Origin of the sequence: Pseudomonas sp. OV226 (assembly GCF_003148705.1) — a bacterium.
GTDB lineage: Bacteria > Pseudomonadota > Gammaproteobacteria > Pseudomonadales > Pseudomonadaceae > Aquipseudomonas.
In genome coordinates this window covers 115,344-230,429 of sequence record NZ_QGGS01000004.1, presented here as the reverse complement: position 1 = coordinate 230,429, position 115,086 = coordinate 115,344, and the positions used below count along the sequence as shown (strand labels likewise).

Sequence of the window (115,086 nt, the reverse complement as noted above, 5' to 3'; positions counted from 1 at the left end):
CCAGGAAGAAAGCCGCCTGCCGACCACCGACCTGACTCAGATTCACCAGATCGTCATCCGCGAAGCGCGCATCTGCCTGCAACAAGCCAAGGACATGATCGTCGACTACATCGACGCCGACTGGGATCGCCAGCAACTGCAGGCGCTGCCGGCGTTGCTGACGCAAGTGCGCGGCGCGTTGTCGATGATCCCGTTGAGCCGGGCGGCGAGCCTGGTCGAAACCTGCAATCACTTCATTCGCGACCATTTGCTGCTGGAGCCGGACCAGCCCGATTGGCAGGAACTGGACAGCCTGGCCGATGTGGTGACCAGCATCGAGTATTACCTGGAACGCCTCGGCGACGATCCCGAAGCACCGGGGGAACAACTGCTCGATGTCGCTGAAAAAAGCCTGGCGTCGCTCGGGGTTTTCCCCAGCGAACTGCAAGTACCGATGCTCGACGATGTGCTCAGCCCGAGTGAAGCCCAGGTCATGCAGCAGATGCAGGTGCTCGATGACCCCGAGATCGTGCAGACGCTGGCCGATGTGCTGGCCAGCCCGGTGTCCTCCGTCAATCCGCCCGCGCTGACCACCCCAGGCAGCCTGTTGCCGCCGCCCGCCGGTGAGGAACCGGTCGACGAAGAGTTGCGCGAAGTCTTCCTCGAAGAGACCGATGAGGTCCTGGATATCCTCCAGGAATACTTGCCGCGCTGGACGTCCAACCCCGACGACAAGTGTGCCTTGAGCGAATTGCGCCGAGCGTTCCACACCTTGAAAGGCAGCGGCCGGATGGTCCGCGCGTTGGTGCTGGGCGAGCTGGCATGGGCGGTGGAAAACCTGCTCAACCGTGTGCTGGAGGACAACGTCGCGCCGGGGGCCGCCGTGCAACAACTGCTTGCCGATACCCTGAATTTACTGCCGGAACTGGTGACCGAGTACGCCGGCAATGTCCAGCGTCAGCGCAACGATGTCGACCAGTTGGCCGCGCGCGCCCATGCCCTCGCCAAAGGCGATGCACCTGCCTGCGATGAAGATACCCAGGACGTGGCGGCCCTTGATCCGCTGTTGCTGGAGATCTTCCGCAAAGAAGCCGAAACCCACCTGGCCAGCCTCAATCGCTTCCTTGATCAGGCTGCCGAGCATGTGCCGCTTCAGGCCAGCGACGAATTGCAGCGAGCGTTGCACACGCTCAAGGGCAGCGCCTCGATGGCCGGCGTCTTGCCGATCGCCGAGCTGGCAACGCCACTGGATCAACTGGCCCGTGAGTACAAGGCGCATCTGATAGCGCTGGACCTGGACGAAGTCGAACTGTTGCTGGAAGCCGAAGGCTTGTTCCGGCTCGGCTTGCGCCAGCTCACGACCGATCCGTTGGCGCAGATTCGCGGTGCCGGCTCATTGATCGAACGCACCCAGTCATTACTCGCCGAGCGTCTGCAAACGCTGTTGAGCACGCCCGATACCGCGCTGCGAACCAAGCGCGACCCGCAGTTGATCAACAACTTCCTGGCCCAGGGCATGGACATCCTGCTGGACGCCGAAAGCTTGTTGCAGCGCTGGCAACAGCATCCCGGCGAACGTCAGGAATTGACCGCGTTGCTGGATGAACTGACCACGCTCGGCGAGGGCGCGCACCTCGCCGATCTGCACCCGGTGGACGCACTCTGCGAAGCCTTGCTCGACCTGTATGGCGCGGTGGAAGAGAGCAGCCTGGCGGTCAGCGAGCGGTTTTTCCATGAAGCGCAAAGTGCTCACGAAGCGCTGATCAACATGCTCGACGAACTGGCCGCCGGCCAGGAAGTCAGCCCGCAGCCGGAACGCATCCGGGCGTTGCGCGAGTTGCTCGATGAAAGCCTCGACCCATCGTCCATGGGCCTGATTCGCAGTGACGGCAGCCGCACCCTGAGCATTCGCGAACTGGGCAGCGCCACCGCCGAACTTGAGCAAACGGCGACCCCGGTGGAGTTCGACGACGAAATCGTTTCCATCTTCCTCGAAGAAGCAATGGACATCCTCGAAAGTGCTGGTCAGGCCCTGCAACGCTGGTTGCGTGACCCGGACAACGCCGCCCCGTTGTCGTCCTTGCAGCGCGATTTGCACACGCTCAAGGGCGGTGCGCGGATGGCCGAAGTCGAGCCGGTCGGCGATTTGGCCCATGAACTGGAAAGCCTTTACGAAGGCTTGGTGGACCGCCGTTACAACCACAGTGAAACCCTGGCGCAGTTGCTGCAAAAGAGCCATGACCGCCTCGCCCTGCTACTTGAACAGTTGCAGAATCAGCAATCGCTGGGGACCCCGAGCGAGTTGATCGAGGCGATTCGCGCCTTTCGTCAAGGCAATGCCAGCGCCGCCGAAGTGGCCGAGCCCACACCGGCCAACGATTCGCCGGGCCATGATCCCGAGTTGCTGGAGATCTTCCTCGAAGAAGGTTTCGACATCATCGAAAACTCCGGCGCCGCGCTTGTGCGTTGGCAAGCCGAGCCGTCGAGCCGACAAGAAATAGAAACCCTGCTACGAGACTTGCACACGCTCAAGGGCGGCGCGCGCATGGTGGAAATCGCCCCCATCGGCGACCTTGCCCATGAGCTGGAGTTTCTCTACGAAAGCCTGTCGGCGGGCGCGTTGCAACCGAGCGCGGCGTTGTTCACGTTGTTGCAAAGCAGCCACGATCGGCTGGCGCAGATGCTGGATGCCACCCGCGCCGGTCAGCCGTTGCCGCCGGCTGACCGACTGATCGATGCCATCAAGAATTTCAGCCACCCGGCCGTGCTCCAACCGGCCAAGCTCCCTTCGACCGTGGCGGCGCCTGCCGTGGCCAAGCCCGAGACGCCTGTAGCACAAGCCGACGCCGGTGCCGACATGGTCAAGGTCTCGGCGGAACTGCTCGACGATCTGGTCAACCTGGCGGGCGAAACGTCGATCTTCCGTGGCCGTATCGAACAGCAGGTCAACGATGCGCGCGTCACCTTGAGCGAGATGGAGACCACCATCGAGCGGATGCGCGACCAATTGCGCCGGCTCGATACCGAAACCCAGGGGCGGATTCTCAGCCGTCAGCAAGTCGACGCCGAACGCCTGGGCTACGAAGAATTCGACCCGCTGGAAATGGACCGACACTCGCAATTGCAGCAACTGTCGCGTGCGCTGTTCGAATCGGCCTCTGACTTGCTGGACCTCAAGGAAACCCTCGACCGGCGCAATCAGGACGCGGAAAACCTGCTGCAGCAACAGGGCCGCATCAATACCGAGTTGCAAGAAGGCCTGATGCGCACGCGCATGGTGCCGTTCGAGCGGATGCTGCCGCGTTTGAAGCGCATCGTTCGACAGGTCTCCAGTGAGCTGGGCAAGGACGTGGAATTCATCATCGGCAATGCTGAAGGCGAGATGGACCGCAACGTGCTCGAACGCATGGCCGCGCCGCTGGAGCACATGCTGCGCAACGCCGTGGACCATGGCCTGGAATCGGCCGAGGTGCGCGTCGCGGCCGGCAAACCGGCGCAGGGGCGGATCACTCTCGACTTGTCTCGCGAGGGTGGCGACATGATTTTCGACATCCGCGACGACGGTGCCGGCGTGCCGCTGGATGCGGTGCGGCGCAAGGCGATCAAGCGCGGTTTGCTAGCCGAAGATGCGGATATCAGTGACCGCGACGTGTTGCAGTTCATCCTTCAGCCGGGGTTTTCCACGGCCGAGAAGATCACCCAGATTTCAGGGCGCGGCGTCGGCATGGACGTGGTCCACGAAGAAGTTCGACAGCTCGGTGGCACGATGGTCATCGACTCTGTGCCGGGGCGGGGCGTGCATTTCCGGATTCGCCTGCCGTTCACCGTGTCGGTCAACCGCGCGCTGATGGTGCAGTGCCTTGAGGATCAATACGCGATCCCGCTGAACACCATCGACGGCATCGTTCGTGTGTTGCCCAACGAACTGGAAGGGCATTACCGGCTCGATCCGCCGAGGTACAAATACGCCGGGCAACACTATGAGCTGTGCTACCTGGGCGAGCTGCTGAAAACCAGCACCCGCCCGAAATTACTGGGCCAAAGCCTGCCGTTGCCGGTGTTGCTGGTGCAATGCAACGACCGGCACATTGCCGTGCAGGTCGACGCCATGGCCGGCACGCGCGAGATCGTGGTGAAAAGCCTCGGCCCGCAGTTTGCGGCGGTGCAGGGTTTGTCCGGCGCGACGATCCTGGGCGATGGCCGGGTGGTGCTGATCGTTGATTTGCTGGCGCCGATCCGGGCGATGCAGGCGCATGTGCCGCCCCCGACGCTTATTCAGGACGCAGAGGCCGAGCCACAAAAACCGCTGCTGGTGCTGGTGGTCGATGACTCGGTGACCGTGCGCAAGGTCACCAGCCGATTGCTCGAACGCCACGGCATGAACGTGCTGACCGCCAAGGATGGGGTCGACGCCATGCTGCTGCTCGAAGAGCACATGCCGGACGTGATGCTGCTGGACATCGAGATGCCGCGCATGGACGGTTTCGAAGTCGCGACCCAGGTGCGCGCCGATGAGCGTTTGCAGCACCTGCCGATCATCATGATCACCTCACGCACCGGGCAGAAACACCGCGACCGCGCGATGGCCATCGGCGTCAACGATTACCTTGGCAAGCCGTACCAGGAATCGGTGCTGCTCGAAAGCATCGCCCTGTGGAGCAAATCCCATGCTTGATGACCATTTTTACCAGCGCACCAACAACCTCACCGGCCTGTTGCTGCCCTTGGCCGACCGCAATCTGATCGTGCCCAATGTCGCGGTGGCGGAGCTGATCGACTATCAACCGGGGGCGTTCGATCTGGATACACCGCCGTGGTACCTGGGGCTGGTGAAGTGGCGGGACCGGCAAATTCCGCTGCTCAGTTTTGAATCGGCGTGTGGCGATAAAGTCGTCATCGGCGAGCGGGTGCGCATCGTGATTCTCAACGCGCTGGGCGGGCGGCCAGCGTTGAAGTTCATTGCGTTGCTGGTGCAGGGGATTCCTCGCTCGTACAAGCTCGACAGTCAGTTGAGCTATGTCGATGTGCCGTTGTGTTCGCTGGAGCAAGCGGCGGTGCAGGTGGGCGAGCAAGTGGCCAAGGTGCCGGACTTGCTGGCGCTGGAGGAGTTGTTGGTTACGGCTGGTTTAGCCAACTGATCTGGATATTGTGGTGATTTCGCCGGCCTCATCGCGGGCAAGCCCGCTCCCACAGGTATTGTGGATGACTCAGGATTTGAGCAAGTCACGGACACTGTGGGAGCGGGCTTGCCCGCGATATAGGCCGTCAATTTACCGAATACCTCACTGCTAAACCTTGGCCTGAGCCCTCATCTGCATTTGCAACGCCTCGTAATGATCCAGCGCCCGCTCCACCAACAACTGAACCCCATCCGCCATTCGGCTGATCGCCAAGGCAACCGAGCGGCGAGAGCCTTCTACATCGTCCGCCAGATCAGCCGCAATCGCGCTGATCGACAGCATGTCTTCGGAGGCGTTGGCCAGCAGGGCTTCGGCGTCGATGTCGGGGCATACCGTGAAGAGCCGGGATTTGTTACGGCGTCTCGATGGTTTGTCGCGAGCAGGGGGGAAGTAATGGGCGAAGGCGCGGTCGGCGGCTTCCTTGAGCTTTTCGGCTTCGAGGGGGTCGTCGGAATCGGTATCGGTTTCTGGGGGATTGGGAGTGGCTTTAAACATAGTGAATCTCCAGTAATGATTTTCAGCTGCTCCCTCGGTTCCAGCCGAAGGGGTGGCAGCTGTACGCGGGCTGGAACCCGAGGTGGAGAAAACCCGGTAGACCCGAAGGTCTCCCGCGCACAGCCGCCATAACGGAGTACACACATTAAAGGTGCGCAAGCATACGTCATGAGGGGGCGCTATTGCGCCTTCTACACCTCGGGATTCCAGACCCGGCCGCTGAATTGGCAGCGACCCACAAACGATAAAGCTCAGCGCAAAACCCCACCAGTCAGCGGCTTCCGGCATTGCTGTAGGCGGCGACGCCAGACTGTGTAGCCTCGCACCCTTCCAGCGAACAAACTTTTAAACACAAAAATCCCAATCGGCTGGCAAAAGTTGAAGATTCCCAAAAAGCGACCTATCGGTCCTTTTTTGGGACTGATCGGTTTGATCGTTCCAACGCTCTGCGTGGGAATGCAGCCCAGGACGCTCCGCGTCCCATTCAGAGCTGGAACGCGGAGCGTCCCTTGAGGCATTCCCACGCGGAGCGTGGGAACGATCGTTTAGGCGATCATTACCCTGACCGTAACGATCCGTCTCTGTGCTTGATTGATGCCCCCCACCCAACACTCCTAAGGTGACCCCACGACAGCGAACCCGTGGAGTGGTCATGACAACAACAATATCCCCCGACTCGCGATGGACGCGCCGGCGCAGCGAAAAGCAGCGGCGTCTGGCGTTGGTCAAGGATCTGGCCGACGGTGTGGTGTTGCCCACCGACAACATCGTCGCCGCGCTGGAGGCGTTGATCCTGCCCGGCGACCGTGTGGTGCTGGAGGGCAATAACCAGAAGCAGGCGGATTTCCTCTCCCGTTCCCTGGTCAAGGCCGATCCCGCCAAGCTGCACGATCTGCACATGATCATGCCCAGCGTCGGCCGTGCCGAGCACCTGGACCTGTTCGAACGCGGCATTGCCCGCAAACTCGACTTTTCCTTCGCGGGCACCCAAAGCCTGCGCATCAGCCAGCTGCTGGAAGACGGCCTGCTGGAAATCGGCGCGATCCACACCTACATCGAGCTCTATGCGCGGCTGGTGGTCGACCTGATTCCCAACGTCGTGCTCTCGGCCGGTTTCATGGCCGACCGTGCCGGCAACATCTACACCGGGGCGAGCACCGAAGACACTCCCGCACTCATTGAACCGGCTGCCTTCAGCGATGGCATCGTCATCGTTCAGGTCAACCAGTTGGTCGACGATGTCAGCGACCTGCCGCGCGTCGACATCCCCGCCTCGTGGGTCGATTTCGTGGTGGTGGCCGACAAGCCGTTCTACATCGAGCCGCTGTTCACCCGCGACCCACGGCACATCAAGCCTGTGCACATCTTGATGGCGATGATGGCGATCCGCGGCATCTACGAAAAACACAACGTTCAGTCGCTGAATCACGGTATCGGTTTCAACACCGCCGCCATCGAACTGATCCTGCCGACCTACGGTGAATCCCTCGGCCTCAAAGGCAAAATCTGCCGCAACTGGACGCTCAATCCGCACCCGACCTTGATCCCGGCGATTGAAAGCGGCTGGGTCGAAAGCGTGCATTGTTTCGGCACCGAACTGGGGATGGAAAACTACATCGCCGCACGACCGGACGTGTTCTTCACCGGGCGCGATGGCTCGCTGCGTTCCAACCGGATGTTCAGCCAACTGGCCGGGCAATACGCGGTGGACCTGTTCATCGGCGCGACGCTGCAAGTTGACGGTGATGGTCATTCTTCCACCGTAACCCGTGGACGCCTCGCCGGTTTCGGCGGTGCGCCGAACATGGGCCACGACCCACGCGGTCGCCGTCATGGCACGCCAGCCTGGCTCGACATGCGCCACACCGACGGGCCAGAGCCGCTGCTCGAACGCGGTAAAAAACTCGTGGTGCAAATGGTCGAGACGTTCCAGGAGGGCGGCAAACCAACCTTCGTCGAAACCCTCGACGCAGTGGAGGTGGCGAAGAAAAGCGGCATGCCGCTGGCGCCGATCATGATCTACGGCGACGACGTCACCCACCTGCTGACCGAAGAAGGCATCGCCTACCTGTACAAGGCGCGTTCGCTGGAAGAACGCCAGGCGATGATCGCCGCCGTCGCCGGAGTGACCGTCATCGGCCTGCGCCACAACCCCAAAGACACCGCGCGCATGCGCCGCGAAGGCCTGATTGCCTTGCCCGAAGACCTCGGCATCCGCCGCACCGACGCCACACGCGAATTGCTCGCGGCGAAAAGTGTGGCTGACCTGGTGGAGTGGTCCGGTGGCCTCTACAACCCGCCCGCCAAGTTCAGGAGCTGGTAATGCACGCACTTAACCTGCAACCGAAAACCCTGACCCTGGCCGAGCAATTGGCAGACTTGGCGGTGGACGTACTGATCGACGAAGCAGACCTGTCGCCAAAACCGGCGCTGGTCGATCGTCGCGGCAACGGTGCGCATACCGACTTGCACCTGGGGCTGATGCACGCATCGGCGTTGTCGTTGTGGCCGGCCTTTAGAGAAATGGCGGAAGCCGCCATCGAATTCGGCGAAATCGGCTTGCCGCTGCGTGAAGCAGTGGGGCGGATTGGACGCGAAGGTGAGCAAGCGATGCTCGCCACCACGGGTGGGGTGAATACCCATCGCGGAGCGATCTGGGCCTTGGGGCTGTTGGTCACGGGCGCTGCGCTGGACCCTCAATCCACTGGCGCAAGCAGCGTGTCGTTACGCGCAGCACGCCTCGCGTTACTCGACGACCGTCATGCTCCGCGCCCGCTCAGCCACGGCGCTCAAGTCGCCCAGCGTTACGGCGCACGCGGTGCTCGTGAAGAAGCGCAGCTGGGCTTTCCGGCGGTGATCCAGCGTGCACTGCCGCAACTCAAGCGCAGTCGCGCCGCTGGCCATGGCGAGCAGAACGCTCGCCTCGATGCCTTGCTGGCAATCATGACAACGCTGGCTGACACCTGCGTGCTCTACCGCGCCGGCGAACAAGGCCTGAACACCATGCAACTGGGCGCCCAGGCCGTGCTCGATGCGGGTGGCAGCGCCAGCCTCGCCGGTCGCCGCCGTTTGCATGAGCTGGATGAACAATTAATCGCGTTGAACGCCTCGCCCGGTGGTGCTGCCGACTTGCTCGCAGCCTGCCTGTTTGTCGACCGTATCGAGTCGTGCGACGGCCTCACCCAGGGAGCTTTCTGATGGAAACCTTATCCTTTGAATTCCCCGCCGGCCAACCGCCACGGGGCCGCACGCTAGTGGGCTGTGTCGGCTCGGGCGATCTGGAAGTGCTGATCGAACCGGGTCAGGCCGGCAAGCTGACGATCACCGTGCAAACCTCGGTCAATGGCAGCGAACAACGCTGGGAACATCTGTTTACGCGGATGTTCGAGGGCCAGACGCCGCCGGCGATGGACATCGATATCCACGATTTCGGCGCGACCCCCGGCGTGGTGCGCTTGCGTCTGGAGCAAGGCTTTGAGGAGATCGGCCATGACTGACAGCGCAGAACTCTTGCAGCCATACCTACAAAGACGCAGCTTCGTCGAACTCGGCGCCCGGCAACGAGCAAAAGCCTTGCTTGACCCTGGCACCTATCGCGAACTGCTCGACCCGTTCCAGCGCGTCATGTCGCCGTGGCTGTCGCGCCAGGGCGTGGTGCCGCAAGCGGACGACGGCGTGGTCATCGCCAAGGGCAGCATCGGTGGATTGCCGGTGGTGATCGCGGCCATTGAAGGTGCCTTTCAGGGTGGCAGCCTTGGCGAAGTCGGCGGAGCGAAGATGGCGGGCGCGCTGGAGCTGGCCGCCGATGACAACCGCAACGGCATTCCAACCCGCGCCGTGTTGCTGCTGGAAACCGGTGGGGTGCGTTTGCAGGAAGCCAACCTCGGGCTGGCGGCGATTGCCGATATTCATGCGGCCATTGTCGATCTGCGCCAATACCAACCGGTGATTGGTGTGGTGGCCGGCAGCGTCGGCTGCTTTGGCGGGATGTCGATTGCCGCCGGGTTGTGCAGCTATTTGCTGGTGACCCAGGAAGCGCGCCTTGGCCTGAATGGTCCGCAAGTGATCGAACAGGAAGCGGGCCTTGAGGAGTACGACTCCCGTGACCGGCCATTCATCTGGAGCCTGACCGGTGGCGAGCAACGGTTCGCCAGTGGTTTGGTGGATCGTTATGTCGCCGATGATGTGGCGCAGATTCAGCAGCAGGTGAGTGAATTGCTGCAGCAAGGTTTGCCTGCGCAACAACGCAGCCGTCAGGCCGATCTGTTCCTGCAGCGGTTGGCCCGCCTCGATGCCGGGCCGCAAATCGAAGCGGCGACGGTTCGCGATCTGTACCAAGGAGAACGCTCATGAGTTCGTATTCCCTGAGAGGGTTGCACTGGTTCAACGCCTTGAGTGCAGGCGCCAAACCGGTTGAGGGTTTGCCGGCTTCGTTGAAAGTGGCCGATGGTGTGTTGGGTAGTCAGCCGGCGCGGTTTATTGCGGTGGTGGCTGATCCGGACAACCGTTTTGTCCGCGCTCGCAACGGTGAAGTGGGTTTGCTCGAAGGCTGGGGCTTGGCCAAAGCCGTGGATGAAGTGATCGCCGCTGACCGTGACAAACCACACAAGCGTGCCTTGATCGCCATCGTCGATGTACCGAGTCAGGCGTACGGTCGGCGCGAAGAAGCGCTCGGGATTCATCAGGCCTTGGCCGGGGCGGCGGACAGTTATGCCCGCGCTCGATTGGCCGGCCATGCGGTGATCGGTTTGCTGGTGGGCAAGGCGATGTCCGGGGCGTTTCTGGCCCACGGTTATCAGGCCAACCGCCTGATTGCGTTGCGTGATCCGGGGGTGATGGTGCATGCCATGGGCAAGGCCTCGGCGGCCCGAGTGACGTTGCGCAGTGTCGAAGAACTGGAGACGTTGGCGGCCAGCGTGCCGCCCATGGCGTATGACATCGACAGTTACGCCAGCCTTGGATTGCTCTGGGAAACCTTGTCGGTGGAGCAGATCGAACAACCCACGGCGGCGGACCTTACACGGGTGACGGAATGCCTGAGCCTGGCCATCGAGGATGTCGCCGCCAAGGGACGCGACTTGAGCAGCCGCTTGGGCGCGACCCATCGCGCCGCCTCCAGCCAGGTTCGCCAACTGCTGAGAGCACAGTGGTGAATACGCTCCTGGCCCACGACTTGCTCTGGGGGATGACGCCAGAGCAGTTGCCTGCGGATGCGCCTGCGTGGGTGGTCGAGTCGATTTGCGCGGGTCAGCCGGTAGTGGTTCGGCGCGCGATGACGGCGCCGGATCACATCGCGGTCGGGGTGCGTGGGCGTTTGCGCGAGCAGCGTTATGCAACGTCGATGGCAATCACGGCGATTTCGCGTCGGGTCAGGCCGGAAGACCTCAGTCATGTCGAGTCGACTCGCGATCTGCCGGCGCTGCGAGCACTGGCGCAACTGCGGCCGATGCTCGACGCCTGCGGTTGGATATGGGGTATCAGCGGCAGCGCCGGTTTCGAATTGGCCAGCGGTTTTTCCGCGCTGCATGAGCGCAGCGATCTCGATTTGATTCTGCGCACACCGCAGCCGCTGAGCCGTACTCAAGCGCAGGCGTTAGTGACGGTTCTCGACACCGCTGAGTGTCGGGTGGACATGCAATTGCAGACACCGTTTGGCGCCGTCGCACTCCGCGAATGGGCCCGGTCTTCGTCACAGATCTTGCTGAAAAGCGACCGGGTTGCCTGTTTGGTCGGCAACCCCTGGAACCCTCAGGAGCAAGCAGCGTGAGCAGTTTGCTGGTGTTCCCCGGTCAGGGCGCGCAACAGCCGGGCATGCTGCAGCGCTTGCCTCGGGACGTGTTGAACGAGGCGAGTGATGTGCTGGGCGAGGACGTTCTGCTGCTCGATGGCGCCGAGGCATTGAGGTCGACGAGGGCGGTTCAGCTTTGCCTGTTGATCGCAGGCGTCGCGGCGGCACGACAATTGTCGATGAAGCCCGATTACGTGGCCGGGTTATCCATTGGCGCTTACCCGGCAGCGGTGGTCGCGGGTGCCTTGAGTTTCAGCGATGCGCTGCATCTGGTCAGCTTGCGCGGTGAACTGATGCAACAGGCTTATCCACAGGGCTATGGCATGACCGCGATCATCGGTCTGGATTTATCCACCGTGGAAAAACTGCTGGCGCAGGTTCACAGCATCGACACACCGGTTTACCTGGCCAACATCAACGCCGATAACCAGGTGGTGATAGCCGGCAGCGACGAGGCAATGAAAGCAGTGGCGGCGTTGGCGAAAGGTCACGGTGCCGGTCTGGCCAAACGGTTGGCAGTGAGCGTGCCTTCGCACTGCCCGCTGCTGGATGGTCCGGCAAAAATTCTGGCGCAAGCATTCGCCAAGGTGTCATTGAAAACGCCGACCTTGGGCTACCTCAGTGGCAGTCGTGCCCGCCCCATCATCAATGCCGACGCCTTGCGCGATGACCTCGCGTTCAACATGTGCCGTGTCGTTGATTGGCGCGGCACGGTACAAAGCGCCTATGAGCGCGGCGTACGACTTCAGATCGAACTGCCGCCCGGTGCGGTGCTGACCGGGCTGGCGCGCCGGGTGTTCGAGCAAGGCACCGTGATTGCCTTCGACGGTGCGCGGCTCGATACCTTGCAGGCGCTGTTGCGTGAGGAGGGAAGCCGCCAACCCTAGACCTCCGACTCAGGCCTTCGAACAACAAAAACAACATTCGACGATGCATTTTGAGGACTACAACAATGATTATTTACGGTGTGGCGCTGTTGGCGATTTGTACGCTGGCAGGGGTGATCATGGGTGACGCGCTTGGCGTGTTACTGGGCGTCAAATCCAACGTCGGCGGGGTCGGGATCGCGATGATCCTGCTGATCTGCGCGCGGTTGTGGATGCAGAAGCGCGGTGGCATGACCAAGGATTGCGAGATGGGCGTCGGCTTCTGGGGCGCCATGTACATTCCGGTGGTGGTCGCGATGGCCGCGCAACAGAACGTGGTGACAGCCCTGCATGGCGGACCGGTGGCGGTGCTCGCGGCGATTGGTTCAGTGGTGATCTGCGGCTGCACCATTGCGCTGATCAGCCGGACCCACAAAGGCGAACCCTTGCCCGATGAACCGGCGGAAGTTACCCCGGTCGGCACACCAGTAGGAGGTCGCTGATATGTGGGAACTCATTGATAAAGGCTTGACCGCTAATGGTCTGGTGACCGCGTTTGCCTTTGTAGGCGTGATCATGTGGGTGTCGGTTGTCTTGTCGAAGCGTCTGACATTCGGACGAATTCACGGCTCGGCCATTGCCATCGTCATCGGGCTGGTCCTGGCCTGGGTCGGCGGCACCCTGACCGGCGGGCAAAAAGGCCTGGCGGACCTGACGTTGTTTTCCGGCATTGGTCTGATGGGCGGCGCCATGCTGCGAGACTTTGCGATCGTCGCCACGGCATTCGAAGTGCAAGCAACCGAAGCGAAAAAGGCTGGTTTGATCGGCGTGATTGCGCTGCTTCTGGGCACGATCTTGCCGTTCATTGTCGGCGCGAGCATGGCTTGGGTGTTTGGTTATCGTGATGCGATCAGCATGACCACCATCGGTGCGGGCGCTGTGACGTACATCGTTGGGCCGGTGACCGGGGCGGCAATTGGTGCAAGTTCCGACGTGGTGGCGTTGTCGATTGCCACCGGGTTGATCAAGGCGATTCTGGTGATGGTCGGCACACCCATGGCCGCACGCTGGATGGGGTTGGATAACCCGCGTTCGGCAATGGTGTTCGGCGGGTTGGCCGGGACGGTCAGCGGGGTGACCGCAGGCTTGGCCGCGACGGATCGGCGGTTGGTGCCTTACGGGGCGTTGACGGCGACGTTCCACACCGGGCTTGGGTGCTTGCTTGGGCCTTCGCTGCTGTACTTCATTGTTCGCGCGATTGTCGGTTAGTGATCGTTCCCACGCTCCGCGTGGGAATGCAGCCCGGGACGCTCCGCGTCCCAAAGCGGACGCAGAGCGTCCATTGATTCATTCCCACGCAGAGCGTGGGAACGATCATTGGGTGGCTTGGCGGTTGGCATACATCCGGCACTCCGCCAACAACGCCAGCAAATTCGGGTCGCGCTCCTTGGCCTTCAAAAACACCACCCCGATGTGCTGCTGCAGCCGGTACTTTTCCTGCAAGGGGATCAGCTTCACCCGGTTCTCGTACACCGCTGCAATCCGGCCTGGCAGCAACGCATAACCCACCCCTGAACTGACCATGCTCAGCAGGGTGAAGATGTCGTTGACCTGCATCGCCACTTTCGGCTCGAACCCCGCCTGCTTGAACACCCGATTACCGTCCTGGTGCGTGGCAAAGCCTTGGGTCAGCGTAATGAATGTCTCGTCGCGCACTTCGGCCAGATCAACTTCCGTGCGCTGGGCGAACTTTGAATCCGCCGGCGTGGCGAGAAAGATGTCGTCGGAAAACAGCGGGATCTGCTCGCAGTCCGGGTCGTTGACGCTCTCGTCCAGCGACACCAGGATCGCGTCGACTTCCATGTTCTTGAGCTTGTACAGCAGGTCAAAGTTCGAGCCGAGGATCAGGTCGATGTTGAGTTCGCTGCGGCGGATTTTCAGGCCCATGATCAGCTGCGGCACGGTCTTCACCGTCAGTGAATACAGCGAGCCGAGCTTGAAGCGTTCAGCGGAAAATCCGGCGGCTTCGCGGGTCAGGCGCACGGTTTCGACCACGTCCTGAATCAGTTTCTGCGCTCTTTCTTCGAGCACGTAAGCGCTTTCCAGTGGCGTCAGGTTACGGCCTTCATGTTTGAACAGCGGGCAGCGCAAGGCACTTTCCAGGGAATGGATCGCCCTGTGTACGCTGACGTTACTGGTCTGCAACTCGGCGGCGGCGCGAGCCAGATTGCCGGTGCGCATGAAGGCCAGGAACACCTCGAGCTTTTTCAGGGTCAATTCTTCGTCGATCAGCATGGCCCGGACTCTTATTCGAATGGCTCGATTGTGCACGCATGCGATGTTTTGTAGCAGCTATGTAGGAGCTGTCGAGTGAAACGAGGCTGCGAATTTCTGACCACAACCTCGTTCCACTCGACAGCCCCCACAGTTTGCGCGATGTTGCATCAAATTTTGAGGTGAGCAACGCATGTACCACGGGGAACGATTGAACGCCTGGACGCATTTGGTCGGGGCGGTGGCGGCAACGGTTGGTGTGGTGTGGATGCTGGTGATCGCCAGCATGGACGGCAGCCCATGGAAAATCGTCAGCGTGGCGATTTACGGTTTCACTTTGTTGGTGCTGTACAGCGCCTCGACTGTTTATCACAGCGTGCGCGGGCGCAAGAAAGCGATCATGCAGAAGGTCGATCACTTTTCGATCTATTTGCTGATTGCCGGCAGCTACACACCGTTCTGCCTGGTGACCCTGCGCGGGCCGTGGGGCTGGACGTTGTTCGGGATTGTCTGGGGGCTGGCGCTGATCGGCATCCTGCAAGAGATAAAACCGCGGTCGGAAGCGCGGATTCTGTCGATCGTGATCTACGCGGTGATGGGCTGGATCGTGCTGGTGGCGGTCAAACCATTGCTCGCGGCGTTGGGCAGTGCGGGGTTTGCCTGGCTGGCGGCGGGCGGGGTGTTGTACACCGTGGGGATTATCTTTTTCGCCCTCGATCATCGGCTGCGGCATGCCCATGGGATCTGGCATTTGTTTGTGATTGCCGGGAGCTTGCTGCACTTTGTGGCGATTTTCTTTTATGTCCTTTAGACCGCGTCGTGGCCATTCGCGAGCAGGCTCGCTCCTACATTGAAATGCATTTCAATGTAGGAGCGAGCCTGCTCGCAAAAGGGCCCTAGAAATCACCCCAAAGCTGTTGAGCCACAGCTAACGCAACCACCGGCGCGGTCTCAGTGCGCAACACCCGAGGACCGAGGCGGGCGGCATGGAACCCGGCCGACTTAGCCTGATCGACTTCAGCGTCGGACAACCCGCCTTCCGGGCCGATCAGAAACGCCAGCGTCGCAGGCTTCGCATGACTCACCAACGGCTCAGCCACCGGGTGCAGGACCAGTTTCAACTCGGCGTCTGTCTGCTTCAGCCAATCCGCCAACAACACCGGCGGATGAATCACCGGCACCCGCGACCGTCCACATTGCTCGCACGCACTGATCGCCACTTGGCGCCAGTGCATCAGGCGCTTGTCGGCGCGCTCGTCTTTAAGGCGGACTTCGCAGCGATCGCTGAAGATCGGGGTGATTTCGGTCACGCCCAGTTCTGTCGCTTTCTGGATGGCCCAGTCCATGCGCTCGCCACGGGACAAGCCCTGGCCCAGATGGATCGCCAGCGGCGATTCAACCTGGCCGGCGAAGCTTTCGTCGATCTGCACCACCACGCGCTTCTTGCCGACTTCTACCAGCGTGGCGCGAAACTCATGGCCCGAGCCGTCGAACAGCTGCAACGCATCACCCTCGGCCATGCGCAGCACGCGGCTGATGTAATGGGCCTGGGCTTCGGGCAACTCATGCTCGCCGGTGCTCAGGGGGGCGTCGATAAAGAAGCGGGACAGTCTCATGCGGGTTCTCTTTAATTTGATCGTTCCCACGCTCTGCGTGGGAATGCCTCACCGGACGCTCCGCGTCCGCTTTTGGGACGCAGAACGTCCCCGGCTGCATTCCCACGCGGAGCATGGGAACGAGCGTCGTTCAATCAGCCCGGATCGCGAAAGCCGGGGTGGAAGTCCTTCGGCACCGCCACGCTGACGCTGTTGCGCGTGGCGATGTCGATGCCTTCGCTGGCGACTTCCGCCAGAAAGTCGATTTGCTCCGGTGTAATCACGTACGGCGGCAGGAAATACACCACGCTGCCCAACGGACGAAGTAAAGCACCCCGTTCCAATGCATGCTGGAACACCTTCAAGCCGCGACGTTCCTGCCACGGGTAAGCTTCTTTCGTAGCCTTGTCCTTGACCATTTCGATGGCCAGCACCATGCCGGTCTGGCGCACTTCCGAGACGTTCGGATGGTCGACGAGATGCGCGGTGGAGGAGGCCATGCGCTGCGCCAGGGCCTTGTTGTTCTCGATGACGTTGTCTTCTTCGAAGATGTCCAGCGTTGCCAGGGCTGCCGCGCACGCCAGCGGATTGCCGGTGTAGCTGTGCGAGTGCAGGAAGGCGCGCAGGGTCGGGTAGTCGTCGTAGAAGGCGCTGTAGACGTCTTCGGTCGTCACGCAGGCCGCCAGCGGCAGGTAACCGCCAGTCAGGGCCTTGGACAGGCACAGGAAATCGGGGCGGATGCCCGCCTGTTCGCAGGCGAACATTGTGCCGGTGCGGCCGAAGCCGACGGCGATCTCATCGTGGATCAAGTGCACGCCATAGCGGTCGCAGGCGTCGCGCAGCAGTTTGAGGTACACCGGGTGGTACATGCGCATGCCACCAGCGCCCTGAATCAGCGGCTCGACGATGACTGCCGCGACAGTGTCATGATTCTCTGCCAGGGTCTGTTCCATGGCCGCGAACATGTTGCGCGAATGTTCTTCCCAGCTCATGCCTTCCGGGCGCAGGTAGCAATCGGGGCTCGGCACTTTGATGGTGTCCAGCAGCAGGGCCTTGTAGGTTTCGGTGAACAGCGGCACGTCGCCCACCGACATCGCCGCCATGGTTTCGCCATGGTAGCTGTTGGTCAGGGTGACGAAGCGCTTCTTGTTCGGCTGGCCGCGATTGAGCCAGTAGTGAAAGCTCATTTTCAGCGCGACTTCGATGCAGGACGAACCGTTATCGGCGTAGAAGCACCGGGTCAGGCCTTCCGGCGTCATCTTCACCAGGCGCTCGGACAACTCGATCACCGGTTGATGGCTGAAGCCGGCGAGGATCACATGCTCCAGTTGATCGACCTGGTCCTTGATGCGCTGGTTGATGCGCGGATTGGCATGGCCAAACACGTTGACCCACCAGGAGCTGACAGCGTCGAGGTAGCGCTTGCCTTCGAAGTCTTCCAGCCACACGCCTTCACCGCGCTTGATCGGGATCAGCGGCAGTTGTTCGTGGTCTTTCATTTGGGTGCAGGGATGCCACAACACCGCGAGATCGCGTTCCATCCACTGTTTATTCAGGCCCATTTTCTGTCTCCTGGAGGCTACCCGTGACGTAGGCGGGTAAACAATCGCGCAAGCCTATGCAATGCGTCGCGCCGGGACAACCCATTGTGTCGATTGAGCTACTTTGTATAGGCCGATAGACGTTGCTGGCGGGCGTCCCAAGCCTGACGTATCCTTCGCGGTTCTTGGAGTCGACTGACTCGTAAAACTGCATTTTTCTCATGATTTCCGGAGTTCGCTGAATGTCTGTCGGTTGGCTACGCGCCTGTGCGCTGGTGATGTTGGGGCTGTTCAGCGTGTCTGCGCTGGCCAAGGATAAAACCGCGATCGTGATCGGCGGCGGGCTGTCCGGCCTGACCGCGGCTTACGAACTGCAGAACAAAGGCTGGCAGGTCACGTTGCTGGAAGCCAAATCGAGCCTGGGCGGTCGCTCCGGGATGGCCACCAGCGAGTGGATCGGCAACGACAAGGCCCAGCCGGTGCTGAACAAGTACGTGTCGACCTTCAAGCTGAGCACCACGCCGGCCCCTGAATTCGTGCGCACCCCAAGCTACCTGATCGATGGCGAGTACTTCTCGGCCGCTGATCTGACGACCAAGCAACCGGCCACCGCCGACGCGATCAAGCGCTACGAAAAGACCCTGGACGATCTGGCGCGCTCGATTGACGACCCGCTGAACCCGCTCGCTACCAACACGCTGCAATCGCTGGATTCGATCACCGTGTCCAACTGGCTCGACAAGCAGAACCTGCCGGCCACTGCGCGTCAGTTGATCAACCAGCAGATTCGTAGCCGCTACGACGAACCTTCGCGTCTGTCTCTGCTGTACTTCGCACAGCAAAGCCGTGTCTACCGTGGCATTTCCGATCGTGACCTGCGCGCTTCGCGATTGGTCGGCGGCAGCCCGGTGCTGGCCCAGGCGTTCGTCAAGCAACTGAAAACCATCAAGACCAACTCCCCGGTCTCGGCAATCATTCAGGACAAGGACGGCGTCACCGTCAAAGTCGACAACGTCGGGTATCAGGCTGACTACGTGGTACTGGCCGTGCCGCTGCGCGCGCTGAACAAGATCCAGATGACCCCGGCGCTGGACGCCCAGCACCTGGGTGCGATCAAAGGCACCAACTACGGTTGGCGTGACCAGATCATGCTCAAGTTCAAGACGCCTGTGTGGGAACCCAAGGCGCGCATGTCCGGCGAAGTCTTCAGCAACACCGGGCTGGGCATGCTGTGGATCGAGCCTGCCTTGAAGGGCGGCGCCAACGTAGTGATTAACCTGTCCGGCGACAACGCGCGGGTGATGCAGGCGTTCGGCGACAAACAGATGGTCGATCAGGTGTTGATCCGTCTGCACACGTTCTATCCACAAGCGCGTGGTTCGTTCACCGGTTATGAAATCCGTCGCTACAGCACCGACCCATCGACTGGCGGTGCCTACCTGGCCTTCGGTCCAGGCCAGATCAGCAAGTTCTGGCGTCTGTGGGAACGTCCGATTCAGCGTGTAGCCTTCGCAGGCGAACACACCGACACCTTGTACCCGGGCACTCTGGAAGGCGCATTGCGCACTGGCCAGCGCGCAGCCAGTCAGGTAGAAGACCTGGCGGCGGGCAAGTCGTTTGAACCGGCTAAAGTGGGCCCGGCAGCAACTGCGGCGGCGGCCGGCGCCGTGGCGGCGAAGAAAGGCAACTTCTTCAGCAACCTGTTCGGCGGTTCGGATGACGACAAGAAGCCAGAGCCGGTCAAGGCGCCTGAACTTGTCGCTCCACCAGCACCGACCCCAGCACCGGTCGTTGCACCGGCACCGGTTGAAGCACCGAAGCCTGCAACACCCGTGAAAGCCGAACCCGCCAAAAAGGCGCCGGCCAAAGCTCCGGCGAAGAAACCGGCAGCCAAACCCGAAACCAAAAAGGCTCCGGCGAAGAAAGCAGAGACCGCGAAGAAGCCAGCGGCCAAGCCCGCTACGACTCCGGTAGCGGATGCCAAGACGCAGTAAGCGTCGGGATAAAAAAAACGCGGCAGCAATGTCGCGTTTTTTTATGCCTGTAGAAAACCAAGGCCCTGAGTCGAATAAACACCGGGGGGCAGGTGTTCTTTAGTTGGACTTCATTTTTTCTCACACATTGGTCTTTAATCTTTCCTTAACACGCCTATTTCAAGCTCTTGATCGTATTTCTCGATATTTCAAAGCGAAATTTTCGGCTTTAATTCGATAGATAACTCGATAGTCTTGGGCCAGAACTTACAGGGACTTGGCAATGCAACTACGAAACTCTATCTCTCGCTACGGCTGGGTCAGCATCTTCATGCACTGGGGTGTAGCGCTGGCAGTGTTCGGTTTGTTCGGTCTGGGTCTGTGGATGGTCGATCTCGGCTACTACGACCCTTGGCGCAAGGCAGGACCGGATCTGCACAAGAGCATCGGTCTGATCCTGCTGGGTGTCATGGTGTTGCGTGTGTTGTGGCGCTTCATCAGCCCACCGCCGCCAACGCTGACCAGCTACAGCCGCATGACGCGCCTCGGCGCCATGTTCGGGCATGCTTTTCTGTATCTCTGTCTGTTCGCTGTGATGATTGCCGGTTACCTGATTTCCACCGCAGAGGGTGTCGGGATTCCGGTGTTTGACTGGTTTGAAGTGCCTGCACTGGTTTCCGGACTACCGGACCAGGCAGATAACGCGGGTGCGATTCATCTCTACCTGGCGTGGGCGCTGGTGATTTTTTCCGGTCTCCATGCGTTGGCAGCATTGAAACACCACTTTATCGACCGTGATGTGACCCTCAAACGAATGCTGGGCCGCAAGGCCTGAAGTTCAACTTACCCCCCAAGGAATACAAGACATGTTGAAAAAGACGCTCGCCGCTTTGGCAATCGGTTCCGCCCTGCTGTCCGCTAACGTGATGGCAGCTGACTACACCGTCGACAAAGAAGGCCAGCACGCCTTCGTTGACTTCAAGATCAGTCACCTGGGTTACAGCTTCATCACCGGCACTTTCAAGGACATCGACGGCAAGTTCAGCTTCGATGCTGCCAAGCCGGAAGACAGCAAGATCGAGTTCAACGTCAACACTGCGAGCGTTTTCACCAACAATGCCGAGCGTGACAAGCACATCTCCAGCAAAGACTTCCTGAACGCCAGCAAAGCCACGTTTGTTTCCACCAGCGTAAAATCCACCGGTAAAAACGCCGCTGGCAAAGACACTGCTGACGTGGCTGGTGATCTGACAATCCTCGGTGTGACCAAGCCAATCGTGGTCAAGGCTACTTTCCTGGGTGAAGGCAAGGATCCATGGGGCGGCTACCGTGCAGGCTTTGAGGGTACTTTCAGCCTCAAGCGTTCCGATTTCGGCAAGCAAAAAGACTTGGGCCCATCGTCCGATGCGGTTGAGATGTACGTGACCTTTGAAGGTGTGAAAGCGAAGTAATGCTGAGACCGTAGGAGCCGAGCTTGCTCGCGATAGCGCAATTGGCAACACCTGCAAAACCGAGGTGAACCCATCGCGGGCAAGCCTTGCTCCTACAGGTTTACGTTAGTGCATAAAAAATGCCCCTGATCGCGAGATCAGGGGCATTTTTTTATGGCAGGAAAAACTTAGCGGTTGCGGGTCAGCAATGCTGGTTTTTCGCCACGCGGACGGCCTGGCAGTTGATCAAGTTGCTCAGGAGTCGGGAAACGATCGGTTTTCGACTCCTTGTGAATGATCTTCGGCGCTGGACCGCGCGGGTTCTGCACGGCCGGTTCCGAACGCGGCTGATCGTCACGAGCGGGACGACGGTTGCGACCTTCTTCACGACGGGCCTGACCGTCACGTGGAGCGCCGCTGCGTGGACCGCTGCGCTTGGCTGGCGGCGTGCCGGTGGTGGCGCCGTCGCTGCTGCGCGGACCGCTTTGGCGACCCTGAGGCTTGCCGCCGGTACGCGGAGCAGCTGCGCCAGCGGCCGAACCCTGTGCCGGAGCACCCGGACGGCGGCCACGACCCTGAGCCGGTTTGGCTTGAGGAACGTAATCGACGCGGTTACCAAAGTTATCGATATCGTCGTCCAGGAACTCGTCTGGGGCACGGTCAGCCGAGGCAGCGCGTGGCGCCGGACGCTGTTGTTCGCGCGCCGGGGTGCCTTCGCGTGGCTTGTGTTCACGTGCCGGGCGATCACCGCGGGCCGTGGCGGCAGGTTTTTCCTTGCCGCCCTTGTCCTTGCCCTTGTCTTTACGACCGCCACCACCGCCGGTGCCGTTCGGGCCGTCGCCGCGCGGGCCACGTGGGTTGCGCGGGTTACGCACATCCGGACGCTCACGGACTTCAGGTTTCTCGGCTTCTACAGCGCTGGAGTCGAAGCCCATCAGGTCGCCGTCGGCGATTTTCTGCTTGGTCATGCGCTCGATGCTTTTGAGCAATTTCTCTTCGTCGGGCGCGACCAGCGAAATCGCTTCGCCCGAACGACCGGCACGGCCAGTACGGCCAATGCGGTGAACGTAGTCTTCGTCGACGTTCGGCAGTTCGAAGTTGACCACGTGGGGCAACTGGTCGATGTCCAGGCCACGCGCCGCGATGTCGGTGGCTACCAGAATGCGCACTTCACCGGCCTTGAAGTCGGCCAGGGCTTTGGTGCGAGCGTTCTGGCTCTTGTTACCGTGGATCGCGACAGCGCTGAGGCCGTGTTTGTCCAGGTACTCGGCCAGGCGGTTGGCGCCGTGCTTGGTGCGGGTGAACACCAGCACCTGTTCCCAGGCGCCATTGGTGATCAGGTGGGCCAGCAACGAGCGCTTGTGGCTGGCAGCCAGGCGGAACACACGCTGTTCGATACGCTCGACCGTGGTGTTCGGCGGCGTGACTTCAATGCGTTCCGGGTTGTGCAGCAGCTTGCCGGCGAGGTCGGTGATGTCCTTGGAGAACGTCGCCGAGAACAGCAGGTTCTGCCGTTTGGCCGGCAGGCGGGCCAAAACCTTCTTCACGTCATGGACAAAGCCCATGTCGAGCATGCGGTCGGCTTCGTCCAGCACGAGGATTTCCACGTGGGACAAATCGACGCTGCCTTGGCCGGCGAGGTCGAGCAAGCGGCCAGGGCAGGCCACCAGCACGTCAACACCGCGAGACATGGCCTGAACCTGCGGGTTCATGCCGACGCCGCCGAAGATGCAGGCGCTGACGAACTTCAGGTCACGGGCATAGAGCTTGAAGCTCTCGTGTACTTGAGCCGCGAGTTCGCGAGTCGGGGTCAGGACCAGTACGCGCGGTTGGCGCGGGCCGTGACGCTGGGATTTGTCCGGGTGACCGTTGGGGAACAACCGCTCCAGAATCGGAAGGGCGAAGCCGCCGGTTTTACCAGTACCTGTCTGAGCCGCGACCATCAGGTCGCGACCTTGCAACACGGCGGGAATAGCCCGCTGTTGCACCGGAGTAGGCTCGGTATAGCCCGCTGCCTCGATGGCGCGGACTAAAGCCTCGGAGAGACCGAGGGAAGCAAAGGACATGAGTAATCCTGTTTTAGTTAGGGCTTGGCCCAATGGGAGTCTTGCCTGGCGCGAATAGCGTTTAAGAGGAACGCAATCCCGTCCGGTCCTGCTGGAACTCAAAAGCTCGTCTGGAGTGCTCGCGCGGGCCGAAAGCTGCGCTGTAGCGGGGTCGAGATGCCTTGAACAAGTCCGAGCGTCCGGGCGTGAGCCTGGCGGGAACGCCGGAGTATAACAGAGCAATCACTGCGCGCCGCTTTCCTGCTGCTCAACGGTTTTTATAGGGTTCGCGTTGGCGGTGTCGGTGTTAAGGGCGGCACCGGGTTGCGCCCCGTATCGGGCGCTCAGTTCCGCGTAGGCGGGCTCGCGCTTGAAGCGCTTGAGTTCGGCGCCGAAACGCTGCACCAGCAAATCCATGCCGGCATTGCGACGTACCGCCAGAAACTGACTCTGGTGGCTGATGACGGTCGGATTTTCGGTGATCCTGTCGCGAATGCCCAATTCATCGAGCAAATGCTGGCCGACCCGGCGATCAGTGATCAGCAGGTCGATCCTCCCCCGTACCAGCTTGCCGAAATTAGCTTCATGGGTGGGCGCCGGTTCACGGATGAACAGCGGCGAGTCGCTGAAATCCTTGCTGTAGAGGTAGCCCGGTGAGGTGCCGATGGTCAGGCCTTTCAGATCGCTCAAGGTGCGAAACGGGTGGGGCCGCTCATTGGCGTAGAACATCACGAACTCGACTTCCGAGAGCGGTTCAACGGGATAGAGCAGGGTCGCGTCACGTTCGGCACTGTGGAAAATGTCCAGCGCGCCATCGGCCTGACCGGTTTCAAGCATCGACAGGCAGCGTTTCCACGGCAGGAACTGCCAGTCAACTTCGATCCCCAGGCGTTTGAAGACGATGGCTGTGGTTTCGTAATCCAGCCCCAGGAATTTGCCATTTTCCTCATAGACATAAGGCGCCCACGGTTCGGTGACAATGCGCAGCTTCTCGCCTTGGGCGGCAAAGCTCAGGCAAGTAAAAAGCAGAACTGTCAGAAATCGCGAAATCAGGGGCATGGCGTGAGATTACGACGAGAAACCATAAAGAGCCAGAAACTGGATCCGAAAGCTCTGGCACAAAGTAAATCCCATAAAAAAGGCCCTGGATTTCTCCAGAGCCTTTTCATGATGTTGCACTGTTTCAGCGCGGCAACTTCAGGTTGTTCCACACCGCCAGACTCGCTTCAGCCTGGTTCAGTGTGTAGAAGTGCAGGCCGGGTGCGCCACCTTGCAGCAGGCGTTCGCACATCTCGGTGATGACTTGTTCACCAAAGCCTTGAATGCTTTGGGTGTCGTCGCCGTAGGCTTCCAGCTGTTTGCGGATCCAGCGCGGGATTTCCGCACCGCAGGCGTCAGAGAAGCGCGCCAGTTTGCTGTAGTTGGTGATCGGCATGATCCCCGGCACGATCGGGATGTTCACGCCCATCGCCCGTACACGCTCGACAAAATAGAAGTAGCTGTCGGCGTTGAAGAAGTACTGGGTGATCGCACTGTCGGCACCGGCGTTAGCCTTGCGCACGAAGTTTGCGATGTCGTCTTCGAAATTGCGCGCTTGCGGGTGCATTTCCGGGTAGGCGGCGACTTCGATGTGGAAATAATCGCCGGTTTCTTCACGAATGAACTCGACCAGGTCATTGGCGTGGCGCATTTCACCGCTGGCCATGCCCATGCCCGAAGGCAGGTCACCGCGCAGGGCAACGATACGCTTGATGCCGGCGGCCTTGTATTGGGCCAGCAGGCCGCGCAAGTCGTCCTTGCTGTCGCCTACGCAAGACAGATGCGGTGCGGCAGGAACTTTGACTTCGCTTTCGAGCTGCAACACGGTGTTGAGGGTGCGATCACGAGTCGAACCGCCAGCGCCATAGGTGCAGGAGAAGAAATCGGGGTTGTAGGTGGCCAGCTGACGAGCAGTGGCGATCAGCTTTTCATGCCCAGCATCGGTCTTCGTAGGGAAGAACTCGAAGCTGTAGCGACGATCTTGGGACATGGAGGAAACCTCCAGCTACAAACCGCAAACCACAAGCTGCAAGAGAAGCGGAGGTGCGCTCGTCTCTTGTGCCTGGAACTTGCTGCCTGACACTGTTTTGGCAAATTGGGGCAAAGCGGCGGGCTTCGCGCGGCAAGCTCGGCTTTTGGCCTTTGCTTGCCGCTTGAAGCTCACAACTTGCAGTTGCTCTTAGTAGCGGTAAGCGTGCGGCTTGAACGGACCTTCGACGGTCACGCCGATGTAGTCGGCCTGGGTCTTGGTCAGTTGAGTCACAACACCGCCGAAACCGCGGACCATTTCCAGGGCCACTTCTTCGTCGAGCTTCTTCGGCAGCACTTCAACAGTCAGGCGCTCGGCTTTCTGGGCTGGCGACAGGTCGGCGTATTTCTGGCCGAACAGGAAGATCTGAGCCAGAACCTGGTTGGCGAACGAACCGTCCATGATGCGGCTTGGGTGACCGGTAGCGTTACCCAGGTTAACCAGACGGCCTTCGGCCAGCAGGATCAGGTAGTCATCGTTCTGGGCGTCGAACGCGCCCGGGCCGGTGCGGTGGATTTTGTGAACCTGTGGCTTCACTTCTTCCCACGCCCAGTTCTTGCGCATGAAAGCGGTGTCGATTTCGTTGTCGAAGTGACCGATGTTGCAGACTACGGCGCGCTTCTTCAGGGCTTTGAGCATGTTCGAGTCGCAAACATTGACGTTGCCGGTGGTGGTCACGATCAGGTCGATCTTGCCCAGCAGCGCTTTGTCGATGCTCGCTTCGGTACCGTTGTTGATACCGTCGATGAACGGCGAAACCAGTTCGAAACCGTCCATGCAAGCTTGCATGGCGCAGATCGGGTCGACCTCGGACACTTTAACGATCATGCCTTCCTGACGCAGGGACTGAGCAGAGCCCTTGCCCACGTCACCGTAACCGATGACCAGCGCTTGCTTGCCGGACAACAGGTGGTCGGTACCGCGCTTGATCGCGTCGTTCAGGCTGTGACGGCAGCCGTACTTGTTGTCGTTCTTGCTCTTGGTCACCGAGTCGTTGACGTTGATGGCCGGGATTTTCAGCTCGCCCTTGGCCAGCATGTCCAGCAGGCGGTGAACGCCGGTGGTGGTTTCTTCGGTCACGCCGTGGACGCGGTCGAGGATCGCCGGGTATTTCTTGTGCAGCAGCTCGGTCAGGTCGCCGCCGTCGTCGAGGATCATGTTGGCATCCCAAGGCGTGCCATCTTTGAGGATGGTTTGCTCCAGGCACCACTCGTACTCTTCTTCAGTCTCGCCTTTCCAGGCGAAAACCGCGATGCCCGCAGCAGCGATAGCGGCAGCGGCCTGGTCTTGAGTCGAGAAAATGTTGCAGGACGACCAACGTACTTCGGCACCCAGGGCAACCAGGGTTTCGATCAGCACGGCAGTCTGAATGGTCATGTGGATGCAGCCGAGGATTTTTGCGCCTTTGAGCGGCTGCTCACCAGCGTATTTACGGCGCAGACCCATCAGGGCAGGCATTTCGGATTCGGCGATGATGGTTTCGCGACGGCCCCAGGCAGCCAGGGACATGTCGGCAACTTTGTAATCGTTGAAATCTGCAGGCGTGTTGACAGCGCTCATGAAGAGCCTCCATTCGTAATGTATGCGAATGGGCGCCGTTGTGCGTTTAGTGTCTGACCGATAACGGTCAAGCAACGCCCCATCCGAGCCTGACAGGTCGAGCCTGCTGCAGCGCCCCTCGGACAGGTGGCGGGAAAACGGTATCAATGAATCGTTACCGTTTTGAAACGGTGGCGATTATAGCCGTGTGAGCGATACTTCCAAAGCGTTTCTGTTGGTCAATGTCTGAACGGTAATCGAGACCATAGTCTATGCGTAATAGAGCTCTAGGTCGGGCTCTGCCATGATGCCTCCCATCATTTGGCAAGACGCTCAGGAGTGAATATGAATTTCCACACCCGCAAATGGGTAAAACCTGAAGACCTCAACCCCAACGGCACGCTGTTCGGCGGTAGCCTGTTGCGCTGGATCGACGAAGAAGCGGCGATCTATGCCATCGTTCAACTGGGCAACCAGCGCGTTGTCACCAAGTACATTTCCGAAATCAACTTCGTCAGCGCCTCGCGCCAGGGCGACATCATCGAATTGGGCATCACCGCCACCGAGTTCGGTCGCACCTCGATCACCCTGACTTGTGAAGTGCGCAACAAGATCACCCGAAAAAGCATCCTCACCGTGGAAAAGATGGTGTTCGTCAACTTGGGCGAAGACGGCTTGCCGGCGCCGCATGGCCGCACCGAGATCAAATACGTCAAAGACCAGTTTCAGGATGACGTCGAGTAGGAGCCGAGCTCGCTCGCGATGACGTCTTTCGCATCACCGCCGCCACCGGGCTGAACCCATCGCGGGCAAGCCGTGCTCCTACAGGCGTGGTTTCGTTTTTCCGAACACTGAACAGCTCCGAACCACGCGTGTCGTACCTTCATGACACGCCACTGGTTCAGGAATGCTATGGATACCCCAAAAGACGGCAAGACCCCGAACCTTTCGGCTGAAGAAGAGCACGAAGTCGAAAAGAACCAGCCACCTCGTGCGGCGGTACTGCATGAAATCATCCGTACCCAAGGCGACCAGGAACTGGAGCGCAGCATTGCTGCGCTGTGGTGGTCGGCGCTGGCAGCGGGGTTGACCATGGGCCTGTCGTTGATGGGCATGGGTTTGCTCAACTCGCGCCTGCCGGACGGAGAAGGTTTCAAGGTGATTGCGAGCTTCGGCTATTGCGCCGGCTTTCTTGCCGTGATTCTCGCCCGTCAGCAACTGTTCACCGAAAACACCCTGACCGCCGTGCTACCGGTGATGACCAAACCGACACTGGTTAACGTCGGCCGACTGCTGCGGCTGTGGACGGTGGTGCTGGTGGGTAATCTGTGCGGCACGTTGTTGGTGGCGTATGTGATGCTGCATTTGCCGATTTTCGACAGTAAAACCGACCTGGCCTTCCTTGAAATCGGGCGCAAGGTCATGGAAAACCACACCGGCCAAATGTTCGCCAAGGGCATTGTCTCCGGCTGGATGATCGCCACTATGGTCTGGATGATTCCGTCCATGGAAAGCGCGAAGCTGTGGATCATCATCCTCATCACCTATTTCATGGCGCTGGGAGACTTCACCCACATCGTCGTCGGGTCGGCCGAGGTGTCTTACCTGGTGTTTGCCGGCGAGTTGCCGTGGAAGGATTTCTGGCTGGTGTTCGCCGGGCCGACGCTGGCGGGAAATATCATCGGCGGCAGCTTTATCTTTGCCCTGATCAGCCATGCGCAGATCCGTAGCGAGAGCGGGCCACCGAAGAAGGATGCGGATCAGGCGCCGGATTCACGCAAACGCGAAGAGGAGTAAAGACAGGTGCATCGCGTCAACTTCATCGCGAGCAGGCTCACTCCTACAGGGAAGGGCGCGGTCCATGTAGGAGTGAGCCTGCTCGCGATAGCAATGTCATGGGCGATGCAGCTATTCAGCCTAAGACATTGACCGCAGCCGCACTACGACGCTGCAGGTAAATAAAGAACAACGCTGTCAGCACCGTCAAACCGCTGACCAGCGCGCCGGTCCATGGCAAGTCCGCCAGATCGGCGCCACTGGCGACCACCAGTCCGCCAATCCACGCGCCGGTCGCATTGCCGAGGTTGAATGCGCTTTGGTTCAGCGTCGAGCCGAGGTTGGGCGCTTCGTGCGCCTGATCGATAATCAGCAGTTGCAGGATCGGGCACAGGGCGAAAGCAAAAATCCCCCACAACACCAGCGTGATCGCCGCCGGGATGACCGAGTGACTGGTCTGCGTGAACGCCGCCAGCACCACCAGCACAGCCAGTGCCATGCCCACCAGCGAGGGCAGTAAACGGCTGTCCGCCAATCGACCGCCAAGCATGCTGCCCGCCGTCAAACCTACGCCGAACAGCAGCAACATGATGGTCACGCCATGCGGGCTGACGCCGGTGATGTCTTGCAGGATCGGCGCGATGTAGGTGAACACGCTGAACAGGCTGGCCGACGCCAGCACGCTCATGCCCAGCGCCAACAACACATTGATCTTGCCCAGCACCTTGAACTCGCTGGCGAGATTGGCCTTGTCCATGGCGATGTGTTTCGGCAACCAGAGCCATTGCGCGATGGCGGCAATCACACCAATCACCGAGACCGCCCAGAAAGTCGAGCGCCAACCGGCGTATTGCCCAAGCGCGGTGCCCAATGGCACGCCCAGTACGTTGGCCAGCGTCAGGCCGGTGAACATCATCGCAATGGCCTGTGCCCGCTTGTTTGGTGCGACCAGGCCGGCCGCGACCACCGAACCGATGCCGAAGAACGCACCGTGGCATAGGGCCGTGACCACGCGAGCCGCCATCAACGTGGCGTAGTCCGGCGCGAGCGCGCACAAGACGTTGCCCAGAATGAACATCAGCGTCATCCCCAACAATGTCGCCTTGCGCGGCATGTTGGCGGTGCCGACCGCCAGGATCGGCGCGCCGAACACGACGCCCAGGGCGTAGCCGGTGATCAGCAGGCCCGCGTGCGGGATGCTGACGGCGAGGTCGCGAGCGACATCGGGCAACAGGCCCATGATGACGAATTCAGTGGTGCCGATGCCGAACGCGGCAACAGCGAGGGCAAGCAAGGCGAGTGGCATGCGCAAGGTCTCTGTCGGTAGTCTTGACGCTGTGATCAGGCATACGCAGCCCGACGACCGATCTCGGAGAGAGCGGGCATGGACAGTCATTATTGGAATTAGTCTGTGTGCAACTGAGTGCGGCGTGGTCGCTTGCAGTATAAACAGCAGCTGATATATGACGTATCAATTATCTGGGCGCTTCCCGCAGGGAACAAAAACAAATAAAGGAGTGTGCCGTGCTTGCGACGGCTCTGGTGTTGGTGGCGGCGCTGTTGCACGCGGCGTGGAATACCCTGATCAAATTCAGTGCGGAGCGCTTGTTGGTAGTGGCCTGCATGGACAGCGTGGCACTGTTGTTTGTCGCGGTGATGGTGCCGTTCTTGAACGTGCCGCCCATCGACATCTGGCCGTGGATTCTGGCGTCGGCGGCGTTCGAGTTGCTTTACCGTTACCTGCTGATCCAGGCATATCGGGTCGGTGACCTTGGCCTGGTGTACCCGCTGATGCGTGGCTTGTCGCCGCTGGTGGTGCTGACCTTAACGCTGATTTTTGCCGGGGAAGTGCTGACGAACCAGCAGATCTTTGGAATTCTGCTGATCCCGTTCGGTATGGCGTGCCTGCTGTGGCAGGGTGGTGGCGGCGCGCGATTGCCGTGGTCGATGCTACCCGTGGTGGCACTGATCGGCTTGTGCATCGGTTGCTATACCTACATCGACGGCCAGGCGTTGCGGCGCTGGTCTCATCCTCTGGATTATCTGGTCTGGGTCACGTTGCTCAGTGCCTGGCCATTCCCCTTGCTGGCGTTGGTGCGCAAGCGCCCGGCATTCAAGTTGTTCTGGCGTGAACAATGGCGACTGGGGTTGGCGGTCGGGTTCTGTGTGTTGTTCAGCTACGCTCTGGTGCTGTGGGCTATGCAGCTGGGTTCGATTGCCGAAGCGGCGGCGTTGCGTGAGATCAGCGTAATTCTGGTGGTGCTGTTTGGCATGCGTTACCTGAAAGAACCTTTTGGTCGACCGCGACTCCTTGCCTGTGGGCTGGTGATGATTGGCATATTGGTGATGAAGTTTTAATCGAAACCCGAATGTCTAAAACTGAAAAAGGATTGCTCTATGACGGTTGCACTGTGGTGCATTTTGATCGCGATTTTCCTGCCGTATATCTGCACGGGTGTCGCCAAGATCAGTGGCGGGTACAGGCTGAAAGATAACCATGACCCCCGGGATTTTCTTGATTCGCTGGAGGGGTTGGGCAGACGTGCGCATGCCGCGCAACTGAACAGTTTTGAAGTGACCCCGGCATTTGCGGCTGCGGTGATCGTGGCTCACCTAGCGGGCAATGCCGAGCTGGTGACGATCAACGTGCTGTCGGTGTTGTTCATCACTAGCCGGTTGCTGTACATCATTTGCTATTTGGCCGACTGGGCGACTTTGCGGTCGTTGGTGTGGTTTGTCGGGATGGGGTTGATTGTCAGTTTCTTTGTGGTGTCGGTCTGACAGCAACCTCGGCGATTGCGCTGGCCCCTTCGCGGGCAAGCCCGCTCCCACAGGATCTGTGGTGAAACACAAAATTTGTATTCACTGAAGATCAACTGTGGGAGCGAGCCTGCTCGCGAAAGCAATCTAACTGTCGCGGCAGAATTCAAGGTTTAGCGTCGGTCGCATCGGCCACCTGAGGCACTTGTGGCAACGGCGCACCTTTAGGCCACAACATCCAGATCTGCCCCTGCTGTTTCATGTCGCCGGCCAATTGTCCGGCCGTTTCACCTGTGCCCCAGAACAGGTCCGCACGAACCTCGCCGGCAATTGCGCCGCCGGTATCCTGAGCCGCCACCGGGCGAACCAGCGCAGTGCCGTCCGGTTTCGTGGTGGATAGCCACAACAGGCTGCCCAGCGGAATCACTTTACGGTCCACCGCCGCGCTATACCCCGCCGTCAACGGCACATTCAATGAACCGCGAGGCCCTTCGTTGCTGTCCGGGTTACGAGTGAAAAACACATAGCTGGGGTTGCTGGCGAGCAGTTCGGGAATACGAGTCGGGTTGGCTTTGGCCCAGGTGCTGATCGCGCCCATGGTCACGTCTTCTTTCTTCAGTTCACCTTGCTCCACCAGCCAGCGCCCGATGGGCCGATACGGATGGCCGTTCTGGTCGGCGTAAGCGATGCGCAGCTGGCGCCCGTCATCGAGCTGAATACGCCCCGATCCCTGGATTTGCAGGAATTGCAGGTTCATCGGATCGGTCAGCCAGGCAACGACGGGTGCCTTGGCCCCTTTGGTCCCAATCGTTGCCGCATCGTCGTAAGGCTTGAGCACTCGTCCTTCAAGTCGACCGCGCAGGCGTTTGCCTTTGAGCTCCGGGTAGATGCTGTCCAGCGAGACAATGATCATGTCGTCGGGCACGCCGTACACCGGGATGTTTGCGCTGGTGGTCTGGGTCAGGCTGCCCGGGTAGACCGGTTCGTAGTAGCCCGTGATCAAACCATTGGGGTTGTCATTGGCGGCGCGCAGGCCATAGACATCCAGATTCTGTTTCAGGAAGCCGCGGATGTCGGCGGCGGTTTGCGGCACATTGGTGGACGCCGCGCAGGTTGAACCCCAGACCGGGTCGGCCTTGAGTCGGTTGCACGCGCTACGCCACGAGCCGAACCCGGCGATCAGGTCGCTGTCGGACACTGCTGGCAATGCTTCCCAGGTAGCACCGGAATAGGTAGCCAGTGCGTGGGTTTTCGGCTTGTTGTTATCGCCGCCGGTGCAGCCGGCGAGCACGGCCACCATTGGGAGAGCCCACGCGAGGGGGCGACGCCATGCCTTGAAACGGCTGTTCATGGAGTAATTCCTTTGCCGGTTGCCTGAGTGCTCCATGCGCTCAAACAACCCATATTGATAATAGGGCTATTGGTCTTTTCCGATGACGCGAGGATACTGGCCGCCGTTTCCCGTGACCTGTAGCCACCATGACTCTTAAAAGACTTTCTGTTGTATTGCTGGCCTGTCTGACGTTGTCCGCCTGCGGCGGCGTCGACCCGAATTCTCCGCTGGGTCAACGCAAGGCGATCTTCAAGCAAATGCTCAAGACCGGCGAGGACCTGGGCGGTATGTTGCGTGGGCGCATTCCATTTGATGGCCAAAAATTCGCCGACGGCGCCGTGAAGCTCGATGCGCTGTCCCGCGAGCCGTGGAAGCATTTTCCACAGGTGCGCGAAGAAGATCACACCAGCGCCAAGGACAATGTCTGGCAGCAGCAGGCACGTTTTCAGGAAATGTCCCGCGACCTTGAAGCCGCCACCGGTGAGTTGGTGATTGCCAGCCAGGTCCAGCCCTACAAGGCCAGCAACCTGGGGCCGGCGGTGCAGAAAGTCGAGGATGCCTGTAGTGCCTGTCATAAACAGTTTCGGGATCATTGATTCTCGCTTGTTGATCGTTCCCACGCGGTGCGTGGGAACGATCAGTCCTGAACTGATCCTTACTTGTCCAGCTCATCGAGGGCGTCCTGCAATTCCTTGCGGGCCTCGGCGAGTTTGTCTTTGCGTTTGTTGATTTTGTCGGGGTCGCCGTTCTTCATGGCTTTGTCGAGATCGGCCTGACGCTTGCTGACTTCGCGCTTGGCGTCGAGGACTTTGTTTTCCCGTTCTTTCTTCAGCGAGGCGTCAGTGCAGTGTTCGGTGACCTCGCGCAAGGCAGTCTCCAGGCCGGCCTGCTGGTCGGCATTGCCGTGTGACTTGGCCAGTTCGATCTGATTGATGATGCCCTGTTTCTTGGCCGCGCAGCCGGTCAGTTCCGGTGCTTCTTCAGCAGCTATCAGTGGAGCGGCCATCACGCTGCAAAAGGTCAGCAGGACGAGCGGTGAAAGAAATTTCATAAAAGCTCCATGTGCAAAGACAAGCGGGTCGGTGTGGCGATGGGCGTTGGAGCGCATCGACACCCGGGGGTTCCCGGGCTGCCGGGCGTTACCGGTCTTTAAAAACCGTCAATGCCGGCAATACGTAATGTTTCACTCAAGGCCAGGACCTGCGGATCGCGGAAAAACGCGCTCAATTGGGTCGCACGTCCCGGGCCGATACCGGCTTCAGCCTGCCATTGTTCGGTGTTTCGATTCGCCAGTTCCTGCCATGAGTCGGCAAGCTTTGCCTGGCCGGTCGGCGGCAACCCCAAGGCTTTAAGCCAGCGAGCGAACGGGCGTTGCCGCGCACTGTTGAAACTGTCTATCAGGCGAGCGCTGCTGCGTTCGCCGAAGCCATCAATGTTAGCAAGCTCCCGGGCATCGAGGGTCAACCAATCCAGCAGGCCGTTGAGATGGCCTGTTTCGAAAAGTTTCTCCCAGGTGCCGGCGCCGACGTGGGGTAAGGCCAGGCCCCGCTTGCCACTGAGCCAGGTCAGTCGCGCGAGAAATTGACTTTCGCATCCCGGTGTCGGCTCCCAGCAACTCAAATGATGGAAGGCGGCAGCCTGCGGAACATTCAGTTGAGGGCGTTCGGTGCTGCGCAGCACAACGCTGTCGAGCCTGGGAATGGTCAGCCCGGCGAGGCTGATGGACACCTGGTCGCCGGGGAGGATGTCCAGCTCTGCCCAGCGCCGCAGGGAGCTGACGCTCACGCGTTTGATCTGCCGGTCATCCAGCGTCACCGGTTTGAGGTGCAGTACGGGGGTGATTCGTCCGGTACGACCGATCTTGAATTCGACTTTTCGCACCTCGGCCAGCGCCTGGGCAAAAGGGTATTTCCAGGCGACGGCCCAGTAGGGTGATTTAGCCTGCCAGCGTTCAGCCGAGGGGCGCTGATTTTGCCGCAAGACAACGCCATCGCTGGCAAACGGCAGGGGCGAGCGATACCAGCGATCGCGCCAGTGTTCGGCATCGGCCAAGGTCCGAACCGGCTGGCTGTAGGGTGCCATGCTCGGGAAGCCCAAATCCTCCAGCGCCGCGATACGTTCGGGCACAGTGGCCGGGCCTTGTGGCCAGTCCCAGACAAACAGCCTGATGTTGTCGGCGTGCTTCGGGTCGAGTGCCTTGCGAGCCATCAAGCCGGCCACCATGGAGCGGGCATTGAGGCTGCCGGCCTTCGCTTGTACATGGTCAGTCAGGTGCCAATAAAGTTCGCCTTGCACCTGCACGTCCAGCGGTTGTGCAAGTTGTCGGGGGATGCCGGGAACCTGTCGCGCCGAAGAAGTCCAGTCCTGCCCGTGGATGCCGTCGCCCCGGCTTATCGCCTGATACAACAGGCCATTGCGATAGGTCAGCGTCACGGCGACACCGTCGACCTTGGGTTGTATCCAGATGCCCTCGCGATCACGCAGCCAGTGTTCAACAGCTCGGCCATCGCGCAGTTTGTCCAGACCCGTGTGGGCGATGGGGTGGGCTAACTTTCCACCCGCAGTGCGCAACGGTTCGGGAGCCAGACCCACGTCAAAACACTCACGCCATGCGATCAGTTGTGCGCGGGACTGATCATAGATTTCGTCGGCAACCAGAGAGCGCCCGCCCCGGTGATAGTGGTCGTCCCACAAGTCGATCTGTTTTTGCAGGGCGGCAATTTCGTCGAACGCGCGGGCGGCAGGCCAGTCAGGGCAGTCGGCTGCGTTTGAAGGCAGGCAAATCAGCGTCAGAAAAAAAGCGGAAAACAGGCGCAGAAGCATCGTGAGCGTCCTTGCTCAAATGAAGTTCTGGAAGGCTAGGACGGATTTAAGAATCGAGGCGGCCGGGAGTTTTTCGGCGTGTGTCGACGGGCAATAAAAAGCCCCGCACGGCGAACCGTGCAGGGCTTTTGGTACCGCCGGGGAAGTCTTACAGGCCGGCTGCCTGACGCAGGTCGTCGGCGCGGTCGGTTTTTTCCCAGGTGAACGTGGTGAAGGTGTCTTCGCCCACGGTCTTGGTGGCCGGGGTGCGACCGAAGTGGCCGTACGCCGCGGTTTCCTGGTACATCGGGTGCAGCAGGTCGAGCATGGTGGTGATTGCGTATGGACGCAGGTCGAACACTTCGCGAACCAGTTTGACGATTTTGTCGTCGCTGATCTTGCCGGTGCCGAAGGTGTTCAACGAGATCGACGTAGGCTGGGCAACACCGATCGCGTAGGAAACCTGAATCTCGCAGCGCTCGGCCAGGCCGGCAGCGACGATGTTCTTGGCTACGTAACGACCTGCGTAAGCGGCCGAACGGTCAACCTTCGATGGATCTTTACCGGAGAACGCGCCGCCACCATGGCGAGCCATGCCGCCGTAGCTGTCGACGATGATCTTGCGACCGGTCAGGCCGCAGTCGCCAACCGGGCCACCGATGATGAACTGGCCAGTCGGGTTGATGTGGAACTGGGTGTCCTTGGTCAGCAGTTCGGCAGGCAGTACGTGCTTGACGATCAGCTCCATCACGCCTTCGCGCAGGTCTTTGTACGACACTTCCGGGTTGTGCTGGGTCGACAGAACAACGGCGTCGATACCAACAACCTTGCCGCCTTCGTAACGGCAAGTCACTTGCGACTTGGCGTCCGGGCGCAGCCATGGCAGCAGGCCGGATTTACGGGCTTCGGCCTGGCGCTGAACCAGTTGATGCGAGAACGTGATCGGTGCTGGCATCAGCACGTCGGTTTCGTTGCTGGCGTAGCCGAACATCAGGCCTTGGTCGCCGGCACCCTGATCTTCAGGCTTGGCACGGTCAACACCTTGGTTGATGTCTGGGGACTGCTTGCCGATGATGTTCATCACACCGCAAGTGGCGCCGTCGAAGCCGACATCGGAGCTGTTGTAGCCGATGTCCAGAATGACGTTACGCACGATTTCTTCCAGATCGACCCAAGCCGACGTGGTGACTTCGCCGGCGATGATGGCAACGCCGGTTTTTACCAGAGTCTCGCACGCCACACGGGCGAACTTGTCTTCAGCAATGATGGCGTCCAGCACCGCATCGGAAATCTGGTCGGCGATTTTGTCCGGATGTCCTTCAGACACGGACTCGGAGGTGAAGAGGGAGTATTCGCTCATCTCGATGTTTTCCTGAATTTACCGATGGTGAGTGTCGCCAGTCGGTCGCTGAAAGTGGCGAACCTGGATCTGGAAACCATTACGTAAGCCTACATAGAGGCTTTCCCCGGGAACGAGTCCCGCAGCGGTGGCCCAACGGGCCAAATCGTCCTGTTCAAACCCCAACCAGAGATCACCGCAGGCCTCCCTGGCCCAACTCTGATTGTGGCTACATAACTCTGTCACGAGCAGGCTACCGCCCGGTTGCAGCAAGTCGGCCATGTGCTTGAGCGCTTCGGCCGGCGCGGCGAAATGGTGCAATACCATGTTCAGTACAACGCAATCGGCATGAAGGCTGACACCGTTCAATGCATCGGCCAATTGCAGGCTGACGTTAGCCAGCTTTTCACGCTCGCATACCTGGCGCGTCAGTTCGAGCATCGCCGGGCTGTTGTCCAGCGCCGTGACCTGCGTGAAGCGACGTGCCAGTTCCGGCAGAAATTCGCCGTCACCCGGGCCGACTTCAATGGCCGTGGCATCTTTGCTGAAACTCAACTTGTCGAGCAATGCCACCACGCTTTCGCGGTACTGCGGCAGGCCGGCGATCAAGTCTTGCTGGGCACGGAATTTCTCCGCCACCCGTGAGAAAAAGTCCTGGCTGGCCGCCGCTCGTTGCCCATGCACCTGACCGATCCGCGACTGCACATCGGCAGGCAGGGTCAGGTTGTCTACTTCTTCCAGCAAGGCAGCGTGCAGCTTGCCGCCTAGCAGGTCGGTGTGGGGCAGGGCGCGACGGTAGAAAATCGCGTTGCCTTCACGGCGGGTCGCCACCAGGTCGGCCTGGGCCAATACCTTGAGATGGTGACTCATGCCGGACTGGCCGATGCCGAAGATCTGCGCCAGCTCCAGTACGCCGAACGAATCGTTGGCCAGTGCGCGTAATACATTCAGACGCAGAGGGTCGCCGCCAGCCTTGCAGAGGGCCGCCAGCTCGTCGCAATCGTCATGTTGAATGGAAGGCACGCGTAAATTCATAAGGCCAGCAGTCTAGTGACGGGTAGAAATCACTGCAAGAGCAATATCAAAAAGTTTTGATATTGCTCGATAGATGGCACTTCCAGGCTTGCCATTCACTCTACAAACGAATAGCAGAAAGGTTTCATCAGCCGAAACCTTGGTAATCCATTGGAAAAACGCCTCCAGATGACTATCTGTCATTGCCCCGAGGCGTCCGGGTGAGGGAAAATGCTCGCCTTTTTTCCGATTCATTTTATTCACTCTCGATTCAATATCCGCAGGAGATCAGCGATGCCAAGCCGTCGTGAGCGTGCCAACGCCATTCGTGCCCTCAGCATGGATGCCGTGCAAAAAGCCAACAGCGGCCATCCGGGTGCCCCTATGGGTATGGCGGATATCGCCGAAGTGCTGTGGCGTGACTACCTCAAGCACAACCCGAGCAATCCATCGTTCGCCGACCGTGACCGCTTCGTGCTGTCCAACGGCCATGGCTCGATGTTGATCTACTCGCTGCTGCACCTGACTGGCTACGACCTGTCGATCGACGATCTGAAACAATTCCGCCAACTGCACAGCCGCACCCCGGGTCACCCGGAACTCGGCTACACCCCAGGCGTTGAAACCACCACCGGTCCACTGGGCCAAGGCCTGGCCAACGCCATCGGTTTTGCCCTGGCTGAAAAAGTCATGGCCGCACAATTCAACCGTCCGGGCCACAACATCGTCGATCACCACACCTACGTTTTCCTGGGTGATGGCTGCATGATGGAAGGCATTTCCCACGAAGTCGCTTCCCTGGCCGGTACCTTGGGCCTGGGCAAGCTGATCGCCTTCTATGATGACAATGGCATTTCCATCGACGGCGAAGTCGAAGGCTGGTTCACCGACGACACGCCGAAGCGTTTCGAAGCCTACAACTGGCAGGTGATCCGCAACGTCGACGGTCACGACCCTGAAGAAATCAAGACCGCGATCGAGACTGCACGCAAAAGCACGCAGCCAACCCTGATCTGCTGCAAGACCACCATCGGTTTCGGTTCGCCGAACAAGCAAGGCAAGGAAGACTGCCACGGCGCCCCACTGGGTGACGCGGAAATCGCCCTGACCCGCGCGGCTCTGAAGTGGAACCACGGTCCGTTCGAAATCCCGGCCGACATCTACGCCGAGTGGGACGCCAAGGAAGCCGGTAAAGCGGTCGAAGCCGAGTGGGATCAGCGTTTCGCTGCTTACTCCGCCGCGTTCCCTACCGAAGCCAACGAACTGATCCGTCGTCTGAGCGGTGACCTGCCAGCCGACTTCAGCGAAAAAGCCGCAGCCTACATCGCCGAAGTGGCGGCCAAAGGCGAAACCATCGCCAGCCGTAAAGCCAGCCAGAACGCGCTGAATGCCTACGGCCCGATGTTGCCGGAATTCCTCGGCGGCTCGGCTGACCTGGCCGGTTCCAACCTGACCCTGTGGAAAGGTTGCAAAGGCGTCACCGCCGAAGACGCCAGCGGCAACTACATGTACTACGGCGTTCGCGAGTTCGGCATGACTGCCATCATGAACGGCGTTGCCCTGCACGGCGGCCTGGTGCCTTACGGCGCGACCTTCCTGATGTTCATGGAATACGCTCGCAACGCAGTGCGCATGTCGGCCCTGATGAAGCAGCGTGTGATCCATGTCTACACCCACGACTCCATCGGTCTGGGCGAAGACGGCCCGACTCACCAGCCAATCGAGCAACTGACCAGCCTGCGCAGCACGCCGAACCTGGACACCTGGCGTCCGGCTGACGCCGTTGAAGCGGCGGTGTGCTGGAAGTTCGCGCTGGAGCGTAAAGACGGTCCTTCGGCCTTGATCTTCTCGCGTCAGAACCTGCAGCACCAAACCCGTGACGCCGGCCAGATCGCCGACATCAGCCGTGGTGGTTATGTGCTGAAGGACTGCGCAGGCGAGCCTGAGCTGATCCTGATCGCCACCGGTTCCGAAGTGGGCCTGGCGGTTCAGGCCTTCGACAAACTGACTGAGCAAGGCCGCAAGGTGCGCGTGGTTTCCATGCCTTGCACCAGCGTGTTCGATGCCCAGGACGCCGGCTACAAGCAAGCGGTCCTGCCGTTGCAGGTCAGCGCCCGTATCGCCATCGAAGCCGCCCATGCGGACTTCTGGTTCAAGTACGTGGGCCTGGAAGGTCGCGTGATCGGCATGACCACCTACGGCGAGTCGGCGCCTGCGCCTGCCTTGTTCGAAGAGTTCGGCTTCACCCTGGAAAACATCCTGGGTCAGGCTGAAGAGTTGCTGGAAGACTGATCCAGAAAATGTGTCGTCTGGGCTGACGCCATCGCGGGCAAGCCCGGCTCCTACAGATCACGTTGACTTGTAGGAGCCGGGCTTGCCTGCGATAGCGGTCTAACGGATTCACCACGGTAATCGAGAACCCCATGCCTCAACCGCGTCCTTACAAAGTTGCACTCAACGGCTACGGCCGGATTGGTCGTTGCGTCTTGCGTGCGTTGTTTGAGCGGGGCGAGAAGGCCGGGTTTGAAATTGTCGCGATTAACGATCTGGCCGACATGGCCAGCATCGAATACCTGACGCGCTTTGACTCCACTCACGGGCGATTTCCCGGTGAAGTGCGGGTTGACGGCGACTGTCTGCATATTCAAGGCGACTGCGTGAAGGTCCTGCGCAGTGCCACCCCCGAAGGCATCGATTGGGCGTCGTTGGGCGTCGATCTGGTGCTGGAGTGCTCCGGCGCTTATCACACCCGTGAAGACGGTCAGCGTTTCCTCGACGCCGGTGCGCCACGGGTACTGTTTTCCCAGCCGATGGCCAGCGAGTCGGATGTCGACGCCACCATCGTCTACGGCGTGAACCAGGATTGCCTGACCGGCGACGAGCTGCTGGTGTCCAACGCGTCCTGCACCACCAACTGCGGCGTGCCGCTGTTGCGCCTGCTGGATCAGGCCATTGGCCTGGAATACGTGTCGATCACCACCATTCACTCGGCGATGAACGATCAGCCGGTCATTGATGCCTATCACCACGAAGACCTGCGCCGTACCCGTTCGGCGTTTCAATCGGTGATCCCGGTGTCCACCGGTCTGGCGCGCGGCATCGAACGCCTGTTGCCGGAACTTGCCGGGCGAATTCAGGCCAAAGCCGTACGGGTGCCGACGGTGAACGTGTCTTGCCTCGATATTACGATGCAGACCGTCAGCGATACCGACGCCACCGAGGTCAACCGGATACTGCGCGAAGCCGCCACCAGCGGCCCGCTCAAAGGCCTCCTGGCCTATACCGAGTTGCCTCACGCCAGTTGTGATTTTAACCATGACCCACATTCGGCGATCGTCGATGCCAGTCAGACCCGAGTTTCCGGCCCGCGGCTGGTAAACATCCTGGCCTGGTTCGACAACGAATGGGGGTTTGCAAACCGGATGCTGGACGTTGCAGAACACTATCTGCAAACAGCTATTTCCAAACCTGAATCACCACTCTCTACCTCTCAAAATCAGTAACCCAGGAATTGCGACCCATGACCGTGTTGAAGATGTCCGACCTCGATCTGCAAGGTAAGCGCGTACTGATTCGCGAAGACCTCAACGTCCCAGTCAAGGACGGTGTTGTCACCAGCGATGCGCGAATCCTGGCTTCGCTGCCGACCATCAAGCTGGCCCTGGAAAAAGGCGCGGCCGTGATGGTCTGCTCGCACCTTGGCCGTCCTACCGAAGGCGAATTTTCCGCCGAGAACAGCCTCAAGCCTGTCGCTGACTACCTGAGCAAGGCGCTGGGTCGTGAAGTGCCGCTGGTCGCTGACTATCTGGGCGGCGTCGATGTGAAGGCCGGCGAGATCGTGCTGTTCGAAAACGTGCGCTTTAACAAGGGCGAGAAAAAGAACGCTGACGAGTTGGCCCAGCAATACGCGGCCCTGTGCGACGTGTTCGTGATGGACGCCTTCGGCACCGCTCACCGTGCCGAGGGTTCGACCCACGGCGTGGCCAAGTTCGCCAAAGTCGCCGCCGCAGGCCCGTTGCTGGCTGCCGAGCTGGACGCACTGGGCAAAGCCCTCGGCGCCCCGGCCCAGCCAATGGCTGCCATCGTTGCCGGCTCCAAGGTGTCGACCAAGCTCGACGTGCTGAACAGCCTGAGCCAAATCTGCAACCAGTTGATCGTCGGCGGCGGCATTGCCAACACCTTCCTGGCCGCTGCCGGTCACCCGGTCGGCAAGTCCCTGTACGAACCTGACCTGCTGGACACCGCTCGCGAAATCGCCGCCAAAGTCAGCGTGCCGTTGCCGGTGGATGTTGTGGTTGCCAAGGAATTCGCCGAAAGCGCCACCGCGACTGTCAAACTGATCGCCGACGTGGCCGCCGACGACATGATCCTGGACATCGGTCCACAGACCGCGGCGAATTTCGCCGAGCTGCTGAAATCGTCGAAAACCATCTTGTGGAACGGCCCGGTCGGCGTGTTCGAATTCGACCAGTTCGGCAACGGCACCAAAGTCCTGGCCCAAGCCATCGCCGAAAGCACGGCGTTCTCTATCGCGGGCGGTGGCGACACCCTGGCGGCCATCGATAAATATGGCGTTGCCGAGCAGATCTCCTACATTTCTACCGGCGGTGGCGCATTCCTCGAATTCGTCGAAGGCAAAGTGCTGCCAGCCGTTGAAGTTCTGGAAAGCCGGGCCAAGGCCTGAGGCCATCCCGTTGACCAGGCAAAGGAGTGGTTACATGGTCAGGTTGTTAACGCTGTTGATCGTCGCGGGCTCATTGGCGGCTTGCGGGAGTAACCCGAAAGCCACGCCGGAGCCCGCGCCGTCCGCGCTGCAAAACGGTTGCTACCAGGCCGATTGGCAAGCGGAAACCAACCCGGTGCTCAACAAGCGTTCCGGGCCGGATGGCCTGGATAAATACGAGACACAGACCCCGGCCAAGGAACATGGTTGCCCTTGACGGGTCTGACACTTTACTCAGGGCTGGCGGCGTGCGCCGTCAGTCGAGGAACATGGATGAAAGGTTTTATCGCCGTTACGGCGCTGGCGTTGCTGGCCGGTTGCGCACAGTTGAACCTGTTCCAGTCGTCCGCCCCTGTGGATAACTGGACCACCTGGACGTGCGACAGCCAGGCCAAAGTGCTGTGGCGCTACACCGACGACAGCCGCAAGGAAGTCGACGTGCGCCTGGGCGGGGCCGATCAGGTCTACCGCCTGAAGCTTGAGCCAGGCGCCGAAGGTTCGCTGTACAGCAACGACATGCTGGCGTTTCACGTAAAAGGTGAGGAAGGCCTGGTGTACTGGGTCGCCACCAATGATTTGATCGGCCGTGGCTGCAAGTTGTAGCAGCTGCCGAAGGCTGCGTTCGGCCGCGAAGCGGTCGTCTGATGTGAATTGAATGGCAGCCCGGGCCTAACCCCCGATCTGCAATAACTTGAATAGCCGCCGCCGCTACGGCAGGCTGGCACGATTAACGACCCTCAACCGGGAGAGACACACACAATGGCACTTATCAGCATGCGCCAGATGCTGGACCACGCAGCCGAGTTCGGCTACGGCGTTCCAGCCTTCAACGTCAACAACCTTGAGCAGATGCGCGCCATCATGGAAGCCGCTGACAAGACTGACTCTCCGGTGATCGTCCAGGCTTCGGCCGGTGCTCGCAAATACGCTGGCGCCCCGTTCCTGCGCCACCTGATCCTGGCGGCGATCGAAGAATTCCCGCACATCCCGGTGTGCATGCACCAGGACCACGGCACCAGCCCTGACGTCTGCCAGCGCTCCATCCAACTGGGCTTCAGCTCGGTGATGATGGACGGTTCCCTGGGCGAAGACGGCAAGACCCCGACCGACTACGACTACAACGTCCGTGTTACCCAACAAACCGTGGCCATGGCTCACGCCTGCGGCGTTTCGGTAGAAGGCGAGCTGGGCTGCCTGGGTTCGCTGGAAACCGGCATGGCCGGTGAAGAAGACGGCATCGGCGCCGAAGGCGTTCTGGATCACAGCCAAATGCTGACCGACCCGGAAGAAGCCGCTGACTTCGTCAAACGCACTCAAGTTGATGCCCTGGCCATCGCCATCGGCACCAGCCACGGCGCGTACAAGTTCACCAAGCCGCCTACCGGCGACGTACTGGCCATCGACCGCATCAAAGAAATCCACAAACGCATCCCGAACACCCACCTGGTGATGCACGGTTCGTCTTCGGTTCCGCAAGAGTGGCTGGCGATCATCAACCAGTACGGCGGCGACATCAAAGAAACCTACGGCGTACCGGTTGAAGAAATCGTCGAAGGCATCAAGCACGGCGTGCGCAAGGTCAACATCGACACCGACCTGCGTTTGGCGTCCACCGGCGCAATGCGTCGCCTGATGGCCACCAACCCGAGCGAATTCGACCCGCGTAAGTTCTTCGGCGCGACCGTGACTGCGATGCGTGATGTGTGTATCGACCGTTATAACCAGTTTGGTACTGCTGGTAATGCTTCGAAGATCAAGCCGATCTCGCTGGAAGGCATGTATCAGCGTTACTTGAAGGGTGAGTTGAACGCCAAGGTTAACTAAGGCCTTCAGCGTTTGAGTTGTATAAAAAACCCGCTGCGAGGCGGGTTTTTTGTTTTCTGAGCGTTGGGTTACGGAGCTTTAGGCTTTTCAAAACCACGCTGTTCAATCACCCCAAACACATCAGCAATGTCTTGGACCATGATCCGGGCGATGTTGGTGACGGTGTTGATGTCGTTCTCGGCGTAATCGGTGAGGCAGGTGCAGGCCATCAGGTTCAAGTATTTGAGGGCGGCGTTGAGGCGTTCGCGTAGCGCGGTAGGGTGTGTCTGAGGAAATAGGGGATGGGGTTTGGGGCTGCTTCGCAGCCCAGTGGGAGCAAGCTCCCTCGCCACAGTCGGAGGCGTCCTGTGAGTTTTTCAGACCCTGTAGCAGCTGCCGAGCCCGCGAGGCTGCGTTCGACTGCGCAGCAGTCGTAAAACCTGCGAATGCGTTTCTTCAGATGCACCGCGTCAGGCATCTCACGACTGCTACGCAGCCGAACGCAGCCTCGCGGGCTCGGCAGCGGCTACAGGGATAGGCGGGTGGTCATTTATCGTGATCAATATCCAGCTTGCTGAACGTCACTTTGCCGCCCTCGCTGGTGTACCCGGTGTTGTCCTGCACATACACCCCGGCCTTGAAATACAGCGGCTTCACCCGCCACGTCGCGCTGATGTTGGTGTCCCATTGATACCCCGCCGCGCTGATACCCAATGCGCCGCCAGGGCTCAGGTGGATGAGGTAGGAAAACTCCTGATCCAGCTTCACGCCGGTCGCAATGGTAATCACCCGACCTACGTCATCATCCGGGTGCATGCGCACTTTGGCGACGATGTTGCCGGTCGCGGTTTTGGTTTTGTATTGATACTCGACCTTCACCAAGGGCTTCTGGCTTTCATAGGCGTGGATCTGGCCGATGACGAGTTTCCCTGAGCTGGGGACCTGATTCACCGCCAGGGTCGCGCGCAACATATTGTCGGCATCCGGGTAATACCAATTGCGCAGGGTGCCGTTGCTGTAGGTTTCGCGAAGTTCGGTTCGTGGATAGATGGCGTTTTCAGTCTTTGAGCCGGTCACCGGGGACCAGAAGAACAACGTGCCGGTGTCGGAGTGGAAGTATTGATCCTTGAAGCCGTCCACCAGTTTTGAAGTTTCAACGGTGTAGGGCGGGCTGCCGACGGGAACGCTGAGGTTCCAGGTTGCGAGATCGATCATAGACAAAGCTTCCACAAATTTTTGCTGCACGCACGTGCCAGAAGCTCTAGCACGCGCATCGGGGGGCGGTCTTTATAAGCGTACGAGGCCACTTTGTTAATGCCTGCCCGGCAGAGATTTGGCGTCAACGTCCTGTCGAAAGGCCATCTATCCCGGTTTTCGGGGCTCTCAGGACCGACCGTTAGTCGGCAAATTAACGTGATGGTTAAATGATGGCGCTCTGATGGCTTCTGCTTTTGCGGTTCCCGGTCTAGAGTGCAGGCTAAGTATTTGTCCGGTTTTCACGAGAAACCGGTCTGACGTCCCGACAAGAGAAGCAGCATGGAATGCGCGCAACCCACGCCAACCGACGGCAGCTCAATCCTTTTAATCGTCGATGATTACCCTGAAAACCTGATCAGCATGCGCGCGTTGCTCCAGCGCCAGGACTGGCAGGTCATGACCGCCGCCTCCGGCTTCGAAGCGCTCAGCCTGTTGCTCGAACACGAAGTCGACCTGGTGCTGCTCGATGTGCAGATGCCGGGTATGGACGGTTTTGAAGTGGCGCGCCTGATGCGTGGCAGTCAACGAACCCGCCTCACGCCGATTATCTTCCTGACGGCCAATGAACAATCCCAGGACGCGGTGATCAAGGGCTACGCCAGCGGCGCGGTGGATTATCTGTTCAAACCGTTCGACCCGCAGATTCTCAAACCCAAAGTGCAGGCCTTGCTGGAACACCAGCGCAATCGCCGTGCGTTGCAGCGCTTGAGCCACGACCTGGAAGTCGCTCGCGCCTTTAATGCCTCGGTGCTGGAGAACGCGGCCGAAGGCATTCTGGTGGTGAGTGAGGACGGGGTAATCCGTTTCGCCAACCCGGCCATGTCGCGGCTGCTGAATGCCACGGTGCAGGATCTGCAAGGCAAAGAGTTTCTGGATTTCCTGCAAAAACCGCACATCCCAGTCTGGCTGGATTCCGAGATTTACAGCGGTTACAAGCGTGGCGAAACCTTGCGCCTGCATGACGCGATGCTGCGTACCACGCCCGGTCAACAGGTGCCGGTGGCGCTGTCATGCGCGCCGTTGCCCGCGGAACAACACGCGATGGTGGTGACGGTGCTGGACATGTCGGTAGTGCGTCATCTGCATCAGCAACTGGAGTTCCAGGCCGTTACCGACCCGTTGACCGGCCTGCTCAATCGCCGGGGGTTCTACCAGACCGTGGAAAACCTGTTGCTGCGCGGTGAGCGCGCCGACAGCGCTTGGGTGTTGCTGTACCTGGACCTTGACGGGTTCAAGCGGGTCAATGATTCCCTCGGCCATGATGCCGGCGACCGTGTGCTGCGCTGGGTGTCCGAGCAGTTGAAGGCGTGCTTGCGCCCCTTCGACATTCTGGCACGCATGGGCGGCGATGAATTTACCGCGCTGCTGGACCTGGAGTTTCCCGAACAGGCGGCGAAGATTGCCGAGAAGCTCATCGAGCGGGTATCGATCTGTCAGCAGATTGATGGGCTGGACATCGCGTTGGGCGCCAGCATCGGGATTGCGACGTACCCGGATTGCGGGGCCAACCTCGACGGCTTGTTGCGGGCCTCGGACATTGCCATGTACGAAGCCAAGCGAGCGGGCCGTCAGCAGTACCGCTTTTACGATCACGAAATGAACGGCCGCGCGCGTTCGCGGCTGATGCTCGAAGAAAGTGTGCGCACGGCCATCGAAAACCGTGATTTCAATTTGGTCTATCAACCTCAGGTATCCATCGCCAGCGGGCAACTGCGCGGGTTCGAGGCCTTACTGCGCTGGCACCACCCGAGTGTGGGCGATGTCCCGCCGGGGCTGTTTCTGCCGTTGCTGGAAGAGGCGCGGCTGATCAGTCGGTTGGGCAGCTGGATTTATCATCGCGGGGCCGGGCAGCGAAAGGCCTGGGAAACCCTGTTTGCCGACGACCTGGTGCTCGGGGTCAGTTTGAGCAGCACCCAGTTCGGCATGCCCAACCTGGTCACCGAGTTACGCCAGGTGCTGGAACGCCATGGCCTGCAACCGCGTCATCTGGAAGTCGAGGTGACGGAAGAAGCGCTGATGCAAAACCCTGAAGAAGCCCGCAAGACCCTTCGTTTGCTGCGCAACCTTGGGGTGCGGGTGGCACTGGATGACTTTGGTTCGGGGGCTTGCTCCTTGACCCATCTGCGCGACCTGGAGCTGGACACACTCAAGTTCGACCGGCACTTGATTGCCCGGTTACCCGAGTCCTCGCGGGATGCAGCGCTGGTGCGCAATGTGATCGACCTGTGCAAGCAATATGGAATGCTCGTGATCGCCGAAGGCGTGGAAACGCTTGCTCAATATCAATGGCTGCAAGCGAATGGCTGTGAGTACGTGCAAGGTTTTCTGGTGGCGCGGCCGATGATGTCCGAAGATGTCGGCGACTTTGTGCAGCCGTTCGACTGGAGCGCACTGAACAGTTGAATTCGCTACACTGGCGACCTTTTCGTGATTCGTGTTGCCGCCCCAATGACCGCGTTGAAATACCTCCAGGCCTATCCTGCTGCATTGCAGGATCAAGTGCGCCAGCTGATCGCCGAAGATCGGCTGGGCGACTACCTGAGCAAGCGCTACCCGGAAAAGCACGGTGTGCAGAGTGACAAGGCGCTGTACACCTACGCGCTGGACCTCAAGCAGGAATACCTGCGCAATGCTCCGTCCATCGACAAAGTGCTGTTCGACAACCGTCTGGACCTCACGCATCGTGCCCTGGGCTTGCACACCACCATCTCGCGGGTGCAGGGCGGCAAGCTCAAGGCCAAGAAAGAAATTCGCGTGGCCTCGCTGTTCAAGGACGCGCCTTCAGAGTTTCTGAAAATGATCGTGGTGCATGAACTGGCGCACTTTAAAGAGTCAGATCACAACAAGGCGTTCTACAAGCTGTGTGAACACATGTTGCCGGGGTATCACCAGGTGGAGTTCGACCTGCGTGTGTACCTGACCTGGCGGGACATGCAGTAACCGATCAACTGCCGGGAGTGTTTGAATGGAAGTCAGCAAGACCAAGAGCAGCTTCTACCGCCGGTTATACGTGGCGTACCTGATCGACAGCGGGCTGGCCAGCAGCGTCCCGGCCCTGACCGACGTGACCGGCATGCCCCGGCGCACGGCGCAGGACACGATTGCGGCATTGGCGGATCTGGACATCATTTGCGAGTTCGAGCAGGAAGAGGGCGCGCGCAATCATGCGGGGCGCTATCGGATTCGTGAGTGGGGGGCGATTGATCGGGGATGGATCGAGCGGAATTTGCGGCAGATAAAAGTGGTGCTTGAGTACCCCTGATTTCTGCGGTGCCGCGGGTGACGCCATCGCGGGCAAGCCCGGCTCCCACAGGGATCTACTGAGTGGCATAGAAAGTAGTCACACTTCAGACCCCACAAGGTTCAATTGTGTGGCATAGACAGTGGGCACACTACTGATCCCTGTGGGAGCCGGGCTTGCCCGCGATGAGGCCTTTAAGGTCGACGCATCCCGATGTGTGGAATGTCATCCTCCAGATATTCCTCGCCCGCCACGACAAACCCGTACTTCCCGTAATAGCCCTGCAAATGTGCCTGAGCCGACAGATAAACCGGCGTGCCCGGCCAGTGCTTTTCAGCCTGCTTTAACGCCTGTGCCATCAGTTCGTGCCCGAGCCCGGCGCCACGTGCCGCCGGGGCAACAATCACCCGGCCGATTACCACATCGCCACCCTGCGTCTGTGGGTCAAGCAATCGCAGGTAACCCACCAGCCGATTCTCGTCCCACGCCATTAAATGGCAGGTGTCACCTTCCAGATCCTGGCCATCGATGTCCTGATAAACGCATTTCTGCTCGACGACAAACACCTCCGTACGCAGTTGCAGAATGGCGTACAACTGCTCTTTGCCCAGATCACTGTGGTGTTTGCAGATCCAATCAATAGTCATCTTCACTTTCCTTGAACATCGTCACGCCGATACTAAGCGTCCTGAAGATGGATGTCTTTATGGTCGGTAAATCTGTGACAAAGGCCAAAATGCCATCATTCATTTCGCTCGGCGTGGTCTTCTTTGTGTAATCTGCGATGACGCGCTGTGCAGTGGCTTCAATGAGCTAATGTTGAGTACCGGGTGCCGGTATAGGGATCTTGGAGTCTGGGCTGAAAAACACGTCGGGCAACCCGCCCGCTAAGGATTTTCTAGCATGCCGCGATTGCATCGAGCTTGTGCTTTGATTGTATTGCTGTTGCTGACACAGGGCGCGGCAGCGGAAAAGCTGCGACTGGTCGCCGATGCCTGGCCACCCTTTACCGATGCCACGCTGGTCAACGGCGGGTTGGCGACGGACATTGTCAGCACCGCGCTGGCCCGGGCCGGCTATGCCAGTGATTTCGAACAGGTGCCTTGGGCGCGAGCCCTGATGGGCGTGGGCGAGGGGCGGTATGACGTCTTGGTTAATGCCTGGTACACCAATGAACGCACCAAGCTTGGCCAGTTCTCCGGCGAGTATCTGCTTAATCGCGTGCGCTTTCTGAAGCGCAAAGACGCCCCCATCGAATACAACAACTTGCAGCAACTGCACACTTATCCGATTGCAATCGTGCGCGGGTATGCCTATTCCCCTGAGTTCGATGACGACGCATCGTTGCAGAAAGTCCCGGTGCATAACTTTTCCATGGCGGTGCGCATGGTTGCAGCGGACCGGGTCAAGTTGACGCTTGAAGATGAATTCGTCGCCCGTTATTACCTGGCGCGCGAAACCTCCAAAGTGCGCAATGCCGTGGAGTTTTTGCCCAAACCGTTGAGCGAGAACAGCCTGCACATATTGGTCAGTCTGAAAAACCCGCAACACGAACAGATTGTCGCCAGTTTCGACCGCGAGATTGCCGAGATGAAGGCGGATGGCAGTTATGAGCGTCTGATGAAGCAACATGGGATGTAAGGCTGATCCAGGGTGTCTGGTGTGGCCGATGCCTTCATCGCGGGCAAGTCGCACCGCCGCTCCCACACTGATCCAGGGTGTTGCAAAGATCTCCCGTGGGTGCCGGGCTTGCCCGCGATGAGGCCGGCCCAGACAACACACAACTTAGTCTTCGCTGGTGTCTTTAATCAAATGCGCCGCCAACGTCCGCAACGGTCCCAGCTGCCGACAAATCAACGCCAATTGCGTCTGCACCAGCCGCTGCCCTTCATCGATTTCATCCGGCATCTGCTCAAGGGTGTTGGCCAGCGCCTCTTCCTCATCACTCTGAATGGCAATCGGCTGTTTGCTTGCCAGGCCTTGGGCGATTTCGTCGATGCTCGCGGCCAGGCTCACACCGGCGCCGTCGATCAACTGTTCACGCACCTCCGCTGGCAGTGGGGTTTCGCGATGCGCCCCCAGCCCGGACAAATAGCTGAGCAACGTGTGTGACAGCACCAGAAAACGAAAGCCGACATCCGCTTCCTTACGGAAATGCCCGGGCTCCATGAGCATGTTGGCCAGCGTCGTCGACAACGCCGCGTCAGCGTTGTGCGCATTGCGTCGCGCCAGGCGATACGCCAGGTCGTCACTTTTGCCAGACGCGTATTGCTGCATGATCTGGCGCAGGTAAATGCTGTTGCAGGTGAGGGTGTTGGCCAGCACCTTGTTCAGGCGCCGACCCTGCCAGTCCGGCAGGAACAGGAACACCGCCAGCCCGGCGATCAGGCTGCCGAGCAAGGTATCGAGCAGCCGCGGCAGGAACAGCCCGTAACCGTCGCCGACCTGGTTGAAGCAGAACAGCACCATCAAGGTGATCGCCGCCGTGGCCAAGGTGTAGCGAGTCGTACGGTTGATAAAGAACACCACTCCGGCGGCGATCGCAAAGCACGACTGGATCAACGGATTGGGAAACAGATCGAACAGCGCCCAGGCCAGGGTCAGGCCGATCGCGGTGCCGATGATCCGTTGGCCGAGTTTGCGGCGGGTGGCGCCGTAGTTCGGCTGACACACGAACAGCGTGGTGAGGATGATCCAGTAGCCCTGGGACGGGTGAATCAAGTGCACCATGCCGTAGCCGATGCTCAACGCGAGGGGCAAACGCAGTGCATGGCGGAACAGCAACGACGTTGGCGTCAGTTGTGTGCGCAAGCGCATCCACACATCTTTGAGGTTGCGCGGCGAACGGTCGAGCAGGCTGCTGTCGGTGGCATCGGCCAGCGCATCGGGGTTGCTCGCGTCGCTGAGCAAACGGTCGAGTGTCGCCAGGTTGGCCGCCAGTGCCCGCAGCGAGCGCAACAGGCCTCGCCAGGCCGGGTTGCTCTGGATGCGCAGGTGTTCGATGGAGGCGTTCAGATCGCCCAGGGCTTCGGCGAAACTCGCGTCATAGATGAACGGCTGGCGCATCTGGATCGATTCGGCGAGGGCGCGGCACGCCTTGCCTTGCTGACGTAGCAGGCGCTGGCAGCGGAACAGCACGTCGCTGTGGAAAAAGGCCTCGGCGAGTGCGTTGTAGGGGTAGTGCGAAGAACTGGCGCGCTCGTGGATGTCCTGGGCGAGGAAATACAATTTCAGGTAGCGACTGACTTTCGAGCCCGGCCGCCCATTGCCGACCCGGTGCAGAATGATTTCCTTGGCCGCGTTCAATGCCGCCACCACACGCCCATTCTGCTGGGCCAGTTCCAGGCGCCGCGCTTCCACGTCCATCTGCCGGATCGGCTCGAACAGCGACGACTTGAGCTTCAGGTAAAAACCCAGTTCGCGGAACAACCGCGCCAGGCTCTGCTGCACAGGCTGGTTGGAAAACATCGCCTGCCACAGCACCGACAGCAAACCGTACCAGGCCGCACCGGCTACCAGTAGCACCGGTTCATGCCAGAAATCGGTGACCGCACCACCGCGCTGGTCCACGCCGATCATCGTGTAGACCGAGAGAATCAGCGTCGCCGAGGCAATGGCGCCATAACGTTCGCCGAGGGCGCCGAGCATCGTCAGGCCGAAGCTGGCCAGGGCCAGGGCGATGATGAATATGTAGGGGTAGGGAAACAGCAGTTCGACGGAGAAGGCCGCGACGCTGAAACACACCAGCGTCACGGCCAGCGCGTTGAGGCGGCCCTGCCAACTGTCGTCGGTCTCGGCCAGGGCGCTGGCGATAATCCCCAGGAACAACGGGATTAGCAGGCCCATTTCATCCTGATACCAACAGACCGCCATGCTGCCGGTCAGGGCGATGAACACTCGCACGCTGTAGCTGAATTTATCCAGCGCCCAGAGGCGACGCAGAGACTGACGAAGAGGAGTCGATGACATGAAGTGCGAAGGCCTTCCGAGGCAATGACGCTAAATTGAGCCAGTAATGACGCCGACGCAATGGCGCCGATCACATCTGACAGCAAAATCTGTTCCTTGATACCACACATGGTCAATGTAGGAGCCGAGCTTGCTCGCGATAGCGGTCTAACGTTCAGCATCATTGTTGAACGTTAATCTGTCATCGCGAGCAAGCTCGGCTCCTACAGGTATTGCGCTGAATCAGGTGTATTGCGCGGCGGCGTAGCCGGAGGCCCACGCCCACTGGAAGTTGAAACCGCCCAGATGCCCGGTGACATCCAGCACTTCACCGATGAAGTACAACCCCGGGCTTTTCAGCGACTCCATGGTTTTGGATGACACTTCGTTCGTGTCGACGCCGCCCAGCGTCACCTCGGCCGTACGATAACCTTCGGTACCGGCCGGCACCACTTTCCAGCTCGCCAGTTTCTCGGCGATGTCGGCAATTTCCGCGTGGGTGTACTGCTTCATCGGTTTGGACACGAACCAGTTGTCCGCCAGCAGGTTGGCCATCTTCTTGGTGAAGATTTCCCCCAGCAGGGTTTTCAGTTCGCTGTTCGCGCGTTCAGCCTGCTGCTGTTGCAGCCAGGCGTGTACGTCGTGGTCCGGCATCAGGTTGATCTCAACCGTGTCGCCGGATTCCCAGAACGAAGAAATCTGCAAAATCGCCGGGCCACTGAGGCCGCGGTGAGTGAACAGGATGTTCTCGCGGAAACTTTGATCGTTGCAGCTCACCAGGCAATCCACCGATGTACCGGACAGCTCGGTGCAAAGCTCTTTGAGCTGATCGGTGATGGTGAACGGCACCAGGCCGGCGCGGGTTGGCAGCAAGTCGTGGCCAAACTGTTTGGCGACTTGATAGCCGAAACCGGTCGCGCCCAGCGTCGGGATCGACAGGCCGCCCGTGGCGATCACCAGGGATTCGCAGGTGATTTGGTCTAGCGTCGTGTCCAGCAGATAACCGCTTTCGAGTTTCTCGATGGTCTGGATCGAGGTGTCCAGGTGCAGGCTGACGCCGACCTGATCGCATTCGTTGAGCAGCATCTCCAGGATGTCGCTGGATTTGTTATCGCAGAACAGTTGGCCGAGCTTCTTCTCGTGGTACGGCACGCCGTGTTTGGCGACCATGCCGATGAAGTCCCACTGGGTGTAGCGCGCCAGTGCAGATTTGCAGAAGTGTTCGTTTTGCGAGAGGAAATTGCCTGGTTCGGTGTACATGTTGGTGAAATTGCAGCGGCCACCGCCCGACATCAGGATTTTTTTGCCGGCCTTGTTTGCATGGTCGAGCAACATCACCTTGCGCCCGCGCCCGGCGGCGGTCAGCGCACACATCAACCCTGCGGCGCCAGCGCCAATGATCACGACTTCGGTAGAGCGCAAAACGATGTCCTCTTCATGTAACACCACAAAACAAACTGTGGGAGCCAACTTTGCCCGCGATGAGGCCTGCACATTCAACATCATTGTTGACTGTTAGTCCGTCATCGCGGGCAAGCCCGGCTCCCACAGGGGTTATTCGTTGTTCTTACAAAATCCGTACGCGCAGCGAGCGGCCCTTGATCTTGCCGTCGTTCAGGCGCTGCAAGGCTTGCTTGGCGATTCCGCGTTCAACGGCCACAAAAGCCTGGAAGTCGAAAATCGCGATCTTGCCCACCTGGGCGCCCGGAATGCCGGCATCACCTGTCAGTGCGCCCAGAATGTCACCCGGACGAACCTTGTCTTTACGGCCGGCGCCGATGCACAGGGTGCTCATCTGCGGCAGCAACGGACCGCCGCCCTGGCTGGTGAGGTTGTCCACCAGGTCCCAGGTCAACGGCGTCTGCTGCAAATGTTCGATGGCTTGGGCGCGCTGCGCTTCGGGCGGTGCGACCAGGCTGATCGCGAGGCCTTTCTCACCGGCGCGACCGGTACGGCCGACGCGGTGGATGTGGATTTCCGAATCGCGGGCCAGTTCGACGTTGATCACCATGTCCAGCGAGTCGATGTCCAGGCCGCGAGCGGCGACGTCGGTGGCTACCAGTACCGAAGTACTGCGGTTGGCGAACATCGCCAGCACCTGGTCGCGGTCACGCTGTTCCAGATCGCCATGCAGGCCGACGGCGGAGATGCCTTTGGCGGTCAGGTGATCGACGGTTTCCTGAACTTGTTGCTTGGTGTAGCAGAAGGCTACGCAGGACGCCGGGCGGAAGTGGCCGAGGACCTTAGTCACGACGCTCATGCGATCTTCCGGGGAGATCTCGTAGAAACGCTGCTCGATCTGGGAGTCGTCGTGGAACGCCTCGGCCTTCACTTGCTGCGGGTTGCGCATGAACTTCGAGGCCAACTGTTTGATGCCCACCGGGTAGGTGGCGGAAAACAGCAGGGTCTGGCGACGCTCCGGAGCCTGCATGATGATCTCTTCGATGGAGTCGTAGAAACCCATGTCGAGCATGCGGTCAGCTTCGTCGAGAATCAGCGTGTTGAGGCCGTGCAGTACCAGCGAACCTTTGCGCAGGTGCTGCTGAATGCGCCCCGGCGTGCCGACGATGATGTGTGCGCCATGCTCCAGCGAAGCGATCTGCGGGCCGAGGGACACGCCGCCGCACAGGGTCAGGACCTTGATGTTGTCTTCGGCACGGGCCAGGCGACGGATTTCCTTGGCGACCTGGTCAGCCAGCTCGCGGGTCGGGCACAGGATCAGCGCCTGGCAACCGAAGTAGCGCGGATTGATCGGGTTCAGCAGGCCGATACCGAAGGCGGCGGTCTTGCCGCTGCCGGTCTTGGCCTGGGCGATCAGGTCCATCCCCTTGAGGATCACCGGCAAGCTTTGCGCCTGGATCGGCGTCATCTGGGCATAACCGAGGGAGTCGAGGTTAGCCAGCATGGCGGCGGACAGCGGCAAAGTATTAAAAGCGGTGGCGATGGTGGTCACGGGACTGGCCTGCAAAACAAAATGTCGCGCAGTGTACCAGTCCGGCTGCCTCAACCTGCAAATTCTGGACGAATAGCCTGTAGCAGCTGCCGAGGCACGAGGCTGCGTCGGGCTGCGAAGCGGCCCCCCGAGGGCGGTCCTGCGGACGCGCAACGCAGCCTCGTGCCTCGGCAGCTGCTACAAGTCAGTGCTCTATATCGTGCTCGCGGCTGACCATCCGTCGTCCGTCTGTTGGTGACAGCTGCGAGAAGATGGTGGCGGCGAGCATTGCCATGATGCCGACGGTCACAAACGTCAGTTGGAACGCGCCCAGAACCGTCTCCACGCCATCGTTGCCGATCTCTGCGGTAAAGCCGCCGAGCAACGCACCGGCGCACGCAACCCCCAGGCTCAGGGACAATTGCGCCACCACCGACAACAGGCTGTTGCCGCTGCTGGCGCTGGCGTCGTCGAGGTCGATCAGGGTCACGGTGTTCATCGCGGTAAATTGCAGCGAGTTGATCGCCCCGAGAATCGCCAGCAGACACAGCAGCAGCCAGTACGGCGTCTGTTCGCTGACCAGGCCCATGCTCGCCAACATGATCCCCAGCGCCAGGGTGTTGCCGGTGAGCACGATGCGATAGCCCAAGCGCTCGATCAGCGGTCGCGCCACCCACTTGGCGATCATCGCTGCAGCAGCCAGCGGCAGCATGCTCATCCCGGCCTGAGACGGCGAGTAACCCAGCGCCACTTGCAGCAGCAACGGCACGAGGAAGGGCAGGGCGCCGCTGCCGAGCCGGGCGAACAGATTGCCGAGAATGCCGACGGCGAAGGTCCGGGTCTTGAACAGCGACGGCGCGAACAGCGGATTGTCGATATGCCCGGCCCGCAACCAGTACGCCGCCAGGCAGGCCATGCCGCCGAACAACAGCAGCATCACCCGCAAGTGAGGCAGGTGCAGTTCGCCCAGGCCTTCCATGGCGATGGTGATCAAAATCATCGCCGCGCCAAACAGCACAAAGCCCAGACTGTCGAAACGGGTGCGCTCGGAGCCACGCAGGTCCGGGATGAATTTCCACACGGCGTAGCAACCGACCAGCCCGACCGGCAGGTTGATCAGAAAGATCCAGTGCCATGTCAGGTATTGCACCATCCAGCCGCCCATGGTCGGGCCGATCAACGGGCCGAGCAGGCCGGGAATGGTGATGAACCCCATGATCCGCACCAGTTCCGAACGCGGGTAGGCGCGCAGTACCACCAGTCGCCCGACCGGCAGCATCAGCGCCCCGCCCAGCCCTTGGATCACTCGAGCGCCGTTCAGCATGGTCAGGCTGCTCGACAGCGCGCAGAGCAATGAGCCGAGACTGAACAACAGGATCGCGCTGAAGAAGATCTTCTTGGTGCCGAAGCGGTCAGCGATCCAGCCAGAGGCGGGGATCAGCAAGGCGACGGTAAGCATGTAGGCGATGATCACGCCCTGCATGCGCAACGGGTCTTCCGCCAGGTCCCGAGCCATGGCCGGCAGGGCGGTGTTGAGGATGGTCCCGTCGAGGGACTGCATGAAAAAAGCAATGGCGACGACCCACGGGATCCAGCGGGCGGTGACAGCGTCGAGAGGTGGGCGGTTGGGCATGGGACCTCTTGCGGGTTTTAGGTGAAACAATCTGCAGAACGATGAAGTCCCGTAGCAGCTGGCGAAGCCTGCGGTCGAGGACGAAGTCCTCGCAAATCGGCCACGGTGTTCCGTCTGTATTACCGTGATTGCTGAACCGGCGAGGACTGCGTCCTCGACCGCAGGCTTCGCCAGCTGCTACAGGGTATTTACAGGGTCAGCGTGAGCTTTTTGACCAGTGCCCCCGGCAGCAACGCCGACGCCGTGGCCCGCTGGCTGTAGGTACTCGCCGACAGCAACAACTCGCGTTCCTCGGTCAATGCTTCCAGCTGCGAACCGAGCAAACTGTAGGCGCTGTCATCAAAACGCATGGTGCTTACCGGTGCCTGAATCTCGCCGTTCTCGACCCAGAACGTCGCAAACCGCGTCATCCCGGTCAGGCGCGCCGCCGGTTGATCCGAGTAGTTCAAGTACCAGAGGTTGCTGATGTACAGGCCGGTGCCCAGTTGTTTGAGGATCTCTGCCTCAGGCAGCGTACCCGCCGCCATGTTCAAGGCACTGGGTGACTCGCCACCGCTGGCGCCATTGGCGGTCAGGCCATACTCCGCCGCGCTGCGGGACCCGACCAATTGCGCACCGGCCTTGCCCTCGACAATCAGCCGCAGATCGCTGCGCGGATAGCCTTCGGCGGAAAACGCCGGGCTCAACGAGCCGCTGACCTGCTCATCCAGCGAGACCTGTGAGCTGAGCGCGTGGTCACCGCCGTAGAGCTTCTGCAACGGACTGCTTTTGCTGGCAATCGACTGCGCCGAAAATCCCCCCCAGCCGAGCATGCCCATGATTTCTTCAAGCGCCGCCGGGGCGAGGTAGGCGCGGTACTGCCCCGGTGCCAAGGTGCGCAATGGTCGACCGAGAAACGCCAGCTGCTCACGTGCCTGCTGGAAGCGCTTGGCGAACCCTTCACTGTTCCAGTCGTGCCCGGCGTAACTGGCTTTCACCGCCTGGCCATTGTCGTGGAACAGGCTGAAATCGAAGTTGAAACTGTTGGCTTGATGCCAGCCAAACGCACCCGACGAACTGGCGAAGCCACGGCTGATCGGGCCTGCCGCGTAGAAACCCACCAGGTCCAGCCCTTCGGCGGCCTCAGTGATTTCGGCAACTACCTGCTCGGTATCCGGCAGCGGATGATCCTGCACATTCTTGCTCTGCCAGCCGTTGTGGTTGAGCAGCAGGTACGGATCCTGCGGCAGCAATGGCAAGGTTTCGCGCAGCTGTTGCAGGCCTTCGGCCAAACGCTGCACGTCAACGTCCGGGTCGCCGGCCAGTGTGATTTCAAGGTCGGCGTGGCGGCCATCGTTGATCAGTTTGAAACCGAGACTCGCCTGCTGCACCTGCCCGGCCTGCCGCACCTTGGCGTGGTTGAAACGCACGAAGGCCGAGGATTCGGCGGCATAGCTGAGGGTGAACTGTTCCGGCTCGCGAATCGCCTCGCGCAGCCACTTGACCAATGCCTTGAACGACTCGGCCTGATTGTTTGACGTACTCATCAGGCGTCTCCTCCAAACACATCTACGTTGCTGAACACACAAGCCGGCGAGGCGTGGCCGACGCGGATCACCTGGTTCGGTTCACCTTTACCGCAGTTGGGTGTGCCCAGGACCTTGAAGGTGCTGGCGTCACCGACGGCGCTGAGGCTTTTCCAGAAGTGCGCGGAAATCGCCCGGTAGTTCGGGTTTTTCACCACGCCTTTGAGCTCACCGTTTTCAATCAACTGCGCCCATTCGCAACCGAACTGGAACTTGTTGCGCGCATCGTCGATGGACCACGATCGATTGGTCGACATCATGATGCCGTGTTCGATATTGCCGATCAGTTGCGCCAGCGGTTGATCGCCGGGTTCGATGTTGAGGTTGGCCATGCGGTCGATCGGCGGGCGGTTCCAGCCGCAGGCGCGGCTGTTGGCGACGCCGTCCATGCCCGCGCGGAACTGCGACAGCGCACCGCCCAATGGACGTAGCAGCAAACCTTCCTTGATCAGGAACTGCTTGCTCGCGGCGGTGCCGTCGTCGTCATGGCCGTAGCTGGCGAGCTGCTCGGGGATGTCCGGGTCGAAGGTCACGTTGAGTAGCTTTGAGCCGTATTGCAGATGGCCGAAATCCTCTGTCTTGACGAAGCTGGTGCCGGCGTAATTACGCTCGTCACCGAGGATGCGGTCCAGCTCCAGCGGGTGGCCGATGGATTCGTGGATCTGCAACATCATCTGGTCGGGCATCAGCAACAGATCACGCGGACCTTGCGGAGTGTTCGGCGCCAGCAGCAATTGCAGCGCCTGATCGGCGACGGTCGGGCCGGCGCCGATCAGGCCGCAACGGCTGATGACATCGGCGCCGCCCTGCTGGCCAAAATTCTCGCGGCCCAGGCTGCGGGTCTGGCTGTCGCTGCCGTCATAGGCGGTGACGTCCAGGCCCGGGTAGACAAAACGCTGGGCCTGACGCAGTTCGGCGCCGGCGCTGTTGAGGTAAATCTGTTCGACGTGGGTGATGCCAATGCTCACCTGCCAGTTCACCAATCGCTCGTCCTTGGGCACGGACGCGGATTCGGCACCGAGCAATTGGTAGCAGTCGCTCAGGGACGGGAAGGGCTGGTCGAGGTTGGGCGAAAAGTAGTCGGCGCGATCACTGGAGACGGGTTGGTCGCGCAGGTCGAGCAACGCGTGGGGCTTGAGCCGGCGGGCTTGTTGTTCGGCTCGGTCCAGGGCTGATTGCAGGCCTTGTTGCGACAGGTCGTTGGTGGCGGCGTAGGCTTCGACGCCGTTGACCCGCACGGTCAACATTGCCCCTTCGTCACGGCTCAGGCTTGGAGGTTCGGCGACGTTCTTGCGCACCGACAGGTATTGGCCAGACTCGCGCACATAACGCAGCGAAAAAAACTCAGCGCCCGTGCGCAAGGCAGCAAAGCGCTGCTTGAGCTGGGGGTGGAAATCGAACATTCGGGAACCTCCTTGGAATGGAGTGGCGGTGTTGCGGTGTTGCGAAGGGGGAGGTGAAACGTTTGCGTGGCGCTAGATTAGGCCTGCGCGGGGGGTAGGATCAAGCTTGGATCGGTGTAGGAAAATATTACCGGGAGAGGTGTGGTGTTTTGGCGGGCCTCATCGCGAGCAAGCTCGGCTCCTACGGGATTGGGGGGATCACAAAATGTGATTCAACCTCGAACCGTAGGAGCTGAGCTTGCTCGCGATGGGCGCACCGCGGTGTAACGGTCTTACTGAGCAGTAGCGCTCACATCACGCAAAGGCTTGCCCTTCACCGGTGCTTCACCCGCCACATAGTAGTTGGCGGTACTGCGCGGCAACGGCTTGCGACCACGAATCTTGTCGGCGATTTTCTCGGCGATCATGATCGTCGGCGCGTTCAGGTTGCCGGTGGTGATGATCGGCATGATCGAGGCATCGACCACACGCAGACCTTGCATGCCATGCACACGGCCTTCGCCATCAACCACGGCCATTTCGTCGGTGCCCATCTTGCACGAGCAGGACGGGTGGAACGCGGTTTCGGCGTGCTCGCGGATGAACGTGTCCAGTTGCTCGTCGGATTGCACGTCGATGCCCGGGCTGATTTCGCGGCCACGGAAAGCGTCGAGAGCCGGCTGTTGCATGATTTCACGGGTCAGGCGGATGCCGTCGCGGAATTCTTGCCAGTCTTGCTCGGTGGCCATGTAGTTGAACAGGATGCTCGGGTACTCGCGCGGATCCTTGGACTTGGCCTGGATGCGGCCACGACTCGGCGAACGCATGGAACCCATGTGCGCCTGGAAACCGTGCTCTTGCACACCGTTGCTGCCGTTGTAGTTAATCGCGACCGGCAGGAAGTGGTACTGGATGTTCGGCCATTCGAATTCCGGACGGGTGCGGATGAAACCACCAGCTTCGAACTGGTTGCTGGCGCCGATGCCGGTGCCGTTGAACAGCCATTCGGCACCGATGGCTGGCTGGTTGTACCAGAGCAGCGACGGGTACAGCGAAACCGGTTGGGTGCAGGCGTATTGCAGGTACAGCTCAAGGTGATCCTGCAGGTTTTCGCCGACGCCTGGCAGGTCGTGGACCACCGGGATGTCGAGCTTGTTGAGCAGTTCGGCCGGGCCGACGCCGGAGCGTTGCAGAATCTGCGGCGAAGCGATGGCGCCGGAGCACAGCAGCACTTCTTTGCGGGCACGGACTTCAACGCGCTCTTCGGCGGCACCGATCAGGTAACGCACGCCAACGGCACGCTTGCCTTCGAACAGGATCTTGTCAGTCAGAGCGTGGGTGACGATGGACAGGGTCGAACGCTTCTTGGCGACGTCCAGGTAACCGCGAGCGGTGGAGGCACGACGACCTTTCGGCGTCACCGTACGATCCATCGGGCCGAAGCCTTCTTGCTGGTAACCGTTCAAGTCTTCAGTGCGCGGGTAACCGGCTTGCACGCCCGCTTCAACCATGGCGTGGAACAGCGGGTTGTTGCCGGCTTTCGGCGTGGTCACGCTGACCGGACCTTCGCCGCCGTGGTAATCGTTCGGGCCGATGTCACGGGTTTCAGCCTTGCGGAAATACGGCAGACAGTTCAGGTAATCCCAGTCTTCCAGCCCTGGCAGTTTCGACCAACCGTCGTAGTCCATCGCGTTGCCGCGGATGTAGCACATGCCGTTGATCAGCGAGGAACCACCGAGGCCCTTGCCGCGACCGCATTCCATCCGGCGACCGTCCATGTAGGGTTCTGGATCGGTTTCGTAGGCCCAGTTGTAGCGACGACCTTGCAGCGGGAATGCCAGGGCGGCCGGCATTTGCGTGCGGAAGTCGAAACGGTAGTCCGGGCCGCCGGCTTCCAGCAGCAGGACAGTGACGCCTTCGTCTTCAGTCAGACGGGTCGCCAGGGTGTTACCGGCCGAACCGGCACCGATGATGATGTAATCGAATTCTTGGGACATTGAATGCACCCTCTTTGAAGTTGGTCAGGTCACCTGTAGCAGCTGCCGAGGCACGAGGCTGCGTTGGGTTGCGCAGCGACCCCTTTGAGGGCGGTCCTGCGGACGCGCAACGCAGCGTCGTACCTCGGCAGCTGCTATAGGGTTTTCGGGTGCGCCTTAGAACACCGAGGCGTAATCGCCCAGTTCGACCTGTACCGATTTGATGCGGGTGAAGTTGTTCAGCGAGCTGATGCCGTTCTCACGGCCAACGCCCGACTGCTTGTAACCGCCGACCGGCATCTTGGCGTCGGATTCGCCCCAGGCGTTGATCCAGCAGATACCGGCTTCCAGTTGATGAATCACGCGGTGAGCGCGGTTCAGGTCCTTGGTGACAACGCCAGCGGCCAGGCCGAAGTCGGTGTCGTTGGCGCGACGGATCACTTCTTCTTCGGTTTCGTAAGTCAGGATCGCCATCACCGGGCCGAAGATTTCTTCGCGCACGATGGTCATGTCGTCGGTGCAGTCGGTGAACACGGTCGGGGCCACGAATGCGCCTTTGGCGAATTCGCCGTCGGTCATACGACCGCCGCCGCACAGAACGCGAGCGCCTTCTTCCTTACCTTTGGCGATGTAACCCAGCACGCTTTCCATGTGGGCGAAGCTGACCAGTGGGCCGAAGTTGGTGTTTTCGTCTTCCGGGTTGCCGACGCGGATGCGGGCAACGCGTTCAGCGATCTTGGCTTCGAAAGCGGCTTTCAAGTGGCTCGGTACGAACACGCGAGTGCCGTTGGTGCAGACCTGACCGGAGCTGTAGAAGTTGGCCATCATTGCAGTATCGGCGGCGCGATCGAGGTCGGCGTCGTCGAAAATGATCAGCGGGGACTTGCCGCCCAGTTCCATGGTCACGTCTTTGAGCGACGAGGCAGACGCGCTTGCCATGACCTTCTTGCCGGTGTCGGTGCCGCCGGTGAAGGAGATTTTTTCGATGCGTGGGTGCTCGGTCAGCCAGGTGCCGACTTCACGACCGCTGCCGGTCAGCACGTTGAACACGCCCGCTGGCAGGCCGGCTTCGGTGTAGATCTCGGCCAGTTTCAGGGTGGTCAGCGAGGTGACTTCGCTTGGTTTGAAGATCATCGCGTTACCGGCCGCCAGGGCCGGTGCGGATTTCCACAGGGCGATCTGGATCGGGTAGTTCCACGCGCCGATCCCGGCCACGACGCCCAGCGGCTCGCGACGGGTGTAGACGAATGAAGTGGTGCGCAGCGGGATCTGCTCGCCTTCGATGGCTGGCACCAGGCCTGCGTAGTATTCCAGCACGTCAGCGCCAGTGACGATGTCGACATAGCGGGTTTCGGAGTACGACTTGCCGGTGTCCAGGGTTTCCAGGGCGGCCAGCTCATCGTTGCGCTCGCGCAGGATGTCAACGGCACGACGCAGGATGCGCGAACGCTCCATGGCGGTCATCGCGGCCCAGATTTTCTGGCCCTTTTCGGCACTGACCACAGCGCGCTCGACGTCTGACTGGGTCGCGCGTTGTACTTTTGCGAGGACTTCACCGTTAGCCGGGTTGATGGCTTCGAAAGTGGCGTCGCTGCTGGCGTCACTGTAGCCGCCATCGATGTAGAGTTTTTGCAGTTCGAAACGGGCCATAAAGTCCTCGCAAGTGCATAAGTGGTTGGCGTTGACCACCGGGGCGTGCCGTGAAGCGTTGGCGGCGCTGGCCAGTGGCGGTTCGGGGGTTGAGCGTTTATGTGTGCTCTAACTCACCCGCTTGGCCAGTTGGGTATCCATGTATTCGTAAGCGATCTGAAGCGCCTGCCCGGTGTCGAAAGCGTCTCCCGACAACGCGCCGCGCAACCACAACCCGTCAATCAGGGCTGCGAGGCCGCGGGCTGCAGTGCGCGCATCATCGAGCGGCAATACGCGGCGGAACTCGCAGCACAGGTTGGAATACAGACGGTGATCGTTGATCCGCTGCAACCTGTGCAAAGACGGCTGGTGCATGCTGGTAGCCCAGAAGGCCAACCAGGTTTTCATTGCCGGGCCATTGACCTGGCTGGCGTCGAAGTTGCCTTCGATGATCACCTGCAGATGCGCCCGTGGGCTGTCATCTGCCAGCGCCTGACGGCGCAAGGTGACGCTCTCGCTGAGGGCGGTCATCAGATACCGCATCGTGGCGGCAATCAGGCCATTCTTGTCCTGAAAATAGTGACTGATGATGCCATTCGAGACACCGGCCAAACGGGCGATCAGCGCAATGCTGGCGTCCCCCATGCCGACTTGATCGACGGCCTGCAACGTGGCTTCGATCAATTGCTGGCGGCGGATGGGTTGCATACCGACCTTGGGCATCTTGCACATCTCCTTAGGCCTTCCGGTGGACGTCAAACGGCTACCGGATTGAGGGCCAGTCTATTTTGTTTTGATTGAACGTTCAATCAACAAAGAATAAGATCTGCGACAAATCGTCGCTGCCTGCGTTTTTTCCTACGTGTAGCTGGCGAAAAAACGACATTCGAAAATGCTCGAAACCTACGCGCTCTGGCGCTCTTGGGGTTTCGGGCTTTTTTCGGGGTGTCTTTATATCACCCACTGGTCGGCTGCCAACTAACCGATTGGTCGGGTATCGCGTTGCCTTGTGTTCTTCTCTCGCACTTGCTGGAGCATCTGTGCCATGAGTTCTGCCTCTCTTATAAAGACCCCACCCGATAAGGTGACGGTCAACGGTTGGGTGTTCTACACCTCTACCGCGTTGATCCTGTTGTTGACCGCCATTCTGATCATCGCCCCGCAAGAGGCCGGCAGATTGCTCGGTATTGCTCAGGCCTGGTTGTCCCGCAGCTTCGGCTGGTACTACATGGTGGTGATCGCCGCTTACCTCGTGTTCGTGGTGGGCCTGGCGTTTTCGTCGTACGGCAAGCTCAAACTGGGCAGCAAGGACGACACCCCGGACTTCAGCTACGGTGCCTGGGCGGGGATGCTGTTCTCGTCGGGTATCGGCATCTCGCTGTTGTACTTCGGTGCGTCCGAGCCGCTGGACCACTACTTCAACCCGCCCGAAGGCGTGGCCGCCAGCAACATGGCCGCGCGTCAGGCTGTTCAGCTGACGTTCCTGCACTGGGGCCTGCATGGCTGGGCGATCTACGCACTGGTCGGTCTGGCCGTTGCTTACTTTGCTTACCGTCACAACCAGCCGCTGGCGTTGCGTTCGGCGTTGTATCCGCTGGTGGGCGAGCGTTGGGTCAAAGGCGCGGCCGGTCATGCGGTGGACGGCTTTGGCATGTTCGTGACCCTGCTGGGGCTGGTGACGAACCTGGGGATTGGTTCGTTGCAAGTGTCGTCGGGCCTGGAAAACCTGTTCGGCATGGAGCACAGCAACACCAACCTGCTGATCGTGATCATCGTGATGAGCACTGTGGCGACCATCGCTGCCGTGTCGGGCGTGGAAAACGGCATCCGCCGTCTGTCCAACCTGAACATCGTGCTGTTCAGCGGCCTGCTGATTTTCGTGCTGCTGTTCGGCCCGACATTGCACCTGCTCAACGGTTTTGTGCAGAACGTCGGTGACTACCTGAACGGCGTAGTGCTGAAGACCTTCGACCTTTACGTGTACGAAGGCGACAGTGAGAAGTCCGACCGCTGGCTGGGTCTGTGGACCTTGTTCTACTGGGCGTGGTGGATTTCCTGGGCCCCATTCGTCGGCATGTTCATCGCACGTATTTCCCGTGGTCGCACCGTGCGCGAGCTGGTGGCCGGCGTGCTGCTGATTCCACTGGGTTTCACTCTGGCATGGCTGTCGATCTTCGGTAACTCGGCCCTGGACCTGGTGATGAACCATGGGGCGGTGGAGCTCGGGAAGACGGCGCTCGAACAGCCGTCCATGGCGATCTACCAATTGCTTGAGCATTATCCGGCGTCGAAAGTGGTGATCGGTGTGTCTATCTTTGTCGGTTTCGTGCTGTTCCTGACCCCGGCGGATTCCGGCGCGGTGATGATGGCCAACCTTTCCTGCAAGGGCGGTAATGTCGACGAAGATGCGCCGCACTGGTTGCGAATCTTCTGGTCGGCGGTGATCACGCTGGTGACCATCGGCTTGCTGTTTGCCGGTAACTTCGAAGCCATGCAAACCATGGTGGTGCTGGCCGGTCTGCCATTCTCGGTGGTGCTGGTGTTCTTCATGTTCGGCTTGCACAAGGCCATGCGCCAGGACGTGCAGATCGAACAGGAGCAAGCGGAGCTGGCTGCACGCGGTCGTCGTGGTTTCACCGAGCGTTTGACTCAGTTGGACCTGCAACCTAGCCAGTCGATCGTTCAGCGCTTCATGGACAAGCACGTCAGCCCGGCATTGGAAGATGCGACGGCGCAACTGCGTACGCAAGGTCTGCAAGTGCAAACCATGCTCGGTAAATCCAAGCGTTGCATGGGCGTTCGGGTCGAGATGGAGGAGGGCAATCCGTTTGTCTACGAAGTCAGCCTGGATGGCTATCTGGCTACGCCAACCGAGTCGGCCCAGTCCGATGAGACACGCCAGCGCTACTACCGCGCCGAGGTGTACCTGCACAACGGCAGCCAGGACTATGACTTGATGGGTTTCACTCAGGATCAGATCACCCGCGACGTGCTCGATCAGTTTGAAAGCCATCGGCAACTCCTTGGCCGGGTTTATAGCTGAGTAGCAAGATGATCGTTCCTGCTCGCTGCGCAGGAACACAAAGGGGCTCATAGAGCCCCTTTTTTGTGTCTGATCGTTCCCACGCTCTGCGTGGGAATGCCACCTGTGACGCTCCGCGTCACGCCCGTAATGGAACGCGGAGCGTTCCGGGCTTCATTCCCACGCGGAGCGTGGGAATGATCACGCCGCGATCCTCTCGCGGCGTTTATGTGTCTGCTGACTTATCCCAGGTTCTTGCCGAGCAACGCGTGATACAGCTCGCTGTCACCCAGAATCCCGACCACTTTGTTGTTGTCATGCAGCACCAGCTTGTTGCCGGTCTGGTAGCGAATCTGCAGCGCATCGCGCATGCCGATGTTCGAGTCCACCAGCGTCGGCCGACGCCCCAAGCCTTCTACCGCTTGCCCTGGAATCCAGTTTTGCAGGTCAAGGTTCGCGCCGTTCTGGCGAGCGCCCTTGATGGTGTTGCCTTCAGCCAGGTCCAGCCACGAATCGCCACCCGGATCCAGGCACACCGAACCGTTGATGCGCTTGCAGTTGTCCAGCGTGCGCATCAGGCTGCGACCGCACAACACGTTGAGCGGATTGGTGTGGGCCACGAACGTGCGCACGTAATCGTCCGCCGGGTTCAACACGATCTCTTCGGGCTTGCTGTACTGGATGATCCGGCCGTCTTTCATGATTGCAATACGGCTGCCGAGCTTGAGCGCTTCATCGAGGTCGTGACTCACGAACACGATGGTCTTGTGCAACTTGCGTTGCAGTTCCAGCAGTTCGTCTTGCAGGCCCTGGCGGATAAGCGGGTCGAGTGCCGAGAACGGTTCGTCCATCAACAGAATGTCAGCGTCCATCGCCAAGGCGCGGGCCAGGCCGACACGTTGCTGCATACCGCCGGAGAGCTCGTCGGGTTTCTTGTTGCGCCACTGGGTCAGGCCCACCAGCTCCAGCTTGTCGTCTACCAGTTTGCGGCGTTCTTTCTCCGGGCGACCCTGCATTTCCAGACCGAAACTGATGTTCTCGCGCACTGTCAGCCAAGGCATCAGGGCGAATTTCTGGAACACCATCGCAATGCGCTTGGTGCGCATCATTTTCAGTTCTGCCGGGGTGCAGGAAGCAATGTCGATCTGCTTGCCTTCGTGCTCGACGAACAACTTGCCACGGCTGACGGTGTTGAGGCCGTTGATGCAACGCAGCAGGCTGGATTTGCCGGACCCGGACAGGCCCATCAGCACGCAGATTTCGCCTTTCTCGATGTCCAGGCTGGCTTTTTCAACGCCGACGATCTGCCCGGTTTTTTTCAGGATCTGGTCGCGGGTCATGCCTTGGTCGAGAAGCTTGAGCGCCTCGCGCGGGTCTTTGGAGAAGATTACGTCGACGTCTTCAAAGCGAATAATGCTCATGCGTCACCCCCTACTTTAGCGTCGGGTTGTTTGCAGATACGGTCGAGCATGATCGCCAGCAATACGATCGCCAGGCCCGCTTCAAAGCCCAGGGCGATATCGGCAGTGTTCAGTGCGTTGACCACGGGTTTGCCCAGGCCATCGGCGCCCACCAGTGCCGCAATCACCACCATCGACAGCGACAGCATGATGCACTGGGTGATACCGGCCGCGATGCTTGGCATGGCGTGGGGCAGTTCGATCCGTGAGAGCAATTGACGGCGCGAGCAGCCGAAGGCTTTGCCGGCGTCCATCAGTTCTTGCGGGACATCGCGGATGCCCAGGTAGGTCAGGCGGATCGGCGCGGCAATCGCAAACACCACCGTGGAGATCAGGCCTGGCACCACACCCAGCCCGAAGAGGGTCAGGGTAGGAATGAGGTAAACGAAGGTCGGTACGGTCTGCATCAGATCGAGTACCGGACGCATTAAAGTGTAGAACATTGGTTTGTGCGCGGCGACGATGCCCAGCGGCACGCCGATGACCACGCAGACCAGGGTGGCAAACAACACCTGGGCGAGGGTTTCCATGGTTTCCTGCCAGTACCCCAGGTTGAGGATCAGCAGGAAGGAGGCGATGACGAAAACCGTCAGCCCCCACTTGCGTTGAATGAAGTGGGCCAGTAGCGCGATGAGGCCGATCAATGCCAGCGGGTTGAACCAGGTCAGCGCAAACGTCACGCCGTGGATCATTGTTTCCAGTGTCAGGGCGATTGCGTCGAAGGTGCTGGCGCCGTGTTGCGTCAACCATTCGACGAAGCCTGCGATGTACTGGCCTAAAGGTATTTTCTGATCAATCAGCATGGTAGTGAACGTCCGCATGCAAGGAAATAAACAGCCCGGACGGCGTACGCCGCCCGGCATAAACGGTGCTCCCTAATTCAAGGCGTCAGTTTGGCTTTCACGGCCTCCAGGCCAGGTTTACCGTCAATGGTGGTCACGCCAGCGAGCCAGGTATCGAGCACCTGTGGATTCTTTTTAAGCCAGGCCTTTGCGGCCGCGTCAGGCTTCATCTTGTCGTCCAGGATGTTGCCCATCAGTTCACTTTCCATGTCGACGGTGAACTCCAGGTTTTTCAACAGAGTCCCCACGTTGCCGCATTCCTGGGCATAGCCCTTGCGGGTGTTGGTTGCCACGGTGGCGGCACCGAAGTCGGGGCCGAAGAAGTCGTCACCACCGGTCAGGTATTGAATCTTGAAGCGCTTGTTCATAGGGTGCGGCGCCCAGCCGAGGAAGACCACGGCGGTGTCGCGTTTCTGTGCGCGGTCGACCTGGGACAGCATGCCGGCTTCGCTGGACTCGACGACTTTGAAGCCGGCGGTCTTGAGACCGAAGGCGTCCTTGTCGATCATGCTCTGGATCAGACGGTTACCGTCGTTGCCAGGCTCGATGCCGTAGATCTTGCCGTCGAGCTCTTTCTTGAATTTGGCGATGTCGGCGAAGTCATGCAGACCCTTGTCATACAGGGCTTGAGGTACGGCGAGGGTGTACTTGGCACCCTTGAGGTTGGTGCGCACAGTTTCCACGGTGCCGGCATCGCGGTAGGCCTTGATGTCGTTTTCCATGGTCGGCATCCAGTTACCGAGGAACACGTCCATGTTCTTGCCGTCGGCCAGGGACTTGTAGGTCACGGGCACGGAAATCATGGTGGTCTTGGTCTTGTAGCCGAGAGCGTTGAGCACGACGCTGGTGGTGGCGGTTGTCGCGGTAATGTCGGTCCAGCCGACATCGGAGAAGTTTACGGTGCTGCACTGAGCGGGTTCAGCAGCTTGAGCCAGTAACGGCAGACTCAGCATGGCGGCCAACAACAACGACGGGGAACCTTTCATGGATGGACTCCTTGGTGTTTTTTTTGGCAGTGTTCCGACTGGACCACCGCACTTATAGGTTGCGGTTGGATGGCGTTTTGGAGACAGCTCTACCCCGGCGCCTTGCAATCGAGTCGATACGATCATGTACCACTGAAAATCTGACGCCTACAGGGTGCGTCGTATCCAGTACAGGGATGGTCGCATCCAGTGTCGGTGACGTCGTTTACAGCTTTTTTCAGCCCTCTTTCCCCCTCTGATCCGCAAAAAAACGGCGAAAACGCGACGTAAAAGACACGCGGCGTTAGTGAGCATGAGTGCGTCGGTGTGAGACGTCGAACAACCTGGCAAAAGCTTGATGATGCGGCCATCTCGGCGGATTGCAGCTTGAGCGTAGCAGCTCCGCCACTGGGCGCTTTTGCGTCTGGAGTCGGCACATCCAGGAGTTCGGCAGTCATGGCTATCAGTGTTTTCGACCTGTTCAAAATCGGCATCGGCCCTTCCAGTTCGCACACCGTGGGGCCGATGCGGGCCGCCGCGCTGTTTGTTGAATCGCTGCGTGACAAGCATTTGCTGGAGCAAGTACGGCGTGTCGAAGTCCAGTTGTACGGTTCGCTGTCAGCTACCGGCATTGGTCACGGCAGCGACAACGCGGTGATCATGGGCCTGATGGGCGAGTGGCCGGACGCAATCGACCCGTCGCAAATCGGCATCCGTATCGAAACCCTGCGCGAAACCCACATGTTGCTACTCGATGGTCGCTTGTCGGTGCCCTTCATCTGGGCCCGGGACATGCGCCTGATCGACGAAAACCTGCCGTTCCACCCCAATGCCATGACCCTGATTGTCGAAGGCGATCACGGCGAGTTGCATCGCGACACCTACTATTCCGTCGGCGGTGGTTTTGTCGTGGATGAAGCCCAGGCATCCAGTGGCGTGGTCGATCTTGACCGCACCGTGTTGCCGTACGATTTCTCCAGCGCCGCCGAGCTGTTGGAACTGTGCAAAAAGCACGATCTGCGGGTGGCTGAACTGATGATGGCCAACGAGAAAGTGTGGCGCAGTGAAGAAGAAATTCGCGCCGGCCTGATGACGCTGTGGCGCGCCATGCAAGATTGTGTCGACCAGGGCCTCAAGCACGAAGGCATCCTGCCTGGCGGCCTCAATGTGCGTCGTCGCGCTGCCAAGTTGCACCGCAGCTTGCAGGAGTTGGGTAAACCCAACGTGATCGGCTCGACCTTGAGCGCCATGGAGTGGGTCAACCTGTTCGCCCTGGCGGTCAACGAAGAAAACGCCGCCGGCGGCCGCATGGTCACGGCACCGACCAACGGTGCGGCGGGGATCATTCCGGCGGTATTGCATTACTTCATGAAATTCAGCGAGGCGGTGACCGACGCCAATGTCGTCGACTACTTCCTTGGTGCCGCAGCGGTCGGGATCTTGTGCAAAAAGAACGCTTCGATCTCCGGCGCCGAAGTCGGTTGCCAGGGCGAAGTCGGCTCGGCCTGCGCCATGGCGGCGGCCGGGTTGGCGGAGATTCTCGGCGCTACGCCGGAACAGCTGTGCAACGCTGCCGAGATCGGCCTGGAGCATAACCTCGGCCTGACCTGCGATCCGGTGGGCGGGTTGGTGCAAGTGCCGTGCATCGAGCGCAACGCGATTGCCGCGGTGAAAGCGATCAACGCGGCGCAGATGGCCCTGCGTGGTGATGGTCAGCACTTCATTTCGCTGGACCGGGTGATTCGCACCATGCGTGATACCGGCGCCGATATGCATGACAAATATAAAGAGACTTCGCGCGGTGGGTTGGCGGTGAGCGCGGTTGAGTGCTGAGACCGAGTAGACCCAATCGCGAGCAAGCTTGCTCCTACAGGTTTGATGTCGATCACGAGATATGGGCACGCCGAGCTTCTGTAGGAGCAACGCTTGCTCGCGATAGCTGTAGACCAGTCAAAACTGCGCGCTAAATGAACACCTGCACCCAAACACGCCACGTTTTGGAGCGTCGCTTATAGATAAGCGGCGTTGCCAAACCCAGGGATCCAAACCGGCCCTGACCGCCCGTCACCCGTGCTTGCGGTGACACTCTCTCGCAGCACATCGCAGCCCTGTTCCCACAAGTGCTACCGATTTGCTCACGCCCAACAGGGCCGAGCGTTTGCCGTCGATAATGGCACTTGTATCCGCCCTTCGCTGCGCAGCTTATATAGACATGCCGCGACGTCGTTTTCAGGAGTTATTGAACGCACATTCAAAAATAGGCATGGCAATTGCTCTGTCATTACAAAGCCCGTCTCCCACGCGAGAACGATGGCAATAAAAAGAGCCTCCGCCTGAGGCCATCACCCGCTTTGTGTGAGGAGATACCGCGATGACGACGTTCAACTCCGGGGCCCAACCCCAGAACCGTGCGCCTCAATCCATCGGCTTTTTGCTGCTGGACAATTTCACGCTGATTTCTCTGGCCTCTGCCGTAGAACCCCTGCGCATGGCCAACCAATTGTCCGGTCGCGAGCTGTATCGCTGGACCACAATCACCGTCGACGGCGGCCAGGTCTGGGCCAGTGACGGCTTGCAGATCACCCCCGACTGCTCCATGCACAAAGCGCCCGCCCTGGACACCATCATCGTTTGCGGCGGTATCGGTATCCAACGCACTGTCACCCGAGAGCACGTGTCATGGCTGCAAAGCCAGGCGCGTCAGTCGCGTCGTCTTGGCGCCGTCTGCACCGGCAGTTGGGCCCTGGCGTGCGCCGGCCTGCTGGACGGTTTTGATTGCAGCGTGCACTGGGAATGCCTGGCTTCGATGCAGGAAGCGTTCCCGCGTGTGGCCATGAGCACGCGCCTGTTCACCCTGGACCGTAACCGTTTCACCAGCTCCGGCGGCACCGCGCCACTGGACATGATGCTGCACCTGATCAGCCGCGATCACGGGCGTGAACTGTCCGCCGCGATCTCGGAAATGTTTGTCTATGAACGTATCCGCAACGAGCAGGACCACCAGCGCGTGCCGCTCAAGCACATGCTCGGGACCAATCAACCAAAGTTGCAGGAAATCGTTGCGCTGATGGAAGCCAACCTCGAAGAGCCGATCGACCTCGACGAACTGGCGGTGTATGTCGCCGTTTCGCGTCGTCAGCTGGAGCGGTTGTTCCAGAAATACCTGCACTGCTCGCCATCGCGCTACTACCTGAAGCTGCGCCTGATCCGTGCCCGGCAGTTGCTCAAGCAAACGCCGATGTCGATCATCGAAGTGGCGTCGGTGTGTGGCTTTGTTTCCACGCCGCACTTCTCCAAGTGCTACCGCGAATACTTCGGCATTCCACCACGTGACGAGCGCGTCGGTTCCAACACCACGCAACAGGTGGCGATGATGCCGCTGCCGCAAGCTCTGGTGTTGTCGCCGTTGTCCGGCCCGTTGTCGGCGCTGAGTCAGGCGCGTAACGAGTCGACGTTTGCCAGTGTGAGGCTCTAAACCGAGGCGCGTCCTTCGCGAGCAAGCCCGCTCCCACATTCGACCGCGTTCTTTCAGAAGGAATACGGTCGAATGTGGGAGCGGGCTTGCTCGCGAAGGCGGTTTGTCAGGTTCGATGGTTCTGCTGATACTCCGCCAAGGCTGGCAGCAATTGCCTGTCGATCGCCTGGCGCACGGCCGGCAGGATGGTCGCGCTGCTGGTGTACATCTGCTTGACCATGGTGCGTAGCGTATTTGCCCGCTCATTGTTCAAACCTCGTACCGCACACTCGCAAGCCTGTTCGGCTGTAGAGCCGCTCGGGACTTGAAAACCCAATGACTTCAGCTGGCCCAACAGATCTTCCTGGTCAATCAAATCGGCGTGCATCATGACGCAATCCTTCTTCAGGGAACGGTGTCTTGGCTCGATTCTCGTAGGGGGATGAAGTGGCGGCAAGGGCGATTTGTCGCAATGGCCGCAATACCTATGAACAGGTCGTTTTCGGCTAACTTGCCCGACTCGGGAGTGGGCACACTGGACCCAGCTCGCTTCACGAAGGTTTGGTCACCCTCGCGCAACGGCTCCTCAACAGTACCCTCCTCAGCTCCGATCTTGTCACGGCTTGATCGGGGTTTTTTTTGCCTGTGAATCAGGGATTTGCGCGGTGTTTGTACTGGCACCATCGCGGGCAAGCCTTGCTCCTGCAAGGGCGGGCTTGAACCCATATCCTGTAGGAGCAAGGCTTGCCCGCGATGAACGATGACGCGGTCTAACGTTGCAACACCAGAATGCGCGACAACAATTCATCCCGGTCGACATAGCAACCCTGGAAATGCCGGGCGCCGGTAGCGGGATCAAACGCATTGCGGGCGTGGAGGGTGCGGCGATTGTCGAAGCACCACAGCTCACCGGGATTGAGCCTTTGCATCAGCCGGAATCTCGGCTCACGAGTCATCGCGATAAAGCGCCGGTAGACCTGGTAGAGCTTGGGCATTTGCTCCACCGAAGCATCGAACGGCCCGCGCAAAAAGTTCGCCATGCGGATTTCCGATACGTGCCCGAGCGCATTCAGCGCGATGATCGGCGCCAGGCAGCGATAGTCGCTGTGACGGTCCTTGTTGCGAAATTCCACGGGGATTTCGCACAGGCTCCGGAACGCATCGGGGTCCTCCTGGCGCAAGGCCTCGGCGATGGCAAACCCGTCGACAAAAATGCTCTCGCCGCCCTCGGCGTCATTGACCAGGCAATGCAGAAATTGCAGCCCCGGTTGCAGCTCCCGTGTCGGCAGATCGCTGTGCAATGGCAGGTTGAAAGCGGTGTAGGCGTTGCTGTCGGCATCGGCCTTGGATTGCACATTGAACAACACGCCGAAATTGCTTTCGCGGATGAACGATATGCGCTGGGCTATTGGCTTCAATGAGCCCGGCTCGGTGGGTACGCCACGAACTTGAGTCAAACCGATGTCGCGCACCGCCAGCAGCCATTGCAGCAGGGCGTCGTTGTCGTTCATCAACGCCTGATACTCGAACACCGGTAACTGCAAATCGTGGTGCCAAAGCCTGGCTTTGGGTTTGCCGGCCTGCCGCTCGGCGCGGGACTCGTCGTCATAGGCGTGGGCGCGTAACCAGCCGGGGTCGAAGCGGCTGAAGTGGCCGTCCTGCCAATCGACGCACAGGCAACCTTGGGCATCGATGATCGCCCCGCTGGGCATCAGGTTTTCGGCGACATCAACGATCTCCAGCACTTGCTCACGGGTCACGGTGTAGACGCATTGCGGGCACGGGCAGTTGTCCCGCAACCATTGGTGATGAAAGGGGCTGACGCGTTCATCGGCCCACTTCACCAGTACACGATCCGCCACGGCCTGCACGCCAGCCAGCGCGCTGATCAACGGATAAGTACGGAAGTCGGCAAAAGCAGTGGCGGTGTTCAATGGCGATCTCCTTGTTATTTTTTTGGGGGTAATGCGATCACTCGGCCAATGTATTCGGGGGTGGGCAATTCTTCCTGGTCGGCGACGATGGCTTGCAGCTTGCTCAGCGACAGTTCGCTGAACGGTGCGGATCGCGGCCCGGCAAGGTCGACGTGAAGCAGCATCTGCTCGTTACCGGCCAGTTCCTTGTCATCGCCCACGAGATGAAGGCTGTGATAGAGGTGCAGGCGTTTGCTGTCGTGGCCAATGATTTGCGTATGCACCTCGACATCGGCGTCGAGCTTCACTTCGTGCAGGTAATTGAGGTGCAGTTCCAGGGTGAACAGCGAGTGGCCGCTGGCGTCGCGGCTGTTGCTGTCGAGCCCGAGGCGGTCCATCAGTGCATCGGTGGCGTAGCTGAAAATCAGCAGGTAGAAGGCATCGCGCAGATGGCCGTTGTAATCGACCCAGTCGGGGATGATGCGGGTTTGGTAGGTGGTCAAGGCAGGCATTGTTTTGGTTCCAACATAAGTGGTGACTGGACTGCCGCCTTCGCGGGCAAGCCCGCTCCCACAGTGATTATTGGTGTGAAGCAGATCTGATTCACCCCGAGATTCCTGTGGGAGCGGGCTTGCCCGCGATGAGGCCGGAACTGCTGGCCTCTTCAGCGGGGGTTACTCGCTGAAGGCCATCCCATGCTTCTCTTTGGTGGTCTTCACCGCCTCAAGCACCGCCAGCAGGCAATCATCACGATAGCGCTCCAGCGCCGAAATGCTGTGTTTGCCCAACTGATCGCTAGTGCCATCGACCACGTCATCGATCAATTTGTCGGTCAGTTCCGGCGCAGGCAGGTACGTCCAAGGCAACTGCAACGCCGGGCCGAATTGCGCCATGAAGTGGCGCATCCCGGCATCGCCGCCGGCCAGGGTATACGTCAGGAAAGTGCCCATGAACGACCAGCGCAGACCCGCACCAAAACGAATCGCGTCGTCGATTTCACCAGTGGTCGCCACACCGTCGTTGACCAGGTGCAGCGCCTCGCGCCACAGCGCTTCGAGCAAACGGTCGGCGATGAACCCCGGCACTTCCTTGCGCACATGCAGTGGGCGCATGCCGAGGGATTCATAGACTTTCATCGCCGCTTGCACGGCTTCAGGCGCGGTGTTTTTGCCGCCGACCACTTCCACCAATGGCAGCAGGTAAACCGGGTTGAACGGGTGGCCGACCACGCAGCGTTCCGGGTGTGTTGCACTCTCGTAGAATTCGCTCGGCAACAGGCCCGAAGTGCTGGAGCCGATCAAGGCATTGGGCTTGGCCGCCGCGCTGATTTTGCTGTGCAGTTCCAGTTTCAATTCCAGGCGTTCCGGGGCGCTTTCCTGGATGAAATCCGCATCGCGCACGCACTCTTCAATCGTTGCGACAAAGCGCAGGCGATCCTGAGAAGCGCCGGGCGCCAACCCTTGTTTTTCCAGTGCGCCCCAGGCATTGGCGACGCGTTTGCGCAAGGCCGCTTCGGCGCCCGGTGCCGGGTCCCAGGCCACGACGTCAAGGCCGTGGGCGAGGGCGCGCGATACCCAGCCGCTGCCGATGACACCGCTGCCCAGGGCTGCGAAGGTTTTGATTTCGGTGATGAAGGTCATGGTGACTTCCTAAAGAGTTCAGTGATCCCGTAGGAGCCGAGCTTGCTCGCGATGGCGTCAGTACCTCCGGCACCTCTTTGCGGCTGGAATACCGCCATCGCGAGCAAGCTCGGCTCCTACAGAGAGGAACGGGTGGTTTAGCCGCGCTTGGTCAGGCCCATCTTCTTGCGGCCTTCCGCCGGGGTCAGCACGCGGGCGCCGAGGCGGCTGAGGATTTCGCCAGCGCGTTCGACCAGTTGGCCGTTGGTCGCCAGCACACCCTTGTCCAGCCAGATGTTGTCTTCCAGGCCGACCCGCACGTTGCCACCCAGCAGCACCGCTTGCGCCGCCATCGGCATCTGCATGCGACCGATACCGAAGCCGGCCCACACCGCATTGGCTGGCAGGTTGTCGACCATGGCTTTCATGGTGGTGGTGTCAGCCGGTGCGCCCCACGGGATGCCCAGGCACAGCTGGAACAGCGGGTCGTCGAGCAGGCCTTCCTTGATCAGTTGCTTGGCGAACCACAGGTGACCGGTGTCGAAAATTTCCAGCTCGGCTTTAACGCCCAGCTCTTGAATGCGTTTGGCGCCAGCGCGCAGTTGCGCCGGAGTAGAGACGTAAATGGTGTCGCCGTCGCCGAAATTCAGGGTGCCGCAATCGAGGGTACAAATTTCCGGCAGCAGCTCTTCAACATGCGCCAGGCGGGTCAGCGGGCCGACCAGGTCAGTGTTCGGGCCGAACTCCATCGGGTTCTCGCCAGCGCCGATTTCCAGGTCGCCGCCCATGCCGGCGGTGAGGTTGACGATGATGTCGACATCGGCCTCGCGGATGCGCTCCATCACCTCGCGGTACAGCGCCACGTCGCGGCTGAACTTGCCGGTCTCGGGGTTGCGCACATGGCAGTGAACCACGGTGGCGCCGGCCTTGGCGGCTTCCACGGCGGCTGCGGCGATTTGTTTCGGAGTGACCGGTACGTGTGGGCTTTTGCTGGTCGTGTCGCCAGCACCGGTGAGTGCGCAGGTGATGATGACGTCGTGGTTCATGAGACGGTTCCTTACAGGCAAGATTGCAGACGTGGTGGTCCCGCTCGCAGCCCGGTCGGGCTGCGAATCGGTGGTTTGGATCCAGGGTTTACTTGCTGGTCAGTTGCAGGTTTTCAGCCGCCGGTTTGCCATCGAAGGTAGTTACGCCTTCGAGCCAGCGTTGTTTGTCTTGCGGGTGATCTTTCAGCCATTGCTTGGCCGATTCAAAGGCGTCTTTGTGATCGAGCAGCGGCTGCATCATCCGGCTCTCGTCTTCGGCGGAGTAGGTGAGGTTGCTCAGCAGGCGCCCGATGTTCGGGCATTGTTCGGCGTACTTGGGCGCGGTGACGGTCCAGACCGTGGCCATGCCTTCGTTCGGGCCCAGGGCGTCGTCACTTCCAGTGAGGTAGGTCATCTTCACGTTGACGTTCATCGGGTGCGGCGCCCAGCCGAAGAACACCACGGCCTCGTTGCGGCGCACGGCGCGATCCACCGCCGCGAGCATGCCGGCTTCGCTGGACTCGACCAGCTGGAACTTGCCGAGGCCAAACTGGTTCTTGGCGATCATCGCCTTGATCTGGGTGTTGGCGCCCGAGCCAGGCTCGATGCCGTAGATCTTGCCGCCCAGTTCTTTTTCGAACTTGGCGATGTCGGCGAAGGTTTTCAGGCCCTTGTCGGCGAGGTAGGTCGGTACGGCGAGGGTTGCGCGGGCGTCTTTCAGGCTTGGAGCTTGCAGCACTTTGACCTGGTTGCCATCGACGAACGGGGTGATGGTCTGGGTCATCAGCGGGTTCCAGTAACCGAGGAACAGGTCCAGGCGCTGATCGCGGATCCCGGCGAAGATAATCTGCTGGGACGCGCTGGTTTGTTTGGTGTTGTAGCCGAGGCCATCGAGTAGCACCTGGGTCATGGCGCTGGTGGCAATGACATCAGTCCAGTTCACTACGCCCATGCGCACGTTCTGGCACGAGGCGGGTTCGGCGGCCATGACGCTGGCGCTCAGGAGTGCGGTACCGCTGAGTGCAAGAACACAGCTGCTGATCAGTCGTTTCATCTCAGGTTCCTCGGCAGTTCGTTATTGTGAGTTCCGGTGTCTGATGCGCCGGTGATGCCAAGTTACGCAGCAACACGCCCATGAAAGCGCACTACGGCGACCAGCTCTTGCACTGCAGCGACCTGTCCTCTTGAATGCTGCTTGCAAGTGGCGTATCAACGTCAACACGCTGCCCGCCCTCTCGCTATATGCCAATCGAGTGCGCTCCATGTCCCAGGATTTCTACTTCTTGTTGATGCCGGGTTTCTCGGCGATTGGATTTATCTCGGCCATCGAGCCGCTGCGGGTTGCCAATCGCTTTCGGGGCGAGCTGTACCGCTGGCATGTGCTGAGCGCTGACGGCGGTGCGGTTTTGGCCAGCAACGGCATGTCGGTCAACGCCGATGCGGCGCTGGAGCCGCTGAAGAAAGGTGCGACGCTCTTGGTGGTCGCCGGCTTCGAGCCGCTGAAATTCGCCACCCCGGCGCTGGAGCACTGGCTGCGACGCCTGGACATCGAAGGCGTGACCCTTGGCGCCATCGACACCGGCAGCTTCATTCTCGCCGAGGCCGGCCTGCTCGAAGGCCATCGCCTGACCCTGCACTGGGAAGCCATCGACGCGTTCAAGGAATCTTATCCACAGCTCAGCGTGACTCAGGAACTGTTCGAGATCGACCGCCGGCGCATCACCTCGGCGGGCGGCACCGCCTCCATCGACCTGATGCTCGACCTCATCGCCCAGGCCCACGGCCCGGAACTGGCGATCCAGGTCAGCGAACAATTCGTGCTCGGCCGCATCCGCCCACGTAAAGACCACCAGCGCATGGAAGTCGCCACGCGCTATGGCATCCGAAACAAGAAGCTTGTTCACGTTATCGGCGAGATGGAACAGCACAGCGAACCGCCACTGAGCACACTGGAACTGGCGGACTCGATCAAAGTCACCCGGCGTCAGCTGGAGCGATTGTTTCGCCTGCATTTGAACGACACGCCAAGCAATTTCTACCTGCGCTTGCGGCTGGAGAAAGCCCGGCAGTTATTGCGGCAGACAGACATGAGCGTGTTGGAAGTGAGTATCGCGTGCGGGTTTGAATCGCCGTCGTATTTCACCCGCAGCTATCGGGCGAAGTTTGAACGGTGCCCACGGGAAGACCGGCGTACCGCCAAGGCATGATCGTTCCCACGCTCTGCGTGGGAACGCCGCCATGGACGCTCTGCGTCCGCTTCGAGATGTGACGCAGAGCGTCACGGGATGCATTACCACGCAGAGCGTGGGAACGATCGGTGGAGGGCGTTACTTCTTCATCAATGCCGAGCAGGCCGCTTTAAACGCTTCATGCTGATACTTGTTCAGCGTGGCCGGCAGTTCGAAGTCGAATTTCTTGTTCTGCGCATTAATCGTCTGTGGCGACAACAACGTCACCTCGCAATTCTCCAGCAGCTGGAAAACGCCCTCGATCTTGAACGTAGTCGGCCCGCCCGCGAACTCGCCTTTCTTGCTGCGCTTCTTGATCGCGATCCGGTCAATCGAGTTCTCGCGCACGAACGAGGCGACCTGTGCCGCAAACACTTTGACGTTGGCGGCTTCGTCGTCATCCTCAAGGGCGATTTTCTTGGTGTTGAGGGCGACATGGCTCAGGGTCGAACCGTCGAGGGAGGCCACGGCGATGATCGCTTCGCTGCCTTTGATTTCGATGCCGCAGATGTTCATTTGAATTCCTTGAGTGGCTGATGGCGTGCAGCTTACAGCTCAAGCTGATCGGCGTTGATACCGAAAGCTGCGGCGATTTTTTCGCGGGTAGCCTTGCGGGGGTTGGCGACAGTTTCCTGCTGCGCAAAGGCCGGTTGGGAGATACCCATGCGTTTGGCCACTTCATCCTGAGTAAGGTTCAGATGTTCACGCCATGCGCGAATCGGCGTCGCGCCATCGACGATACGGCTGACCACTTCATGGGGAATCAGATCGGGCTCAATCTTTTGCGCCACATATTGCGCGTAGGGAATGACCACGAAAGCAGGGTTTCCCTCTGCATCATTGATGATTTGAACGTCAGTAGGTGCGTTCATCACGTTTTTTGACCTCTTGAATACTGACCACTTTGATTGCGCCATCCCAGTCGAACATGACTCGATAGTTACCCACTCGAAGTCGATAGGCATAGTCATGACCAACCAGTGCTTTGACATTGCCTGTATCAGGCATGCCGGTTAGCACCGTGACGGCACACGAACCTGGATCTGGTGAGCGGAATGCAATTTCAGAAGCTGCTTAACGGCCTTTCGAGTCCAGTGAATGCTGTTCATGGGAAAATATAAGTCTTTTATAAGATTTGCGAATCTTTACTTATATTTTTCAGGGCGCCAATAAACGAACCATGTCGGCATGTTGCCTGCCTGATGCGTTCGTTTATCAAGCTAAAAGGGTGTTGTAGGTGTGGTGAGCACAGCCTGTAGGAAAGGGCGGTTTGTCAGAACAGTAAGCTGGCGTGAGTGCCAGCTTCCGATAGTCGATCGGCTTTACTCCTGCCCAATCGACTCCAAAAACTCCGACCGCTCGTCACTCATCCGCGCCACGCAATCATTTTGCGCAATGGTGAACGCCTTGCTACCGCTGGTCGCCGGAAACGCCTCAACCGCGCAATCCGCATCTCGGGTCTTCAGCCATTGTTGTTGAGCGGCCTTGAGCTTGGCGTTGATGTCGGACAGTTGTGCCGGGTTCTTGCCGTAGGCCGTTTGCATACGCTCGGTCAGGCCTTGGTAGTTTTCTTTGAGCAGGTCTTCGGCAGTGGTTCGGCTGAAGGCCGAGCATTCGAGGGTCTGGATGTCGTTTTCGACTTTGTCGCAGGGATTGTCGTCGGACTCTTCAGCGGCGTGTACGCCGGTTGCTATCAGTGCCAAAGCCAGGATGATCGATTTCATTGCGCCGCCGCCCCAATCCAGTAGTGCATTCAGTAATGCCGCGAATTCTGGCCCATGCGAAGGCCCTTGAACAGGTGGGCAATCGTGCCGTGCGGCGACCCTTTGTCGCGGATTGACGCTTTCGGCAAACCCTCTGTCGTTTTTGCACCCGGCTACCGAGGCACCGAGGCATATGCTGGCCCCAAAGCGCCGGCACACGATTCGGCGCGTGAATCGCTAATAGGGGACAGCCTGATGAGCCCAGCCGAATTGCACGCCGACAGCATCGTTATCGACGGGCTGATTATTGCCAAGTGGAACCGTGAACTGTTCGAAGACATGCGCAAGGGCGGTCTGACCGCGGCCAACTGCACCGTGTCGGTGTGGGAGGGCTTTCAGGCGACCGTCAACAACATCGCCGCCAGCCAGAAGCTGATTCGCGAGAACAGCGACCTGGTGATCCCGGTCCGCACCACTGCCGACATCCGTAAAGCCAAGGAGCAAGGCAAGACCGGCATCCTGTTCGGCTTCCAGAATGCTCACGCGTTTGAAGACCAGATCGGCTATGTCGAAGTGTTCAAGCAGCTCGGCGTCGGTATTGTGCAGATGTGCTACAACACCCAGAACCTGGTGGGCACCGGCTGCTACGAGCGCGATGGCGGCCTGTCGGGTTTCGGTCGTGAAATCGTCGCCGAGATGAACCGCGTCGGCGTCATGTGCGACCTGTCCCACGTCGGCTCCAAGACGTCGGAAGAAGTCATCCTCGAATCGAAAAAGCCAGTGTGCTACTCGCACTGCCTGCCGTCGGGCCTGAAAATCCACCCGCGCAACAAGTCCGATGAAGAACTGAAGTTCATCGCCGATCACGGCGGTTTCGTTGGCGTGACCATGTTCGCGCCGTTCCTGGCCAAGGGCATCGATTCGACCATCGACGATTACGCCGAAGCCATCGAATACACCATGAACATCGTTGGCGAAGACGCCATCGGCATCGGCACCGATTTCACCCAGGGCCATGGCCAGGAGTTCTTCGAATACCTGACCCATGACAAGGGCTACGCCCGCCGCCTGACCAGCTTCGGCAAGATCATCAACCCGCTGGGCATCCGCACCGTGGGCGAGTTCCCGAACCTGACCGAAACCCTGCTCAAGCGCGGCCACTCCGAGCGCGTGGTGCGCAAGATCATGGGCGAGAACTGGGTGAACGTCCTCAAGGACGTCTGGGGCGAATAACGCCACTTTTTAAACAACGATCTTTGTAGCAGCTGCCGAGGCACGAGGCTGCGTTGCGGTCCGAAGGACCGCCCTCGGGGGCCGCTTCGCAGCCCAACGCAGCCTCGCAGGCTCGACAGCTGCTACGGCTAGCTATCGCCTCAACACATTGAATTCTGGAGCTTTACCCATGGCTAAAATCGCCCCGCAATTGCCAATCGAAGTCGACAGCGAAACCGGTGTCTGGACCTCCGACGCCCTGCCAATGCTGTACGTACCGCGCCATTTCTTCGTCAACAACCACATGGGCATCGAGGAAGTGCTGGGCGCCGAAGCCTACGCCGAAATCCTCTACAAGGCCGGCTACAAGTCCGCCTGGCACTGGTGTGAAAAAGAAGCTGAATGCCACGGCCTGGAAGGCGTCGCGGTGTTCGAACACTACATGAAACGCCTGTCGCAACGCGGCTGGGGCCTGTTCAAGATCCAGGACATCGACCTCGACAAAGGCACCGCCAGCGTCAAGCTCGAACACTCGGCGTTCGTCTACGTCTACGGCAAGGTCGGGCGCAAGGTCGACTACATGTTCACCGGTTGGTTTGCCGGTGCCATGGATCAGATTCTGCAGGCCCGTGGCAGCAAGATTCGCACGGTTGCCGAGCAAGTCTACGGTGGCTCCGAAGAAGGCCACGACGACGGTTTGTTCACCGTCAAGCCGTTGTAAGTCGAGGAACCCGCCATGGCTTTCGAAGCAATGTTTCAGCCGATCCAGATCGGCAAACTGACCATCCGTAACCGCGTGCTCAGCACCGCGCACGCCGAGGTCTATGCCACCGACGGCGGCATGACCACCGACCGGTACGTCAAGTATTACGAAGAGAAAGCCAAGGGCGGGATCGGCCTGGCGATTTGCGGCGGTTCCTCCAGTGTGGCCATCGACAGCCCGCAAGGCTGGTGGAAGTCGGTCAACCTGGCCGACGACCGGATCATCCCGCACTTCCAGAACCTGGCCGATGCCATGCACAAGCATGGCGCCAAGATCATGATCCAGATTACTCACATGGGCCGCCGTTCCCGCTGGGATGGCGAGCATTGGCCAACCCTGCTGTCGCCGTCGGGCATCCGCGAGCCGGTGCACCGTGCGACCTGCAAAACCATCGAACCGGAAGAAATCTGGCGGGTGATCGGCAACTACGCCAGCGCCGCCGCGCGTGCCAAGGCCGGTGGCCTGGACGGCGTCGAGCTGTCCGCCGTGCATCAGCACATGATCGACCAGTTCTGGAGCCCGCGGGTCAACAAACGTACCGACGAATGGGGCGGCAGCTTCGAGAACCGCATGCGTTTCGGTCTGGAAGTGATCAAGGCTGTGCGGGCTGAAGTCGGCCCGGATTTCTGCGTCGGCATCCGTCTGTGCGGTGATGAATTCCACCCGGATGGCTTGTCCCACGAGGACATGAAGCAGATCGCCAAGTACTACGACGACACCGGCATGATCGACTTCATCGGCGTGGTGGGTTCGGGTTGCGACACCCACAACACCCTGGCCAACGTTATCCCGAACATGAGTTATCCACCGGAGCCATTCCTGCACTTGGCGGCCGGTATCAAGGAAGTGGTCAAGGCCCCGGTGCTGCACGCGCAGAACATCAAGGACCCGAACCAGGCGACCCGTATTCTGGAGGGCGGCTACGTGGACATGGTCGGCATGACCCGCGCCCACATCGCCGACCCGCACCTGATCGCCAAGATCAAAATGGGTCAGGTCGACCAGATCAAACAGTGCGTCGGTGCCAACTACTGCATCGACCGTCAGTATCAAGGCCTGGATGTGTTGTGCATCCAGAACGCCGCGACCTCCCGTGAATACATGGGCGTACCGCACATCATCGAGAAATCGACCGGTGTGAAGCGCAAGGTTGTGGTGGTCGGTGCCGGCCCTGCCGGGATGGAAGCCGCGCGTGTGTCGGCCGAACGTGGCCACGACGTGACCCTGTTCGAGAAGAAAGAATTCATCGGCGGGCAGATCACCACCGCTTCGAAAGCCCCGCAACGGGACCAGATCGCCGGTATCACCCGCTGGTTCCAGCTTGAGTTAGCGAGGTTGAAAGTTGACCTGCGCCTGGGCGTGGCGGCCGATGCGGCAACTATTCTCGACCTGCGTCCGGATGTGGTGGTACTCGCCGTCGGCGGCCATCCATTCCTGGAGCAAAACGAGCACTGGGGTGCGGCTGAAGGTCTGGTGGTCAGCAGTTGGGACATCCTCGACGGCAAGGTTGCACCGGGCAAGAACGTGCTGGTCTACGACACCATTTGCGAGTTCACCGGGATGTCGACGGCCGACTTCCTCGCCGACAAGGGCAGCCAGGTCGAGATCGTCACCGACGATATCAAGCCGGGTGTGGCCATTGGCGGTACGTCGTTCCCGACTTACTACCGCAGCATGTACCCGAAAGAAGTGATCATGACCGGCGACATGATGCTGGAGAAGGTCTACCGCGAAGGCGACAAGCTGGTGGCGGTGCTGGAAAACGAATACACCGGCGCCAAAGAGGAGCGGGTGGTGGACCAGGTTGTTGTCGAAAACGGCGTGCGTCCGGACGAAGAAATCTACTACGCCCTGAAGGAAGGCTCGCGTAACAAAGGCCAGATGGACATCGAAGCCCTGTTCGCGATCAAGCCGCAACCTTCGTTGAGCCAGGCGGGCGACGGCTATTTGCTGTTCCGCATCGGCGACTGCGTGGCCCAGCGCAACACCCACGCGGCGATCTATGACGCGCTGCGGTTGTGCAAGGATTTCTAAGAGCTTGTGGATAGCCCTGTAGGAGCAAGGCTTGCCCGCGATAGCGTCGGAGTTTCCGATGCATCTTTGGCGGTAGAAATACCGCCATCGCGAGCAAGCTCTGCTCCTACAGGGAATCGGGCAAGGCATCCAGGTAGTTTGGCCTGCAAGACCCTGCGGTCTTTGGGAGCTCCACCATGTTGAACACCCTTCTTCCAATCCTGTTGTTCGCAGCCCTGGGCCTTGCTGTCCTCGGCGCGTTGCGGCGGGTGGCTATGTGGCGTCGGGGCCGGGCTTCGAAAGTTGACCTGATCGGCGGCCTGTTCGCCATGCCCAAGCGCTACATGGTCGATTTGCACCATGTCGTCGCGCGGGACAAATACATCGCCAACACCCACGTCGCCACGGCCGGTGGTGCAGTGGCGTCCATTGTGCTGGCGATTCTGGTTCATGGTTTTGGCCTGCATAACCGCATCCTTGGTTATGCGCTGTTACTGATGACGGCTGTGATGTTCGTCGGTGCGATCTTCGTCTACCTGCGTCGGCGCAACCCTCCGGCCCGTTTGTCCAAAGGCCCGTGGATGCGCCTGCCGAAAAGCCTGTTGGCGTTCTCGGCATCGTTCTTCCTGTTGACCCTGCCGGTCGCCGGCATCCTTCCGGAAAACTTCGGTGGTTGGCTGGTCGCTGCGATCCTTGGCGTCGGCGTGTTGTGGGGCGTTTCGGAACTGTTCTTCGGCATGACCTGGGGCGGGCCGATGAAGCACGCCTTCGCTGGTGCGCTGCACCTGGCCTGGCACCGTCGCGCCGAGCGTTTTAATGGCGGCCGTTCCACCGGTTTGAAACCGCTGGACCTGAACGACCCGACCGCGCCGCTGGGCGTGGAAAAACCCAAGGATTTCACCTGGAACCAACTGCTCGGCTTCGACGCCTGCGTGCAGTGCGGTAAATGCGAAGCCGCGTGCCCGGCCTACGCCGCCGGCCAGCCGCTGAACCCGAAAAAACTGATTCAGGACATGGTGGTCGGTCTGGCCGGTGGCACCGATGCCAAGTTCGCCGGTAGCCCGTATCCAGGCAAAGCCATCGGTGAACACGCAGGCAATCCGCATCAACCGATCGTCAACGGTCTGGTGGACGCTGAAACCCTGTGGTCATGCACCACGTGCCGCGCCTGCGTCGAGGAGTGCCCGATGATGATCGAGCACGTCGATGCCATCGTCGACATGCGCCGCCATCTGACCCTGGAAAAAGGCGCCACGCCAAACAAGGGCGCCGAAGTCCTGGAAAACCTGATCGCCACCGACAACCCGGGCGGCTTCGCGCCGGGCGGGCGGATGAACTGGGCGGCGGACCTGAACCTCACACTGATGAGCGAGAAGAAATCCGTCGACGTGCTGTTCTGGGTCGGCGACGGTGCCTTCGACATGCGCAACCAGCGCACCTTGCGCGCCTTCGTCAAAGTGCTGAAAGCGGCGAAAGTCGACTTCGCGGTGCTGGGTCTCGAAGAGCGCGACAGTGGTGACGTAGCCCGACGCCTGGGCGACGAAGCGACCTTCCAGCTATTGGCCAAACGCAATATCCAGACCCTGGCCAAATACAGCTTCAACCGCATCGTCACCTGCGACCCGCACAGCTTCCACGTGCTGAAAAACGAGTACGACGCGTTCGACGGCAACTACCTGGTGCAGCACCACAGCACCTACATGGCAGAAATCATCGGTGCGGGCGCGTTGAATCTGGGTCAGCACAAAGGCAACAGCGTGACCTATCACGATCCGTGCTACCTCGGCCGCTACAACGGTGAATACGAGGCACCACGTGAAGTACTGCGCGCCCTCGGGATCGAAGTGAAAGAGATGCAACGTTCCGGTTTCCGCTCGCGCTGCTGCGGCGGTGGTGGCGGTGCACCGATCACTGACATTCCGGGCAAGCAACGTATTCCCGACATGCGCATGGAAGACATCCGCGAAACCGGCGCCGAACTGGTGGCCGTGGGTTGTCCACAGTGCACTGCGATGCTCGAAGGCGTGGTCGAACCCCGGCCGCTGATCAAGGACATCGCCGAACTGGTGGCAGACGCGTTGCTCGAAGACGCGGCCCCGAGCAAGCCGACCAAACCGGCCCAACGTGAACCTGCGGAGGCCCACTGATGAGCGACATTATCCGCCGCGACCCACGCGCCGAATGGATCGCCCGTAACCGTTTGCACCCGCTGCACGCGGCCATGCAACCGGCGCAACACAGCTGGATGGGGCCGAACGGTGTCATCCGTAAGAATCCTCATGGCATCGGTTTTATCGGTCCCAACGGCATCAAACGCATTGACCGCAGCGGCGCTCAACAGGGTGGGGCGAGCAAACGCTCGGCCGCCGTTGAAGTGCAACTGCCGCTGCATCAGGTACCAGCACCTGCGTTCTACATCAGCGTGGTGCCGGACATGGTCGGCGGTCGCTTGAGCAGCCACGACCGCGACTTGCTGGGCCTGGCGCATCAGTTGGCCGGCAAGGACGGCGCGGTACTGGCCGTGGTCTTCGGCGAACACAAAGAGACGGCGTTTGCCACGGCGGGCGTCGATCGCTTGCTGGTGCTGGAAGGTGACGAATTCAGCGGTTATGCACCGGAACAACGGGTTCAGGGCTTGCGGGCTGTGGATAACCAGTTCAGCCCGCGTCATTGGCTGTTGCCGGACAGCCGCAGCGGCGGTGGTGAACTGGGTCGACGTTTTGCCGCCGCACTGGGCGAACGCCCGGCCACGCGGGTCTGGCAGGTCAAGGATCAGGAATGCATCGGCCGCGCCGGTGCTGGTTTGCAAGACCTTGCACGCCCGGTTGCGCGGTTGATTCTGGCGGCGGCCGAATGTGCCGAACCGGTCAGTGAAACCCGTCACGAAGCCTTGGCGGTGGAGTTATCCACAACCGTGGTGCGCAGCCTCTCGCGCATCGAAGATCTGGGCGCGGTGGCGGTGGACCCGGCGGCAATTCCGATGGCCGAAGCCGAGTTCATCTTCTCTGGCGGCAATGGGGTCAAGGACTGGGGACTTTTCCACAGGACGGCCGAGGCGTTGGGCGCTACGGAAGGCGCGTCCCGTGTGGCGGTGGACGATGGCTTCATGGCCCGTGACCGTCAGGTTGGCGCATCCGGCACCTGGGTGACCGCGCGGGTTTACGTGGCCGTGGGGATTTCCGGGGCGATTCAGCACCTGCAAGGCATCGGTGCCTGCGACAAGGTGGTGGCAATCAACCTCGATCCTGGCTGCGACATGATCAAACGGGCCGACCTGTCGGTGATCGGCGAGAGCGCCGAGATTCTTCAAGCCTTGATCGACGCGGTAGAGGCTTACCGCAACGACGCCAAGCGCGATGCGGCTTAAGGGAAGGAAAGGGTTATGAGCACGAAAATCATCAGCCTGGTGTCCATCGGCGCCCACCCGACCTCCGGCCGGCCACGTCGCGCGGAGCAGGATGCGCGGGCGGTGGAGCTGGGCTTGCAACTGGCTGGGGATAACCTGCAAGTGCTGCATGCCGGCGATGTCGCTGAACCTGCACTGCGCGCCTACCTGGGCATGGGGCTGGAACAATTGCATGTGCTTGAGCAGCCTTCAGGTGCCGATGCACTGCCAGCGTTGACCGCCTATTTGCGCGATGCGGGGGCACAAGTCGTGCTGACCGGCAGTCAGGCCGAAACCGGTGAAGGCTCGGGCATGTTGCCGTTTTTGTTGGCGGAAAGCCTCGGCTGGCCATTGGTGGTCGGTTTGGCTCAAGTGGAGTCCATCGATGGCAGTTCTGCGTTGGTGCTTCAGGCTTTGCCCCGTGGCCAGCGCCGTCGATTGAAAGTGCGCCTGCCGTTTCTCGCCACGGTGGATAACGCTGCACCGAAACCTCGGCAGAGTGCCTACGGCCCGGCGCGGCGGGGCGTGTTGCACGCCGATGACGTGGAAGTCGTCGACGATGATTTGCTGGCGGTCGCCACCCTGCAACCGGCCAAGCCACGGCCCAAGCGCTTGAAGGTGATCAAGGCCAAGAGCGGTGCCGATCGCATGAAGGCGGCGACGGCCAAGGCCAGCGGTGGCGGTGGGCAAGTGCTCAAGGGTGTTACGGCGCAAGCGGGGGCTGAAGCCATTCTCAAATTGCTGATTGAAGAAGGTGTGGTCCGCTAGCGGTCCGTTGGGGGAAGTTAATGGCTGTTGAGTTTCGTTTGGCCCGGCGCGGCGATGCGCGGGAGATTGCGCGGTTGTTCCAGATTTCGTCGGAAGGGGCTTCGGATTACATCTGGAGCCAGATAGCAGAGCCCGGCCAGGACCTGCTGGACGTTGGTGCCATCCGCTATGCCCGCGACGATGTGGACTTTTCCTATCAGAATTGCCTGATCGCCGAAGCGAACGGGGAAGTCGTCGGCATGATGCACTGCTATGTGATGCGCCATGATCCGCTGGCGGCTCCGGTGACTGACCCGGTGTTGGCGCCCTACGCCACGATGGAAATCCCTGACACCCTGTACATCTCCAGCCTGGCGCTGCACGAGGGGTGGCGCAACCAGGGCCTGGGCAAGCAGTTCCTCGCTTACGCCTACGACCGGGCCAATCAGTTGGGGCTCAATGGCCTGAGCCTGATCGACTACGCTGCGAACACCGGCGCCCGCCGGTTTTACGAGCGACACGGCTTTCGTATCGTCGACACCTGTCAAATCACGCCCCACCCGATGATTCGGGTCACGGGTGAGGCTTACCTGATGTATCGGCCGTAAGGGCGACCACTCGCCGTACCGCTCGGTGAGCTACAGTTTTGCTGTGCGCTGTCTAAGGGTGCGGCACGGTCTACGGAGCTTTTAGACGTTCAGCGCTTAATCATGAAACCCGTTTTTGAGTGGGTTGACTATGAAGGCGTTGCAGCGTCGTGCGACCTGGTTGCTCTGTGCGGTGATGTGCGTGCCTGCGGGTTTGATGGCGGCGGCCAAGCCCGCGGCTGTCGAGCCACGTCATGCAGCCGATCTGGATTTTTATCAGTGGATGGCGTCGCCGCAAGGGCAAAAAGCGTCCCTGGCACAGATGCGGCAGCAGTGCGCCAAGGTTGTGGATGCCGAGAGCAATCTCAGTTGTTCAGTGTCCGTTTACGCCCGAATGTTCGAGGCCAAAGTCGCCAATCAACTGCCTGATTACTACCTGGCGATCAAGCACCGCCATGCCCGGGCCATCGCGAATGATCCCGAGCTCAACGTTCTTTTTTCCATGTTTGGCCCTCGATCCATCGCGGCCCTGCGCGCGGTCGGCGACTTTTCCGTGACCAGGAGCCGGCGACACGAGGTCGTGACGCTTTATCCACGCCCCAGCGAGGGTTACGTCACGGACGAAGTGCTGCCCTACATCAGCGTCAAAGCGGCCAACGGTGTCTCGTCGCGTTTCATAGTGGACACCGGTGCGCCACAAACCCGGGTCAACAGCGAAACCGCGAAGCGCATGGGCATCACCTTGCTGACCGACTCCCAATACGGCTACAGCACCTTTTATGGCGAACATGACCTGTCAGCCAAGCTGGGTATTTTCGAGTCCTTGACGATCGGCGGGAGCGAATTCAGGAATGTCCTGGTGTTTGTCAGCGACCGGGATAACTTGCTGGGGCTGGATCTGATCGGCAAGTTGGGGCGCTTGAAGCTCAGCAGAAAGAACCTGGAGCTTAACGCTGCACCTCCCGCGCGATGCGATGCGCCGGTGACCTATGGGCGCATGGACATCAATCAACGACTGACCATTGCCGCACACCTGGATCGCCGGGCGACACTGGCGATTGTCGATACCGGCAATGTTGATTACCTGACGTCGGCCTGGCCCGGGGAGTCTCCTGTCAACGTCGCCGAAAACTCGCGCCATCAGACCTTCAGGGGCGAATTGGATTTGTCCGGCCACACCAGGGTCATCCAGTACAAATACTACCCAGGCTTCACCATTCCGCCGTCGTTGTTGAACGGGCAGTACGTGCCTTCGATTTTGCTCGGCTGGCGGGCATTCAATGACTACGAGATGGACCTTGACCCCGAATCCGGTCGCTCGTGTCTGAATAAAATCTGATTTACCCACAATCCCTGTTGGCGATTCTGTGGATAACGTGTTCGTCCCTCGCTACACCCCACACAAATCAAGCCCTGCAAGCCTCCGTACAAAAAACCACCAGGCTAAGTGCCGGTTTTTATGGGCTTTTTACGGTGGATAAAGTTATGCGTGCTCCAATACTTGCCCCCAATCTCTGTTGGCGCTTCTGTGGATAAGATGTTCGCTAACCTCTACAGGCCTTATAAACCGGTGCCTGCATACGATTGTTCAAAAAACGACCAATTCATCGATTCCGACCGGTAAACAGCCCGCAAACCGCGATTTATCAAGGTTTCCAGTGGTTTTCCACAGAACGACAGAAGTTGCCCCCAAAGTCTGTTGGCGCTTCTGTGGATAAGGTGTTTGCCATCCTCTGTAAGCCACGTAAAACGTGATCTACAAGCTTTAGATCAAAAAACAACCAGTTGCCGTTCAAAACCCTGCTTCTGGATAAGTCACGGATTTTCTTCAGTTTCTGTGGAGAAAGTTTTCTGTAAAACCACACTTGTCCCCAATAGCTGTGGGTGGAGGTGTGGATAACTTGTTTGCTGAAGGCTGGAAGGCACGCGGGGCATAGTGCTGAACGGAATAGATCATATTTCGTACAGTTCTGAATCGGGGGGATATCGGGGGAGGATGTGTTGTTGGGGAGGGTGCCATCGCGAGCAGGCTCACTCCTACATTCCCCTGTAGGAGTGAGCCGGCTCCGGGCGGCGTTCCGACGATGCTTTTAGCGCTGTCAGCCTTGTACAGGAACGCCTTTGAGGTACGGCGCAGGCTCGGCCCCCAGGTTGTTCAGCAGGCGTTCGCTGTACCAGTCCACAAAGTTCACCACGCCAAACTCATACGTCTTGGAGTAAGGCCCTGGCTGGTAAGCGGTGGAGTTGATGCCGCGCTGGTTCTCTTCGGCCAGGCGACGGTCCTGGTCGTTGGTGGCGTCCCAGACCTGGCGCATGCGCTCCACGTCATAGTCCACGCCTTCAACGGCATCCTTGTGCACGATCCACTTGGTGGTGACCATGGTTTCCTGAGCGCTGATCGGCCACACCGTGAAGACGATGATGTGGTCGCCCATGCAGTGGTTCCACGAGTGCGGCAGGTGCAAGATGCGCATCGAGCCCAGGTCCGGGTTCTTGATACGGCCCATGAGTTTGGCGCAGCCCTGTTTACCGTCCATGGTCATCGACACGGTGCCCTTGAGCAGTGGCATGCGCACGATGCGGTTACGCAGGCCGAAGCTGGCGTGGGCGTAAGGGATCTTCTCGGCTTCCCAGGCAGCGGCGGAGGCCGCGACGTGGTCCTTGAATGCCTGATCGGCACGTGGGTCGGTGACGTCGTCCCATTCCAACAGGGTTTTCAGCAATTCCGGGTGCGACGCGTTGCAGTGGTAGCACTCACGGTTGTTTTCCAGCACCAGTTTCCAGTTGGCCTTTTCCATCAAGGTGGTGGTAATCGCCACCTTGGTGTTCTCCATGTCGTACGGTTCCATGTAATGGTTCAGCGTCGACAGGAAGTCATCGATGGCTGGCGGGTTCTCCGACAGGCTGATGAAGATGTAGCCACCCGCAGTCTTCACGTTCACCGGCTTGAGGCCGTACTGCTTCATGTCGAAGTCGGCGCCCATCTCGGTGCCGGCGAACAGCAGGCGACCGTCGAGCTCGTAGGTCCACTGGTGGTAGTGGCAAACCAGTTTGGCGACCTTGCCTTTTTCGCTGGTGCACAGGCGTGAACCACGGTGGCGGCAGACGTTGTGAAACGCGTGCACAACGCCTTCGGCGCCGCGAATCACGATGATCGGGTTTTTGCCGATTTGCAGGGTCAGGTAGTTGCCCTTGGTCGGGATCTCGCAGGTCATGCCGGCGATCAACCACTCTTTCTGGAAGATTTCCTGCATGTCGATATCAAACAGCCGCTCGTCAGAGTAAAACGGCTGCGGCAGCGAGAAAGTGCGCTCGCGTTCTTGCAGCATCTGCGCGGTGGCCTTGCGTGCGGGTTCCAGTGGATCGCCCAGGCTCAGGGTAGTGGTGACGTCCATCGTTTAATCCTCAAGGCCATTCTGTGTGGCCGGCGAAAGTGGCTAATCAGGTTTGCTACGCAAGGTGTAATGGTTGTGTCTTGGTATGGGGCGAGTGTGGGGCCGGCGCTGGGCAGAACCTTATCCATGGGCGACATGGCCCAATCTGTTCCCGACGCGCAACCCCCGGTAGATGCAGGCTGGTCGCGATAAGTATGTGAATGTCGCAGATAGGTAAATGGGTGATCGGCGCGTTACGCAGAATCGCCAACATAAGGCCGAGCATCGGCGGTGGAGAACAGCATGTCCAACAGCTTCCTGAATCCGGTAACGACCCAGACCTGGGCCAATGGTCGACACATCGTCCGTTGCGTCAAAGTCATCCAGGAAACCTGGGATGTGCGCACTTTCTGCTTCATGGCCGATCAGCCGATCATGTTCTTCTTTAAACCGGGGCAGTTCGTCACCCTGGAGCTGGAAATCGAAGGCGTGCCGATCATGCGCTCCTACACCATTTCCAGCTCGCCATCGGTGCCTTACAGCTTTTCGGTGACGATCAAGCGTGTGCCGGGCGGCAAGGTCTCGAACTGGCTGCACGATACCCTGCATGAAGGTCAGGAGCTGGCAGTGCACGGGCCGGTCGGGCTGTTCAACGCCATGGACTTCACCGCGCCGAAGGTGCTCTACCTCAGCGGTGGCGTCGGCATCACGCCGGTCATGTCCATGGCGCGCTGGTTCTATGACACCAACGGCAACGTCGACATGGTGTTTATCCACAGCGCCCGCTCGCCCAAGGACATCATTTACCACCGTGAGCTGGAACACATGGCATCGCGGATCGACAACTTCAGCCTGCACCTGATCTGCGAGAAGCACGGCATGGGTGAGCCCTGGGCCGGTTATCGCGGTTACCTCAACCACCGAATGCTTGAGTTAATGGCGCCGGACTTCCTTGAGCGCGAAGTGTTCTGCTGCGGCCCGACGCCGTACATGAGTGCGGTCAAGCGCTTGCTGGAAGCCGCTGGCTTCGATATGTCGCGTTATCACGAAGAGTCCTTCGGCGCGACCCCGCCAGAGGCGCGCGCCGATGCAGTGGAACACGCCGAGCAGGCGGCCGACGCACCGGAACTCGACGTGGCGGATCTGTATCAGGTGGAATTCACCGCGTCCGGCAAAAGCATTCGCGTTGCGCCGGGGGAAACCGTTCACGCGGCGGCTGCCAAGTTGGGGCTGTTGATTCCGAAGGCCTGCGGCATGGGCATTTGCGGGACGTGCAAGGTGATGAAACTGGGTGGCGAGGTCGAAATGGACCACAACGGCGGGATCACCGAAGAAGACGAGGCCGAAGGGTTTATTTTGTCGTGCTGCAGCGTGCCGAAGGGCGACGTGCGTATCGAGTTTTAGAGTCCAGAAGACAAATATGCTGCACCATGTAAATTTCATTGGATGTGTCTGTTAAAACATCGTTTGTGACGCTGGGTTTGCGCATTGGATGACCCTGACTTAAGAGTGAGTCAGGGTCATCGTTGGTGTTGCAGGGACGGTGCGTAAAATTGGCTATCGTTAAGTCCCTTGAAGTTATATTGTCTAGATTTGTTTTACCGCCGCTCCAAGGTACTTGAGCTTAAGCGTGCCATCCTGCGGGTACTCGAATCTATTGCAAAGAAACTCAAAATACTCACCCTTATGATGAATAACGTCGCCGTTACTAAGTGAAAGCATGCACTTATAACTTTCATGCCCTTTCTCCGGTGCTTTCCAGAGACTACCCCGATCTTCATCTGGACCACCCAGCGCAATCGTACTGAGAGAATATACTCCGGCTTTGTCGTTCCAGAGTTTGAATCTGACAGAAGACCTTGGGTTGAGGCTATTTTCAACCGTGTCACCTGTCTTGATGGCTAAGTTTTCTAGGGTTAGAGGGAAGTCTGCTTTAAGAAAATTGGTGCCAATCCGTGATTCAATGTCCATTGTATATCTCCTTTAGCGATATAAAGAATTTGAAACAAATTGCTCAGGGGTTTTGGTGGGCTATTGTCCGCTGAGTAAAAGAGACGTTAATGGTCATCAAATAATTTGTATAGCTGTCAACTTTTACAGCTATACAAATTCGCAAAGATATGATCTTCGCTTGCAGGCTATAAGTATCAAATATGTGCATGTTAAAAAAATTAAGTTCTGCGGCGCACGGTAATCAATCCGTTTACGTGCGTCGCATATTGATGGTCAGGTAAAGATTCAGTCGACGAACAAATCGGTCATCAGCGCAGCGTCACTGTCCGGTTTGTGGCGGTAGTGGTCAAACTCTGTGACCCCGTTCTCTCTCAAAATCACTTCATCAATCAGTAGCCGGCCAGTAATGCTACGACCGCTGCTGTCCAGAATGACGTGGGCGGCATCCGCCATGATCTCTGGCGTGCGCGCATGCTTGAATGATTCCCGTGAGCCGAGCTGAAATTCAATGGCGGCGGTGGCGATCATCGTCTGTGGCCACAGCGAATTGACGCTGATGCCGTAGTTCTTGAACTCCTCGCTCATGCCCAGCGTCAGCATGCTCATGCCGTATTTGGTCACGGTGTAGGGGCTGTATTGGGCGAACCATTTGGTCGCCAAATTCAAGGGCGGTGACAGGTTGAGAATGTGCCCGCCGGTTTTTTTCAGATAGGGCAGGGCGGCTTGGCTGCACAGCAACACGGCGCGGGTGTTGATCTGGTGCATCAGGTCGAAGCGCTTGAGTTCGATGTGCTGGACCCCGGTTAACTTGATGGCGCCCGCATTGTTGATCAGCGCATCGATGCTGCCGAAATGTTCGTTGGCCTGGGCCAGTGCTGCGCGTACCGCGTCTTCCTCGCGCACGTCCACCTGCAAGGCCAGCGCCTTGCCCCCGGCCGCTTCGACTTCCTGCGCCACACTGAAAATCGTACCCGGTAATTTGGAGTGCGGCTCGGCGCTTTTGGCCGCAATTACAATATTGGCCCCGTCACGCGCCGCCCGCAGCGCGATCTCACGACCAATCCCGCGACTGGCACCGGTGATGAACAGGGTTTTGCCTTGTAGGGACATGCATACGCTCCTGATTATTGTTATGTGAGCGGATCAAAACGGCTCGCAGACAATGTAGACCAAGAGTTGCGCCACGATCACGGGCACTTTTGTATCGGGAGGGGGCGACAGCGCTTTTTATGTAGCAGCTGGCGCAGCCTGCGTTCGGCTGCGCAGCAGTCGTGAATTCAGACAGCATGGTGTGTCATGCACACCGCGCTATAGGGTTTTACGACTGCTGCGCAGCCGAACGCAGGCTTCGCCAGCTGCTACAGGAGTGTGTTGCGGCAGACTGACGTGGTGATCAGCGGGACATGACTTCGCGAATGTCGGCGGCCAGTTCACGGACGCGTTCTTCTTCGGTGTCCCACGAGCACATGAAGCGTGCGCCGCCGTTGCCGATGAAGGTGTAGAAGCGCCAGCCCTTGGCGGTCAAGGCAGCAATTGCAGGTTCAGACAGTTGCAGGAACACGCCGTTGGCCTGTACCGGGAACATCAGTTCCACGCCAGGTATGTCGCTCACCAGTTCGGCCAGCAACTGCGCGCAGTGGTTGGCGTGGCGGGCGTATTTGAGCCAGGCGTCGTTTTCCAGGATCCCGACCCACGGTGCCGACAAAAAGCGCATTTTCGACGCCAGTTGCCCGGCCTGTTTGCAGCGGTAGTCGAAGTCTTCAGCCAGTTTTTCGTTGAAGAACAGAATTGCCTCACCGACCGCCATGCCGTTTTTGGTGCCGCCAAAGCACAGCACGTCAACGCCGGCCTTCCAGGTCAGGTCTGCCGGAGAGCAGCCAAGGAACGCGCAGGCGTTGGAGAAACGCGCACCGTCCATGTGCAGGTTCAGGCCCAGTTCCTTGCAGGTGGCGCTGATGGCGCGGATTTCTTCCGGGGTGTAGACGCTGCCGACTTCGGTGGCTTGGGTCAGGGTCACGACGCGCGGTTTCGGGTAGTGGATGTCCTGGCGCTTGAGGGCCACTTCGCGGATCGATTCCGGGGTCAGCTTGCCGTTTTCGGTGCGGGCGATGAGCAGCTTGGAACCGTTGGAGAAGAATTCCGGTGCGCCGCATTCGTCGGTTTCGACGTGGGCGGTTTCCGAGCAGATCACGCTGTGGTAACTCTGGCACAGCGACGACAGGGCCAACGAGTTGGCGGCGGTGCCGTTGAAGGCGAAGAATACTTCGCAGTCGGTTTCGAACAGTTTGCGGAAATCGTCGGACGCGCGAGCGGTCCATTCATCGTCGCCGTAAGCACGCTGGTGGCCGTGGTTGGCCTGTTCCATGGCCGCCCAGGCTTCAGGGCAGATACCGGAATAGTTGTCGCTGGCGAATTGTTGGCTCTTATCGGTCATGGCCCTGCTTTCCGTGGTCGAGGCGCTTATGGTGAAGCGTCTCGTGGTCAATGATGGTGCGCACTTTACCGAAGATCATCCGGGGAGCACACGCGATGCGTCTGACAGAAAAACACTTAGACGACGGGCAATTATGCACATGACTCAACGGGATGGGGCACTGGATCTGCTCAAGTGGCTGGCGCTGCTGAGCATGGTGATCGATCACCTGCGATATGTCGGTTACTCCGTCGATTTGCTGTATGTCCCGGGACGGCTGGCGTTTCCGTGGTTTTGTCTGGCGATGGCCGTGAACCTGTCGCGAACCGACGTGGCGACGACGCAAGGTCAATGGCGATATTTCGGCTGGTTGCTGCTGTTCAGTGCGATCAGCGAAATTCCTTACCGAATGTTCATTCCTGATCCCGACACCTTGAACGTGTTGCCCACGCTGGCCCTGGGCCTGTTGGTGGCGCGTGGCTGGCAGCACCAGACGCTGCAATCGCGACTGTTGGCCGCTGCTGCATTGCTGGTGGCGATGCTGTTCTGGCAACGGTTGATGTTCGGCTTCTTCGGTGTGCTATTGCCGTTGGCGATGCTGCTGGTGATCCGGCGGCCCTGGTATTTTGCGCTGTTGCCGGGACTGGTCTGCCTGGCGGCCAACGAATGGCACACGCTGTATTACGCCGCCCGGCTGGGCAACAGCGCGGCCATCCCCGGCATTGTTGCTTGTCTGATTGCGCCATGGCTGGGGCTGGTCTTGTTGCGACACGCAAAAGGCGTAAAACCACCGCCCATGCGCCGCTGGGCGTATGCGCTGTATCCCGTGCATTTTTTCCTGCTGCTACTTGTCCGTCAGATCGCTGCCTGACCCCTGTGGGAGCGGGCTTGCCCGCGATGGCGAAGTCAGGTCCAGCAATGATGCCGACTGACAGACTGCTATCGCGGGCAAGCCCGCTCCCACAGGGGATTCTTTCAAGTTTGAAGATTGTGTCCGGTCAGGCATTTCGGCTTATGTCGTAAACGCACCTTTGCGTGGCGTCCGTAGGCATTTGACCTGTCTGCGCCGGTCATACCATCGGCATCAAAGGGCACTGCCGTCATGCCAGTGCCTTACCGAGACGAATGGCGCACAGATGCCGCTGGGAGAGACGCGATGTTCAGCAAGCAAGACCAGATCCAGGGTTACGACGATGCACTGCTGGCGGCGATGAATGCCGAGGAGCAACGTCAGGAAGATCACATCGAGCTGATCGCGTCGGAGAACTACACCAGCAAGCGCGTCATGGAAGCGCAAGGCAGCGGCCTGACCAACAAATACGCCGAAGGTTATCCGGGCAAGCGCTACTACGGTGGCTGCGAGCACGTGGACAAGGTTGAAGCCCTGGCCATCGAGCGCGCCAAGCAGTTGTTCGGCGCTGATTACGCCAACGTGCAGCCGCACTCCGGTTCCTCGGCCAACAGCGCCGTGTACCTGGCCTTGATTCAGGCTGGCGACACCATTCTGGGCATGAGCCTGGCCCATGGCGGTCACCTGACCCACGGCGCCAAAGTGTCGTCCTCGGGCAAGCTGTACAACGCCGTGCAGTACGGCATCGACACCAAAACCGGTCTGATTGACTACGACGAAGTCGAGCGTCTGGCCGTCGAGTGCAAGCCGAAGATGATCGTTGCCGGCTTCTCGGCCTACTCCAAGACCCTCGACTTCCCACGCTTCCGTCAGATCGCCGACAAGGTCGGTGCACTGCTGTTCGTCGACATGGCCCACGTCGCTGGTCTGGTCGCCGCCGGTCTGTACCCGAACCCGCTGCCGTACGCCGACGTGGTCACCACCACTACCCACAAGACCCTGCGCGGTCCACGTGGCGGCCTGATCCTGGCCAAGGCCAACGAAGAAATCGAGAAAAAGCTCAACGCCGCAGTATTCCCGGGTGCCCAGGGCGGCCCGCTGATGCACGTCATCGCCGGTAAAGCGGTGTGCTTCAAGGAAGCGCTGGAACCAGGCTTCAAGGTTTACCAGCAACAAGTGATCGACAACGCCCAGGCCATGGCCGGCGTGTTTATCAAACGCGGCTACGATGTAGTGTCCGGCGGCACCGATAACCACCTGTTCCTGGTCAGCCTGATCCGTCAGGGCCTCACCGGCAAAGAGGCGGACGCAGCACTCGGTCGCGCCCACATCACCGTCAACAAGAACGCTGTCCCGAACGATCCACAGTCGCCGTTCGTCACCTCCGGCCTGCGCATTGGCACCCCGGCGGTGACCACGCGCGGCTTCAAGGTGACCCAGTGCGTCACGCTGGCCGGCTGGATCTGCGACATCCTCGACAACCTCGGCGATGCCGATGTCGAGGCCAATGTTGCCCAGCAAGTGTCGGCACTGTGCGCGGACTTCCCGGTTTATCGCTGAGCGCGGTTTTGGAGTAAATGACTATGCAACGCTACTCGGGCTTCGGCCTCTTCAAACACTCCCTCAGCCATCACGAAAACTGGCAGAAAATGTGGCGCACGCCGACCCCTAAAAAGGTCTATGACGTGGTCATCGTCGGCGGCGGCGGGCATGGTCTGGCGACCGCCTACTACCTGGCCAAGGAACACGGCATCACCAACGTGGCCGTGGTCGAAAAGGGCTGGCTGGGTGGCGGTAACACCGCGCGCAACACCACCATCGTTCGCTCCAACTACCTGTGGGACGAGTCGGCGCACCTGTATGAACACGCAATGAAACTGTGGGAAGGCCTGTCCCAGGACCTGAACTACAACGTGATGTTCTCCCAGCGTGGCGTTTACAACCTGTGCCACACCCTGCAAGACATCCGTGATTCCGAGCGTCGCGTCAGCGCCAACCGCCTCAACGGCGTGGACGGCGAACTGCTCGATGCCAAACAAGTGGCCGACGAGATTCCGTACCTCGACTGCTCGAAAAACACCCGCTACCCGGTGATGGGCGCCACCGTCCAGCGTCGCGGTGGCGTGGCCCGTCACGATGCCGTGGCGTGGGGCTTTGCCCGTGCCGCCGACGCCTTGGGCGTGGACCTGATCCAGCAGACCGAAGTGATCGGTTTCCGCAAGGAAAACGGTGTGTGCATCGGCGTTGAAACCAACAAGGGTTTCATCGGCGCCAAGCGCGTCGGTGTGGTCACCGCCGGTAACTCCGGGCACATGGCCAAACTCGCCGGTTTCCGTCTGCCGATCGAATCCCACCCGCTGCAAGCGCTGGTGTCCGAGCCGATCAAGCCGATTATCGACAGCGTGATCATGTCCAACGCCGTGCACGGTTACATCAGCCAGTCCGACAAGGGCGACCTGGTGATCGGCGCCGGTATCGACGGCTACAACGGCTACGGCCAGCGCGGTTCGTACCCGGTGATCGAACACACGATCCAGGCCATCGTCGAGATGTTCCCGGTCTTGTCCCGCGTACGCATGAACCGTCAGTGGGGCGGCATCGTCGACACCACGCCGGATGCCTGCCCGATCATTTCGAAAACCCCGGTACCGAACATGTTCTTCAACTGCGGTTGGGGCACCGGCGGCTTCAAAGCGACACCTGGCTCGGGCAACGTGTTTGCCGCAAGCCTGGCCAAGGGTGAAATGCACCCATTGGCCGCACCTTTCTCCATCGACCGTTTCCACAACGGTGCGTTGATCGATGAACACGGCGCTGCTGCGGTTGCCCACTAACAAAGGCCCCATGAAAACTACTGCGCTCGGCAATACGGCGTTAAAAACAGGCTCGAAATGCTCACTTAGTAAACTAAGCTCCGCTTTCTCGCCTGTTTTTGCCTTGTCTTGCCTTCGCTCGCTACGTTTTCACGGCGCTTGATAGGAGAAATCCCCATGTTGCATATCTTCTGTCCTCACTGCGGCGAGTTGCGCTCCGAAGAGGAATTTCATGCATCCGGCCAGGCGCACATCCCGCGTCCACTGGACCCGACCACCTGCACCGACGAGGAGTGGGGCGACTACATGTTCTTCCGCGATAACCCTCGCGGTCTGCACCACGAACTGTGGGATCACGTTGCCGGTTGCCGTCAGTACTTCAACGTCACCCGCGACACCGTGACCTACGAGATTCTGGAAACCTACAAGATCGGCACGAAGCCGCAGTTCACCGACAAGACTGAAAGTCCGAAAGCGGCCGCGCAGGCTCTGGGAGCGAAGGTATGAGCCAGATCAATCGCCTGTCCAACGGTGGACGGATCGACCGCAACAAAGTCCTGAGCTTCACCTTCAACGGCCAGAGCTACAAAGGCTTTGAAGGCGACTCGCTGGCCGCTGCACTGCTGGCCAACGGAGTCGACATCATCGGTCGCAGCTTCAAGTATTCCCGTCCGCGCGGCATCTTCGCTGCCGGCGCCGAAGAGCCGAACGCCGTGCTGCAAATCGGCGCGACCGAAGCCACACAGATTCCGAACGTGCGCGCCACGCAACAGGCGCTGTACCAGGGCCTGGTCGCCACCAGCACCAACGGTTGGCCGAGCGTGAACAACGACATGATGGGGATTCTCGGCAAGGTCGGCGGCAAGCTGATGCCGCCGGGCTTCTACTACAAAACCTTCATGTACCCGCAATCGTTCTGGATGACCTACGAGAAGTACATTCGCAAGGCCGCCGGTCTTGGCCGTTCGCCGACCGAGAATGATCCGGACACCTACGACTACATGAACCAGCACTGCGACGTGCTGATCGTCGGCGGTGGCCCTGCTGGCCTGGCCGCTGCACTCGCTGCTGCACGCAGCGGTGCCCGTGTGATCCTCGCCGATGAACAGGAAGAGTTCGGCGGCAGCCTGCTCGATTCCCGTGAAAGCCTCGACGGCAAGCCTGCTGCCGAATGGATCGCCAGCGTCATCGCCGAGCTCAAGGACACCCCGGACGTGCTGCTGTTGCCGCGCGCCACGGTCAACGGTTACCACGACCATAACTTCCTGACCATTCACGAGCGCCTGACCGATCACCTCGGCGATCGCGCACCGATTGGCCAGGTCCGCCAGCGCATCCACCGTGTTCGCGCCAAGCGTGTCGTTCTCGCGACCGGCGCTCACGAACGTCCACTGGTTTACGGCAACAACGACGTGCCGGGCAACATGCTCGCCGGCGCTGTGTCGACCTACGTACGTCGCTACGGCGTGGCACCGGGCAAAAAACTGGTGCTGTCGACCAACAACGATCACGCCTACCGCGTTGCTCTGGATTGGCTCGACGCCAGCCTGCAAGTGGTGGCCATCGCCGACGCCCGCAGCAACCCGCGTGGCGCACTGGTGGAAGAAGCCCGCGCCAAAGGCATTCGCATCCTCACCGGCAGCGCCGTGATCGAAGCCCGTGGCAGCAAGCACGTGACCGCTGCTCGCGTGGCGGCGATTGATGTGAAAGCTCACGCCGTGACCAGCCCTGGCGAGTGGCTCGATTGCGACATCGTTGCCAGCTCCGGCGGTTACAGCCCGGTGGTTCACCTGGCTTCGCACCTGGGTGGCAAACCGATCTGGCGTGAAGACATTCTCGGTTTCGTACCGGGCGAAGCACCGCAAAAACGCGTGTGCGTCGGTGGCATCAACGGCGTCTACGGCCTTGGCGATTCCCTGGCCGACGGTTTTGAAGGGGGCGCTCGCGCCGCTGCCGAAGCCGGGTTCCAAATGGTCGAAGGCGTACTGCCCAAAGCCCTGAGCCGTCTGGAAGAGCCAACACTGGCGCTGTTCCAGGTGCCGCACGAAAAAACCACCGCACGGGCGCCGAAGCAATTCGTCGACCTGCAAAACGACGTCACCGCTGCCGCCATCGAACTGGCGACCCGCGAAGGTTTCGAGTCGGTTGAACACGTCAAGCGCTACACCGCACTGGGCTTCGGTACGGACCAGGGCAAGCTCGGCAACGTCAACGGCCTGGCCATCGCCGCCCGTTCGCTGAACGTGACCATCCCGCAGATGGGCACCACCATGTTCCGCCCGAACTACACGCCGGTGACTTTTGGCGCCGTGGCCGGTCGTCACTGTGGGCACATCTTCGAACCGGTCCGTCACACCGCGCTGCATCACTGGCACGTGAAAAACGGCGCTGAATTTGAAGATGTCGGTCAGTGGAAACGCCCTTGGTACTTCCCGAAAAACGGTGAAGACATTCACGCCGCCGTGAAACGCGAATGCAAAGCCGTGCGCGACAGCGTCGGCCTGCTGGACGCCTCGACCCTGGGCAAAATCGACATTCAGGGCCCGGATTGCCGTGAGTTCCTCAACCGCATCTACACCAACGCCTGGACCAAGCTCGATGTGGGCAAGGCGCGTTACGGCCTGATGTGCAAAGAGGACGGCATGGTCTTCGACGACGGCGTAACCGCTTGTCTCGCCGACAACCATTTCGTGATGACCACCACCACCGGCGGCGCTGCACGCGTGCTGCAATGGCTGGAAATCTACCACCAGACCGAATGGCCGGAGCTGAAGGTGTACTTCACTTCCGTGACGGATCACTGGGCAACCATGACCCTGTCCGGGCCGAACAGCCGCAAGCTGCTCAGCGACGTCACCGACATCGACCTGAGCAACGAAGCGTTCCCGTTCATGACCTGGAAAGAAGGTCTGGTCGGCGGTGTTCCTGCGCGGGTGTTCCGGATTTCGTTTACCGGTGAGCTGTCCTACGAAGTCAACGTACAAGCCGACTACGCCATGGGCGTGCTCGAGAAAATCGTCGAGGCCGGCAAGCAATACAACCTGACGCCGTACGGCACCGAGACCATGCACATCCTGCGGGCCGAGAAGGGCTTCATCATCGTCGGTCAGGACACTGACGGCTCGATGACCCCGGACGACTTGAACATGGGCTGGTGTGTCGGTCGCACCAAACCGTTCTCGTGGATTGGCCAGCGTGGCATGAACCGCGAAGACTGCGTGCGTGATCAACGCAAACAACTGGTGGGCCTGAAGCCGATCGATCCAGCCAAATGGCTGCCGGAAGGTGCGCAACTGGTGTTCAACACCAAGCAGGCGATCCCGATGACCATGGTCGGTCACGTCACCTCCAGCTACTTGCACAACTCCCTCGGCTATTCGTTTGCCATGGGCGTGGTGAAGGGCGGCTTGAAGCGCATCGGTGAGCGAGTGTTCGCACCGCTGGCCGATGGCAGCGTGATCGAGGCGGAAATCGTTTCTTCGGTGTTCTTCGATCCGAAAGGCGATCGCCAGAATATTTGATGCTGATCGTTCCCACGCTCTGCGTGGGAATGCATCCCGGGACGCTCCGCGTCCCTTTAACAGCCGAACGCGGAGCGTCCGTAGAGGCATTCCCACGCAGAGCGTGGGAACGATCATTCAGGAAAGGTGCTTTATGACCGCAGCCAATGTTTACCAACAACGCCCGACCACTGGGGCCAAGGCCGAGTCGTCGCTGCATCACGCAGGCCTGCAAAGCCTGGTGGGCAAGGGCCGCAAGAACGCCGGCGTGACCGTGCGTGAGAAAAAACTCCTCGGCCATCTGACTATTCGTGGTGATGGTCATGACGCCGCGTTTGCCGCTGGCGTACACAAGGCGCTGGGCATCGAACTGCCGGGCGCACTGAGCGTCATCATCAAAGGCGAAACCAGCCTGCAATGGATGGGGCCGGATGAGTGGCTGCTGATCGTCCCGACCGGTGAAGAATTCGCCGCCGAGAAAAAATTGCGTGAAGCGCTGGGTGACCTGCACATCGCAATCACCAACGTCAGCGGCGGCCAGCAGATTCTTGAACTGAGCGGCCCGAACGTACGTCAGGTGCTGATGAAATCCACCAGCTACGACGTGCACCCCAACAGCTTCCCGGTGGGCAAGGCTGTCGGCACCGTGTTCGCCAAGTCGCAACTGGTAATCCGTCATACCGCCGAAGACACCTGGGAACTGCTGATCCGTCGCAGTTTCTCGGATTACTGGTGGTTGTGGTTGCAGGATGCGGCGGCCGAATACGGGCTTAGTGTTCAGGCCTGAAGAACGCTGAACTCCCTGTAGCAGCTGCCGAAGGCTGCGTTCGGCGACGAAGTCGTCGTGAAACTTGCGGCGGTATTTTTTCAGACGGATCCGGGATTCAGGGTTTACGACGACTTCGTCGCCGAACGCAGCCTTCGGCAGCTGCTACACGGGCCAGGTTGCCCACAAAAAGGAGTCACCGCACTATGAGCCGCGCCCCAGACACATGGATTCTGACCGCCGACTGCCCAAGCATGCTCGGCACCGTGGACGCGGTGACCCGCTTTCTGTTCGAGCAGGGCTGCTACGTCACCGAACACCATTCCTTTGATGACCGGCTCTCGGGCCGTTTTTTCATTCGTGTGGAGTTTCGCCAGCCCGACGGCTTCGATGAACAGTCGTTTCGCGCAGGTCTTGTCGAGCGCGGTGACGCCTTCGGCATGCTCTTCGAGCTGATACCGCCGCACCATCGACCGAAAGTGGTGATCATGGTCTCCAAGGCCGATCACTGCCTCAACGATTTGCTCTATCGCCAACGCATTGGCCAGTTGTCGATGGACGTGGTCGCCGTGGTCTCCAATCACCCGGACCTCAAGCCGCTGGCCGACTGGCACCAGATTCCGTACCACCACTTCCCGCTGGACCCGAACGACAAGCCGTCACAGGAGCGTCAGGTCTGGCAGGTGATCGAAGAGTCCGGCGCCGAACTGGTGATTCTCGCCCGCTACATGCAGGTGTTGTCCCCGGAGCTGTGCCGCAAGCTCGATGGCAAGGCGATCAACATTCATCACTCCCTGCTGCCCGGATTTAAAGGCGCCAAGCCTTATCACCAGGCCTACAACAAGGGCGTGAAACTGGTCGGCGCGACGGCGCATTACATCAACAACGACCTGGACGAAGGGCCGATCATTGCCCAGGGCGTGGAGGCTGTTGATCACAGTCATTACCCGGAAGATCTGATCGCCAAGGGGCGGGATATCGAAGGGCTGACCCTGGCCCGGGCCGTGGGTTATCACATTGAGCGGCGGGTGTTTTTGAACGCCAATCGCACCGTCGTTCTTTAGATCGCCATCGCGGGCAAGCCCGCTCCCACAGGGTTTGGGTCGTTCACAAACCTTGGGCCCACCCAGATCCACTGTGGGAGCGGGCTTGCCCGCGATGAGGCCAAAACAGACAACGTAAGACAAACAGCAATAACCCGAGCAATCAACGCGCCGCCGACCCATGGCGACGCGACCGCTACATAAAAACAACAGCGAGGTGAAAGCATGTCTGGCAATCGTGGTGTGGTGTATCTCGGCAATGGCAAAGTCGAAATACAGAAAATCGACTATCCAAAAATGCAGGACCCGCGCGGCAGGAAGATTAACCACGCTGTCATCCTGCGTGTGGTGTCCACCAACATCTGTGGTTCCGACCAGCACATGGTGCGTGGCCGTACTACCGCTCAAACCGGCCTGGTACTGGGCCACGAGATCACCGGTGAAGTGATCGAGAAGGGCAGCGACGTCGAAAACCTGCAAATCGGCGACCTGGTCTCGGTGCCGTTCAACGTGGCTTGCGGGCGCTGCCGTTCCTGCAAGGAAATGCACACCGGTGTCTGCCTCAGCGTTAACCCGGCGCGTCCGGGCGGTGCTTACGGTTATGTCGACATGGGCGACTGGACCGGCGGCCAGGCTGAATACGCGATGGTGCCGTATGCCGACTTCAACCTGCTGAAACTCCCGGATCGCGATCGCGCGATGGAAAAAATCCGCGACCTGACTTGCCTCTCAGACATCCTGCCGACCGGTTACCACGGCGCCGTGACGGCCGGTGTCGGCCCAGGCAGCACCGTGTACATCGCCGGTGCCGGCCCGGTCGGCCTGGCCGCGGCGGCTTCTGCTCGCCTGCTGGGTGCTGCGGTGGTAATCATCGGTGACGTCAACACCGTTCGCCTGGCGCATGCCAAGGCTCAAGGTTTTGAAATCGCCGACCTGTCCCTGGACACCCCGCTGCACGAACAAATCGCTGCATTGCTGGGCGAACCGGAAGTGGATTGCGCCGTCGACGCCGTCGGCTTCGAAGCCCGCGGTCATGGCCATGACGGCGTGAAACACGAGGCTCCGGCCACCGTGCTCAACTCGTTGATGGGCGTCGTGCGTGTTGCTGGCAAGATCGGTATTCCGGGCCTGTACGTGACGGAAGATCCGGGCGCTGTCGATGCCGCCGCAAAAATGGGCAGCCTGAGCATCCGCTTCGGTCTGGGCTGGGCCAAATCCCACAGCTTCCACACTGGCCAGACGCCGGTGATGAAGTACAACCGCCAACTGATGCAGGCGATCATGTGGGACCGTATCCACATTGCCGATATCGTCGGTGTTGAAGTCATCAGCCTGGACGACGCGCCACGTGGTTATGGCGAGTTCGATGCGGGCGTGCCGAAGAAATTTGTGATCGATCCGCACAAACTGTTCAGCGCGGCGTAAGCCCCCACGCAAAACAAAACGGCGACCTTCGGGTCGCCGTTTTTTATGGCTGAGATGATCGTTCCCACGCTCTGCGTGGTAACGCCTCCTGTGACGCTCTGCGTCCCGGGCTGCATTCCCACGCGGAGCGTGGGAACGATCATTAAAGGGCCGCCAACGCTCCTTGATATAGAACGGGTCCCGTTGGTTGCCCCGTCGGCGAACCACCCTTCGGCTCAAGACTGACCGCCAACGCAATCGGTTTGCCAATCAGCGCCTTCTGCACGTCGCTCAGTTCAACCTTGCCTTTACCGCCCGCCGGAATTACCCCAAGGGAAATCGGCTTGCCATCCGCTGGAATCGCCCACAACTCCAGACTTCGCCCCGGATCAACCGCTGCCAGCGTCAGCGGCTCAACGTTCAAATAATCCTCATGCGCTTCAACCTTCAGCGCAGGCTGCGCGTCGGCAGTCAGCAGCGTGGCGCTGTAACGCGCACTGTCGCGGTTATAAATCACACCCAACGTCACGGCGATCACCAGCGAGCAAACCGCCGCCGTCACTCGTAACCAGCTCCAGAACTGACGTTTTTCCGGCATGTGCAGCACTTGCGGCTCAATCCGCGCCGTAATTCCCTGCCACACCCGATCTGGCACCGGCTGCTCGGGCAGCGCTTCGGTCAAACTGGCCAGGCTTTCCTGCCACTGCGCTAATTCCGCACGAAGCGCCGCGTCTTCCAGCAACAGCTGTTCGAAACGCCGACGAGCGGCAGAGGGCATCAAGCCAATGGCGTAATCGGCGGCGAGGGCGCGGCGCAGGGTCGGGGTTTGATAGTTCATGATTCAAGGCACCTGCGCAGTCGCTCCATACCGCGGCGGATCCAGGATTTCACCGAGCCCAACGGCGCGGCCAGGTGTTCGGCGAGCTCAGAGCAGGACAACCCCTGAAAGTAAGCCACGGTGATCGATTGACGCTGCATGCCGTCGAGGCTTTCCAGGCAGCGGTTCAAGGCGTTGGCCTCACGGGCACTGCTGAGTTGTTCGTGGGCCGATGGGCTTTCATCCACCAGCGCCTGTTCTTCAAGGTCACTCAACGGCCGGTCGCGGTGTTTGCGCAACTGATCGATCGCCTGATGACGGGTGATGTTGATCATCCAGGTCAGCGGTGCCGACAGATGCGCCTCGTAGCGCGAGGCGTTGTTCCAGATGCGCACAAAGCTTTCCTGCAGCACTTCTTCAGCTAGATCCGGCCGCCCCATGAAACGCAGCGCTACGCCATGCAGGCGTGGGCCGACGCTGCGGTAAAGCGTCTCGAAAGCGCGGCGGTCACCCAGTGAACACTGGGCCAACAACTGCCTGAGCTGATCGGCGTCGGCGGTGGAAATAGCAGTTCTCCAGACAGTCGAGGGTGCGGTGGTGGGCTGCGTGCGGGGCCGGTTGCAGGCAGAGGTTAGTTCACTGCGTGCGGTTGTTCCATTCACGGCCGGACACCTCGAAAAGACCCGCCGACCCCGATGGACGGGGTCGGCGGTATGGCTCAGCCTTTCGGCATCAGCACTTTGTCGATGACCTGAATCACGCCGTTGGACTGGTATACGTCGTAGGTGGTGATGTCGGCGACGTCACCTTTTTCATCCTTGATGGTGATGTTGTGCGGGCCGTTCATCGTCGCCCAGAGCTTGCCGCCGGCAACGGTGGTGAGCTCGGTCTTGCCGCCCCCAGCCTTGATCTTCTCGGCCAGAGTCTTCATGTCGAGCGTGCCGGCGACCACGTGGTAGGTCAGGAGTTTGCTCAACGCGGCTTGGTTTTCAGGTTTGAGCAACGTATCGACTGTCCCTGCGGGCAGGGCCGTGAACGCCGAGTTGACCGGGGCGAACACGGTAAACGGACCTTTGCCTTTGAGGGTCTCCACTAAGCCTGCGGCTTTCACGGCGGCGACCAGGGTGGTGTGGTCGGCGGAGTTCACCGCGTTATCGATGATGTCCTTGCTCTGCATCATGCTTTGGCCGCCGACGATAACAGCGTGGCTCGTGTCTGCCGCTTGCACGGTGTTCAGGACGAGTCCGCCACCAAGGGCCAGGGTCAGCAGGCTGGCAATCAACGGCGTTTTGATCGATGTGTGTTTCATGGTGATGATCCTCGTGAAGGGAATCGGCCAGGATTGTCTGTCCGTGCTTGATATACGCGGGCGGGGCCAGACTGGATGCAGCGCCGGTGCATTCTTTTTCGACTGTTCGTCAGGGGATCGCCAAGGCTTGGAACAATCCCCCGGGATGCCAGTCCAAACCACAGTTTTTCGCCGCCCATTGCCGGGTGGTTTTCATGGCACATGAGGATGTCTGGATGAAGATTTCACGCGGTTTTGCACTGGCTTCGCTGATGTGTCTGGCGGCCAGTCCGGTCTTTGCTCAGTTCAGCCTGTTCGATGCGGCCAATGCCCTCTCCGGCACGCAGGCCGATGACGCCGCCGCGTCCGCGCCGACTGCGACGACCGCGCAGACGGCCGGTCTGCTGAGTGCCCTCAGCCAGTTAAACGTGACGCCAGAACAAGCCATTGGCGGTGCCGGGGCGATGCTCGGTCTGGCGAAGAATCAATTGAGTTCGACCGACTACTCGGAGTTGTCCAAAAGCGTGCCCGGAATCGACTTACTGTCCGGTGGCGGTGAACTGGGTGTCCTCAGCGGCTTGCTTGGCTCGTCCGGTCAAGCGGCAGGTCTGGGCAACGTCTTGGGCAACGTGAATAACACCAACGACCTGAACAGTGCCTTCAGCGCGTTGGGCATGGACACTGGCATGATCGGCCTGTTTGCCCCCGTGCTTCTGCAATTTTTTGGTCAGCAGGGCGTCGGCGGGTCGCTGCTGACAAACCTGGGCGGGATCTGGGGCGCAGGCACCGGTACCTGATTCAGCGGCGTTCGGCGCGCAAGGCGTCGATGCGCTGGTCCTTTTCGATCCAGAGCTGGTTGACCCAGTTCTGGATTTTTTCGCGAAACAGCGGATCGTTTTCGTAATCACCCTGCCACAACGCCGGGTCGAGTTCGCGGGTCTTGATGTCGATGATGACCCTCGGTACGCCGCCACTGATCAAATCCCAGAACCCCGGAATCGTCGGTTGCGGGTACACCACCGTTACATCGAGGATGGCGTCCAGCTGTTCACCCATCGCTGCCAGCACAAACGCCACCCCGCCGGCCTTGGGCCGCAGCAGGTGAGTGAAGGGTGATGGCTGCTGAACACTTTTTGCTGCGGTATAGCGAGTGCCTTCCAGGTAATTGACCACTGTCACCGGCTGACGCTTGTACAACTCGCATGCCGCTTTGGTGATCTCCAGATCCTTGCCGGCCAGTTCCGGATGCTTGGCCAGGAAGGCCTTGGTGTAGCGCTTCATGAACGGATAATCCAGCGCCCACCACGCCAACCCCAGGAACGGCACCCAGATCAGCTCTTTCTTGAGGAAGAATTTGAAGAACGGCGTGCGGCGATTCAGTGTCTGGATCAATGCCGGGATATCGACCCAGGATTGATGATTGCTGATCACCAGGTAAGAGGTGTCGATGCGCAGGTCATTGCCGCCCCGAATGTCCCATTGCGTGGGGATGCACAGGCGAAAGATCAGCTTGTCGATTTCGGCCCAGGTTTCGGCAATCCACATCACCACCCAGGAGGCGTAATCGCGAAAGCGTCCGGACAGGACCCGTTTGAGCAGGGCAAACACCATCATCGGTCCGATCAGGACCAAGGTGTTGAGCAACAGCAGCAGGGTAACGAAACAGCCGGTGAGCAGGCGGCGCATAAGTAACTCTTGGAATCCTTTGGGCGCGCCATGATAAGCAGCTTCGGGCGACAGGCCAAATCAGCGGTGACGAATGTTTCACGATTGGCCCGATATGCTTGAGCGAAATTGGATCTGCCAAGCTGTTGTGCTGATTGATCCGGCCCCATCGCGAGCAAGCTCGGCTCCCACAAGGTTTCGTTGCGTACCCCCAATCCACTGTAGGAGCCGAGCTTGCTCGCGATGCGATCTCAGGAACGAACGAATTGCTCGCTGACGGTCTAAAATGCCGCTGCCCACTCCTCAAGGAAGCCCATTACGTGAAATCCCTTCTTGCACTGCTTTCCCTTGTGGCCCTGCCAGTCCTGGCCGCCGAGCCGACCCTGTACGGGCGTTACGAATACATCGCGCTGCCGGAAATCGGTGGCGAGGTGCTCAAGGCCAAGATGGACACCGGTGCCCTGACCGCGTCGCTGTCGGCCCGGGACATCGAAACCTTTACCCGTGATGGGGAAGAATGGGTGCGTTTCCGCCTCGCCACCAAGGATGCGAGCAACAAGGTCTACGAACACAAGGTCGCGCGGATCAGCAAAATCAAGACGCGCTCCGAGGAAGAGGACGACACTGACGTGGTCGAGCCCTCCAAGCGCCCGGTGGTCGATCTGGAACTGTGCCTGGGCAACGTCAAGCGCACCGTGGAGGTCAACCTGACTGACCGCAGCAGCTTCAACTACCCTTTGTTGATCGGCGCCAAAGCCTTGCGTGAGTTCGGCGCGGCGGTGAACCCGGCACGCCGTTTTACCGCCGACAAACCCGACTGCTGATTTCAGTTGGTCCGATTGACGTGTCGTGAGCCTTGGGGCACCGTTCGCCCACTTCTTTGCCGGGCCAGGACGCCATGCCTCATATCTTGATTGTCGAAGACGAAGCGGCGATTGCCGACACCCTGATTTTCGCGTTGCAGGGTGAGGGCTTCACCACGACCTGGCTGAACCTTGGCGCGGCAGCGCTGGACCATCAGCGCGCCACGCCGGCCGATTTGATCATTCTCGACATCGGTTTGCCGGACATCAGCGGCTTTGAGACCTGCAAGCAATTGCGCCGTTTCAGCGATGTGCCGGTGATTTTTCTCAGTGCCCGCGATGCCGAAATCGATCGTGTGGTAGGTCTGGAAATCGGTGCCGACGATTACGTGGTTAAACCGTTCAGCCCACGGGAAGTGGCCGCTCGGGTCCGGGCGATTCTAAAACGCATGGCCCCAAGAGCGGTGGCCGAGGTCCCATCGGCGCTGTTCCGCATCGACAGCGAACGGGTGCAAATCAATTACCGTGGCCAAGCGCTGACCCTGACCCGCCACGAATTCCGCCTGCTGCAATGCCTGCTGGAACAACCCGAGCGGGTGTTCAGCCGCGAGCAATTGCTGGATGCACTGGGCATCGCCGCCGATGCCGGTTACGAGCGCAGTATCGACAGCCACATCAAGAGCGTGCGCGCCAAATTGCGTCTGGTGCGGGCGGACGCCGAGCCGATCCAGACCCATCGCGGCCTCGGCTACAGCTACAGCCCGGGGCACAGCTGATGCCGCTGGGAATCCGGATTTTCCTGGTCTACGTGCTGTTCATCGGCCTGACCGGTTATTTCGTGCTCAACACCGTGATGGAGGAAATCCGCCCCGGTGTGCGCCAGTCCACCGAAGAAACCCTGGTCGACACCGCCAACCTGATGGCCGAAATCCTGCGCGATGACTTCAAGGCCGGCACCCTCAACCAGAATCGCTGGCCGCAGCTGCTCAAGGCGTACGGCGAGCGGCAGCCGAAGGCGAGCATCTGGGGCTTGCCGAAAAATCAGGTCAACCATCGCATCTACGTCACCGATGCCAAGGGCATTGTGGTGCTGGACTCCAGCGGCATGGCGGTGGGGCAGGATTACTCACGCTGGAACGATGTCTACCTGACCCTGCGCGGCGAGTACGGCGCACGCTCCACGCGCAGTGATCCGAACGATGCAACCTCCTCGGTGATGCATGTCGGTGCGCCGATTCGCGACAACGGTCAGATCATCGGCGTAGTCACCGTGGCCAAGCCCAACAGTTCGTTGCAGCCTTATGTCGATCGTACCGAGCGACGATTGCTGGCCTATGGCGCCGGGCTGATCGGTCTCGGCCTGGTTTTTGGTGCGTTGTTGTCGTGGTGGTTGAGCGCAGCGTTGCGACGGTTGACGGCTTATGCACAAGCGGTGAGTGAAGGCCGACGGGTCGAGGTTCCACACTATCGCGGCGGTGAACTGGAGCAACTGGCGACAGCGGTGGAACAGATGCGCACGCAGCTCGAAGGCAAAGCCTATGTCGAGCGTTATGTGCACACCCTGACTCATGAG

At 60.0% G+C, this 115,086-nt stretch carries 101 protein-coding genes, 2 pseudogenes and 1 riboswitch (2 of these 104 running past the window's edge); of the genes and pseudogenes, 55 read left to right on the top strand and 48 right to left on the bottom strand.

Translation table 11 applies throughout. The annotated features are described in order from the left end of the window. Together C7534_RS09575 and C7534_RS09570 are read left to right on the top strand one after the other, a co-directional pair. Window positions 1–4,654, top strand: partial view of an Hpt domain-containing protein gene (locus tag C7534_RS09575; RefSeq protein ID WP_109785621.1) — the 3' portion only. The gene continues 1,262 nt to the left of window position 1, outside the view; only the last 4,654 of its 5,916 coding nucleotides appear in the window; the start codon falls outside the window, past its left edge; its stop codon occupies window positions 4,652–4,654. Then, window positions 4,647–5,117: a chemotaxis protein CheW gene (locus C7534_RS09570; RefSeq protein WP_046029767.1), complete on the top strand. Its 471-nt coding sequence runs from the start codon at window positions 4,647–4,649 to the stop codon at window positions 5,115–5,117. Before C7534_RS09575 ends, C7534_RS09570 begins: the two co-directional genes overlap by 8 nt. A 150-nt stretch (window positions 5,118–5,267) precedes the next feature. On the opposite strand, the gene C7534_RS09565 is transcribed toward C7534_RS09570, so the two are convergent. Further along, a complete protein-coding gene (locus tag C7534_RS09565) occupies window positions 5,268–5,654 on the bottom strand; it encodes a DUF6124 family protein (RefSeq protein ID WP_077431110.1) in 387 nt (128 codons plus the stop codon). 652 nt (window positions 5,655–6,306) lie between these two features. Between C7534_RS09565 and mdcA the strand changes: the two genes are divergently transcribed. From mdcA to madM, 9 genes are all read left to right on the top strand, one after another. Then, on the top strand, window positions 6,307–7,977 hold the full coding sequence (gene mdcA / locus C7534_RS09560; protein ID WP_109785620.1) for a malonate decarboxylase subunit alpha: 1,671 nt from the start codon (window positions 6,307–6,309) through the stop codon (window positions 7,975–7,977). Continuing rightward, a complete protein-coding gene (locus C7534_RS09555) occupies window positions 7,977–8,852 on the top strand; it encodes a triphosphoribosyl-dephospho-CoA synthase (RefSeq protein WP_109785619.1) in 876 nt (291 codons plus the stop codon). Before mdcA ends, C7534_RS09555 begins: the two co-directional genes overlap by 1 nt. After that, window positions 8,852–9,151: a malonate decarboxylase subunit delta gene (locus C7534_RS09550; RefSeq protein WP_046029774.1), complete on the top strand. Its 300-nt coding sequence runs from the start codon at window positions 8,852–8,854 to the stop codon at window positions 9,149–9,151. The genes C7534_RS09555 and C7534_RS09550 overlap by 1 nt, the downstream gene beginning before the upstream one ends. After that, window positions 9,144–10,007: a biotin-independent malonate decarboxylase subunit beta gene (locus C7534_RS09545; protein ID WP_109785618.1), complete on the top strand. Its 864-nt coding sequence runs from the start codon at window positions 9,144–9,146 to the stop codon at window positions 10,005–10,007. Before C7534_RS09550 ends, C7534_RS09545 begins: the two co-directional genes overlap by 8 nt. Then, window positions 10,004–10,807: a biotin-independent malonate decarboxylase subunit gamma gene (gene mdcE / locus C7534_RS09540; RefSeq protein ID WP_046029777.1), complete on the top strand. Its 804-nt coding sequence runs from the start codon at window positions 10,004–10,006 to the stop codon at window positions 10,805–10,807. Before C7534_RS09545 ends, mdcE begins: the two co-directional genes overlap by 4 nt. After that, window positions 10,801–11,421: a malonate decarboxylase holo-ACP synthase gene (locus C7534_RS09535; RefSeq protein WP_109785617.1), complete on the top strand. Its 621-nt coding sequence runs from the start codon at window positions 10,801–10,803 to the stop codon at window positions 11,419–11,421. The genes mdcE and C7534_RS09535 overlap by 7 nt, the downstream gene beginning before the upstream one ends. Then, a complete protein-coding gene (mdcH, locus tag C7534_RS09530; RefSeq protein ID WP_109785616.1) occupies window positions 11,418–12,329 on the top strand; it encodes a malonate decarboxylase subunit epsilon in 912 nt (303 codons plus the stop codon). The genes C7534_RS09535 and mdcH overlap by 4 nt, the downstream gene beginning before the upstream one ends. A 65-nt stretch (window positions 12,330–12,394) precedes the next feature. Then, the gene (gene madL, locus C7534_RS09525; RefSeq protein WP_046029780.1) at window positions 12,395–12,811 is read left to right on the top strand and encodes a malonate transporter subunit MadL; all 417 of its coding nucleotides are present in this window, start codon (window positions 12,395–12,397) and stop codon (window positions 12,809–12,811) included. Window position 12,812: 1 nt separating this feature from the next. After that, the gene (madM, locus tag C7534_RS09520; protein ID WP_046029781.1) at window positions 12,813–13,577 is read left to right on the top strand and encodes a malonate transporter subunit MadM; all 765 of its coding nucleotides are present in this window, start codon (window positions 12,813–12,815) and stop codon (window positions 13,575–13,577) included. A 105-nt stretch (window positions 13,578–13,682) separates the two neighbouring features. On the opposite strand, the gene C7534_RS09515 is transcribed toward madM, so the two are convergent. Continuing rightward, window positions 13,683–14,603 (bottom strand): LysR family transcriptional regulator, encoded by a 921-nt coding sequence (locus C7534_RS09515; protein WP_109785615.1) that lies wholly within the window; start codon window positions 14,601–14,603, stop codon window positions 13,683–13,685. Between the two features lie 172 nt (window positions 14,604–14,775). Between C7534_RS09515 and trhA the strand changes: the two genes are divergently transcribed. Next, window positions 14,776–15,393, top strand: a complete 618-nt coding sequence (trhA, locus tag C7534_RS09510; protein WP_046029783.1) for a PAQR family membrane homeostasis protein TrhA — start codon at window positions 14,776–14,778, stop codon at window positions 15,391–15,393. An 85-nt stretch (window positions 15,394–15,478) separates the two neighbouring features. Here the strand turns inward: trhA and C7534_RS09505 are convergent, their stop codons facing one another. Beyond that, a complete protein-coding gene (locus tag C7534_RS09505; protein ID WP_046029784.1) occupies window positions 15,479–16,198 on the bottom strand; it encodes a 16S rRNA (uracil(1498)-N(3))-methyltransferase in 720 nt (239 codons plus the stop codon). A gap of 134 nt (window positions 16,199–16,332) precedes the next feature. After that, window positions 16,333–17,739: an adenosylmethionine--8-amino-7-oxononanoate transaminase gene (locus tag C7534_RS09495; protein WP_109785613.1), complete on the bottom strand. Its 1,407-nt coding sequence runs from the start codon at window positions 17,737–17,739 to the stop codon at window positions 16,333–16,335. A gap of 221 nt (window positions 17,740–17,960) precedes the next feature. On the opposite strand from C7534_RS09495, the gene C7534_RS09490 reads away from it, so the two are divergent. From C7534_RS09490 to C7534_RS09480, 3 genes are all read left to right on the top strand, one after another. Beyond that, entirely contained in the window at window positions 17,961–19,712 is a 1,752-nt protein-coding gene (locus tag C7534_RS09490; protein ID WP_109785612.1) for a flavin monoamine oxidase family protein, read from the top strand. A 262-nt stretch (window positions 19,713–19,974) separates the two neighbouring features. Continuing rightward, the gene (locus C7534_RS09485; protein WP_046029787.1) at window positions 19,975–20,526 is read left to right on the top strand and encodes a cytochrome b; all 552 of its coding nucleotides are present in this window, start codon (window positions 19,975–19,977) and stop codon (window positions 20,524–20,526) included. A gap of 31 nt (window positions 20,527–20,557) precedes the next feature. Beyond that, the gene (locus C7534_RS09480; protein ID WP_046029788.1) at window positions 20,558–21,142 is read left to right on the top strand and encodes a YceI family protein; all 585 of its coding nucleotides are present in this window, start codon (window positions 20,558–20,560) and stop codon (window positions 21,140–21,142) included. Window positions 21,143–21,309: 167 nt separating this feature from the next. Here C7534_RS09480 and C7534_RS09475 read toward each other — a convergent pair whose 3' ends face one another. The 4 genes from C7534_RS09475 to ahcY form a co-directional block, all read right to left on the bottom strand. Further along, window positions 21,310–23,187, bottom strand: coding sequence for a DEAD/DEAH box helicase (locus tag C7534_RS09475; RefSeq protein ID WP_077431122.1), 1,878 nt, complete (start codon window positions 23,185–23,187; stop codon window positions 21,310–21,312). Between the two features lie 222 nt (window positions 23,188–23,409). Next, window positions 23,410–24,225, bottom strand: a complete 816-nt coding sequence (locus tag C7534_RS09470; RefSeq protein WP_109785611.1) for a substrate-binding periplasmic protein — start codon at window positions 24,223–24,225, stop codon at window positions 23,410–23,412. Between the two features lie 124 nt (window positions 24,226–24,349). Continuing rightward, entirely contained in the window at window positions 24,350–25,195 is an 846-nt protein-coding gene (gene metF / locus C7534_RS09465) for a methylenetetrahydrofolate reductase [NAD(P)H] (RefSeq protein WP_109785610.1), read from the bottom strand. A gap of 189 nt (window positions 25,196–25,384) precedes the next feature. Then, window positions 25,385–26,794: an adenosylhomocysteinase gene (gene ahcY, locus C7534_RS09460; RefSeq protein ID WP_109785609.1), complete on the bottom strand. Its 1,410-nt coding sequence runs from the start codon at window positions 26,792–26,794 to the stop codon at window positions 25,385–25,387. 23 nt (window positions 26,795–26,817) lie between these two features. Further along, window positions 26,818–26,920, bottom strand: a riboswitch (S-adenosyl-L-homocysteine riboswitch). 198 nt (window positions 26,921–27,118) lie between these two features. On the opposite strand from ahcY, the gene C7534_RS09455 reads away from it, so the two are divergent. Both C7534_RS09455 and C7534_RS09450 read left to right on the top strand, forming a co-directional pair. Next, window positions 27,119–27,517: an acyl-CoA thioesterase gene (locus tag C7534_RS09455; protein WP_046029793.1), complete on the top strand. Its 399-nt coding sequence runs from the start codon at window positions 27,119–27,121 to the stop codon at window positions 27,515–27,517. Between the two features lie 168 nt (window positions 27,518–27,685). Then, on the top strand, window positions 27,686–28,570 hold the full coding sequence (locus C7534_RS09450; protein WP_109785608.1) for a formate/nitrite transporter family protein: 885 nt from the start codon (window positions 27,686–27,688) through the stop codon (window positions 28,568–28,570). A 115-nt stretch (window positions 28,571–28,685) separates the two neighbouring features. On the opposite strand, the gene C7534_RS09445 is transcribed toward C7534_RS09450, so the two are convergent. Further along, window positions 28,686–29,855 carry an MFS transporter gene (locus tag C7534_RS09445; protein ID WP_109785607.1) on the bottom strand — a complete coding sequence of 390 codons (1,170 nt, stop codon included), beginning with the start codon at window positions 29,853–29,855 and terminating at the stop codon, window positions 28,686–28,688. A 218-nt stretch (window positions 29,856–30,073) separates the two neighbouring features. On the opposite strand from C7534_RS09445, the gene C7534_RS09440 reads away from it, so the two are divergent. Then, the gene (locus C7534_RS09440) at window positions 30,074–30,907 is read left to right on the top strand and encodes an EamA family transporter (protein WP_046029796.1); all 834 of its coding nucleotides are present in this window, start codon (window positions 30,074–30,076) and stop codon (window positions 30,905–30,907) included. Between the two features lie 39 nt (window positions 30,908–30,946). Next, window positions 30,947–31,330, top strand: a complete 384-nt coding sequence (locus C7534_RS09435) for an MAPEG family protein (RefSeq protein ID WP_046029797.1) — start codon at window positions 30,947–30,949, stop codon at window positions 31,328–31,330. Window positions 31,331–31,475: 145 nt separating this feature from the next. On the opposite strand, the gene mltA is transcribed toward C7534_RS09435, so the two are convergent. Then, complete coding sequence (gene mltA / locus C7534_RS09430) at window positions 31,476–32,660, bottom strand: murein transglycosylase A (protein ID WP_109785606.1); 1,185 nt, start codon at window positions 32,658–32,660, stop codon at window positions 31,476–31,478. 128 nt (window positions 32,661–32,788) lie between these two features. Here mltA and C7534_RS09425 point away from each other — a divergent pair, with 128 nt between their 5' ends. After that, window positions 32,789–33,238: a c-type cytochrome gene (locus C7534_RS09425; protein WP_077431124.1), complete on the top strand. Its 450-nt coding sequence runs from the start codon at window positions 32,789–32,791 to the stop codon at window positions 33,236–33,238. A gap of 59 nt (window positions 33,239–33,297) precedes the next feature. On the opposite strand, the gene C7534_RS09420 is transcribed toward C7534_RS09425, so the two are convergent. The 5 genes from C7534_RS09420 to C7534_RS32300 all read right to left on the bottom strand — a co-directional run bounded on the left by C7534_RS09420 (window position 33,298) and on the right by C7534_RS32300 (window position 38,052). Then, a complete protein-coding gene (locus C7534_RS09420) occupies window positions 33,298–33,693 on the bottom strand; it encodes a DUF1090 domain-containing protein (protein ID WP_109785605.1) in 396 nt (131 codons plus the stop codon). 98 nt (window positions 33,694–33,791) lie between these two features. Beyond that, window positions 33,792–35,465: an NAD-dependent DNA ligase LigB gene (gene ligB / locus C7534_RS09415; RefSeq protein WP_109785604.1), complete on the bottom strand. Its 1,674-nt coding sequence runs from the start codon at window positions 35,463–35,465 to the stop codon at window positions 33,792–33,794. A 148-nt stretch (window positions 35,466–35,613) separates the two neighbouring features. Further along, on the bottom strand, window positions 35,614–36,804 hold the full coding sequence (gene metK / locus C7534_RS09410) for a methionine adenosyltransferase (RefSeq protein ID WP_046029802.1): 1,191 nt from the start codon (window positions 36,802–36,804) through the stop codon (window positions 35,614–35,616). A gap of 18 nt (window positions 36,805–36,822) precedes the next feature. Continuing rightward, entirely contained in the window at window positions 36,823–37,818 is a 996-nt protein-coding gene (locus C7534_RS09405) for an ArsR/SmtB family transcription factor (RefSeq protein WP_046029803.1), read from the bottom strand. A gap of 12 nt (window positions 37,819–37,830) precedes the next feature. After that, the gene (locus C7534_RS32300; RefSeq protein ID WP_146206163.1) at window positions 37,831–38,052 is read right to left on the bottom strand and encodes a hypothetical protein; all 222 of its coding nucleotides are present in this window, start codon (window positions 38,050–38,052) and stop codon (window positions 37,831–37,833) included. A 39-nt stretch (window positions 38,053–38,091) separates the two neighbouring features. Here C7534_RS32300 and tkt point away from each other — a divergent pair, with 39 nt between their 5' ends. The 6 genes from tkt to fba all read left to right on the top strand — a co-directional run bounded on the left by tkt (window position 38,092) and on the right by fba (window position 44,344). Continuing rightward, a complete protein-coding gene (gene tkt, locus C7534_RS09400; RefSeq protein WP_077431127.1) occupies window positions 38,092–40,089 on the top strand; it encodes a transketolase in 1,998 nt (665 codons plus the stop codon). 131 nt (window positions 40,090–40,220) lie between these two features. After that, entirely contained in the window at window positions 40,221–41,300 is a 1,080-nt protein-coding gene (gene epd / locus C7534_RS09395) for an erythrose-4-phosphate dehydrogenase (RefSeq protein WP_077431128.1), read from the top strand. Window positions 41,301–41,317: 17 nt separating this feature from the next. Beyond that, window positions 41,318–42,481, top strand: a complete 1,164-nt coding sequence (locus C7534_RS09390) for a phosphoglycerate kinase (protein ID WP_046029806.1) — start codon at window positions 41,318–41,320, stop codon at window positions 42,479–42,481. Window positions 42,482–42,515: 34 nt separating this feature from the next. Then, window positions 42,516–42,737, top strand: a complete 222-nt coding sequence (locus tag C7534_RS09385) for a hypothetical protein (protein ID WP_109785603.1) — start codon at window positions 42,516–42,518, stop codon at window positions 42,735–42,737. Window positions 42,738–42,793: 56 nt separating this feature from the next. Continuing rightward, entirely contained in the window at window positions 42,794–43,123 is a 330-nt protein-coding gene (locus tag C7534_RS09380) for an MliC family protein (RefSeq protein WP_046029808.1), read from the top strand. A 156-nt stretch (window positions 43,124–43,279) separates the two neighbouring features. Next, window positions 43,280–44,344, top strand: a complete 1,065-nt coding sequence (gene fba / locus C7534_RS09375; RefSeq protein WP_007945427.1) for a class II fructose-bisphosphate aldolase — start codon at window positions 43,280–43,282, stop codon at window positions 44,342–44,344. 68 nt (window positions 44,345–44,412) lie between these two features. Here the strand turns inward: fba and C7534_RS09370 are convergent. Both C7534_RS09370 and C7534_RS09365 read right to left on the bottom strand, forming a co-directional pair. After that, a pseudogene (locus tag C7534_RS09370) lies at window positions 44,413–44,595 on the bottom strand (fructose-bisphosphate aldolase); the annotation flags it as partial. Between the two features lie 274 nt (window positions 44,596–44,869). Beyond that, window positions 44,870–45,538, bottom strand: a complete 669-nt coding sequence (locus C7534_RS09365; RefSeq protein ID WP_109785602.1) for a polysaccharide lyase family 7 protein — start codon at window positions 45,536–45,538, stop codon at window positions 44,870–44,872. Between the two features lie 321 nt (window positions 45,539–45,859). Here C7534_RS09365 and C7534_RS09360 point away from each other — a divergent pair, with 321 nt between their 5' ends. Genes C7534_RS09360 through C7534_RS09350 form a run of 3 tightly spaced genes read left to right on the top strand, consistent with a single transcriptional unit; the run spans window position 45,860 to window position 48,842 of the window. Beyond that, window positions 45,860–47,983, top strand: coding sequence for a putative bifunctional diguanylate cyclase/phosphodiesterase (locus C7534_RS09360; protein ID WP_109785601.1), 2,124 nt, complete (start codon window positions 45,860–45,862; stop codon window positions 47,981–47,983). Window positions 47,984–48,028: 45 nt separating this feature from the next. After that, on the top strand, window positions 48,029–48,520 hold the full coding sequence (locus C7534_RS09355; RefSeq protein ID WP_109785600.1) for a M48 metallopeptidase family protein: 492 nt from the start codon (window positions 48,029–48,031) through the stop codon (window positions 48,518–48,520). A gap of 25 nt (window positions 48,521–48,545) precedes the next feature. Next, window positions 48,546–48,842, top strand: a complete 297-nt coding sequence (locus C7534_RS09350) for a winged helix-turn-helix domain-containing protein (RefSeq protein ID WP_046029819.1) — start codon at window positions 48,546–48,548, stop codon at window positions 48,840–48,842. Window positions 48,843–49,015: 173 nt separating this feature from the next. Here C7534_RS09350 and C7534_RS09345 read toward each other — a convergent pair whose 3' ends face one another. Then, window positions 49,016–49,468, bottom strand: coding sequence for a GNAT family N-acetyltransferase (locus C7534_RS09345; RefSeq protein WP_046029820.1), 453 nt, complete (start codon window positions 49,466–49,468; stop codon window positions 49,016–49,018). Window positions 49,469–49,724: 256 nt separating this feature from the next. Here C7534_RS09345 and C7534_RS09340 point away from each other — a divergent pair, with 256 nt between their 5' ends. After that, on the top strand, window positions 49,725–50,462 hold the full coding sequence (locus C7534_RS09340) for a substrate-binding periplasmic protein (protein WP_046029822.1): 738 nt from the start codon (window positions 49,725–49,727) through the stop codon (window positions 50,460–50,462). Window positions 50,463–50,606: 144 nt separating this feature from the next. On the opposite strand, the gene yccS is transcribed toward C7534_RS09340, so the two are convergent. From yccS to betI, 9 genes are all read right to left on the bottom strand, one after another. After that, window positions 50,607–52,790, bottom strand: coding sequence for a YccS family putative transporter (yccS, locus tag C7534_RS09335; RefSeq protein ID WP_109785599.1), 2,184 nt, complete (start codon window positions 52,788–52,790; stop codon window positions 50,607–50,609). A gap of 222 nt (window positions 52,791–53,012) precedes the next feature. Next, window positions 53,013–54,191 carry an NAD(P)/FAD-dependent oxidoreductase gene (locus tag C7534_RS09330; protein ID WP_046030057.1) on the bottom strand — a complete coding sequence of 393 codons (1,179 nt, stop codon included), beginning with the start codon at window positions 54,189–54,191 and terminating at the stop codon, window positions 53,013–53,015. Between the two features lie 145 nt (window positions 54,192–54,336). Beyond that, on the bottom strand, window positions 54,337–55,674 hold the full coding sequence (gene dbpA, locus C7534_RS09325) for an ATP-dependent RNA helicase DbpA (RefSeq protein ID WP_442963204.1): 1,338 nt from the start codon (window positions 55,672–55,674) through the stop codon (window positions 54,337–54,339). 232 nt (window positions 55,675–55,906) lie between these two features. After that, window positions 55,907–57,334, bottom strand: coding sequence for a multidrug transporter subunit MdtD (gene mdtD, locus C7534_RS09320; protein ID WP_109785597.1), 1,428 nt, complete (start codon window positions 57,332–57,334; stop codon window positions 55,907–55,909). A 188-nt stretch (window positions 57,335–57,522) separates the two neighbouring features. Then, window positions 57,523–58,860: a TldD/PmbA family protein gene (locus C7534_RS09315; protein ID WP_109785596.1), complete on the bottom strand. Its 1,338-nt coding sequence runs from the start codon at window positions 58,858–58,860 to the stop codon at window positions 57,523–57,525. Next, window positions 58,860–60,302, bottom strand: a complete 1,443-nt coding sequence (locus tag C7534_RS09310; RefSeq protein WP_077431135.1) for a TldD/PmbA family protein — start codon at window positions 60,300–60,302, stop codon at window positions 58,860–58,862. Before C7534_RS09310 ends, C7534_RS09315 begins: the two co-directional genes overlap by 1 nt. A gap of 272 nt (window positions 60,303–60,574) precedes the next feature. Beyond that, window positions 60,575–62,278 (bottom strand): choline dehydrogenase, encoded by a 1,704-nt coding sequence (betA, locus tag C7534_RS09305; RefSeq protein ID WP_109785595.1) that lies wholly within the window; start codon window positions 62,276–62,278, stop codon window positions 60,575–60,577. Between the two features lie 156 nt (window positions 62,279–62,434). Next, window positions 62,435–63,907, bottom strand: coding sequence for a betaine-aldehyde dehydrogenase (gene betB / locus C7534_RS09300; protein ID WP_109785594.1), 1,473 nt, complete (start codon window positions 63,905–63,907; stop codon window positions 62,435–62,437). A 108-nt stretch (window positions 63,908–64,015) separates the two neighbouring features. Beyond that, the gene (gene betI / locus C7534_RS09295; RefSeq protein WP_046029836.1) at window positions 64,016–64,609 is read right to left on the bottom strand and encodes a transcriptional regulator BetI; all 594 of its coding nucleotides are present in this window, start codon (window positions 64,607–64,609) and stop codon (window positions 64,016–64,018) included. A gap of 379 nt (window positions 64,610–64,988) precedes the next feature. On the opposite strand from betI, the gene C7534_RS09290 reads away from it, so the two are divergent. Then, window positions 64,989–66,929: a BCCT family transporter gene (locus C7534_RS09290; RefSeq protein WP_223523092.1), complete on the top strand. Its 1,941-nt coding sequence runs from the start codon at window positions 64,989–64,991 to the stop codon at window positions 66,927–66,929. A gap of 221 nt (window positions 66,930–67,150) precedes the next feature. Here C7534_RS09290 and choV read toward each other — a convergent pair whose 3' ends face one another. From choV to C7534_RS09275, 3 genes are all read right to left on the bottom strand, one after another. Continuing rightward, the gene (gene choV, locus C7534_RS09285) at window positions 67,151–68,329 is read right to left on the bottom strand and encodes a choline ABC transporter ATP-binding protein (RefSeq protein ID WP_046029840.1); all 1,179 of its coding nucleotides are present in this window, start codon (window positions 68,327–68,329) and stop codon (window positions 67,151–67,153) included. Next, a complete protein-coding gene (gene choW, locus C7534_RS09280; protein WP_046030058.1) occupies window positions 68,326–69,171 on the bottom strand; it encodes a choline ABC transporter permease subunit in 846 nt (281 codons plus the stop codon). Before choW ends, choV begins: the two co-directional genes overlap by 4 nt. Window positions 69,172–69,248: 77 nt before the next feature. Further along, window positions 69,249–70,196 (bottom strand): choline ABC transporter substrate-binding protein, encoded by a 948-nt coding sequence (locus C7534_RS09275; RefSeq protein WP_046029842.1) that lies wholly within the window; start codon window positions 70,194–70,196, stop codon window positions 69,249–69,251. A 435-nt stretch (window positions 70,197–70,631) separates the two neighbouring features. On the opposite strand from C7534_RS09275, the gene C7534_RS09270 reads away from it, so the two are divergent. Both C7534_RS09270 and C7534_RS09265 read left to right on the top strand, forming a co-directional pair. Then, the gene (locus C7534_RS09270; protein WP_109785593.1) at window positions 70,632–72,008 is read left to right on the top strand and encodes an L-serine ammonia-lyase; all 1,377 of its coding nucleotides are present in this window, start codon (window positions 70,632–70,634) and stop codon (window positions 72,006–72,008) included. A gap of 538 nt (window positions 72,009–72,546) precedes the next feature. After that, window positions 72,547–73,650, top strand: a complete 1,104-nt coding sequence (locus tag C7534_RS09265; protein WP_046029844.1) for a GlxA family transcriptional regulator — start codon at window positions 72,547–72,549, stop codon at window positions 73,648–73,650. A 106-nt stretch (window positions 73,651–73,756) separates the two neighbouring features. Here the strand turns inward: C7534_RS09265 and C7534_RS09260 are convergent, their stop codons facing one another. The 6 genes from C7534_RS09260 to choX all read right to left on the bottom strand — a co-directional run bounded on the left by C7534_RS09260 (window position 73,757) and on the right by choX (window position 79,240). After that, complete coding sequence (locus tag C7534_RS09260; RefSeq protein WP_109785592.1) at window positions 73,757–74,020, bottom strand: hypothetical protein; 264 nt, start codon at window positions 74,018–74,020, stop codon at window positions 73,757–73,759. Window positions 74,021–74,399: 379 nt separating this feature from the next. After that, window positions 74,400–75,563, bottom strand: a complete 1,164-nt coding sequence (locus tag C7534_RS09250) for a gamma-butyrobetaine dioxygenase (protein ID WP_109785591.1) — start codon at window positions 75,561–75,563, stop codon at window positions 74,400–74,402. Between the two features lie 14 nt (window positions 75,564–75,577). Continuing rightward, on the bottom strand, window positions 75,578–76,054 hold the full coding sequence (locus C7534_RS09245) for a thioesterase family protein (protein WP_046029849.1): 477 nt from the start codon (window positions 76,052–76,054) through the stop codon (window positions 75,578–75,580). A gap of 162 nt (window positions 76,055–76,216) precedes the next feature. Beyond that, complete coding sequence (locus C7534_RS09240; protein WP_046029851.1) at window positions 76,217–77,182, bottom strand: L-carnitine dehydrogenase; 966 nt, start codon at window positions 77,180–77,182, stop codon at window positions 76,217–76,219. A 137-nt stretch (window positions 77,183–77,319) separates the two neighbouring features. Next, window positions 77,320–78,207, bottom strand: coding sequence for a 3-keto-5-aminohexanoate cleavage protein (locus tag C7534_RS09235; RefSeq protein ID WP_046029853.1), 888 nt, complete (start codon window positions 78,205–78,207; stop codon window positions 77,320–77,322). 88 nt (window positions 78,208–78,295) lie between these two features. Then, window positions 78,296–79,240, bottom strand: a complete 945-nt coding sequence (gene choX, locus C7534_RS09230; RefSeq protein WP_046029855.1) for a choline ABC transporter substrate-binding protein — start codon at window positions 79,238–79,240, stop codon at window positions 78,296–78,298. 208 nt (window positions 79,241–79,448) lie between these two features. Here choX and C7534_RS09225 point away from each other — a divergent pair, with 208 nt between their 5' ends. Then, the gene (locus C7534_RS09225) at window positions 79,449–80,393 is read left to right on the top strand and encodes a GlxA family transcriptional regulator (protein WP_109785590.1); all 945 of its coding nucleotides are present in this window, start codon (window positions 79,449–79,451) and stop codon (window positions 80,391–80,393) included. A 120-nt stretch (window positions 80,394–80,513) separates the two neighbouring features. Here C7534_RS09225 and C7534_RS09220 read toward each other — a convergent pair whose 3' ends face one another. The 4 genes and pseudogenes from C7534_RS09220 to C7534_RS09205 all read right to left on the bottom strand — a co-directional run bounded on the left by C7534_RS09220 (window position 80,514) and on the right by C7534_RS09205 (window position 82,138). Beyond that, window positions 80,514–80,930, bottom strand: coding sequence for a DUF3010 family protein (locus C7534_RS09220; protein WP_046029859.1), 417 nt, complete (start codon window positions 80,928–80,930; stop codon window positions 80,514–80,516). 32 nt (window positions 80,931–80,962) lie between these two features. Next, window positions 80,963–81,286, bottom strand: a complete 324-nt coding sequence (locus tag C7534_RS09215) for a helix-turn-helix domain-containing protein (RefSeq protein WP_109785589.1) — start codon at window positions 81,284–81,286, stop codon at window positions 80,963–80,965. Further along, window positions 81,270–81,523: pseudogene (locus C7534_RS09210) on the bottom strand (type II toxin-antitoxin system RelE family toxin). Before C7534_RS09210 ends, C7534_RS09215 begins: the two are co-directional and overlap by 17 nt. Window positions 81,524–81,736: 213 nt before the next feature. After that, window positions 81,737–82,138: a lysozyme inhibitor LprI family protein gene (locus C7534_RS09205; protein WP_046029862.1), complete on the bottom strand. Its 402-nt coding sequence runs from the start codon at window positions 82,136–82,138 to the stop codon at window positions 81,737–81,739. 234 nt (window positions 82,139–82,372) lie between these two features. On the opposite strand from C7534_RS09205, the gene C7534_RS09200 reads away from it, so the two are divergent. The 8 genes from C7534_RS09200 (at window position 82,373) to C7534_RS09165 (ending at window position 92,163) form a co-directional block, all read left to right on the top strand. After that, window positions 82,373–83,350 carry a dipeptidase gene (locus C7534_RS09200; RefSeq protein WP_046029863.1) on the top strand — a complete coding sequence of 326 codons (978 nt, stop codon included), beginning with the start codon at window positions 82,373–82,375 and terminating at the stop codon, window positions 83,348–83,350. Between the two features lie 169 nt (window positions 83,351–83,519). Further along, entirely contained in the window at window positions 83,520–84,050 is a 531-nt protein-coding gene (locus C7534_RS09195) for a DUF5943 domain-containing protein (RefSeq protein ID WP_007947752.1), read from the top strand. 15 nt (window positions 84,051–84,065) lie between these two features. Then, window positions 84,066–86,126: a dimethylglycine demethylation protein DgcA gene (gene dgcA / locus C7534_RS09190; RefSeq protein ID WP_046052432.1), complete on the top strand. Its 2,061-nt coding sequence runs from the start codon at window positions 84,066–84,068 to the stop codon at window positions 86,124–86,126. A 176-nt stretch (window positions 86,127–86,302) separates the two neighbouring features. Further along, the gene (gene dgcB, locus C7534_RS09185; protein WP_109785588.1) at window positions 86,303–88,252 is read left to right on the top strand and encodes a dimethylglycine demethylation protein DgcB; all 1,950 of its coding nucleotides are present in this window, start codon (window positions 86,303–86,305) and stop codon (window positions 88,250–88,252) included. Then, window positions 88,252–89,472: an electron transfer flavoprotein subunit alpha gene (gene etfA, locus C7534_RS09180; RefSeq protein WP_109785587.1), complete on the top strand. Its 1,221-nt coding sequence runs from the start codon at window positions 88,252–88,254 to the stop codon at window positions 89,470–89,472. Before dgcB ends, etfA begins: the two co-directional genes overlap by 1 nt. A 15-nt stretch (window positions 89,473–89,487) precedes the next feature. After that, window positions 89,488–90,258 carry an electron transfer flavoprotein subunit beta gene (etfB, locus tag C7534_RS09175; protein ID WP_077431143.1) on the top strand — a complete coding sequence of 257 codons (771 nt, stop codon included), beginning with the start codon at window positions 89,488–89,490 and terminating at the stop codon, window positions 90,256–90,258. A 20-nt stretch (window positions 90,259–90,278) separates the two neighbouring features. Continuing rightward, window positions 90,279–90,845 carry a GNAT family N-acetyltransferase gene (locus tag C7534_RS09170; protein WP_046029871.1) on the top strand — a complete coding sequence of 189 codons (567 nt, stop codon included), beginning with the start codon at window positions 90,279–90,281 and terminating at the stop codon, window positions 90,843–90,845. 130 nt (window positions 90,846–90,975) lie between these two features. After that, on the top strand, window positions 90,976–92,163 hold the full coding sequence (locus tag C7534_RS09165) for a retropepsin-like aspartic protease (protein WP_109785586.1): 1,188 nt from the start codon (window positions 90,976–90,978) through the stop codon (window positions 92,161–92,163). A 760-nt stretch (window positions 92,164–92,923) separates the two neighbouring features. Here C7534_RS09165 and gbcA read toward each other — a convergent pair. Then, complete coding sequence (gene gbcA / locus C7534_RS09160) at window positions 92,924–94,219, bottom strand: glycine-betaine demethylase subunit GbcA (protein ID WP_046029875.1); 1,296 nt, start codon at window positions 94,217–94,219, stop codon at window positions 92,924–92,926. Between the two features lie 282 nt (window positions 94,220–94,501). Here gbcA and gbcB point away from each other — a divergent pair, with 282 nt between their 5' ends. Next, entirely contained in the window at window positions 94,502–95,602 is a 1,101-nt protein-coding gene (gbcB, locus tag C7534_RS09150; protein WP_046029877.1) for a glycine-betaine demethylase subunit GbcB, read from the top strand. 183 nt (window positions 95,603–95,785) lie between these two features. Here the strand turns inward: gbcB and C7534_RS09145 are convergent, their stop codons facing one another. The 3 genes from C7534_RS09145 to C7534_RS09135 all read right to left on the bottom strand — a co-directional run bounded on the left by C7534_RS09145 (window position 95,786) and on the right by C7534_RS09135 (window position 98,585). Next, window positions 95,786–96,169, bottom strand: a complete 384-nt coding sequence (locus tag C7534_RS09145; RefSeq protein WP_109785585.1) for a hypothetical protein — start codon at window positions 96,167–96,169, stop codon at window positions 95,786–95,788. Window positions 96,170–96,436: 267 nt separating this feature from the next. Continuing rightward, entirely contained in the window at window positions 96,437–97,261 is an 825-nt protein-coding gene (locus C7534_RS09140; protein WP_109785584.1) for an SDR family oxidoreductase, read from the bottom strand. 283 nt (window positions 97,262–97,544) lie between these two features. Further along, window positions 97,545–98,585, bottom strand: a complete 1,041-nt coding sequence (locus tag C7534_RS09135) for a threonine aldolase family protein (RefSeq protein ID WP_109785583.1) — start codon at window positions 98,583–98,585, stop codon at window positions 97,545–97,547. A gap of 133 nt (window positions 98,586–98,718) precedes the next feature. Between C7534_RS09135 and C7534_RS09130 the strand changes: the two genes are divergently transcribed. From C7534_RS09130 to fdhA, 8 genes are all read left to right on the top strand, one after another. Continuing rightward, window positions 98,719–99,435, top strand: coding sequence for a TraX family protein (locus tag C7534_RS09130; RefSeq protein ID WP_046029884.1), 717 nt, complete (start codon window positions 98,719–98,721; stop codon window positions 99,433–99,435). Window positions 99,436–99,720: 285 nt separating this feature from the next. Continuing rightward, on the top strand, window positions 99,721–100,974 hold the full coding sequence (gene glyA, locus C7534_RS09120) for a serine hydroxymethyltransferase (RefSeq protein ID WP_046029886.1): 1,254 nt from the start codon (window positions 99,721–99,723) through the stop codon (window positions 100,972–100,974). 23 nt (window positions 100,975–100,997) lie between these two features. Next, on the top strand, window positions 100,998–102,248 hold the full coding sequence (locus C7534_RS09115) for a sarcosine oxidase subunit beta (RefSeq protein ID WP_007947735.1): 1,251 nt from the start codon (window positions 100,998–101,000) through the stop codon (window positions 102,246–102,248). 156 nt (window positions 102,249–102,404) lie between these two features. Continuing rightward, window positions 102,405–102,734 carry a sarcosine oxidase subunit delta gene (locus tag C7534_RS09110; RefSeq protein ID WP_007947734.1) on the top strand — a complete coding sequence of 110 codons (330 nt, stop codon included), beginning with the start codon at window positions 102,405–102,407 and terminating at the stop codon, window positions 102,732–102,734. Beyond that, window positions 102,731–105,748 carry a sarcosine oxidase subunit alpha gene (locus C7534_RS09105; RefSeq protein WP_109785582.1) on the top strand — a complete coding sequence of 1,006 codons (3,018 nt, stop codon included), beginning with the start codon at window positions 102,731–102,733 and terminating at the stop codon, window positions 105,746–105,748. The genes C7534_RS09110 and C7534_RS09105 overlap by 4 nt, the downstream gene beginning before the upstream one ends. A gap of 133 nt (window positions 105,749–105,881) precedes the next feature. Beyond that, entirely contained in the window at window positions 105,882–106,514 is a 633-nt protein-coding gene (locus C7534_RS09100) for a sarcosine oxidase subunit gamma (RefSeq protein WP_046029889.1), read from the top strand. 185 nt (window positions 106,515–106,699) lie between these two features. Continuing rightward, window positions 106,700–107,557: a formyltetrahydrofolate deformylase gene (gene purU, locus C7534_RS09095; RefSeq protein ID WP_077431146.1), complete on the top strand. Its 858-nt coding sequence runs from the start codon at window positions 106,700–106,702 to the stop codon at window positions 107,555–107,557. Window positions 107,558–107,761: 204 nt separating this feature from the next. Then, window positions 107,762–108,961, top strand: coding sequence for a formaldehyde dehydrogenase, glutathione-independent (gene fdhA, locus C7534_RS09090; protein ID WP_007947729.1), 1,200 nt, complete (start codon window positions 107,762–107,764; stop codon window positions 108,959–108,961). A gap of 142 nt (window positions 108,962–109,103) precedes the next feature. Here fdhA and C7534_RS09085 read toward each other — a convergent pair whose 3' ends face one another. The 3 genes from C7534_RS09085 to C7534_RS09075 are packed head-to-tail and all read right to left on the bottom strand — an operon-like array spanning window position 109,104 to window position 111,066. After that, window positions 109,104–109,778: an anti-sigma factor gene (locus C7534_RS09085; protein ID WP_046029892.1), complete on the bottom strand. Its 675-nt coding sequence runs from the start codon at window positions 109,776–109,778 to the stop codon at window positions 109,104–109,106. Continuing rightward, window positions 109,775–110,419, bottom strand: a complete 645-nt coding sequence (locus C7534_RS09080) for an RNA polymerase sigma factor (RefSeq protein ID WP_077431148.1) — start codon at window positions 110,417–110,419, stop codon at window positions 109,775–109,777. Before C7534_RS09080 ends, C7534_RS09085 begins: the two co-directional genes overlap by 4 nt. A 56-nt stretch (window positions 110,420–110,475) precedes the next feature. After that, window positions 110,476–111,066 carry a fasciclin domain-containing protein gene (locus C7534_RS09075; RefSeq protein ID WP_109785581.1) on the bottom strand — a complete coding sequence of 197 codons (591 nt, stop codon included), beginning with the start codon at window positions 111,064–111,066 and terminating at the stop codon, window positions 110,476–110,478. A 215-nt stretch (window positions 111,067–111,281) separates the two neighbouring features. Here C7534_RS09075 and C7534_RS09070 point away from each other — a divergent pair, with 215 nt between their 5' ends. Continuing rightward, window positions 111,282–111,842 carry a DUF2780 domain-containing protein gene (locus C7534_RS09070; RefSeq protein ID WP_046029896.1) on the top strand — a complete coding sequence of 187 codons (561 nt, stop codon included), beginning with the start codon at window positions 111,282–111,284 and terminating at the stop codon, window positions 111,840–111,842. Between the two features lies 1 nt (window position 111,843). Here the strand turns inward: C7534_RS09070 and C7534_RS09065 are convergent, their stop codons facing one another. Then, window positions 111,844–112,731 (bottom strand): acyltransferase, encoded by an 888-nt coding sequence (locus C7534_RS09065; protein WP_109785580.1) that lies wholly within the window; start codon window positions 112,729–112,731, stop codon window positions 111,844–111,846. Between the two features lie 299 nt (window positions 112,732–113,030). Between C7534_RS09065 and rloA2 the strand changes: the two genes are divergently transcribed. The 3 genes from rloA2 to creC form a co-directional block, all read left to right on the top strand. Beyond that, window positions 113,031–113,534 (top strand): retropepsin-like aspartic peptidase RloA2, encoded by a 504-nt coding sequence (gene rloA2, locus C7534_RS09060; protein WP_046029899.1) that lies wholly within the window; start codon window positions 113,031–113,033, stop codon window positions 113,532–113,534. A gap of 74 nt (window positions 113,535–113,608) precedes the next feature. Further along, window positions 113,609–114,289 (top strand): two-component system response regulator CreB, encoded by a 681-nt coding sequence (gene creB / locus C7534_RS09055; RefSeq protein ID WP_109785579.1) that lies wholly within the window; start codon window positions 113,609–113,611, stop codon window positions 114,287–114,289. Next, window positions 114,289–115,086, top strand: the 5' portion of a protein-coding gene (creC, locus tag C7534_RS09050; RefSeq protein ID WP_046029902.1) for a two-component system sensor histidine kinase CreC. The gene runs 621 nt beyond the window's last position; 798 of the gene's 1,419 nt are visible here — the first part of the coding sequence; the start codon lies at window positions 114,289–114,291; the stop codon falls past the right edge of the window. Before creB ends, creC begins: the two co-directional genes overlap by 1 nt.

Bases quoted from the DNA above. Each gene is read 5' to 3' on its own strand.
- C7534_RS09570 (WP_046029767.1), top strand. From the start codon at position 4,647: ATGCTTGATGACCATTTTTACCAGCGCACCAACAACCTCACCGGCCTG.
- C7534_RS09565 (WP_077431110.1), bottom strand. From the start codon at position 5,654: ATGTTTAAAGCCACTCCCAATCCCCCAGAAACCGATACCGATTCCGAC.
- mdcA (WP_109785620.1), top strand. From the start codon at position 6,307: ATGACAACAACAATATCCCCCGACTCGCGATGGACGCGCCGGCGCAGC.
- C7534_RS09555 (WP_109785619.1), top strand. From the start codon at position 7,977: ATGCACGCACTTAACCTGCAACCGAAAACCCTGACCCTGGCCGAGCAA.
- C7534_RS09550 (WP_046029774.1), top strand. From the start codon at position 8,852: ATGGAAACCTTATCCTTTGAATTCCCCGCCGGCCAACCGCCACGGGGC.
- C7534_RS09545 (WP_109785618.1), top strand. From the start codon at position 9,144: ATGACTGACAGCGCAGAACTCTTGCAGCCATACCTACAAAGACGCAGC.
- mdcE (WP_046029777.1), top strand. From the start codon at position 10,004: ATGAGTTCGTATTCCCTGAGAGGGTTGCACTGGTTCAACGCCTTGAGT.
- madL (WP_046029780.1), top strand. From the start codon at position 12,395: ATGATTATTTACGGTGTGGCGCTGTTGGCGATTTGTACGCTGGCAGGG.
- madM (WP_046029781.1), top strand. From the start codon at position 12,813: ATGTGGGAACTCATTGATAAAGGCTTGACCGCTAATGGTCTGGTGACC.
- C7534_RS09515 (WP_109785615.1), bottom strand. From the start codon at position 14,603: ATGCTGATCGACGAAGAATTGACCCTGAAAAAGCTCGAGGTGTTCCTG.
- trhA (WP_046029783.1), top strand. From the start codon at position 14,776: ATGTACCACGGGGAACGATTGAACGCCTGGACGCATTTGGTCGGGGCG.
- C7534_RS09505 (WP_046029784.1), bottom strand. From the start codon at position 16,198: ATGAGACTGTCCCGCTTCTTTATCGACGCCCCCCTGAGCACCGGCGAG.
- C7534_RS09495 (WP_109785613.1), bottom strand. From the start codon at position 17,739: ATGGGCCTGAATAAACAGTGGATGGAACGCGATCTCGCGGTGTTGTGG.
- C7534_RS09490 (WP_109785612.1), top strand. From the start codon at position 17,961: ATGTCTGTCGGTTGGCTACGCGCCTGTGCGCTGGTGATGTTGGGGCTG.
- C7534_RS09485 (WP_046029787.1), top strand. From the start codon at position 19,975: ATGCAACTACGAAACTCTATCTCTCGCTACGGCTGGGTCAGCATCTTC.
- C7534_RS09480 (WP_046029788.1), top strand. From the start codon at position 20,558: ATGTTGAAAAAGACGCTCGCCGCTTTGGCAATCGGTTCCGCCCTGCTG.
- C7534_RS09475 (WP_077431122.1), bottom strand. From the start codon at position 23,187: ATGTCCTTTGCTTCCCTCGGTCTCTCCGAGGCTTTAGTCCGCGCCATC.
- C7534_RS09470 (WP_109785611.1), bottom strand. From the start codon at position 24,225: ATGCCCCTGATTTCGCGATTTCTGACAGTTCTGCTTTTTACTTGCCTG.
- metF (WP_109785610.1), bottom strand. From the start codon at position 25,195: ATGTCCCAAGATCGTCGCTACAGCTTCGAGTTCTTCCCTACGAAGACC.
- ahcY (WP_109785609.1), bottom strand. From the start codon at position 26,794: ATGAGCGCTGTCAACACGCCTGCAGATTTCAACGATTACAAAGTTGCC.
- C7534_RS09455 (WP_046029793.1), top strand. From the start codon at position 27,119: ATGAATTTCCACACCCGCAAATGGGTAAAACCTGAAGACCTCAACCCC.
- C7534_RS09450 (WP_109785608.1), top strand. From the start codon at position 27,686: ATGGATACCCCAAAAGACGGCAAGACCCCGAACCTTTCGGCTGAAGAA.
- C7534_RS09445 (WP_109785607.1), bottom strand. From the start codon at position 29,855: ATGCCACTCGCCTTGCTTGCCCTCGCTGTTGCCGCGTTCGGCATCGGC.
- C7534_RS09435 (WP_046029797.1), top strand. From the start codon at position 30,947: ATGACGGTTGCACTGTGGTGCATTTTGATCGCGATTTTCCTGCCGTAT.
- mltA (WP_109785606.1), bottom strand. From the start codon at position 32,660: ATGAACAGCCGTTTCAAGGCATGGCGTCGCCCCCTCGCGTGGGCTCTC.
- C7534_RS09425 (WP_077431124.1), top strand. From the start codon at position 32,789: ATGACTCTTAAAAGACTTTCTGTTGTATTGCTGGCCTGTCTGACGTTG.
- C7534_RS09420 (WP_109785605.1), bottom strand. From the start codon at position 33,693: ATGAAATTTCTTTCACCGCTCGTCCTGCTGACCTTTTGCAGCGTGATG.
- ligB (WP_109785604.1), bottom strand. From the start codon at position 35,465: ATGCTTCTGCGCCTGTTTTCCGCTTTTTTTCTGACGCTGATTTGCCTG.
- metK (WP_046029802.1), bottom strand. From the start codon at position 36,804: ATGAGCGAATACTCCCTCTTCACCTCCGAGTCCGTGTCTGAAGGACAT.
- C7534_RS09405 (WP_046029803.1), bottom strand. From the start codon at position 37,818: ATGAATTTACGCGTGCCTTCCATTCAACATGACGATTGCGACGAGCTG.
- C7534_RS32300 (WP_146206163.1), bottom strand. From the start codon at position 38,052: ATGAATCGGAAAAAAGGCGAGCATTTTCCCTCACCCGGACGCCTCGGG.
- tkt (WP_077431127.1), top strand. From the start codon at position 38,092: ATGCCAAGCCGTCGTGAGCGTGCCAACGCCATTCGTGCCCTCAGCATG.
- epd (WP_077431128.1), top strand. From the start codon at position 40,221: ATGCCTCAACCGCGTCCTTACAAAGTTGCACTCAACGGCTACGGCCGG.
- C7534_RS09390 (WP_046029806.1), top strand. From the start codon at position 41,318: ATGACCGTGTTGAAGATGTCCGACCTCGATCTGCAAGGTAAGCGCGTA.
- C7534_RS09385 (WP_109785603.1), top strand. From the start codon at position 42,516: ATGGTCAGGTTGTTAACGCTGTTGATCGTCGCGGGCTCATTGGCGGCT.
- C7534_RS09380 (WP_046029808.1), top strand. From the start codon at position 42,794: ATGAAAGGTTTTATCGCCGTTACGGCGCTGGCGTTGCTGGCCGGTTGC.
- fba (WP_007945427.1), top strand. From the start codon at position 43,280: ATGGCACTTATCAGCATGCGCCAGATGCTGGACCACGCAGCCGAGTTC.
- C7534_RS09365 (WP_109785602.1), bottom strand. From the start codon at position 45,538: ATGATCGATCTCGCAACCTGGAACCTCAGCGTTCCCGTCGGCAGCCCG.
- C7534_RS09360 (WP_109785601.1), top strand. From the start codon at position 45,860: ATGGAATGCGCGCAACCCACGCCAACCGACGGCAGCTCAATCCTTTTA.
- C7534_RS09355 (WP_109785600.1), top strand. From the start codon at position 48,029: ATGACCGCGTTGAAATACCTCCAGGCCTATCCTGCTGCATTGCAGGAT.
- C7534_RS09350 (WP_046029819.1), top strand. From the start codon at position 48,546: ATGGAAGTCAGCAAGACCAAGAGCAGCTTCTACCGCCGGTTATACGTG.
- C7534_RS09345 (WP_046029820.1), bottom strand. From the start codon at position 49,468: ATGACTATTGATTGGATCTGCAAACACCACAGTGATCTGGGCAAAGAG.
- C7534_RS09340 (WP_046029822.1), top strand. From the start codon at position 49,725: ATGCCGCGATTGCATCGAGCTTGTGCTTTGATTGTATTGCTGTTGCTG.
- yccS (WP_109785599.1), bottom strand. From the start codon at position 52,790: ATGTCATCGACTCCTCTTCGTCAGTCTCTGCGTCGCCTCTGGGCGCTG.
- dbpA (WP_442963204.1), bottom strand. From the start codon at position 55,674: ATGCTGGCTAACCTCGACTCCCTCGGTTATGCCCAGATGACGCCGATC.
- mdtD (WP_109785597.1), bottom strand. From the start codon at position 57,334: ATGCCCAACCGCCCACCTCTCGACGCTGTCACCGCCCGCTGGATCCCG.
- C7534_RS09315 (WP_109785596.1), bottom strand. From the start codon at position 58,860: ATGAGTACGTCAAACAATCAGGCCGAGTCGTTCAAGGCATTGGTCAAG.
- C7534_RS09310 (WP_077431135.1), bottom strand. From the start codon at position 60,302: ATGTTCGATTTCCACCCCCAGCTCAAGCAGCGCTTTGCTGCCTTGCGC.
- betA (WP_109785595.1), bottom strand. From the start codon at position 62,278: ATGTCCCAAGAATTCGATTACATCATCATCGGTGCCGGTTCGGCCGGT.
- betB (WP_109785594.1), bottom strand. From the start codon at position 63,907: ATGGCCCGTTTCGAACTGCAAAAACTCTACATCGATGGCGGCTACAGT.
- betI (WP_046029836.1), bottom strand. From the start codon at position 64,609: ATGCCCAAGGTCGGTATGCAACCCATCCGCCGCCAGCAATTGATCGAA.
- choV (WP_046029840.1), bottom strand. From the start codon at position 68,329: ATGAGCATTATTCGCTTTGAAGACGTCGACGTAATCTTCTCCAAAGAC.
- choW (WP_046030058.1), bottom strand. From the start codon at position 69,171: ATGCTGATTGATCAGAAAATACCTTTAGGCCAGTACATCGCAGGCTTC.
- C7534_RS09275 (WP_046029842.1), bottom strand. From the start codon at position 70,196: ATGAAAGGTTCCCCGTCGTTGTTGTTGGCCGCCATGCTGAGTCTGCCG.
- C7534_RS09270 (WP_109785593.1), top strand. From the start codon at position 70,632: ATGGCTATCAGTGTTTTCGACCTGTTCAAAATCGGCATCGGCCCTTCC.
- C7534_RS09265 (WP_046029844.1), top strand. From the start codon at position 72,547: ATGACGACGTTCAACTCCGGGGCCCAACCCCAGAACCGTGCGCCTCAA.
- C7534_RS09260 (WP_109785592.1), bottom strand. From the start codon at position 74,020: ATGATGCACGCCGATTTGATTGACCAGGAAGATCTGTTGGGCCAGCTG.
- C7534_RS09245 (WP_046029849.1), bottom strand. From the start codon at position 76,054: ATGCCTGCCTTGACCACCTACCAAACCCGCATCATCCCCGACTGGGTC.
- C7534_RS09240 (WP_046029851.1), bottom strand. From the start codon at position 77,182: ATGACCTTCATCACCGAAATCAAAACCTTCGCAGCCCTGGGCAGCGGT.
- C7534_RS09235 (WP_046029853.1), bottom strand. From the start codon at position 78,207: ATGAACCACGACGTCATCATCACCTGCGCACTCACCGGTGCTGGCGAC.
- choX (WP_046029855.1), bottom strand. From the start codon at position 79,240: ATGAAACGACTGATCAGCAGCTGTGTTCTTGCACTCAGCGGTACCGCA.
- C7534_RS09225 (WP_109785590.1), top strand. From the start codon at position 79,449: ATGTCCCAGGATTTCTACTTCTTGTTGATGCCGGGTTTCTCGGCGATT.
- C7534_RS09220 (WP_046029859.1), bottom strand. From the start codon at position 80,930: ATGAACATCTGCGGCATCGAAATCAAAGGCAGCGAAGCGATCATCGCC.
- C7534_RS09215 (WP_109785589.1), bottom strand. From the start codon at position 81,286: ATGAACGCACCTACTGACGTTCAAATCATCAATGATGCAGAGGGAAAC.
- C7534_RS09205 (WP_046029862.1), bottom strand. From the start codon at position 82,138: ATGAAATCGATCATCCTGGCTTTGGCACTGATAGCAACCGGCGTACAC.
- C7534_RS09200 (WP_046029863.1), top strand. From the start codon at position 82,373: ATGAGCCCAGCCGAATTGCACGCCGACAGCATCGTTATCGACGGGCTG.
- C7534_RS09195 (WP_007947752.1), top strand. From the start codon at position 83,520: ATGGCTAAAATCGCCCCGCAATTGCCAATCGAAGTCGACAGCGAAACC.
- dgcA (WP_046052432.1), top strand. From the start codon at position 84,066: ATGGCTTTCGAAGCAATGTTTCAGCCGATCCAGATCGGCAAACTGACC.
- dgcB (WP_109785588.1), top strand. From the start codon at position 86,303: ATGTTGAACACCCTTCTTCCAATCCTGTTGTTCGCAGCCCTGGGCCTT.
- etfA (WP_109785587.1), top strand. From the start codon at position 88,252: ATGAGCGACATTATCCGCCGCGACCCACGCGCCGAATGGATCGCCCGT.
- etfB (WP_077431143.1), top strand. From the start codon at position 89,488: ATGAGCACGAAAATCATCAGCCTGGTGTCCATCGGCGCCCACCCGACC.
- C7534_RS09170 (WP_046029871.1), top strand. From the start codon at position 90,279: ATGGCTGTTGAGTTTCGTTTGGCCCGGCGCGGCGATGCGCGGGAGATT.
- C7534_RS09165 (WP_109785586.1), top strand. From the start codon at position 90,976: ATGAAGGCGTTGCAGCGTCGTGCGACCTGGTTGCTCTGTGCGGTGATG.
- gbcA (WP_046029875.1), bottom strand. From the start codon at position 94,219: ATGGACGTCACCACTACCCTGAGCCTGGGCGATCCACTGGAACCCGCA.
- gbcB (WP_046029877.1), top strand. From the start codon at position 94,502: ATGTCCAACAGCTTCCTGAATCCGGTAACGACCCAGACCTGGGCCAAT.
- C7534_RS09145 (WP_109785585.1), bottom strand. From the start codon at position 96,169: ATGGACATTGAATCACGGATTGGCACCAATTTTCTTAAAGCAGACTTC.
- C7534_RS09140 (WP_109785584.1), bottom strand. From the start codon at position 97,261: ATGTCCCTACAAGGCAAAACCCTGTTCATCACCGGTGCCAGTCGCGGG.
- C7534_RS09135 (WP_109785583.1), bottom strand. From the start codon at position 98,585: ATGACCGATAAGAGCCAACAATTCGCCAGCGACAACTATTCCGGTATC.
- C7534_RS09130 (WP_046029884.1), top strand. From the start codon at position 98,719: ATGCACATGACTCAACGGGATGGGGCACTGGATCTGCTCAAGTGGCTG.
- glyA (WP_046029886.1), top strand. From the start codon at position 99,721: ATGTTCAGCAAGCAAGACCAGATCCAGGGTTACGACGATGCACTGCTG.
- C7534_RS09115 (WP_007947735.1), top strand. From the start codon at position 100,998: ATGCAACGCTACTCGGGCTTCGGCCTCTTCAAACACTCCCTCAGCCAT.
- C7534_RS09110 (WP_007947734.1), top strand. From the start codon at position 102,405: ATGTTGCATATCTTCTGTCCTCACTGCGGCGAGTTGCGCTCCGAAGAG.
- C7534_RS09105 (WP_109785582.1), top strand. From the start codon at position 102,731: ATGAGCCAGATCAATCGCCTGTCCAACGGTGGACGGATCGACCGCAAC.
- C7534_RS09100 (WP_046029889.1), top strand. From the start codon at position 105,882: ATGACCGCAGCCAATGTTTACCAACAACGCCCGACCACTGGGGCCAAG.
- purU (WP_077431146.1), top strand. From the start codon at position 106,700: ATGAGCCGCGCCCCAGACACATGGATTCTGACCGCCGACTGCCCAAGC.
- fdhA (WP_007947729.1), top strand. From the start codon at position 107,762: ATGTCTGGCAATCGTGGTGTGGTGTATCTCGGCAATGGCAAAGTCGAA.
- C7534_RS09085 (WP_046029892.1), bottom strand. From the start codon at position 109,778: ATGAACTATCAAACCCCGACCCTGCGCCGCGCCCTCGCCGCCGATTAC.
- C7534_RS09075 (WP_109785581.1), bottom strand. From the start codon at position 111,066: ATGAAACACACATCGATCAAAACGCCGTTGATTGCCAGCCTGCTGACC.
- C7534_RS09070 (WP_046029896.1), top strand. From the start codon at position 111,282: ATGAAGATTTCACGCGGTTTTGCACTGGCTTCGCTGATGTGTCTGGCG.
- C7534_RS09065 (WP_109785580.1), bottom strand. From the start codon at position 112,731: ATGCGCCGCCTGCTCACCGGCTGTTTCGTTACCCTGCTGCTGTTGCTC.
- creB (WP_109785579.1), top strand. From the start codon at position 113,609: ATGCCTCATATCTTGATTGTCGAAGACGAAGCGGCGATTGCCGACACC.